The following is a 111,504-nucleotide window of genomic DNA, read 5'->3' as shown; positions in this document are numbered from 1 at the left end:
GCGAAAGTCAGCGATTCTTCCTGGGCTGCTTCAATGGCAGATTGTCGCGCTGTGATGGCGGAATAGGCAATCAGTACGAGGGAAATGCCTGCGAGAATAAAACCTGTCCAGACCGTGATCTTGAGGCGCAAACTAGATGAGACGATGCCCCATGAGTAGCGTAACAGGTAAATGGCAAAGATAAGGCCAAAAACCACAGCGCCTGCGGGACCGACTTGGACCATGGTCATGGACTGACGCCAGGCTGGATTCAACCCTTCAATGATCCAGATCAACACCAGAGCGGAAACTGCCACGATCACATATTCCCTGCGCGAGTGTTGCGGGAATACCCACAGAAAACAGATGGTGGAAATGATCAGGATGGAAAATGTGATCGATATTGCGCGTCCCTGGAATAATGTTGCAGCTGCAACGCACAAGGTTAGCAGCGAATAAAACATTAATTTCAAGCCCAACTCCGACCGACGGCGAAGGGTCAATATGATACCCATGACTGTTGATGTGCCGATCATCAGAACAACAGCCATGGAGATGTAGGTGATCGTCGTTTTTTCACCTCGGCTGGCTACTGTCAGGATGTAGATATAGATCAGCATCAAGATCGTGGAGAGAGACAGCGTTCCCCAAAATGTGCGCTTAACCTGGGTATCTTCCTGATCGGTAATAAATGGTTTGTTCTTATCCATTTTTATTTCTCCTTCATCGGGCAATGTGCTGCCGCGTTCGCACATAATCTTATGGCGGTTTGCAAAAATCCTGCCTGTGAATTAATTCTCATTGCTGTTATTTTGCTTTCCGGCGATCACTGCCTGGACACGTGTTGCTCCAAGGGCTGTGCCAAGTTCACGAATGGCTGTTTGCAGCGTGTCCTCCACAGTGGTGGCGCGCTGGATCTTTCTGACCGATGGCGTTTACGAGCGTTTCCAATTCGGCTTGGGATTTGGATTGTTCGAATGAGCGGGCATTTTGCAGCGAGATCGCAACCTGACCTGCGAGCGATTGCAGCAGACTGACATCTTCCTGATCGAGGCCGTTGACCACATTTTGCTGTACATCCAACACGCCCAGCACCTGCTTACCCGAAGAGATCGGGATGGCTACCTCGGATTTGGTATCTGGCAATAAAACATTGGGGAGCCAGCCTTCAGCTTTGGAAACATCTGGAACCAGAACCGGGGCGTTGGTTGTTGCAGCGCGACCGACCAAACCACGCCCTTGTGCGATTTTGTGTCCGTTTGCGAGCAGGATGGCTCCTGCTTCGCCTGTGCCACCAGCCATTACTAGGTCGCCGCTTGCTTCATCTAAAAAGTAGATGTGTGCATGGTAATACTTGAATGCAGATTGCACCTGCTCCACCACTTCCGCGGCAAGGCGTCGTGGATCCGTGGCCATGGAAAGGCGCTGGCTGACGTCTGCTGACGTTTGCACGGCCAACGCACGGCGGCGGACATCTTCAAATGCCTGTTCCAGGCGGCTGGTCATGATATTGAATGTTTGTGCGAGGGTGCCAATTTCATCTGCAGAGTTAACCTCTGCCTGCGTATCAAATTTGCCCGCTGAAATGATTTGGGCAGTATTCGTCAGGGCGATGATGGGGCGGGTGATCTGATTCGACAGGATGATCGCCAGAAAAATAGAAATTACAAGCACGCCAAACGTAGTAGCGATGGACGTCGTAAGGGTTTGAGTTTCGTTTGAACGCGCCGCGGCTATATCTTCTGTTGCCAATTGTTCACCAAGGCTCTCGATTTTCGTGGTCAGTGGTTCCACACCGCGTGCTGCATTGATCAGCGCTACATTGTAAATATCGATCTCTTTATCCAGTTCTACCAGGCTATCGAACGCTGTGAGATAGGCATCTGCCTGCGTGCGCAACTCCGTTTTTACGGACGGTTCAAATTTGTCGGTAATGGTGATCTGGGTTTTTAGCTGCGAAACATATGAATGGACGTTATCTACATATTGCTGGTCTGTACGCAACAGGTAATCTTTTTCATTACGGCGAATCTGTAGGAGTGTAAGTTCCAACTCTTCCAAGCCATCCTGGTTTGAGATTCTTTTCTCGATATTTTTGGGCTGCGGTTCTAAATAGACCTTCAAAGCCTGTATTCTCATCAAAACCTCTTTGTTGGAGCGCATTTATATAAGCTGCGAAACTTTGCTCATATATATCTATGTTTTGTGTTAAGGGTGGCTATGTCGGCGTCATATTGTTCCTGGGTTATTTCACCTGTGGACAATGTTGCCGCCACTGAACCAAAGGCCTTCAACTGCTTCGAGTCTTCACGCATGAAGGAGATACTCTCTGTGAATACGGGCACATAATTTGTGTATGCTGTATCGAACCCTTCTTCACGCCAGCGTAACAGGAAGTTTTTCTCGGCACGACGGGCTTGCAGAAGACTGATTGTTAGGTGATCTGACACATTGCGAATTTCCTCACCTTGCGTTATCGCTTCTTCGTAAAAAGCCCCGGTTCTGTTCAAACCTCGCAGCGTGACTATGGCAATGATCACAGCCAGAACGAACAGAACACCGAAGGCCAGTAGCAATTTTCGCGAAAGTGACAGACCGCCCAAAAGCCAAAATTTTTATTTTCTGGTGAACCAGTAGAAGTTGAGGTGATGTTCATTGTCATACTCCTTAATTGTCCTGGCCTTCACCGGCAAGTACCTTGGGGTCAAGTGTCACCATTGTTGACTTCATTCCTACGGCATGTCCCAACTCGCGCACGGCCACTTGAAGTGCATCTTCCACGGTGGTTGCACTTTGGATCTTTTGGGTGATGATATTTACCAATGCTTCACGTTCCGCCAGCCGTTTTGATTGCACAAGGTTGCGCGCGTTTTGCACAGTTACGGCGATTTGAGATGCGAGCGTGGTTTGAATACTGGCGTCTTCTTCCGTAAAGGCATTCAGACGATCTGATTGCACATCCAGCACGCCGATAAGTTGATCACCGACCAACAGGGGAACGGCCAGTTCGGAGGCAGTATCGGGAAGGAGTGGGTTGGGCAGCCAGCCTGATTCGTCGTGTACATTATTGACGATAACAGCCTGCTTTGTGCGGGCAGCGCGTGCTACAAGGGATTGTTCCTGTGCCACAGGTATGGATGTCGTGCCGTGTGTTCCTTCATGTTCATCGCCTTCCTTCCAGCCACAGGCGATGATTTGAAGGTTGTTGGTTTTCTCATCATGGAGAAATATATGGGCGTGGTACAGGCCGAAACGGCGTTGGGTCAGGTGAACCACGTTTTCCAGCATTTTGCTTACATCGGCTTCACGGGATGAAATCGTACTGATTTCGGCAACTGACGCAAGTTCCTTCGCACGTTTAGCCATTGTTTCCACGGAACTGATGTTTTGCAAAGCGACCGCAACCTGATTAACGATGGATTGCAAAGAATCAACATCTTCGCGTTTCAATCCATCCACGATATTGTGCTGCACGTCCAGCACGCCCAACACCCTGTCACCAATGGAAATGGGCATTGCCACTTCCGACTTGGTATCAGGCAGGAGCGGGTTTGGCAGCCAACTGGGATCCTGGGATGTGTCATTAACAAGGATCGGCTCGTTGCTTTCTGCGGCTCGCCCCACCAAGCCCTGACCTTTGGCGAGTTTATGACCTTGTGCCAGCATTTGGGCACCTGCCTCACCCGTACCACCCGCCATGGTCAATTCACCACGGTCTTCGTCATACATGTAGATATGAGCGTGATAATAGTTGAAGGAGTTTTTTACCTGTTCAACAACTTCGGTGACCAATTGCTTTTGGTCAAGGATCGTTGAAAGGCGGCGACTGACTTCGGAAGATGTGGCAAGCGCCTTGGTACGGTCAGTCACGCGTTGCTCCAAGGTGCCGATTAACTCGCTAAGACGGGTCGTCATGGAATTGAAAGAATTGGCCAGAACACCGATTTCATCCTGTTGGACGATATCCACCTGTTGATTGAGATTTCCCCTGGCAATATTTTCAGCAGCATTAGCAAGTTTGATGATTGGGGCGGTAATGCCTTGTGTAATGAGGAACGCAGCGAAACCGGCGATGATAACTGTTATAGCGACCAACCCCAAAGTAACTTGAAGCACTCTATTAGCTGACTGCAAGGCTTCACTTTCGCTATGCTCAGCAAGAACCGCAATCTGAAGTTCGGGGACCCAGTGATATACACCTGCAACTGCTATGTCACGGTAATCGCGGTAATTGCCGAAGCCGTTGGCTTTATTTTTAATGGCTTGGGTTGCACCGTCGGTGTGGATGTATGTCTGGCCTAGAACGGTTTCGCCGAAGCGTAGATTGGTCAATACGGCGAAATTGGAACTGATCATGTAGGTTTCACCGGTATCACCCAGACCTGCACGCTGCTGCATGATGTCATTTAGCGTGTTGAGGTTTACGCGTCCAGCGACTACGCCAATGGTTTTGCCGGTATTGCTTATAAGGGGCTGCGAAATTACGATGGTGTAATTCGACAGGGAAAGTTCGTAATTTGGCGGGGTGATATATCGTCCCTTTAATCCCTCATGGAAGAAAGGTTGGGAGGTCATGATCTTCCCTTCCTGTCCGCTTGCTGTGGAGACAACGACCTGTCCGTCTTTATCTATAACGAATATTTCGGTAAAGTAACCGGAACGCTGACTATTGTTGGTCAATTCGCTTCTTACCGTAGATTTAGCCTGTTCTGCCGAGGACTGATTAAGCACAAGCTCCGAGACTCTTTCCAGTGAGTCTGGGTTGGCAAAGATCAAGTCGAGGTTCGTTTGCAGGGATTCCAGCCAGGTTTTGATCTGGGCTTCCTTCAGGGTCGCCACTGATTCCAACTGGTCGAATACATCCTGCCGCAAGCCTTGTGAACTGATGTAGCTTGCTGCAGCGCCTGTGATCAATACAGGGATAAATACCAGCAGGATGGTTGTAATGAGCAACCTGGTCCGCAACGATGTGGACCGGACAGATGTCCGGCCACGATTGTTTTGTTTTAATTGAGATTTGTTGTTCATGAACACCTCGGCATACGTAACTCAAGCATGTTTCTTGAATCGCTATTGGCTGGTGAATTGGTTGGTATATATCGTATTTAAGTCGATCGGGGCAGCAATTAGATCGAAGTCGAGCAGGATCTGTTGGGTTGTTTCCCAAACATCCGCATCCATGGAGCCAATGGGGGCGTCGCCAGTGCTGATGAATGGAATTTGGGCTTTCATTACACTCTGTTGATACTTGAGGTCAAGATTTGGATCATATTTGACCGCAAACCCGGCAACTTCCTCTGGATTTTCAATCGCATACTGATAGCCTTTTATGGTCGCCTTTATTAATCGGCTGATCAAGTCGGCATTGCTCTGTATGAATTCCTCTTTGACAAAGATTGTGTTGATATATACATCGTAGCCATAATCGTTGTAATAGATGAAGTTCAATTCATCACCGGCATCCTGCGCCATTACTTGCTGATCTGTTGCGAACATGCCGCTCATGGCATCCATGTTTCCTGCTTTAATTTCATTGGCGCCTTGAAAATCTTCAATAAGCGCATAATTCATGGAGTTGCGATCCAGACCGGTACGGTTCAATAGCGCCAGAAAGGGGAGATCGAAGAAGTTGCTCAAATCGAGCGAATACACTCCTACCGTTTTTCCAACCAGGTCTTCCGGTCTTTGAATATTGTCCTTTTTTAAGGAAGTGATGGTTAAAGGGTTTTTTCTAAAAATAGTCGCTACGGATACGAAATTCTGTTGATTTGTCTTGGCGATGATAAGGCTGTCGCCGCTGGTAATACCGAATTGTGCCTTGTCATTTTGTACTTCATCTATCGGATTGATTTCCGGGCCGCCTGGATTCAAGACGATCTCAATATTTTCTTCCTTGTAATATCCTTTTTCGACTGCGGTATAAAACCCGGCATATTCCACGCCGTGGAACCAGCTCAATTGGATGGTTACTTTATCTGTTGGGACAACGGGCGTTGGCTGAGTTCCGCAGGCACTTATAAGGATTGCCATGAGGCCGATCAATAAACCGATTTTATTAAGAGATGTCTTGTTCACTATATTTTCCTGTATGAAAGATTTTATTTGTATCGTAACTTTTGTGCCTTTTGCGAAAAGCGCTTCTTATTGACTGGTAAATTGATTTGTGTAGACTGTGGTCAAATCTATTGGTGCAGCGGATCAGGTTGAAGTCCAGCAGGATCTGTTGGGTTGTTTCCCAGACATCTGCGTCCATCGAGCCGATGGCGGCATCGCCGGTGTCAATGATGGGGATTTGGGCAATCATGACATTGGTTTGGAATTTGAGGTCGAGGGTTGGGTCGTATTTCACGGCAAACTCGGCGGCTTTGTCCGGGTTTTCCAGTGAGAATTGATATCCTTTCATTGTAGCCTTGACCATTCTACTGATCAGGTCAGGATTGTTTTGAAGAAACTCCTCGGAGGTGAACAGAACATTGGCATAAACATCCACGCCATAATCCTTGTAATAGATCAGGTTCAGATCATTGCCAGCCATGATCGCTTGCACAGGTTCGTTGGTGGCAAACATGCCGCTCATGGCATCCATGTTGCCGTCAGTGAGTTCGCTGGCGCCGTTATAGTCGTCAATTGCTTCAAACGTAATGCCGCTTTGATCGATGTTCAGTTTGCGCAGCAAAGACAAAAGCTGTACATCATAGGTGGTGCTCAGATCAGGGGCGATTACGCCAACGGTTTTTCCAGCAAGGTCTTCCGGCTTGCTGACCGTGCCGCTACTCAAGGCCATGATAACCAGCGGATTTTGCCTGAAAATGGTTGCCACCGCGACATAGTTCTGATTGTTTGATTTTGCAATGATCAAACTATCACCTGTTGTGATGCCAAACTGCGCTTTGCCGCTGTTCACATCGTCCAGTGGGGTTGCTTCGGGGCCGCCCGGTACAAGAGTGACTTCAATATTTTCTTCGGCATAATAGCCGTTTTCAAGAGCGGCATAGAATCCCGCGTATTCCACACTGGGAAACCAGCTCAACTGCACAGTGACTTTGTCTGCAGGGGGATTTAGCGCGCTGCATCCAAACAGGGAAAGAGACAGGATCGCAATCAGGATTGAAATGCTCATGATTTTTGAGGTTTTTGTTTTCATAATTTTGCAAGGCTCCTTTGGTTTTGTAATATGTTATGTCTTTACGATTCGAGTCTTGAAAGCGGTAATAACAAGGTAAAACGTGTTCCTTTATCTATTTCACTTTCCACATTGACCTGCCCGCCATGATGCTCCACAATGGATTTCACGATTGCCAGGCCAAGTCCATTGCCTTCAACTTCATTGTTCCTGCCGCCGCGTACACGATAAAAGCGGTTGAAAATGAAAGGCAGGTCGGCAGCGGGAATGCCGCAGCCGGTATCCTGCACCTCGACCAAAAGCTGCGAGTCGCTGGCTTCTGCTTTGAACGTGATCGCCCCATCATTGGGAGTGTATTTGAGGGCATTGCCCAGCAGGTTGCGCATTAACTGGCGAAGCTGCAAGGGGTCACCGCTTATTGCAGCAGACTTTTCGAGAGGCGAAAAGGAAAGTTTTTGATTCTTGATCTTCGCCTGCGGGATAAACTCGTTGGCGATCTCTGCAAGCAGGGATTGCATCTCAATGGCTTCATGTTTTTGGGTCGCATCCAGATCCATTTGCGCGAGGGACATCATGTTCTGCACCAGTTCGGCCATATTATGAGTGGCGCTTTGAATACGGCTGACAAAGTCTTTTTGCTGCGCGTTGAGCGGACCTGCCTGTTCGAGCAGTGTGCTGAACCCGGCGATGGTTGTGATCGGATTTTTCAGGTCATGCGAGGCTGTGGCGATGAATTCATTCTTCACCTGCTCAAGATCCTTGAAGCGTGTGACATCATGCAAAATGACCACCTGACCGCCATCTTCGATGGGGGTGATGAGCGCATTGAAGGTGCGCTGGTCGGGCCAGGTGATATCGCCAGATTTTGCGCCATTCGAAGTGCGTGCATCATCCAACATGTGGATGAAGGCATCGTATCCGTGATCGTGAGGCAAAACCTGATTGATGTTTGCATTGAAATCGGTGAACAGTTTTTCGCCTTCAGGGGTTGAGCAGCGAAAGCTTGCCTTGTACATCGAATACCAAAATTGCCTCGGCGGCATGCTTCAACACAGCGGCGAGACGCTTTTGCTCCTGCATCGTGATGGCGTACAGACGGGCGTTCTCGATGGCGATCGCCGCCTGGCTTGTAATGGCTTGCAGGAGCAGTAAATGATCGGTATTGAAATAATTTACCTGTTCATGGGTGAGCACCAGCAAGCCGAGCAATTCCATGCGCCCAAACAGCGGACTAATGACCGCCGAATGGATGTTTGAATCATGGTTGTCCAATTGCCAGAGCGAGTTGTTATGCGCGTCAGCAATGATCAAACCCTGATGAGTTTCCTCAATATGCCTGATGATATTTTTGGGATCGTCATCAGCCCGCTTGAAGATTCGGTTGAAAGAGGGACCTGATAGTTTTGCCCAGGCCCGCCATTGGCATCAAAAATGATCATGTTGCCCTGGATCGCGCCAAGCGTTTCCACGGTGCGTTTGATCAGGATGTTCGCGAGGTCTTTGATATCTGTACGGGCACTGAGTTCCTTGCCGATCTCGGGCAGCAGGTTCAATTCGCGATTGCGGCGGCGGATGATATCCTCCGTCTCTTTTACGCGTAGTTTTGTGCGGATGCGCGCCATCAGTTCATGGCGATCGAATGGCTTGGTCACATAATCATCGGCGCCCAAATTCAAACCTGATTGCACATCAGATGGATCGAGGCGTGCCGCAGTCAGAATGATGACGGGGATATGCTGCACAGAAGGATCACTGCGAATATCTTCAAGGACCGCGAATCCATCCTTGTGAGGCATGTTCACATCCAACAGAACCAGGTCAGGCAATTCTGCGCGGACTTTGTCCAAAGTCTCCAGACCGTCGCGCGCGGCGATATGTTCGTAGCCTTCGTATTCGAGATAACGCGTCAACAGGGTGATGTTATCGGGTCTGTCATCTGCCACAAGGATCTTGAATTTCTTTCGTGCCACCGCCGATTGTTTGATCGGATGCGTGGAATGTTTCATTTCCTCGATGGCATTTGTCGCGATCTGGCAAATGCGTTCGGGGCGCACGGGCTTTACGATCACTTCATTGACCTTCAAGCGGTGTGCCGTGACTTTCAGCCCCGGAACATCATATGCAGTGACGAGATAGGTATAGGATGGCCGACCTGCGGGATGATTTTGCATCTTCTCGATCAATTCCAGCCCGGTCATTTCAGGCATGATCATATCGGTGAACAAAATATCCACGCCGTTGGTTTTTACTTTTTCGAGGGCGTCGTGCCCGCTCGAAGCTGAGATGACGTTAACACCCGACCCAAGCTGGGACAGCGCGCGAGCCAGCGTGGTTGCGGTGTTTGGGTGGTCATCAACAACGAGGATGCGGACAGGATTGGTATTAGTGGAGGTGTTTTCTTGAGGTGTCATCGCTGGCTATTTTCAGGGAGAATTGCAATCTCACCGTTAGTCATCTGGACGAAAAAGTTGGGAAAAGTTGGTGTGGATGTTTCGGGGAGATTCTGTCTGGGAATCAAAAACCCGCTTCCAGCTTAGCTGGAAGCGGGTTCATCTCCAATGAAAAGGGTCAGCGCCGAAGGTTAATCGGCCACAAGGCGGTAGCCCGTCCCGCGGACATTGATCAAAAATGACGGGATATGGGCGTTGGGCTCAATGATCTGTCGTAATTGGTGAATGTGCCATTTGCTGAGTTCCTGCGCCTCGTGAGTGTCTGCCTTGTAGCCCTGCGCTTCGGCGACAAGGGTTTGATAACTGACCACACTTGGCGAGTGCCTCGCCAGCACGAGCAGGTAATCGAAAGAGGTGGGCGGCAGGTTGATGGTTTGCTCATTGATATTCAGGCAGCGTTTGTGAAGATCGAGCACAAGCACCCCCCGTTTGATAAAGCGATGCGCGTCAACACGGATCGTGGGGAGGGGGCCGGTATCGCCGTTGTTCAGGCTTTTTAGTTCTGCTTGCAGAGATTCGATCTGTTGCATGATCTCCTCTTTGCGTTTTTCCTTTTGGCGATTGGCAATGATCTTTTGAGCGTTTTCGATGACGATCTGCGGCTTGAGCGGTTTGAGCAGATAATCTGTCGCGCCGTTGCGCAAGGCCTCAACCGCCGAATTGAGATCAGGCTGGGCAGTGAAGAGGACGACCGGCAGATTCGGATAATTATTATGAATGAGTTTCAGGGCATCCAAGCCTGCGATGCCGGGCATGCGTAGGTCCATGAAAACCAGGTCAAATGCTGTGGTATCGATAAAGGCGAGGCCTTGGTCGGCATTTTCGGCGGTGGTGGTTTCAAAACCTGCCTGCTGTAAAATGCGCGCCAGGCTTTGCCGCAGGGTGGCTTCGTCGTCAATGATGAGGATATGCCCGTTGCTCATAGAATTTCTCCGTTGGTGATGGGCAGCCAAACCTTGAATGTTGCGCCTTTTTCACGATTGTTTTCCGCAGTGATGCGCCCACGGTGTTTCATCACGATGTCGTATGTGATGGTCAGGCCGAGGCCTGTACCGCTTTGCTTATCAGTAACGAAGGCTTCGAAAATGGTGGGGAGTATTTTGGGTGGGATGCCCGGCCCCGTATCGGATACCGTGAGCATGACCTCGCCCGTGTCTTTTTTATATTCGGTGCAGACGTGAATCCTGCCGCCATTTGTCATGGCTTCGCTTGCATTCATCAATAAATTGAGTACCACCTGACGGATCTGATCCGCAAGGGCGGAAATGAACGGGATTTCGGGATCGGGTTGAAATTCGAATTCGATCTGGTTGTGACGAAAATGCGTGGAGACGAGCGCATACACATCTTCCACGATGTTGTTAAGTTGAGTGGGTTGAAAATCCTCGGCGTGGGTGGGGCGGTAGGTATCTCGAAGACGACCGATCATGTTTGCCATACGTTCTGATTCGGCGAGCACAATGTCGAGATCTTGCTTTCCTTGCGGTGATATGTTGGTCTCTTCTTTTAGCAGGAACAGGGCGTTTTGAATGGCTTGCAGCGGGTTGTTTAATTCATGCGAAACAGTGGCGAGCAGGCGTCCCATCACGGTGAGGCGTTCATTTTGCATGAGTTGATTGCGAACGGCTTTTTCCTGTTGCAGCGATGTCTGTAGCGTTTCGTAAAGGTCCGCTTTTTGCAGGGCTACAGCCAGTTGATCGGCTACAGCGCTGACCAATTGCAGATCGCGCTGCGAAAGGTATTTGGGTGGGACCTGGTGAATATCCAGCAGCCCGAGGGTCACCTGACCGATCTTTACCGGAACAGCAAGCTCGGATTTTGTATCCGGTAATAACGGATTGCGAATAAAGGATACGACATCATCCACATTGTTGGTGAAGAATGCCGCGCCTGTTTCTGCAGTGTAGCCGACGATGCCTTCCCCGGGTGCGAGCTGATGTTCACGTGACTTAAGCTGCGCACCGACCTTGCCGCTGCCTGCCCGCATGACGAAGTTTCCGCTATCAGGGTCGGCCACATAAATCTGAACATAGTGATAACCAAAATTCTTTTGCAGGAGTTCCACGGTATCCTGTAAAAGGTCATGCGGATCGAGTGAGGCCACCAATCCCTTGTTGATGCGGTACAGTGCGTTGGCTTCCTTGAGCGCTTGTTTTGTGTTTTCCAGCAGGTTCGCGTTCTCAATGGCAATTGCGGCCTGTGTACCAAGCTGGCTGAGCAATTTCAGGTCGTTGGGGGTAAAGGCATACGGTTGGCTGCTTTGAATACTGATCGTCCCGAGCTTTTGCTCGCCGCTGCGGACCGGGGTTACCAACAGGGATCGATAGGCGGGGTCCACGCCAAGCCTTATGAAGCGTGGGTCGGTACGGACATCCGCGATGTTGATCGTTTCGCCGCTAAGAATGACCTGCCCGGCCACACCTTCGCCGATGCGAATGCTTCTCTTTCCACCTTCCTGTTCCTTGTATCCGATAACTGCTTCTGAGACAAGCGTTTGATCTTTTTCATTGAGCAGGTGAATGACTGCCTGTTCAGAATTGACGATCAGTTCTTTGGCAGATCTCACGATCAAATGCAGAACGTTGCTCAAGCCGATGCGTTCGGTTTCGCTCAACGCAAGGGAGATATCTGCCAGAGACTGCATTTCCCGCAAGCCGCGTTGAAGCTCGGTTTCCTGCTGTAAATTCCAAACAGCCAATGCGATCTGGTTACCCGCTTGTCCGGCACGGTCTAGTTCTTCCTGTGTAAATTGATGGCGTTCGGAAAATCCGACAATGGCTGCCCCGAGCTTATGTTCACCGTAGATCAACGGGATGCTGATGAAGGATTTTTCAGGGAAGTTGTGGATCAGGGTTGGGCTTACATATGGTGAGTTTGTAGGATCCTCCACCACAAGGATGCGGTTTTCCTGCAATGCCATGATCGTCAGGTTGATTTCCCCTTTGGGATACTTAAGTTTTTGGAATGTCCAATCGGTTTTGTTATTGTTCGCTACTGGAAACACCTGTTCCTTGATCGGATCCCAGCGGGTGATGTAACAACTGTCTGCATTAAGCAGGGTGGTGATGTCGTTGGTGAGGATATTTGCCATTTCCTCGAAACTTTGCGCAGTGGTGATGGCGTGGGCCATATCGTTCAATAGTTCAAGAAATCGTTCGCGTGAACGTAGCTGCGCTACAGTATGTTGATGCTCTTCATAGCGCTTTCTCATAATGCCGACACTTCCTCCAATCGTCAGCAGAATGAAGGAGGACAGCACAAAATCATTCTTATTAAGAAGGTTCCATGGAATCTCCTTAATCATTGTGATCAGCAGTGTGTTTGAAATAATAACGATGAAGCTGGCAAGCAGGCCGCCCGGCACTCCAAAGAAGTAGGCGGCGACTAAAACCGGTATCCCGCCCAAAGAGGTGATGGTCGTATCAAAATAGTCGAACAACAAAATAGAGCCTGTCAGATAAAAAATGACGGCTAAACCGAGGAGTTGCCATTTCGCTTGGGGTGATTCCAAATATCGGCTCATTATTGTCTTTTGAGTGGAAGGCATACGATTTCGGCTTATTATAATGCGCCAATTTGGAGCTCCACATTGTGGATTCCTTGTAAATGGTACAGACTACTGTAAAAAAGAAAAAGCCTAAAGAAAGGGCGTTTCTTTAGGCTTCGATCTGATTTTATTTGGCGTATTCGGTTGCCCGTGTCTCGCGTATGACTGTTACTCGGATTTGACCTGGGTACTGCATGGTCTCTTCGATCTTCTTGGCGATATCGCGTGCCAGTCTTGCGGAAGATAGGTCGTCGATCGTATCTGGTTTGACAAGAATACGGACTTCGCGTCCTGCCTGAATGGCAAAGGCCTGTTGCACACCTTCGAAAGACATGGACATTTCCTCGAGCGTGCGGATGCGCTTGATGTACGCTTCCAGATCTTCACGGCGGGCACCGGGGCGGGCGCCAGAGATGGCATCTGCAGACTCAGCGATGACTGCTTCCACGGTATCCTGATCCACTTCATGGTGGTGAGAAGCGATGGCATTCACAACGATGGGGTTGACCCCATACCGTTTGCAGAATTCCGCGCCCAGGCCGGCATGTGTTCCGTCCTGATTATGGTCCATGGCTTTGCCGATGTCGTGCAAGAAGCCGCCCTGTTTGGCCAATTCGATGTTTGCGCCAAGTTCAGCGGCAAGGATGCCCGCGAGCTTGGAAACTTCCACTGCATGAGCAAGCTGGTTCTGTCCGTATGATGTGCGGAATTTCAACCGCCCCATCATGCGCAAAACTTCATTGTGCAGGCCGGTGACGTTGGCTTCGTAGGCCGCCTGTTCGCCCGCCTCATTGATGATCTTTTCAACGGCTTTGGTTTCATCTTCCACGATCTTTTCGATGTGGGCGGGATGAATGCGTCCATCAAGGATGAGCTTCGAAAGGGCGCGGCGACCAATTTCACGGCGGACGGAGTCGAAGCAGGAGATCGTGACCGAGTCTGGGGTATCGTCGACGATCACATCTACACCGGCGGCCTGCTCAAAGGCTTTGATATTGCGGCCATTGCGGCCGACGATGCGGCCCTTCATTTCCTCGCTGGGGAGGGTGACTACGGCGCGGGTTACCTCGGCTACATGCTCAGACGCCACACGCTGGATCGCATCTGCGATAAGTTTGCGGGCGCGTTTTTCACCTTCTTCGCGCGCTTCGGCTTCGATCTGGCGGATGATGCGTGCCATATCGCCGCGTGCTTCCTTTTCGACCGAAGCGAACAATTCCTTGCGGGCTTCATCCTGGGTCATTTGCGCCACGAATTCAAGCTTTTTCATCTGGTCTTCGTATAGCTTGTCGATCTCGTTTGCGCGCTTGTCGACCTGCGATTGACGTTTGTTCAACGTTTGTTCGCGCTGTTCCATTTTGTCGAAGCGGCTGTCAAGTTCGCCGCGGCGCTTATCGAGGCGCTCAGTTTCCTTGCTCAGTTCGATGCGGCGTTCCTTGACCTCGGATTCGGCGGCCTTGGTGATTTTGGCGGCATTTTCACGTGCGCCGCTTTCGATCAGGCGGGCTTGTGAATTCGCCGCCTTCAAAATATCGTCTGCTTTTTCCTGGCGTGCCTTCGCGGCTTGTTCGGCCTGATATCGGTGGAAAAAATATCCGGCAGTAACACCCACGATGAGCACAATCAAATCAACTATTAGGACGAGCGGGCTCATGTTATATCCTCGTTTTCATTGTCAAAGTTTTTTTGTTCCCCATCTGGGCGGGTTTCACTCCATGCCCGGGTGACAATGGGCGCAATAACGGAGTATGGGAAGCCTCGCCGTGCGAGGAACTCAGATAGTTTTTTTCTAAAATCGTTCCATTCCAGACCTTTGAGTCTGCCCAGCCTTTTTTGGGCGGCTTCGTAGGCCAGTATTTCCTCGTTGACTCCGGATACCGCGGAGCGTACGGTTTCGTCGTCGAGACCTTTTTGGCGGAGTTCCATTGCCAATGCTCGTCGACTGCGCGGGCGGAACGTACTGCGGTTTTCCACCCACACCTGTGCAAATTCATTGTCATTGACCAGACGCGCATCACGAAGACGTTCGATCGTTATTTCGATGGCATCTTCAGGAAATTCATGCTTGTTCAGGTTCTGTCGAATTTCCTTTTCCGAGCGGGCACGATAACTCAGGAAGAGCATGGCTTGTTGATAGGCCCGTTCACGGGCATCATCGGCCAGTAGTTTGGCGATTCTTTCATCGCTGAGTTCGTCACCGGTTTTCAACCATGCTGCGGTGATGCGTGCCACTCCAAAGGCGAACTCTCCATCGAGGTAGATGTTTACCCGGTTGGGGGTCTTCTTTTGGACCGAAATGGCAGTTATCTTTTTCATTTGTTAAAAACACACAGCCAGGGTTCCCGACCCTTACAGGTCGACCTTGGCTGTGGAAAATGTCTGGGTTGACTGAGCAAACTCCAAGTCCGCCTTGATGCGGATGGATGTGGGTGGTCAGGTACGTGAGGAATTAAGTCACGTTTGGCATGGGTTGTAATGGGTGAAATCCGTCTTGTGTTTCAGTAATTTTCTAACAAGAAAGACTTCACAAAGTAACTCCCGAACGCTTTCGGCGGGGAGGGATCGAGCGCCAAATTTCCAGTCAAATTTCAAGCAAGGCCGCGAACGGCGGAGATTTCTCAATATCGAACCCTTACGGATTTCCTTAATTATACATGAATTTTAAGATTTGTTAACATTTGGAAACCATTTCAAAAATGTGACGGCCTGACGGGCCTTATAGGCTTTTTTGAGTATAATAAAATTCCTGTTTGCATAGACGAAAAATCGCGTTCCTTCCTTTGACCAGCGAGGAAAGACGGGTTTATTACATGGAGGTATTGATGATTGAACAAGAGCATGAGACCGGGGGAGATATTAGGAATATTCGGCGCTTTATCGCTTTTCTAGGGATATTGTTCATTTTAATCAGCCAGTTCTTGATCTTTTCACAGCCTGTTGATAATGTCATTGTGTTTCCTCCTTATACGTGGCTGGCGGTTTTTGGTGTTCTTATTCTGGCTTTGAGCCAGCTCATTCGTCCAACGTTATTCCTCCAGAAGATGTCTGCATGGTTCATTTTTCAGGAGCGGATGTTTTGGGTGCTGGCCGCCTTTCTGATGTCTGTGCTGGTCACGGTGGCGACAGCCAACCTGATGCTGTTCGCGCGCATCAATTACATCCCCGTTGTCACTATATGGCTTTTTAGTGCATGGGCATATGTGTATACTTTCTTCAATGTGTCGATCAACTTGAATGCGTTTCTCGATTGGTTGAAAAAGAATCGCAATGAGATTTTGGCTGTTGTGGCAATTACCTTGCTTGCCGCCGCGTTTCGTTTCTATCGGCTGGGGGGAATTCCGCGCATTTTGGATGGCGATGAAGGTTTGATCGGTCTCGCCGCCCAAACCACCACGAGTGGTCTGCTTGCCAATCCGTTCTCGTTGTGGGAGAACTTTGGCGCGATGTATTTGCAGTTGATCAACACTTCCATCGGTTTTTTTGGGGTCAGTTCCTTTGCCTTGCGGCTACTGCCCGCTATTGGGGGCACGTTGGCTATCCCGTCGCTTTATCTATTAACTCGCTGGATCGGTGGAAAAAGGATCGCCTTGATCACCGCTCTAATCATTGCTTTTTCTCATTCCCATATTCATTTCAGCCGCATCGTGTCGGTTGCGTATATTCACGGGACATGGCTGGCTCCACTTGAGCTTTACCTGCTTATAAGCGGGCTTGAAAAACGCGAATCTTGGAGGACAGCATTGGGCGGGGTGCTGGTGGCGATCCACTTTTCCATTTATCTGACCGCCCAGGTGATCATTGCGCTTGTATTCGTTTTTATGCTGCTTGCCTTCCTATTTTACCGTCCATGGTTCAAGGCGCGCCTTTCCCAGGCCATGGTCTTTTGGGGTGGCTTTCTAATTGTTATCCTGCCTTCTGCATTCTATATTTATAGGAACACCAACGAGTTTTTAAATCGAATGGCGCAGAACGGCACCTTCCAATCCGGATGGCTTGAATTGACCATGCAGTCAACAGGCCAAAGCGTAATAGAGATTTTATTCGGCAGATTTGTCCATGCCTTCCTTTCATTGACCTATTATCCGGCGCTTGATTTTTATGGCTCATCGTCACCGATGATGAGTATGATCTCCAGCACCATGTTCCTGGCTGGGTTGCTCGTTGCCTTGTGGCGAATTCGAAACCCTGCCTATTTGCTCCTGAACGGTTACTTTTGGGGTGCGACCTTCTCGGTGGGTATCTTTGCGATCCCGCCAAGCGCGGATTCCTATCGTATGTTGATGGCACTCCCTTCTGCGCTGGTCATGGCTGCATTGGGACTCGATCAGGTGCTTGAATTATTAGGCTTTGGTTGGAAGACCTCACGCAATGCCTACATACTTTCCAGCTCGGCTGTTCTCGTCAGTTTGCTCATCTTTAATATGTGGACATATTACGGGGACTTCGCAGGCAAATGCCGCTTCGGTGGAAACCTTGTCGGGCGTTTTGCATCCTACCTCGGCAGCTACGCAAGAGTCGTTGACAATGAACTCCCTATTTATCTGCTGAGTGATAGTATTTATTTTTATGGCAGTCATGCGTCAACGGATTATTTAAGCGAGAGAAGAGCGATTACGAATTTTCCCGACCCGATCGATATGTTGGAACCCATTTCCGGTGAAACCATTATCGCCAACCCGGAACGCATTCCTGAGTTGGAGGCTTGGGCGCGTTTGCATCCTGGCGGTGACCTTCATTACCGCTACGATTGTTCAAACACTATTTTGCTGGCCTATCAAGTTCCTTAAAGAGGAGATTTGGATCCGCGCGAATACGAGCTCATGTATCACGTTGAAGACCGTCACTGGTGGTATCGCGGCATGGAAACCATCACACGGGCTTTGCTTGAACGCTGGATGCCCGCGCACTCCCCAAGAATTTTGGACGCCGGCTGTGGCACAGGCGCCGCCATGACAACCTATCTTGCAGAATACGGGATGGTCACCGGCATTGACCTGTATGCCGAAGCCCTGAGATTCTGCTGCAAACGAAATGCTCCCCGCCTCGCCCGCGCCTCTGTGCTGGACCTGCCATTTGCTCCTGCTTCCTTTGACATGGTCACCAGCTTCGACGTTCTTTACGAGCGGGCCGTCTCCGATGAATTGACCGCCTTGAAGGAATTTTTCCGAATCCTGACCCCACATGGCCGTATCCTGCTTCGACTGCCTGCCTATGATTGGCTGCGCGGACAGCACGATAAAAAAGTGCACACAAACCGCCGCTATACAAAGAAATTGGTCAACCGTTTGCTCGAACAAAGCGGATTCATGGTTGAACACCTTTCCTACGCCAATACATTTCTCTTTCCCCTGGCCGTGGCAAAAAGGCTGAGCGAAAGAGTTTTCCCACCCAGTGATGATCAATCTGACCTTGCCATGAACGCGGGCGCTTTCAACAGCGTTTTGAAATTCATTCTTTCCGCTGAAGCGCCCCTTGTTTCGCGTGTTGGCCTGCCGTATGGTTTGAGCGTGATTGCAATCGGTAGGAAATGACAAACCTGATGAAGCGTGAAAAAGAAAGCCGACAACTCCCCAGTATCAGTGCGGTATTCCCAGCCTATAACGATGGCGGGACAATCGCCAGCATGGTCGCCGCCGCATGGATCGCATTGAATCAGGTCACTGATGATTATGAGATCATCGTCGTCAATGATGGCAGTTCTGATTACACAGCCACCATGCTGAATGAAATTTCTGTCAGATACCCCGAATTGCGGGTCATCACACATCCATCCAATCAGGGCTACGGCGCGGCGCTGCGGACGGGGTTTTCCGCCGCATCCAAAGACTGGGTCTTTTATACCGACGGCGATTCGCAGTACAACCCGCTCGAACTCGTGAATCTGGTCCGTGCACTGCGCGAAGGCGTGGATGTGGTCAACGGCTATAAATTGACCCGCAACGATTCATGGATGCGAATCGTGATTGGGCGGGCCTATCACTACTTCGTCAAATTTCTCTTTGGTATCCGCATCCGCGACGTGGATTGTGATTTTCGGTTGATCCCCCGCCATATTCTCGAAGAAATCGAATTGAAAAGCGTCAGCGGCGCGATCTGCCTTGAACTGGTCAAAAAGATCGAGGATGCTGGTTATGTCTTTGCGGAAGTTCCTGTCAATCACTATTCGCGCAAATACGGCGTCTCTCAATTCTTCGTCCCCTGGCGGATCGTCCGTACCTTGCGGCAACTGGCGGGTTTGTACTGGATGCTCGTAATTCAAAAAGAGCATTTGCGTAATCAATGATCATCATGGATATTGCCGCAACGTATTTCCGTCAAAAAGTATTGATCACCGGGGGAGCAGGTTTTATTGGAAGTAATCTCGCGCATAAACTCACAGCCCTCGGTGCGGATGTCACCATCGTTGACAACCTCGACCCTGATTCTGGCGCCAACCTCTTTAACTTGAATGGCATCGAGAAAACCATCCGCTTCATTCAGGCAGATATCAATGACGAAAGCCAGATGGCCCTTGCGGTCAAAGGGCAGAAATTTATGTTCAACCTGGCCGGGCAGACCAGTCACTTGGGAAGCATGCAGAACCCGTTCAAAGACCTGAATGTCAACTCGGTGGGGCAGTTACGGCTTTTGGAAGTTTGCAGGCAGAATAATCCTGAAATCAGCATCGTTTTTGCAGGGACACGTCAGGTGTATGGCCGCCCGAAATACCTGCCTGTGGATGAAAATCATTTGCTGACCCCGCTCGATAATAATGGCGTGAGCAAGCGGGCAGGGGAGATGTATCACATCGTTTACAACCGTGTGCATGGCATGACGACTTGTGTTTTGCGAATGACCAATGTGTATGGTCCGCGCATGCGCATTAAAGATGACCTGCTGACATTCATCGGCTGGTGGTTTCATCAGCTTTTGGCGGGGAAGGATATTCAGATATTCGGCGATGGAAGGCAGGTCAGGGATATCAACTACGTGGATGATGTGATCCATGCCATGTTGTTATGTGCCGCTCATCCTTCCGCGAGCGGAAAAATATACAACCTGGGCGGGGCACCGATCAATCTGCTTGACCTTGCTCGTTTGATGATCCAGGTAAATGGCAGCGGCGGGTATGCGCTTGTGCCTTTTCCTGAGAATCGCAAAAGCATTGACATCGGCGATTATTACGGCGATTACAGTCTCATTCAAAAGGATGTCGGCTGGCAGCCGCAGGTGGAGCTCGAAGCTGGCATTTCAAATCTACTGGCGTTTTACCGCATGTACAAAGAACATTATATGTGAGTGAAATGGAAGAGATTCCCGTCATTGACCTGAAAAAGCAATACCAGTCCATTCGCCCTGAATTGGATGCTGTCTTTGCCCGTGTGTTGGAAAAAGGCTCTTTCATTTTGGGCTCGGAAGTTTCTGCCTTTGAAAAGGAATTCGCCGAATATTGCGGAGTGGCCCATGCAATTGGCGTTGCCTCTGGCACGGAAGCTTTGCAATTGGCGTTGATGGCCTGCGAGGTCGGGAAAAATGACGAGGTGGCTGTCCCGGCTCATACCGCTGTGGCAACTGTCAGCGCGGTGGAAGCGGGCGGAGCCCGTCCGCTTTTGGTGGATATCGATTCCGCGAATTACACACTTGACCCGAGTCTGCTTCATCGAATCCTCACGGCGCGCACACGCGCAATTATTCCTGTGCATTTGTATGGCTGCCCGGTGGAGATGGAGCCCATCTTTCAATTTGCGCGTGATAATCACTTGTTTGTGATCGAAGATTGTTCGCAGGCACACGGCGCTTCGTATCGCAATCGTAAAGTTGGCGCGTGGGGTGATATTGCCGCGTTTAGTTTTTACCCGACCAAAAACCTCGGCGCGTTTGGCGATGGGGGAGCGGTGGTGACGAATAATCCTGTTCTGGCTGAAAAGGTGCGACTGCTGCGCCAGTATGGCTGGAGTGAACATTACATCAGCTCGATCAGGGGCATCAACAGCCGCCTCGATGAATTGCAGGCGGGCATCCTGCGCGTCAAGCTGCACCATTTGGATGTGTGGAATGCGCGTCGCAGACAACTTGCCGATTTGTATCGCGAGTTGCTTTCAGGCACCGATTTGGTTTTGCCTGCCCAGAATGCAGGCCATGTCTATCATCAATTTGTGATCCGTCATCCGCGGCGTGACGCGCTCAGGGAGTATTTGAAGGAACGCGGAATTCACACTCTGGTGCATTATCCTGTGCCCATTCACCTTCAGCCTGCCTACACTGACCTCGGCTACCCTGCGGGGAGCCTCCCGATGACCGAGCGGGTGTCTCGTGAGGTGTTGTCGTTGCCTATTTACCCAGAGTTGACCGAAGAAATGGTGGGGTTGGTTTGTCAGGCCATTTTGGATTTTTCCGCTCAATAAATGTGACAAATTTCATGCTCGGATAACATAACTTTTGGCTTGATTGGGGTAAGAATACATAGGCCTTGTTTGTGGCCCTCCAAAGTTGTGACAAAAGGAACTATTCTCTTTAGGCAAGATATGCGATAATTTATGGTAACTGTCGTATTTGAAACTCTTCGACTTTCAAAATTTCACTGGAGGCACTATGGCAAAAATCACGCGCGAAGATGCACTTGAATATCACCGTTTAAAGGGCAAGCCTGGCAAGGTGGCGATCGTTCCAACCAAGCCGATGGATACACAGCGAGACCTGAGTTTGGCATATTCCCCCGGCGTCGCCGAGCCAGTTTTAGAGATTGAAAAGAATCCCGACGACGCCTATGAGTACACTTCCAAAGGCAATTTGGTCGCTGTAATTTCCAATGGTACGGCCATTCTCGGTCTGGGTGACCGCGGCGCATTGGCGAGCAAGCCTGTAATGGAAGGCAAGGGCGTTTTATTTAAGAAATTCGCGGATATCGACGTTTTCGATATCGAATTGAATTCCCACGACCCAGACGAAATCATCAAAGTAGTGGCAGCGATCTCGCCGACCTTTGGCGGGATCAATCTCGAGGACATTAAAGCCCCCGAGTGTTTTTACATCGAAGAAGAACTGAAGAAGATGCTGAACATCCCCGTCTTCCACGATGACCAGCACGGCACGGCGATCATTTCGTCGGCTGGTTTGGCGAATGCGTTGGAGATTGTCGGCAAGCGTCACGATGAGATTCGACTCGTCATCTCCGGTGCGGGTGCTTCGGCGATCTCCTGCGCGGAATTGGCGATCAGCTGGGGTGTGAAGCGTGAAAACATCATGCTCTGCGATAGCAAGGGCGTGGTGTACAAAGGCCGCAAGGAAGGCATGAACAAATACAAGGAACGCTTCCTTGTGGAAACCGATGCCCGCACGCTGACCGATGCCCTGCGCGGTGCGGACGTGTTCTACGGCTTGTCCGTTGCAAATGTGATGACTCCCGAAATGGTTAAGATCATGGCGAAGGACCCGATCATTTTTGCGATGGCGAATCCTGACCCGGAGATCAAGCCCGAGTTGGCGAGAGAAGCGCGCAAAGATGTCATCATCGCGACTGGCCGCTCGGATTATGTCAATCAGGTCAATAATGTGTTGGGTTTCCCGTTCATCTTCCGCGGTGCGTTGGATGTGCGTGCGAAGCAAATTAACGAAGAGATGAAGTTCGCGGCTTCCAAGGCCTTGGCTGCCCTTGCCAAAGAGGATGTGCCCGATTCGGTCATCCGCGCTTATGGCGGCGAGAGCATCAAGTTTGGACGTGAATACATCATCCCCAAACCATTGGATCCGCGTGTGCTGTTGTGGGAAGCGCCCGCCGTCGCTGAAATGGCGATGAAGACCGGCATGGCCCGCAAGACGATCGATATCGATGAATACAAGGAACAGCTTGCTTTCCGTCAGGGCAAGGGCGAACGCATCCGCTACTTCTTCCAGAACAAGGCCCGCACTTCGGGCGGCAAGAAGCGCGTGGCGTTTGCAGAAGGTGAAGAGCAGAAGGTCATCCGCGCCGCTTACCAGATCAAAGAGGAAGGGATCGCCACTCCTGTTTTGATCGGGAATGCTGGTGTTATCGATGAACACCTCAAGACCCTTGGCTTGGATTATCAGCCCGTGGTTGTGGACCCCAACAAGTTTGATAAATTGGATGCCTATGCCAAGGCCTACTATGAATTGCGCCAACGCAAGGGCGTGATGGCAAGCGATGCGCACAACAAGGTGCGTGATCCCAACATCCTCGGCTCGATGATGGTAAAGATGGGCGATGCAGATGCCTTCGTCTCAGGTTTGACCTTTGACTATCCCGAAGTGATCCGCCCGGCGCTGCAGATCCATCACACCGCGCCAGGCGCGGCGCGCGCGGCAGGTGTGTACATCATGATCGTGGAAGACAAAGTCTTCCTTTTCACAGATGCCACTGTCAATATTGACCCGACCGCCGAAGACCTTGCAGAGATCGCCTCTCTCGCCGCAGACTTTGCGGTGAAACTTGAGATCGATCCGCATGTAGCCTTCCTCTCCTTCTCGAATTTTGGTTCCACTCCGCATCCGCTTTCAGACAAGGTCCGCAAGGCTGTGCAGTTGATCAAAGCCCGCCGCCCCGATCTGCACGTGGATGGCGAAATGCAGGCCGATACCGCGGTCATGCCCGAGATCAGCGAAGAACGCTATCCGTTCAGCGCCGTGAAAGACGCGAACGTGTTGGTCTTCCCATCGCTCGAATCCGCGAACATTGCCTACAAGTTGCTTTCACGCCTCGGTAACGCCAAGGCCATTGGCCCGATCCTGCTCGGCATGGGTGCGCCAGTGCACGTCTTGCAAACGGGCGATGATGTGAACGCCATTGTCCAAATGGCTGCGGTTGCCGTCATGGATGTGATGGGACGTGAGGAAAAAGCCGGCAAGAAGTAACAATTGATAAAGTAAGCAAAGCGGTCTTGAGTTCATTCTCAAGACCGCTTTTTGTTTTATACTCGGCCTCATTCATTTTAGAGGATTCTTGACTATGCAAACTCCGCTGATCGAAATACGCGACCTGGTCAAAACTTATCGAACGCCCGCCGGTGATTTCACCGCCATCAAAAGCCTGGATGTGGATGTGCAAAGAGGGGAATTTGTGGCCATCATCGGCAAATCGGGTAGCGGAAAATCCACTTTTATCAATATGCTGACAGGCATTGACCGTCCCACTTCGGGGAGCATTCTGATCGACGGCGCGCCCATCCATAAATTCAGCGAGGCCCAAATGGCCGCCTGGCGCGGACGTACCCTCGGAATCGTCTTCCAGTTCTTTCAACTTCTTCCCACGCTGACTATTCTCGAAAACGTCATCCTCCCGATGGAGTTGAACCGTTTATATTCCAAGGCAGAGCGTCGCGCCCGCGCCATGCATCTGCTCGAAAAAGTGGAAATGGCCTCGCAGGCGAATAAACTTCCCGCTGCCGTTTCAGGCGGCCAGCAGCAACGCGTGGCGATCGCTCGCGCACTGGCAAATGATCCGCCGCTCATTGTGGCAGATGAGCCGACAGGGAATCTCGATTCGAAAACCGCTGAAAAGATCTTCCTGCTTTTTGAAGACCTGGTCGCTTCAGGGAAAACCATTTTGATGGTGACGCATGACAGCGACCTGGCACGCCGTGCCAGCCGTACCATCCTCGTTTCAGACGGCGAAGTGGTGAATGAATACCTGGTGCGCGCGCTTTCCACACTGACACAAGATCAGCTTGTGGAGGTCGTGAAGCATGTCAAACCACAGGTGTATGCGCGTGACACTGCCATCATCCAGGAAGGGGAGGTGGGGGATAAGTTCTACATTATTCTGGATGGTAAAGTGGATGTGCTGATTGGTGGACGCGGTGGCGGTCAAGTGGCGGTCAATCAATTGGGGGCGGGGAATTATTTCGGTGAAATGGCCTTGTTGGGAGATGGCGTCCGCACGGCCACGGTCAAGGTTTCGAGTGCGGGCGATGTGAAAGTCGTTGCGCTGGATAAAAAGGCCTTCGACCATTTGGTTGGCGAATCGCGCCTGCTGCGCGAGGAATTGTCCCGAATCACTGCCGAGCGCGCGATTCCCCTGCGCGACCATACCACCATGCGCATCAAACGCTCAACCTTGCAGGGACAGCAATGAGTGTCCAACGCGCGAAGGTCTTCCGTGACCTGACGGTGAACAAATCTCGGAGTTTACTCATCATCGCATCGGTGGCGGTTGGTGTGATGGCCTTTGGGCTGATGCAAATCGGCGGCGAGGTATTGCACGAAAACCTGCGGGTTTCATTTTCTGCCAGCCGCCCCGCCCACTCTGTGTTGAGCCTCTCGCCGTTTCAAGATGGGTTGGTGGAAAACGTCCGCACGCTGGAGTATGTGGAATCGGTGGAGGCCCGTACGGTCAGCCAGGCCTTGCTGGAGACCGCACCCGATAAATGGGTGACCTTCGAGCTTCACACGATTCCCGATTTCGAAGCATGGAACATAAACAAGGTCACGGTTGAATCGGGAGCCAGTTTCCCGCCGCCTGAAAATTCGGTCTTGCTTGAACGCTCCCTGCGGGCAATCACCAACGTGGGCAATTCCGTCCGTGTGAAGACACTCGATGGAACAATTTACACTCTGCAGGTCGCAGGCTTTGCAAATGACCTGTCTGTGGTGCCAACCAGCGCAGGGTTGGTCGCGTACGGATACATCACCCCACAAACAGCGGAGGCTTTGGATTTCCCCGACGATTACAACCGCATGTACGTTAGGCTGAAGGATGTTTCAGACCGCTCTTCCATCGAGGCCGTGCTGACAACGCTTGTCAAATATATCGAGAAGAAGGGAATCCCTGTTTACGGCGCACCCGTGCCTGAACCTGGCAAGCAGCTACTGGGTGACAATGTTGATTCGGTTTTGTTCATCCTGGGCTCGCTTGGGAATCTCACCCTGTTATTGAGCGCTTTCCTTGTCACCACGGTCATGTTCGCGGTGATGAATCAGCAGGTCAAACAGATCGGTATCCTCAAATCTTTGGGCGCGCGCAGTTTCCAGACCATGGCGTTGTATTTTCAACAGGTCGTTTTATACGGCCGCAGCGCTGGTAATTGCGATACCCCTCAGCGCATTGGGTGGGTATTTCATGGCCGGTGGGGTTGCCGATGGCATGAACATGATCGTGAGCAGGTTCTTCATTCCGCTTCGTACGGCGGGATTGCAACTCATCAGCGCATTGTTGATTCCCTTTTTGGCCGCCCTCATCCCGATCTTAAATGGCACACGTGTCACCATTCGGGAAGCCATTACCGATTACAGCGCCAACGATTCCTCACGCATGAGTTGGGTGGGGAAATTGCTTTCCGTTTTCAAAAACCTCTCCCAATTATTCAACCTTTCCATCCGCAACACTTTCCGCCGCCCCGGCAGGCTGACCTTGAACTTCGCCACTTTGGTCCTTGCGGGTGCGATGTTCATTGCCGTGGTTGGCATCCGCCAGTCACTGCGTATGATGGTTTTCGATATTCAAAACGACGCCATTTACGATGTGGATGTGGATTTTTCGCAGCCGTACCCCAGCAACACCTTCGAAAGAAAAGCCAGCCGCATCGAAGGCGTGACACGAGTTGAATCCTGGAATCTCGACACGGGCCGCATCGCTTTTGAAGACGACACCTTCAGCGGCAGCATTGCCCTGATCAGCATTCCTGATGATTCGCAAATGACCCAACCCAAAGCGGTGTTTGGACGTTTCCTGCTCCCGACGGATGAATTCGCCATCTTCATTAACTCGGACACCCTCGGTCTCACTCCGCTGAAACCTGGTTCCACCATCCGACTCAGGATCGGCGCCGAAGAACATGATTGGACCGTGGTTGGCATCGGCACGCGAGGATTTGGGGCTGCCGCCTATGTCCACTACGATGACCTTGTCACACAAACGGGCACAGATGGGCTCGCAAACCGCCTCGTGATTCAAGGTGGCGCGGGTGACCCAGTTTCACAAAACCGCCTGCAGGCTGAAGTCCTCGCCGTTTTGGATGATGCGGGGTATGAGGTCCAAGCCTCTCATACCACCACCGAGTTGAAAGAATCCACCGCCGCGCAAATGGACACCCTCACCGTATTGCTAATGGCGATGGTGATTCTGATTGCCATCGTTGGCGGGCTTGGTCTTGCCATCACCATGAGCTTGAATGTCATGGAGCGCACCCGTGAAATCGGCATTCTGCGTTCACTGGGCGCTCAAAACGGAGTGATCCGCAGGCTGGTGCTTGTCGAAGGCCTGACCATTGCATTGATGAGTTGGATCATCGCAATTCCCCTGTCGATTCCGCTGGCGGTCTTTCTTGGCGATGCGCTGGGTGTTTCACTGCTGGCCACGCCGCTCGACTACATCTTTTCGATCCCTGCCGTGTTAATCTGGCTTGGATTGATCATCCTCATTTCCATCGTTGCCAGCCTGATTCCCGCCCAAACCGCCGCAAAGCTAACCATTCGCGACACGCTGGCATACGAGTAAAATTCTGTATATTCATTTTATCTGCGTTGATCTGTGAATAAAAATAACAAAGGAAAATAAATGACCAACCTCGAATCCATTGCACGAAAAATAACAGGTATCCTCTTTGCCCAGCAATCCCTCGCTTCGGCGGGGTTTATCGCCGCCGCCACCCTGAATTCCATCGTCGGCAAGGAACTCAGCGGACATTCCGACTGGGCAGGCGTTCCGTCAGCGGTTTATCTTTTGGCGGGCGCATTTGCCGCTTTTATGTGGGGCTATGTCTTCGACCTGATCGGCCGCCGCGATGGGTTGACCATCGGCCTGGGAATTGGCGCAGTTGGCTCGGGTATTGCTTTTTACGCCATCGCGATTCATTCATTTGCGATTTTTCTCGGCGGCATGGTGTTGATGGGCATCGCCAATGCCGCTGTTCAACTTGGCCGTTTTGCCGCAGCGGAAGTGAATCCTCCTGAGCATCGTGGACGCGCCATCTCGAACGTCGTCATCGGTGGAACTGTCGGCTCGGTGATCGGGCCGTTTGTCGCTGGACCGGCGGGGAACTTGATCGGCTCATGGGGCATTGATGAACTGGCAGGCGCATATTTGGTCAGCCTTGTCTTGTTCGTGATCGCAGCCATCGTCGTTTTCATCGGTCTGCGCCCCGACCCGCGCGAAATCGGCAAACAAGTCGCCGAGAAATATCCCGATACCATCGTCCGCTCGCGGGTGGTACGCAGCATGGTACAGATCTTCAGCCAACCCGCAGCCCTGGTCGCACTCACCAGCATGGTGCTCGGACAAATGGTGATGGTGCTGGTCATGGTCATCACCTCCCTGCACATGCGCGGACATCAACACGACCTCACAGATATATCGCTCGTGATTTCGTCGCATACCTTTGGCATGTACGCCTTCTCGATCATTTCAGGCCGCCTCGCCGATCAGTGGGGGCGTGGGCCTGTCATCATCACAGGCTCTCTCACCCTCGTCATTGCCTGTATCGCCGCCACCATCTCACCCGATGTGTTACCGCTTGGCGTCGCCTTGTTTTTGCTCGGCCTCGGCTGGAATTTCTGTTTCGTCGGCGGCTCCACTCTGCTTGCCGATCAACTCTCTCCCGATGAACGTGCGCGCACACAAGGCTTCAACGATTTGCTTGTCGGTCTCGCTTCTGCGGTTGGAAGTCTCAGCAGTGGATTCATCTTCGCCGCGCTTGGATACAACACGATGGCATTTATCAGCGCCGTTTTTGCAGTCATCCCCCTATTACTCGCCTCTTACTGGACCTTGAAGCGGGCTCGAAAATCCCGGGCAATTGCCTAACTTTGGCGATCTCAAGGGTACGTCGCACTCGCCCCGTAAACAAAAAGAGCGAGATTTTGGTCTCGCTCTTTTTGTTTCTATTTCTTTATTGATTTCGCTCTGCTGTTCATCCCAACTTTTCCGCCGCTGGGTTTTGGCTGTTGGCCTGTCGGCATCTTTGGTTTGGGCGAGGCATTGCCAGGCCCACTCGATTCCCAACCAGTGTGAATGCTGCGTCGAGGCTTCTCTCGGCGGTAGCTTCATCGAGGCCTGTGCGATTCGAAATTTCCTTAACCATGCCGCTATTATGCAGCAGACTTGAGTCTACTTTGCCTGCGCCCAATTGCCCCAGCATTTCATCGAGATCAAACGTATTCGAGTCACGACCTGAGGTGGGGTGGTGGGCAAGTAGTTTGTGCGCCACGAAAGAGACGATGATCGTCGCGATTGCAGGTGAGATATTGACCTTCTTTGCAAGCGGCTCAATGAACGGTTGAAGCATCTTCATAATCGGGTCGTTGGCTTGCTGTCCGCCGCCCATGATCGATTCAAGGACACCCATCATCCCGCCCAAGCCCTGGGCCTGCGGCTGGCTAGGTGCGCTTTGGGCTTGTTGTGCGCCCAGAAAACTGCCGACCAGCCCTGCTACATCGCCTGCATCCACGCCGTCGGATAGGTTCACGCCGCCTTGCGATTGTCCGCCGCCAAGCAAACTGCCGACCAGGCTGGCCATCGGATCAGCATCCTGTGCGGAATTTCCCTGCTGGCGTGAATTGACAAGTGTTTTAAGAATATCTTCCATTGACATATTGTTTTCTCCTTTTTATAACAAAAAGCGCAGCGCGATTTGCGCTACGCTTGCCAAAACGGCTGGGTTATTCTGAGTCGCCGCCCGAAGGTGATTTGCTCTCAGCGGGGGCGCTTTCCTTGGGCGCGCTGTCCTTTTCCTTCTTGCTGGTCTTCTTTGTGCTCGAAGTACCCGAAGATTCTCCCGAAGGCGATTTGTGATCGGTGGCGTAGAATCCTGAACCTTTAAAAATGATCTTGGTGGGTGTGATCACCTTCTTGAGCGCCTTCTTGCGGCATTCCGGACAGGTCTTCAGAGGGGTGTCCGTGAAGGATTGATGACGTTCGAACTGCACACCACAAGCTTCACATCGATAGGTATAAACTGGCATTTATTTTCTCCTTGCTTCTTTCGGAACAACGTTGCGGATTATAGCGCGGTTGACAGGTCGGGGCAAGCCTTGAATGCCTCATGTTATAATTTTCTAACAATTAATCACCAGACTTCGGTAATCGAGGACTTTTGCGGAGGGCGTTGTGTTAAAAATCGAGATCGTTTATTGTGCAGTTTGACATTACACCAGCCGGGCCGTGAGCCTGGCGGACGATTTGTTGAAGAACTTTGAACATGTCATTGAATCGGTGGCGTTATTTCCCTCGGACGAGGGCAGGTTCGAGGTCAGCGTGAACGGGCAGTTGGTCTATTCAAAATTACAGGCGAAGCGTCATGCGGAAGCGGGCGAGATCGTCAATCTCATTCATAAAATGGTTGAAGGATAAAGAATGGCAAAAAAAGGCAGGGTTTTTTCGGGCGCACGCCCAACGGGTCGTCAACATCTTGGAAATTATTTGGGCGCGATCAAGAACTATGTTGCGATGCAGAACGATTATGAATGTGTGTACTGCATTGTGGATGTCCACGCGTTGACCACGGTTGAGACCACGCAGGAATTGAAGCAGAACACCTTCGAGATGGCGCTGGATTGGCTGGCCGCGGGCATTCGCCCCGAAGAATCGATCCTGTTTGTGCAGTCGCATGTGCCTGAGGTGATGGAGTTGCACACCTATCTTTCGATGGTGACGCAGTTTGGCAAGTTGACCGACCTGCCGACCTTCAAAGAGAAGGTCCGCCAGCAGCCTGAAAACATTAACTATGGTCTGGTGGGGTACCCCGTGTTGATGACCGCCGACATCGTGCTGTACAAGACGGATGTTGTGCCAGTGGGCATTGACCAGGCGCCGCACATCGAATTTGCGCGTGAGATCGTGCGTTCGTTCAATTATCGCTATAAGACCAAAGTCTTGATTGAGCCGCAGGTGAAGCATACCGAAGTGTTGAAAGTGGTCGGCCTCGATGGCAAGGACAAGATGGGCAAGAGCTTGAACAATCACATCGAGCTTGCCTCCACCCCTGAAGAGACGGTCAAACGCGTGAAGGAAATGGTCACCGACCCGGCGCGTCTGCGTCGCACCGACCCGGGCAACCCGGATATTTGCAATGTGTTCACCATGCACAAACTTTTCTCCCCTCAAGAAGAAGTGGACATGGTCAACACCGAATGCCGCAAGGCCGGCATCGGTTGTGTGGATTGCAAACTACGCTTTGCCAACAACCTGAACAAACATCTTGAGCCGTTCCGTGCCAAACGCGCTGAACTTGCTTCAAACCCGAATAACATTCAGGATATTTTGAACGACGGCGCCAAGCGCGCCCGCGCCATCGCCCAACAGACGATGGTTGAAGTCCGCGAGGCGATGCAGTTGCCGTAAAAGAACGTACATAGGTAAACACGAAAACAGGTAGACATGTTTACTTGTTTCCGTGTTTACATTTTTTCACTTTCCCCATGCGCTTATTAATCCAACGAGTTTCACAAGCCAGCGTCACCGTTGAACAGCAGACCATCTCCAAAATCGGAAAGGGTCTGCTGATTTTATTGGGCGTCGGTCACGGTGATGGGGAGGAGCAGGCCGCCTTCCTTGCCGAAAAGACAGCGAATCTGCGTATCTTCGAAGATGATCAAGGAAAGACCAATCTCTCAGTGTTGGATGTGAAAGGCGAGGTCATTGTCGTTTCACAGTTCACTTTGTACGCCGATACACGCAAAGGCCGCCGTCCGTCTTTTATTGATGCTGCGCTACCTGATGTCGCTGCTCCGCTGGTGGAGCGTTTTATCGAATTGCTTCGTAGTCACGGGGTTCCAACTCAGGCGGGACAGTTCGGTGCGCATATGCACGTCGAGATTCATAACGATGGTCCCGTGACCATCTGGCTGGAAAAATGAACATAAAACCCAACCTGTTCCAAAAATTTATTCACCGCTTTTTGATGATGCGCTGGGTCTCTGCATTTTTGGCGGTCAATCTGCATCGTATGGATGCGGTCATGCTCAAACTTTCTCATGGCCGCCATACGGTGACAGAGATCGTCGGTCTGCCGATCATTCAGATCACCACCATTGGCGCAAAGAGCGGTGAACCGCGTACCATGCCTTTGGTGAGTTTGTTCGACGGCGAAAAGATCGCTTTGATCGGTTCAAACTTTGGCCGTCAGCACAACCCCGGCTGGTATTACAACCTGAAAGCCAATCCGCAGTGTACGGTGCAAGTCAACGGGCGGGAACAAAAATTCATTGCCCGCCAGACCGAAGGCGAAGAACGCGAAAAGTATTGGCAGATGGCCGTCTCCTACTACAAAGGATACGATCTGTACAAGGTCCGCGCTGCACACCGCCAGATTCCGGTGATCATTTTGGAGCCAGTGAAATAATTGTCAAGATGAGAATTTCATGATAAAGTTGCTTTGTAGGATGCAAGTAGCTTTTCGTTGTGGAAGTATGAAGACGACGGCTCAAAGCAATACCTTTGAGCCGTTTTGTTTAACCGCCCGATGAAAGACATACTGCGTCACCTTATTTTTTTATTTGCTGTAGGAGGCAAAAAATGTCTGATCGTGTAATCGGTACGGTTAAATGGTTCAACGGAACAAAGGGCTTCGGCTTCATTGAGCGCGAAGGTGGACCGGATGTATTCGTCCACTTCTCCGCCATCAAGGGCGAAGGCTTCAAGAACCTGCAGGAAGGCCAGAAGGTGGAATTCACCATCGAAAAAGGCCCCAAGGGTTTGCAGGCCGCTGACGTCGTTATTCTGTAACTCTTAACCAACCAAAAAGAGTCTCGCTGAAAAGCGGGGCTCTTTTTTTATTTGCTGGATGAAAGGGTGCGTCGCACCTTACTTAACGGGATGATTTCACCCGGCAGATTCTCTTGTTTAATTTGATTTTTCCACCCGTTTGGTGCAGCGCACTCAAGCACTCGCTTCTTTCGGCGACCATAAACTGGCATCTGTTTCGACAGCCATTGCCCCCGCTGACAGCATATCGGCGGCGTCCATTTCCGTCCATACACCGCCAGCGCCGATGATGGGAATTCCGCTCATTGCGGCGGAGCGGACCGTGTTCAACGCCTGTGGAAAAATGGATGGGCCGTAGACTCTGCCTGTGGTCAATTTGTTTTTATCGCTCATCAACGCCCCACGCGGACAGGCGATGCTGATCGCCGATGCGCCGCCTTCGATCAACTTTGGTCCCAGTGACAGCACCTGCTCCACGGGCAGTGAAAAGATCAACGGAACTTCCCCGAGGCACATTTCCAAACTTAATAAGATGATGTCATCAGCCAGTAAAGGAGCAAATCCAAGCTCGACTGCCATTACATTTTCGATGCCTTCGAGCATACGAACCATATGCATGGTCTCTTCGGGTCGATCAGCCATGAGGTGGACAATGATGGGCAGGTCGGCGCGGTTCCAGCGGGCACTGTGTTTTTTGATCACGGCCGATAGACCGGGATTGGGCAGGCCGGTATGTAGCAGGAATCCGCCGGGGAATTCGATCAAGGCCGGTTGGGGAGTGGGCAGGCGCGGGCGCAGAGAGATCGGATTCGTGATGAAGGCGCCGAACCTGTCAAAAGGAATCCCGGCGCGCGGGTCGGGTGCGAATCCCAATGATCCCGCCGCATTCATAATTGGTTTGCTAAAATAGATGTCGCGTTTCATTTTGTTGTTTTCATGCCATCGCGACGAAGCAATCTCTTCGCGATGGCGATAAGGAGAATTATGCAGCCCTTGCAAGGAATTCGTGTGCTGGATTTAAGCCGTGTGCTGGCTGGCCCATATTGTACGATGGTTCTCGGTGACCTGGGTGCGGAAGTAATCAAGGTGGAGCCGCCCGAAGGCGATGAGACGCGCGCCTGGGGACCGCCGTTTGCGGAGGGGGAGAGTGCATATTATTTGTGCGTCAATCGTAACAAGCGCGATATTGTCATCAATTTGAAAACGGACGAAGGCAAGAAGATTTTGCGTGACCTTGCATTGCAGAGCGATGTGCTGGTGGAAAATTTCCGCCCCGGCACGTTGGAAAAATTTGGTCTGGATTTTGCGACTTTGAGTCAATTGAACCCGAAGCTGATCTATTGCTCGATCACTGGTTTCGGACAGACGGGGCCGATGCGCGATAAGCCCGGGTACGATTTTATGATCCAAGCCTTGGGCGGGTTGATGAGCATCACCGGGGAGCCTGAGGGTGAGCCGATGAAAACAGGTGTGGCGGTGGTGGATCTGTTCGCGGGGCAGAACGCGGTCATTGCCATTCTGGCCGCCTTGCAAGCGCGGACATTGACCGGGCGTGGGCAGCAGCTTGATATCGCCCTGTTCGATTCTCAATTGGGCTGGCTGGCGAATGTGGCCAGTAATTATTTGATCTCAGGGAAAATTGCCAAAGCGGCATGGCAACGCGCATCCGAACATTGTGCCATATCAAAGTTTTCAAGCCAGTGACGGGTGGTTTGCCATTGCGGTGGGAAATGACCGTCAATTTGTGCGGTTGTGTGAGGTCATTGGGGAATTGGAATTGGCAAATGATGAAAGGTTTGCGAAAAATTCGGCGCGTGTGCAAAACCGCGAGGAGTTGATCGGTTTGCTGAAATCCATTTTTGTGACGCGCCGTGTGCGTGAATGGTTATCAGCGTTGGATGAGGCGGAGATTCCCTGCGGGCCGATCAATACCTTTGAGCAGGTTTTTTCCATGCCGCAAGTGCAGGAGCGGGAGATGCTGGTGAAAATGGATCATCCCACCATTGGCGAGTTGCCGCTGGTCGGCTCGCCGTTGAAATTCAGCGATACGCCCGTGCAGTATCGCCTGCATCCGCCTTTGATGGGGGAGCATACGGAGGAAGTGTTGAGGGAGTTGAAAACCAAGGCCTCAAAACTCTGAGTGATTCAGTTTATACTCCGCCCGGGGCGCCCAGGGCTGCCCCCCGGGCCACAACCGAGGGGGGGGGGGCAACAGGGGGGCGGTGGGGGGGGGGGACGTACCCTTTTCTCTTTGTTACTTTTTTTTCCTTTTTTACCCCTGTTCTGTCAGCATGTGATAAGGTATTTCGAGGTTGTCGTGGTTTTTTTTTTTTCGGTCTTTTTTTTTTTGGTCACCCGCTAGATGGTTACTTGCATAATTAAAACTTTTGAGTTTCGGGTGACTTCAACCTTATGTTGTTTTGCCCAGCCCCCGCCCTTTTGCCCCAACCCCCCCTCCTTTTTTCTGGCGGCGGCCGCCCCCCCGAGATGGGTTAAAGAACTTGTAATGAAAGGCGATATATGACTTCCAATATGGATCGAATGAAAGCAGAAGGAATTGTAGTAATACTGTTTGTGATTCTTGTGCCTGCATTGGGGTTGTCAATTGGTCTATAGACCGCCTCCATGTGAATTACCTTATTCCAGTATGTATGGCAACGGTTTTACTCACGTTTGCCTGCTGGTATTTGTATTTCAAAAAACAGATATCATTTTTTCCCATTGCAGTATTGATTTTTGGTGTCTTTTCTCTCGTGAGCGGAGTCGTTACTTATGCTTATGATATGGTTATAGGGCCTTTGCCTCTCATTGATCAAATGGAATTCTCGCGTGTGATTCAGCCCGATAAAATAAACCTGGGGTTGTTTCAGGCAGTCTTTGGTTTTTTTGTCCTTCGTAATAGTTTGAAAAAGCAAACATGGGATCGTGCTTTATTCTTCGCAACGATTAAATCAATGGTGCAAAATGCAATTCAAGACATTCACACTATATTTGATTCAAAGTTATTTCCTGTAGTTTTTGGAATTGCTTTTTTGTTTTATGGTTTTTTTATGATTGTTACTGGGCTTTTTGGTTTGGAATGACATCAGTTGGGTTGGTTATACTCATTTTGTAAAAAGGATGCCGAAAGAGAAGGAAAATTTGAAATGTCGAACTTCACCATCAAACCTCTTAATAAAACCACCTGGCCTGATTTTGCGCGACTGGTTGAAAAAAATAACGGCGTGTGGGGCGGATGTTGGTGCATGGCTTTTCATGAAGAAGGGGTTGGACGTGGAAAGACTGCCTTGCAAAACCAAACTGAGAAAGAGCATCGGGTTCGGGAAGGACGGGCACACGCCGCTCTGGTTTACGATGGCAAGGAAGCGGTGGGGTGGTGTCAATTCGGGCCGACAGATGAACTTCCACGAATCAAGCACAAGCGCGAGTATCAAAGCGGACTTGAGAAACTCCCTGATTGGAGGATCACCTGTTTCTTCGTTGATCGGGAATACCGTAGCAAAGGTGTCACATCCGCTGCGCTTGAAGGGGCGTTGAAGGAAATTGCCCGCCTTGGCGGTGGGACTATTGAAAGTTACCCCGAAGATGTGGAAGGACGGTCTGTGTCAGGGTCTTTTCTCTATAATGGGGCCATCTCGATTTTCGAGCGTTTGGGATTCAAACGAACGCGCAGGCTTGGCCAAAATCACTGGGTGGTGACGAAGGTCGTCAGGGCCGCCAGGAAACCTAAAAAGGAATAACCTACTGATCGGCCTGTTTTTTGATGTGATACATCGTCGACAGCGGACTCCACTGCTTTAAACAACAACGTGTCACAAAGTGCCACAGAGGATTTTCATCTTTGCGGTTGATCCTTTATAAAAAAATCTCCCCTTCCTTGATTGAAAGAAAGGGGAGAAACCTTACGCTGTTTCCATGAAGCCCATGGCTTGCAGCATCTCTTCATTGCTGGCGAACTTGAATTCTTCAAGTCCGCGTTTCTTTGCCTCTTCGGCTTCCACGGCTTCGAGCCGTTTGATATCCTCTTTCAAGATGACAGGCTTGCCGAGGTTTTTCATTTTTTCGGCCACGGCTTCTGCGCTGGCATTGGCGGGTTGTTTGGTTTGCAAATACTGCCAGACGGCTTTGGCGGCGTTTGTCCCATCTTTGCGGGCGTAACCGACCAAGCCCTCGCTGGCTTTACGTGACCAGCCGCCGACGAACACGCCTTCCACCGATGATTCGAAGGTCAGGTTATCCACGGGGAAACGCGGTTCTTTGTTTTTGATGAATTCGTTCCACTCGGTCGGCAGGCCGAAGGATTCGTCCACTTTATCGCCGATGGCGAAGATGACCGTGTCCACTTCAATGGTGCGTTTGACGCCAGTGCCTTTGGCGCTGACTTTGCCGTCTTTTTCGGTGAGGATGTTATCTTCCACTTCCAATTTGGTGAGCGCACCGTTCTCACCATACATTCCGGTGGGGGAGGCGAGGAAGTCAAAATGAAATTTGCCTTGGGCGGTTTTGGGGTCTGCTTTCGCGAGAGAATCTAAAACTTTGTGGCGACCAATTTCAAGGTCCTGTTTGATCGCTTCAACGGCGGGGCGAACCCGTTCCATTTCATGGTCGAATTCTTCCAGATCCAGATAAGAGATCAGGTGTTTCATCTCATCCTTGGTGAAATTCACCTCGGCTGGGCCGCGCCTTACGATGGCGGTGACTTCATCCACATTTTGCACGTGGAGCAGGTGACGGGCTACATCCACCATCACATTGCCTGCGCCAATGATGGCGCAGCGTTTTCCAAAGCGAAATTTCTTCTGGCTGAAAGGCGGGAGCTTATTGTACGAAAATACAACATCCTTGGCATGATACACGCCTTCGAGTTCTTCGCCGGGCAAGCCGAGCGATTTGGTGCCTTGAGCGCCTGCAGTTACGAGCACCGCGTCGAAGCCAAGCGCGCGTAATTCATCGAGGGTCAGGTCTCCAGTGGAACCCACTGTGACATTGCCATAGTAATCAATATTGGCAAGATCAAGCACCTGACGGAATTGCTTGCGCAAGCCTTCTTTCATGGTATGTTTATCAGGATATATTCCGTATTCGGCAAGACCGCCCGCTTTTACATCGCGGTTGAAAATAGCCACACGTGCGCCTTGTGCGGCAAGTTCACGGGCGCCAAACAAACCAGCGGGCCCCGCGCCAATAACGGCTACAAAAAAATTATTATTCACTTGCACGTACCTCCTAAAAGTTGACAAAAACAGTCTTATTATATTTGAAAAGATTTACTTCCACAAGCAGTCTCATCCTATGCTAAGATTACAAAGTGTCGCATAATTTGGCAAGCGAGGCAATAATCAATCAGTATTTTTAGGTAAAGGAGACAACATGGCTGAAGATGACAAAAAAGATCCTGCCCAGAAAATGCGCTATCTGATTAACGGAGGAAAGCCATCCCCTGTGGCGCGCCTTCCCAAAAAGGATGGAGGCGCTGCGGCGTTTCTTCCAAAGCTGAAGAATGATAAAAAAGCGGCGGCGGCACCTGAGCCTGAGCTCACCAAATCAAAACTGACTCAACCCGAACCTCCGATTCAGACTACGCCGAGGCCTGATCCATTACAAGGAGCAGTCTCCACTCTGAAAGGTTTGAAGTTCAACTTCGGTCCTCCATTTTGGACGATCGCCAGTTTGATCTCCATGACGGTGAATGTTGTGCTTTTGATCGTCCTGCTGGCCCTGCTCCCGAATATAATGAAATTAAACATGGGAGGCGCATTGGATATTGGCAATTATTTGTTGGGCGGCCTGTACAGCAATTTTGAGCAAATGGAACGCGCTCATATTACAAGAACGATTCCTGTTGATACGACGATTCCCGTTAAGTTCGATCTTCAACTCAACCAACAGACAAATGTGGTCCTAAGCCAGGATGTGACCATCAACAATGCTCTGGTTACGGTGAATACCGGTGGTTTAAATATAACAAGAGCGTTAACGACCATTGTATTGCCCCAGGGAACGACCCTGCCTGTTGTGCTAAACTTGGTCGTCCCTGTGGATACTACCGTCCCAGTCACGTTGAATGTGGATGTGGATATCCCATTGAACGAGACGCAATTGCAAAAACCATTCGCTGGTCTTCAGGATGTTGTCAGGCCATTTTATTGTATGCTTAATCCCAATGCCCTCAATATAGATCAGCAGCCTATTTGTAAATAACGGTAATTTATTGGAGCCAGATGACAAATCAAATTACGCAGGTCACGTTAAAAAACGGCATGAAAGTCATGCTTAAAGAAATACATACCGCGCCCATCATCTCTTCGTGGATATGGTATCGCGTGGGTTCAAGGGATGAGCCTACGGGGAAAACGGGCGTCTCCCATTGGACGGAGCACATGCAATTCAAAGGGACGAAGAAATTCCCAGCCAATGTTTTGGATAAAGCCATTTCACGCGAAGGCGGGCGTTGGAATGCGTCCACTTCGCGTGATTCGACGCGCTACTTCGAAACCATGCCCGCCGATAAAATCGATCTCGCCTTGCGCCTCGAAGCTGACCGTATGAAGAACAGCATCTTCGATGAAAAGGAAGTCTCCTCAGAGCGTACAGTCATCATTTCGGAGCGGGAAGGTCTTGAGAATGAACCGACTTTCAGGCTGAGCGAGGCTGTGCAACAGACCGCCTTCCACGTGCATCCATACCACCACGAGATCATTGGTGATATGGCTGATTTGCGCACGATTACGCGCGATGACTTGTACGAGCATTACCGTACATATTATGTGCCAAATAATTCCATCTTGACCATTGCTGGGGATTTTCAAACCAAGGCAATGCTCAAACGTATCAAGGAATTGTTCGAGCCTGTGCCGATGGGGAAGATGCCGCCGCGCCTGAATCGCCCCGAACCTGAGCCAAAAGGAGAGGTGCGTCTTACCGTTGAGGGACCAGGCGAAACTACATTCATTCAGGTTGCTTATCGCTTCCCAAATGCGGCACATCCCGATTATTTCCCTCTACAGGTGCTGGATAGTTTACTTGGCGGTGCCAGCGGACTTTCCTACAAAACATCACGCCTGTACCGCGCCCTCGTCGATAAGGAATTCGCGGTGGATGTATCCAGTTGGCCTGAAGCCACCATTGACCCATTCCTGTATCGCATCATTATTACCAATCATCCCAAGCGCAAAACCGAAAAGACGCTCGCTGCCTTGGATGCCGAGATACAGAAGCTGCAGGATAAACGCGTATCCAAAGATGAGATCACCCGTGCCGTCAAACAGGCGCGTGCCGTTTTTGCTTATGGAAGCGAGAACATCACCAATCAAGCTTTCTGGATGGGTTACGCGGAAATGTTCTCTTCTTATCACTGGTTCACCAGTCATTTGAGCAATCTCGCCAAAGTGACTCCGCAGGATGTACAGCGTGTTGCACAAAAATATTTCCAACCCGCGAATCGTGTCATCGGCATCTATACGCCCAACAGTCGGAGGAGCAAATGACCAAGCGATTGATCAAAAAAAACGGATCGTCTCTGCCTGGCCCCGAGGATATTCATCGCGAGGTACTTTCAAACGGCATCACAGTGCTGACACGCTCGAATTTCAACAGTCCATCCATCAGTATGGCCGGGTATTTGCCTGCTGGCTCCATCTTCGAAAGCGATGAAAAACTTGGTCTTGCAGATTTTGTCTCTGCATCCCTGATGCGCGGCACACAAACCAAGAGTTTTGACGCGATCTATAACGAGCTTGAATCTGTCGGCGCTGGCCTGGGCTTTGATTCGGGTGTGCACAATGCAAGTTTTGGCGGCCGCTCCCTTGTGGACGACCTGCCACTGGTCCTGAAATTACTTTCCGAGTCGCTGCTTACCCCCATCTTCCCAAAGCATGAAGTTGAAAAACTGCGTGCGCAGATCCTTACTGGTCTCGCCATTCGCGAGCAGGATACTTCGGACATGGCTGCCATGGCTTTCGATCGCATGCTCTTCGATGGTCACCCCTACAGCAGGCCAGCAGATGGATACGTGGAGACGATCGAACAAATCACCCAAAAAGATTTGGTGGAATTTCATCGCGCTCACTACGGACCGAGGGGCATGGTCATTGCAATCGTGGGTGCGATCGACCCGAAGAAAGCTGTTGCAGCGGTGGAACGTGTCCTTGGCGGGTGGCAGGTTCCAGGTCAGGTTTTGCCGCCGTCATTGCCTCCGCATAAGCCGATAAAGAAAACTGTGAGACATCATCATGTCCTTGCCAGCAAGTCACAATCTGATCTGGTGATTGGAATGATCGGGCCAAAACGTAACGATCCAGAGTTTTACGCTGCGTCATTGGGTAATTCTGTTCTAGGTCAATTTGGCATGATGGGACGTATTGGCGAATCGGTGCGTGAGAAGTCTGGGCTTGCGTATCACGCATCCTCAAGTTTGAGCGCGGGAATCGGTCCCGGCACTTGGGAGGTCAATGCTGGTGTGAGCCCGAAAAATCTAAAGAAGGCCATTGGTCTGATCGAACAAGAATTGCGTAAATTCGTAAAAAGCGGCGTGACAAAGGATGAACTTGCAGATAGTCAGGCGAATTACATTGGCCGTTTGCCGCTTTCAGTTGAGTCAAACGGCGGCGTTGCCAGTGCGCTTTTGAATATCGAGCGTTATAAACTTGGCATGGATTATTACCAGCGTTATGAAAGTGTGGTGCGTAGTGTGACGCGTGATAGTGTTTTGGAAACCGCGCGTAAGTACATTGACCCGAATCGGTTGGTCATATCAACGGCGGGACCGTAGATTTTGGCATGAAACTTGCGACTGGTGTGGATCTTATAGAAGTGACACGCATCCGTGAAGCGATAGACCGTCATGGTGAACGATTTGTCGCGCGGATTTTTACTGAGACGGAACAGCGCGAATGTGCTGGACGATTTTCCTCCCTTGCAGCGCGGTTTGCTGTGAAAGAAGCTGTAGCCAAGGCACTGGGCACTGGTATTGGTGACGTGAGTTGGCTGGATATCGAAGTTCGCGGTGATGAGAATCGCGCGCCGCATCTTTATTTGCATGGAGAAGGGGAGAGGCTGGCGAATAAGCTGGGGTTGTCAATCTGGTCTGTGAGCATCAGCCATACAGAGACACAGGCCATTGCTTTTGTTGTAGCTGTTGGTTGATTTTATAAATAAACATCCCGCGACCAGTATTCGCGGGATGTTGGCAAGGACGATTGGGATATGGGAATGGCGAAGGACTTGGAGTTGTCCACCATATCTCAATTATTTTTGGTCCTCAACGCCGATCCAAAGGTGGCCAGGCATGACAGGCTTGTAGGGACGGATGACCAGCTTACCAAGTTCCACCTGCCTTTGGCCGCTGTCCAGCATGCTGGGGTGAACAAGACACAGGTCTGGGATGCGGCCGAACTTCTTGTTATAAAAATCCATGGCCTTCTGAATTTTAATGCTCAATGTGGTACGCGGATCATTGTCAAACCATAACATTCCGGTGTGCATGATAAGCCTTCCTTTCTTTATGTTGTACAGGTGAATCAGTCAATGGCGGGTGAGAGGAACTTGAGCCAGTTTTGGCCCTCGCGCATGGCGAACTGCGAACCCGCCGCTAGTGTACTTAGTATTTCATTGGATGCATTTGCAACCAAATGAGTGTCCTGCAGGTTCTGAATATTACCGAACAGGCGTGTGCGGAAAAAGCCGAGCCATGTTTCGATGTTTTGTGCGCGGCTTGCGTTGAGCGTGACGATGGGCCAGATGCGACGGGATGTTCCACGCAACAGAAGCCAACGCAAACTTTGTTCGGTCTGCTGGTCAAGTTTTGTCAGGAATTCAAGATCGTCTAGCAGGAGTAAAAAAGTGCGATCATCGTCTTTATTCTTGTGTGCCCATTCAACCAGAGATTGAATGAGTTCTTGTGCGCCATTGTCTTGCGTGGTATAAATTCCTATGTTGCTTTCACGGTCTTGAAAATTGATCCATTCATTCGGATAGGATGTGACAATACAATATTGAACATCTGATGGAGAATGCAACAATTCCACGGCGCGGGCAATGGTTTGCAGGAGTGCTGTTTTTCCACAGGCTTGATCGCCGACAATAAGAATGGGGCCGGGAATGGGATCATAAAGATTGAGCAACACCGGCAGGCCATCTTCTGCAAGACCAAGGAAAAGCGCTTCGTCGGGCAGTGGAGTGATGTCGGCGAGGATAGTGCTTAATGTGGGCAGACCAGTTTCAGGTTTATGCGAAGCGTGATTCGCTTGCTCTTCTTTTGCAAGCTCGGTTAACGCATCGATCATCAAGGTAAAACGGTTTGTATTATCCATATTAGAACGCCTGTTCTAATAATACAACCTTTGGGTTTGGATGTCAAGATGCAAAAGATGCCAACTATTGGGTCAATAATGAAAGTGCAATAATCTTGACGCTGAGCGTTGTTTTGGTATAATCCGCCTGCTTAATCACTCGCCGACGTAGCTCAATCGGTAGAGCACCCGCCTTGTAAGCGGGCGGTTACGAGTTCAAGTCTCGTCGTCGGCTCAATGATTGCTAATTGAAAAAGCGTTGGTGATCAGTAACAATTTATCCTGGGCAGTTACCCAAGTGGCCAAAGGGGACTGACTGTAAATCAGTTGTCAGAAGACTTCGGAGGTTCGAATCCTTCACTGCCCACCTGACCAGCAATTTTGCTGGCACTCTCCGCGTAAGCGGGGAAAACAGCACGTCAAGCCCTCATAGCTCAGTTGGCAGAGCACACCCTTGGTAAGGGTGAGGTCACGAGTTCAAATCTCGTTGAGGGCTCAGTTGCTGAAAAGCATTCATGTAAATATAAAAAGGAGACTGAGAGATGGCGAAGGAAAAATTTGATCGCAGCAAACCGCATCTGAATGTAGGGACCATGGGACACATTGACCATGGCAAGACGACATTGACAGCGGCAATTACGAAGGTGGCAGGCCTCTCAGGGCAGGCAGATTTCAGAGCCTATGACCAGATCGACAATGCACCTGAAGAAAAAGCACGCGGTATCACGATCAACATTGCGCACGTGGAATACCAGACGGACAAGCGTCACTATGCCCACGTAGACATGCCCGGTCACCGCGACTATATCAAGAACATGATCACTGGTGCGGCCCAGGTGGATGGCGCCATTCTCGTAGTGGCAGCCCCGGATGGTCCGATGCCGCAGACACACGAACATGTGCTGTTGGCTCGCCAGGTGGAAGTGCCGTCGATCGTTGTCTTCCTGAACAAGGTGGACATGATGGACGATCCCGAATTGCTGGAGCTCGTAGAACTGGAATTGCGCGAACTGCTGAGCAAGCAGGGCTTCCCCGGCGAAACCACCCCGATCGTGCGTGGATCTGCCAAGCAGGCCTTGGAAAGCGCCTCGACCGACCCGAACGCTCCGGAATATGCTCCGATCAAAGAGTTGCTGCGTGTCATCGACGAATACATCCCCGAACCGAAGCGTGACACCGACAAGCCGTTCATGATGTCTGTGGAAGACGTGTTCTCGATCAAAGGCCGCGGCACCGTGGTAACTGGTCGTATCGATCGCGGGATCATCAAGATCGGTGAGCCGATCGAGATCATCGGCTTGCGCGACACCAAGAGCACCGTCTGTACGGGTGTGGAAATGTTCCACAAGCAGTTGGACGAAGGCATGGCAGGAGACAACGTAGGTCTGCTCCTGCGCGGTATCGAACGTGAAGATGTGGAGCGTGGCCAGGTATTGGCCAAGCCGAAGTCGATCACCCCGCACAAGAAGTTCCTCGCGGAAGTGTACGTGTTGAAGAAGGAAGAAGGCGGTCGTCACAAGGCATTCTTCAGCGGTTATCGTCCGCAGTTCTACATCCGCACGATGGATGTGACGGGAGACATCACCCTTCCTGAAGGCGTGGAAATGGTCATGCCGGGTGACAATGTGAACCTGACCGTTGAGTTGATTGTGCCCGTGGCTCTTGAGCAGGGCTCCAAGTTCGCCATTCGTGAAGGCGGTCTCACCGTCGGCGCGGGTGTCGTTACCAAGATCCTCGAGTAATATAGAAAGTAAGGTAGCAAGATGGCTTCGAAGAAGAAAGATATCCGCCCCGTGATTACACTTCAGTGTAATGACTGCAAAGAGCGGAATTACACCACCGAAAAGAATCGCCGTAACGATCCGAATCGGTTGGAGTTCAACAAGTACTGCTCGCGCTGCAGGAAGCACACTCAGCATCGCGAAACCAAGTAAGAGTAAGGGTGGGGTGTAAAATCCCCACCCATATTTAGGCCAGTGGCTCAATTGGCAGAGCACTCGTCTCCAAAACGAGCGGTTGTGGGTTCGATTCCTACCTGGCCTGCCTGTGGCAAAACGCCGCGCTTCGTGCGGCGTTTTAGCCGTAAAACCATAGAAGGAGTATTACCTTGGCTGAGAAAGAGAAGAAAGTCAAGAAAAGCGAAAACGCCATTCAGCGTTATTTCCGCGAAACATCCGGCGAGCTTCGTAAAGTAAACTGGCCTACCTGGCCGGAAGCGCGACATCTTACCTTGCTTGTTTTGGCGGTGATGGTGATCGTAGGAATTTTCCTTTCGCTCATAGATTATTTTGCAGATATCTTGGTGAACTTGGTACTTGGACTTTAGGTTTGAATTGAGGATCTGATGGATTTACCGGAATCGCAAGAGCAGTTCGAACAGGAATCGATGGATGAACAGACCGAGGAGCAATCTGCTCCTGTGGTTGATTCCGCTTCTTCATCGGACCCGAAGCCTGCTCGCAGCTCCGATACACAGATCCCCACCGACCTGCCCCCAGTTGACACAATTGTCGAAGGCCCGGCATGGTATGTGATCCACTGTTATTCGGGATACGAGAACAAGGTTCGTCACAACCTTGAGCAGCGCATCGAAACCATGGGTATGAAAGACAAGATCTTCGATGTGGTCATTCCCACCCAGGAAGAGATCGAAGTTAAAGATGGAAAGCGCCGTACGGTGGAACGTCATATCTTCCCGGGCTATGTGCTGGTGAACCTGACGCTATCTGAAGAATCCTGGTATGTAGTTCGTAATACCCCTGGCGTGACCGGTTTCGTTGGTATGGGGAACAGCCCCACGCCATTGCGCCCTGAAGAAGTTGCCCAGATCGTGAAGCGCATGGAAGCTGAAGCGCCCACAGTCAAGGTTTCGTTCAAGGTGGGTGAGCGGGTTCGTATTGTAGATGGACCGTTCAACGACTTCCGCGGTGTGGTCTCTGAAATTGACATGGAACGCACAAAGGTGCGTGTGATGGTCAGTTTCTTCGGACGCGAAACACCTGTTGAGTTGGATTTCCTCCAGGTCGAAAAAGCGTAGTGAAGGGATGCCAAAAGGCATCCAAAATTAATTGGACAGTAGCAGGCCTTAGTCAGGCCTGATGCGGTGGGAGGGTCTCCCAAAATGACCCGCTAAAACCACGAAGGAGTTAAGTCAAAATGGCAAAGAAACTAAAAGCAATCGTACGTCTTCAGCTTGAGGCTGGCAAGGCAAATCCCGCGCCTCCCGTCGGTCCCGCGCTGGCAAGCCATGGTATCAACATCATGGCCTTCTGCAAGGAATACAATGCTCGTACATCCAATCGTCCGGGCGAAACACTTCCTGCGGAAATCACCATTTATACCGATGGTTCGTTCACATTTGTGCTTCGCACTCCGCCCGCTGCAGTTTTGCTTCGCAAAGCTGCCAAGGTTGAGAAGGGCTCCGGCGTTCCTAACAAGGACAAAGTCGGCAAGGTGACCCGCGCCCAGGTGAAGGAAATCGCCGAGTTGAAGATGAAAGACCTTAATGCGATCAGCATCGAAGGTGCGATGAAGCAGGTTGAAGGCACAGCCCGTTCGATGGGCATCACGGTAACCGACTAATTATGTGGGAGGATGGCCTTGTGCTGTCCGCTTGAACCACGGAGGATATTATGACCAAACACGGAAAAAAATATACGGCAGCCGCTGCCAAAGTTGATATTGATAAGGTATACAGCGCCCGCGAAGCAGTTGCACTTGCAAAGGAAACTTCCTTCACCAAGTTCGATGCGACCATTGAAGTTCACATGCGCACCACGCTTGACTCTCGTCAGGCTGATCAGCAGTTGCGCGATGTTGTTGTACTCCCGCACGGCCTCGGCAAGACAGTACGCGTGCTTGTGTTCGCCCAAGGCGAAGGCGCTGCCGCGGCTCGTGCCGCTGGCGCTGACCTCGTTGCTGATGATGACGAGACCATGAAGAAGATCGAAGGTGGCGCGCTGGATTTTGATGTCGCGATCGCTACACCGGATGCGATGGGTAAGGTTGGTCGTTTGGGCCGCGTTCTCGGTCCTCGCGGTTTGATGCCGAATCCCAAGGCAGGCACAGTCGTCGGCGCTGCGGATATGGAACGCGCCATCAAGGAAGCAAAGGCTGGCCGCGTGGAATATCGTTTGGATAAGACCAACAATGTTCACGTTTCGATCGGCAAGGCTTCATTTGGCGCCGATAAGCTTTTTGAGAACTATGTTGCTTTGATGGATGCGGTCAACAAATCCCGCCCATCTGGTGCAAAGGGTAACTTCGTCAAACGCATTACGATCACTTCCACGATGGGTCCTGGCATCAAGACTGACCCGAACGAACACATTGAAGGTGTCGAGTAAGTTATACTCGTTAAACCCTAATAACCACTTCGCCAGTGAAGGCGGGTGTCCTGCGAGATCACTCCAGGACTTAATTCCCCGCTCAGGTGGAGACTGAAAGCAAATATCGGCATTCATTTGTCGGTTCCCTCTTAGGGCTTCCCCCTTGTGGGGTTTGCAAAAAGTCTTTGCCTGCGTGAGTGGCAAAGACTTTTTATTTGAAAGGAGGTGAATAACCTTTGGCAATTTCCAAGCAACGCAAGGAAGAAGTACAGGCCCAGTACGCAGATTGGGTCAAACGCAGTGAAGCAGTCATTCTTGTGGAATATAGCGGCTCGAACATGAAGTCGATTGACGCCATCCGCGCGAAGATCCGTGAGACTGGCGGCGAGTTCCACATCGTCAAGAATACCCTGGCCCGCCGCGTCTTTGCAGATAACGGTATGGATGTCCCTGCTGATTATCTTGTGAAGTCCACAGCTGTGTCGTTCGCATTCAAGGATCCAGCTTCCACCGCAAAAGCATTGACGGACGCCATTAAAGGCAATGAGTTCGTCAAGGTAAAAGGCGGTTTGATGGGCGGCAAGTCCTTGAGCCCCGCTCAAGTGAAGGCCCTGTCTGATATGCCGCCGCTGCCCGTTATGCGCGCAACACTGCTCGGCGTTTTGCAGGCCCCGGCTGGCAAACTCGTCCGCACGCTCGCAGAACCCGCTCGTGGTCTCGCAGCAGTCATCAAGGCGCATTCTGAAAGCGCACAGGCTACGGCCTAGTTTTCGATCTACAAAAAATATTCAAAATTCAAATTACTTAGCAAGGAGTGCTAAACAATGTCTGATAAGCTCGCAAAACTCGTGGATGAACTTTCCACACTTTCCGTCCTTGAGGCGGCTGATCTCGTAAAAATGCTCGAAGAGAAGTGGGGCGTTTCCGCCGCCGCTCCTGTCGCCATGATGGCTGGTGGCCCCGCTGCCGCCGCTGCCGAACCTGTTGAAGAGAAGACCGAGTTCGATGTGGTCATCAAGGATGCAGGCGCCAAGAAGATCGACGTCATCAAGGTCATTCGTCAGTTGACCAGCCTCGGCCTCGGCGAAGCCAAGACCCTCGCTGAAACCGCTGGTGGCAAGGTTCTCTCCGCTGTTGGCAAGGATGCCGCGATGGACGCCAAGAAGAAGCTCGAAGAAGCTGGCGCCGTTATCACGGTCGAGTAAGAAACAAGCTTTAAATAAAAAGGACGGCTCGCAAGAGCCGTCCTTTTTTGTTCTTTTATTTTATTACATGTATCGTTCAACTTTGCGGATGACCATGACCACCTTGCCTTTGATCTCCAACGATTCGTTCTTGTTGACGTAGATCGGGCTCATGGTGGGATTGGCGGGTTGGAGACGGTACTTATCCTTTTCTTTGAAGAAGAACTTCAAAGTGGTTTCGTTGCGGTCTGAAAGCCAGACTGCAACCATATCACCGTTGCGGGCATCCTGGGTGGGTTTGAGGATAACGATATCGCCGTCGTTGACCATGGCATCGATCATTGATTCTCCCTGGACTTTCAGGGCGAACAATTCCTTGCCTTTTTCTTTCGTAGGCATCAAGGACATGGCGATTTCAACCGAGTCTTCAGCAGTAAAGGAGTTGAAATCAGAGTTGGATGGGACGGGGATGGGTTCACCAGCTTGAATAACACCGAGTACGGGTACGCGGAACATGTCACCAAGCGGGGTGGGGCCTGTCAAGCGAACACCGCGGGATATCTTGCGATCACGCTCGATATTGCCTGATTTTTCCAGTTGATCAAGGTAATAATTGACCACGGAAGTGGACGAAATATCACAATGTTCCCCAATTTCACGAATTGAAGGGGGGTGCTTGTGTTCGCGTTGATAACTCGCGATGAAATCAAGGATTTTCTGGTGGCGTTCGCCCAGACCTTTGCTTTTTCTAACCATCATCATTTTAGCCTCCTGAGCGCATTCTTCGCTCATTTGTGCTACGAATGATAACCGAACGCCTGTTCTGTGTCAAGGATTTTATCAGCGGACTTGGGCTGATAAATAGGTGAATTTATATCCAAGTACGGCGTCGCATCCAGAAGAACATGATGACTGGGGTTAGCAGCATCAGGCTCAAGGTCCCGTAAAAGACCGTAGGGAGAGTCCAGTTTTCGTAGGGTGGATTCGCGGCGAAGAAGTTCATCCCAAAGAAGCCTGTCACAAAAGTCAACGGCATGAAGAGGGTGGTGATAATGGTAAGGGTTTTCATGACTTCATTCATGCGGTTGTTGATAACGGAAAGGTATGTGTCCAGTGCGCCGCCGACGAGGTCGCGTAAACTTTCGTTCACATCGTGCAAACGGACGAGGTGATCGTAAATATCGCGGAAAAAGATGCGGTCTTTGCGGTCGATGACCTGGTAATCGTCACGCGCCATTTTGTTGAGCACTTCACGCTGGGGGAGCAGAATGCGGCGCATGGCAAGCAGGACGCGTTTCAATGTAAACAACCTGGCAAGGGTCTGTGAACTGGGGCGGTCAAAGACCTGATCTTCGACCCAGTCTATTTCTTCATCTATTTTTTCAATGATGGGCATGTAGTTCATCACAATCGCATCGATGATCTTGTAAAGCAGATGATCCGCGCCATCCTGCGAATAACGTGGATCGCGCTGACTGGTATTCCAGGTTTCATCAATGGAAGTGATGGGATTGTCGTGATGGGTGATTACATAATTTCGCCCGAGGAAGATATCCAATTCATCGATCTCTGTATCCCACGGTTCGGTGGCTTTTGTCAGATGCATGTAGTTTAAAACGAGATAGAGATAGTCACCCCAATCATCGATTTTTGGCGCATGCGTTTGTTGAAGTGCATCATCAATGGCCAGATGATGAAACCCAAAACTTTGTAGAATTGGCAGCGCGCTTTCCTCAGGTTCCGCGACAAAATCCACCCAAAGCAGGCCGCGCCTGTCGCGCAAGAAACGGGGAAATTCTGAGGTAGGGATATCGGTGCGAACTGGCTTGCCGGGCGAAAAAAATAGCGAACGAATCATGTTTTGCCTCCAAAAGTGGGGAAAATCTATACTTCTCTCGAAAAATATCAATTATATTGATGTTGATATTGATAATATTGATTTACCTATTGACAAAATTCAAAAAGATTGTATAATTTTATTAGAAATTAGGCGTAGCGCATTGATTTTCATGAAAGCCGTTTGAATTTTAACCAGTTGAGAGGAGTTCCCATGGAAATTTTATCTGAGCGAATGTCCGAGTTGAAACGCAAAAGCATTCAGGAAGAGTTGGATGCCATTCATCTTGAAGAGGAAGCTGTGAAGGGTAAAACCCTTTTGGATAAAAATCTCGCATTGATTGGGACCTGGATGGTCTCTCGCGGTGAGAAACTGCGTAAGCGCTACAACCAGTCGGTGCAGGAATCCAATTCGGCGCGGCTTGTAAAGAAAGTTGCATAATATGCTAAACAACACCATTCAAAAGGCGAAGAAACTCTACCACGAATACCCACGCACATTCTGGATCTTGATCGTCATTACTTTTATTGATCGTATCGGTGGTGCGCTGCTCTTTCCATTTTTTGCGCTTTATCTTACCAGCAAATTTGATGTGGGCATGGCCGATGTGGGTGTACTTTTCGCGGCGTTCTCGGTTTCAAGTTTTGTCGGTTCCGCTGTCGGCGGCGCATTGACCGACCGTTTTGGCCGCAAGGGCATCATCATCTTCGGTTTGATCGCATCCTCTTTCAGCACCGTCGCGATGGGATTGGTCACATCGTTCGAGTATTTCTTCGTGCTGGCATTCTTCATCGGGATTTTAACCGATGTGGCTGGCCCCGCTCACCAGGCCATGGTTGCGGATATTCTGCCTGAGGATAAACGGGCCGATGGATACGGAATCCTGCGCGTGGCGTTTAATCTCTCTGTCGTGATCGGCCCTGCCATTGGGGGACTGCTTGCGGCTCGTTCTTACCTTGTGCTGTTCCTGTCTGATGCGGCCATTTCCTTGCTGACAGTGGTTTTGATCGCCATTTTCCTGCCCGAAACGAAACCCGAGGCGCATCCAGACGCCCCCAAAGAAAGCATGACCCGTACCTTCGCTGGTTATGGACAGGTCTTCCGCAATACAGCCTTCATGCTCTTCCTCGGCGCAGTACTGCTGCAGGTCTTCACTTATATGAATATGAACACTTCATTAGGAGTGTTCCTGCGAAATGAACACGGCACCAACGAATCAGGCTATGGTTTGCTGCTTAGCATCAATGCTGCGATGGTCGTGCTGATGCAGTTCCCGATCACGCGCCGCATCACGAAATTCCCGCCCATGTTGATGATGGCGGCTGGGACTTTCCTGTACGTGATCGGCTTTTCGATGTATGGATTTGTGACCACTTATGTCCTGTTCATCGTGGCTATGGTTATAATTACACTCGGTGAGATGGTGGTCTCACCAGTTTCGCAGGCGCTCGTGGCATCCTTCGCCCCCGAAGAAATGCGCGGACGGTACATGGCGGTCTCCGGTTTCTCGTGGGGGATACCCTTTGCAATAGGTCCCTACCTTGCAGGCTTGATCATTGATGGACCGAAACCTTACATGTTATGGTATGCCGCAGGGTTTGTCGGCATGCTTTCGACGATCGGTTTTCTCGCACTGTATCGAATGAAATCGAAGCAGGCACAAAACGTGGAACTCATGCCCAAAGTTGCGGCATCATAAATTTGGAGGAACCCTCATGCGACCAGCCCCTACCCGTTGTCCGATCTGCCAATCTGAATTGACTGTTGCACGATTACACTGCTCATCCTGCGACACGACCATAGAAGGAAGTTTCGCTTCAGGTCAATTCTCGAATCTGACCCCCGAGCAGTTGGAATTCGTGTTCACCTTTGTCCGCTGCGAAGGCAAGATCAATCGCATGGAGCAGGAGATCGGCCTATCCTATCCAACCATTCGCAACCGCCTGCATGAGATCATCCGCGCGTTGGGATATGAGCCAGGCAAGGAAGAATCACCCGAGATCGAGGCTGAGAGACGCAGCAACACGATCGCGGACCTGGAAGCCGGCAAGATCACTGCCGAACAAGCCATGCGCATTCTGCGCGGCGAGGAGGAGTAAACGATGTCCAAGACTATTTCTGCAGGACGTTCGCCAAAGATCATCATTGAGAACATCGAAGGCGACCTGAGCCTTGTCGGTTGGGATGGGGATGATATTCTGCTCAAAGGCGATGAGGATGAAATGCACTTCCGCCAGGATGGCGGTGAGGTCACACTTTCATGTGATGATGACCTTTCCCTGCGCGTACCGAAATCAGCGTCGGTTTCAATCAAAAAGATCGGTGGTGATGCGGCCATTCGCGGCGTGTTGGGTAATATTGAATTAAAGGAAATCGAGGGCGACCTTTCGATACGCGATGTGAATTCAGTGGCGATCGACACGATCCACTCTGACTTTAGCCTGCGCGGCGCGAAAGGGCATTTAGCTGTAAAAAGCGCGCACGGTGACGTATCCATCCGCGATGTGGATGGGAATGTGGCGCTCGAGTCGGTGGCGGATGATCTGGCGTTACGCGATGTGCATGGAAATGTAAGCGCGAACGTGGCTGAGGATGTTGTGCTCTATCTCAATCCCAAGGCTGGGAATGCGTATGCGGTTACAGCAGGCGATGACATTTTGCTGGTCATGCCCCCGAAAGCCAATGCCACGTTGACCCTTGCGGCGGATGAGATCGATGTTGAATGGAAGGGTGTTGAAAATGAAGAGGACGCCACTTCCCGAGTAATCACCCTGGGCGATGGCTCAGCCGTGATGACATTAAACGCGGGCGGCGATATTCGCGTGACCAATCAGTCCAATGCGGGCGATTCGGCTGAGGATTTTGGTAATTTTGCAGGCATCGGTATGGACTGGTCGGGATTCGGCGAGCGTATTTCGCGGCAGGTGGAGCAGGTGGCCCGGCGTGCCACGAAACATGCCGACGAAGCCATGCGCCGTGCGGCAGAGACGCAAAAACGATTTGAGGAGAGTGTCGAACGCCGAGCCCGGGTCAATGTCAATGCGAAGGTGGGCCGCTGGAACTGGGATATTTCCCCGAAAGGCGTGCCGATGAGGTCGCCTTCGCAGGCTTCCGAAGAGGAACGCATGACCATTTTGAAGATGCTGCAGGAAAAGAAGATATCTGCGGAAGATGCTGAGAAATTGCTCTCCGCGTTGGAAGGTGGAGGTTCATAATGTCTTCTGAAGAGCGCAGAAAGATTTTGCAAATGGTGGCTGATGGAAAGATCAGCGCCGAAGAAGCCGCGACATTGATGCGGACGTTGGATGAAGATTCTGTCGAAGAGCAGATCGAGGTCATTCAACCCGAATCAGGTTTCGGGTCCGAAAAGACCGATGCCCCGGAGTTTGAGGAAGTTCGCAGGCGGGCATTCCGCTTTGCAATGATCCCTCTCTGGATCGGAGTCGTCGTCACAGTGTTGAGTTCGTGGGGAATGTATTCCGTCCAGCAGAGCTCGGGGTTGAATTTCTGGTTCTTTTGCCTGACACTTCCATTATTGTTTGGGGTTCTGTTAATCGCGCTCGGCGCGGGTGGCAGGGCTGCACGCTGGATCTATATCAATGTAGATCGTTCGCATCAGACCGAGTGGCCGAGGAACATTACGCTGGCCCTGCCCATTCCGCTTGGGTTGGTAAGCTGGTTTTTGAAGAACTTTGGCTCCCATATTGAGGGGTTGAAAAGGACCACGGTTGATGAAGTGCTGATGGCGATTTCAATGGCAAAATCGATCACCGAACCGTTGATCATCAATGTGGACGATGACAACAGCGGCGATCGTGTGCAAGTGTTTATAGGATGAGAGGTTAACATGGCAAACGCAGAAGAACGAATGAAGATCTTGAAGATGATCGAAGAGGGGAAGATCAGCGCCGATGAAGGCTCGAAGCTGCTTTCGGCATTGAATGAGTCGCGCAGGGGCCTGCCGACTCCGCCGCGTCCGCCGAGCATCAGCGGCTCCGCTCCGCGCTGGCTGCGCATTCGCGTCACCGATACCCGCACAGGCCGCTCCAAGGCGTCTGTGCAAATTCCGCTTGCGTTGGTGGATGCCGGTATGAAGATCGGCGCGCACTTCGCCCCCGAGGTGGAAGGCGTGGATATGTCGAATGTGATGGAAGCTCTGCGCATGGGCGTGACCGGCAAGATCATTGACGTGACCGATGAGGAAGACGGTGAGCACGTTGAGATCTACGTGGAGTAGATTTTCATTTCGTTGCGCAACGCGAGTTGCCGCCTTGATTTCCAAAATATCCTTCACCCCGTGACGACTTTTTATCGGGATGGTTTTCTCTCGGCAGGGTGAAGACATTTCTTATTATGTATAACAGCCTGGGGGGAAGCGGCTGGTATCCGCTATAAACAACCTTCTTCGGAGGGTTGTTTATATTAAGTGGATGTGATATTTTGGATTTTATGATGAAAACCACACCTATCACCAATCGCCCAACAGGCATGTTCGGATTCACCATCGTCTGGCTTGGTCAGATCGTTTCAGTGATGGCCAGCACAATGAGTCAGTTTGCTCTCAGCGTCTGGATGTACGAGCAGACCAAAAGCGCCCTTGCCATGGGCACCATGCAGGTTTTTTTTATTACACCTTTTCTGTTAATCTCGCCCATCGCCGGGGTGATGGTGGACCGTCACAATCGCAAAATGATGATGATGGTCAGCGACCTTGGCGCGGGCATCGCCACGCTGACCGTCCTTGCTCTGCAATATTTTGGCGTGATGCAATATTGGCATCTGTATCTGACTTCCATTATTTACGGGCTGGGCATGGCATTTCAATGGCCTGCATATTCCGCTGCCATTAGCACCATGGTTCCCAAGGAAAAACTGGGCCGCGCAAATGGGATGATGTCGCTCATTGAGGCGGGGCCGGGTGTCTTCGCTCCATTGATGGCAGGTGCATTGCTTCCTTTGATCGGGTTGACTGGTATCCTGTTCATCGATGTTTGCACCTTCATTTTAGCCATCGGTGCGTTGATGATGGTGCACGTTCCACAGCCGCCGCGTACCGCCGATGGGGAGCAGGGTCAGGGCAATGTGTGGAAGGAAGCGGCTTTTGGTTTCAAGTACATTTTTGCCCGCCCGAGCCTGTTGGGCTTGCAACTGATTTTTTTCATTGGCAACCTTTTTTCGGGGATCGCATATACAGTGCTGGCTCCGATGGTTCTCGCGCAGACGAACAGCAACAGCCTGGTTTTTGGGTCTGTGCAAACGGCAGGTGCGATCGGTGGAGTAGTGGGCGGGATCATCATGAGTGCGTGGGGAGGTTTCAAGCGGCGTGTGCATGGCGTGTTGCTTGGTTGGATCGTGGCTGGTCTCGGGACAATGATCCTCGGTATGGCGGGCGGACTCCCTGTATGGGTGACTGGGATCATCATCGCTTCGATCATTTCGCCTCTCATCAATGGGTCCAATCAAGCCATCTGGCAGTCCAAGGTGGCACCCGATGTGCAGGGCCGAGTCTTTTCCGCGCGCATGTTGATCGCGTGGCTGACCAATCCGATCTCACCGCTCATCGCAGGGACTTTGGCCGATTTTGTCCTCGAACCTGCCATGAAGACGGATTCGTCGCCTCTTTCTTTAACCTTTGGCTGGCTCGTTGGAACCGGGCCTGGTTCTGGCATGGGGCTTTTGATCTTCTTCTGTGGTCTGTTTGGAATGTTGGCTGCGTTCGCCGGTTATTTTTTCCCAGCCATTTATAATGCGGAAGATATTTTGCCAGACCATGAGGCGTAGGAGACTCGAATGAAATTTGCGATCTTTGGTACAGGCGGTGTTGGCGGATACTTTGGTGGAAAACTCGCGCAGATCGGCGAGGACGTCACCTTCATTGCGCGCGGAAAAAATCTCGAAGCCCTGAAAACCTCAGGCCTGCGCGTGGATTCGATTCTTGGAAATTTCCTGCTGGAAAAAGTGCAAGTCACCGATTCGCCGCAATCAATCAAAAATCTGGATGTGATTTTGCTTGCCACAAAAACATGGCAGTTGGATTCTGCAATCGCCGAAATGAAACCCATGCTGGGGGAGCGGACGGCGATCCTGCCCCTGCTCAATGGCATGGAGCACATCGACAAACTCCGCGCTGAATTTGGTGGTCATGTTCTCGGCGGCTTGTGCAGGATCAGTTCGTTTTTGATCGCGCCTGCCCACGTGAGTCATGTGGCGGTGAATCCGCATATTGATTTCAATGAATGGAAGCAGGAAGCCAGTCCGCGGGTGGATGAAATTCTGTCTGCATTTTCAAAGATAAAAGAGATCACGGCAGATACTCCACCCGATATCGAGTTGGCCATGTGGGAAAAATACCTTTTGATTTGTGCCTTCAGCGGCGTGGGGGCAGTGACCCGCCAGCCCGTTGGCGTGTTTCGTTCCAACCCTGAATCGCGTGCCATGTTCATTCGATCGCTTCATGAAGTGGTTGCCGTGGCTCGTGCGCGTGGCGTCGAGCTGACCGAGCAATCTGCTGAAAGTGTATTGGCTCGCATTGACCAAACCCAGCCAGATATGATGGCATCCATGCAAAAGGATATGATGGAAGGCCGCCCCTCCGAGTTGGAAGCACAGATCGGTGCATTGGTCCGCATGGCGCACGCAGCAAACATCTCCGTGCCGACCAATGAATTCATTTATTCAACCCTCCTGCCTCTCGAACAAAAAGCACGCAAAAAGACAGCCTGATTTTTTCATCCTTTCTCCTTTTTCCCAACCTACCCGTTTGTCCAGTACAAATCCATCCCTTTAGGCGATACACTCCAGAGACGCATTCGCTATACTGATGCGCAAGGAGATAAACATGAGCAAAAATATTTTTATAGAATTATCTGACGCGATCGCCGATGCCGCCGAACAGGCTGGCAAATCCACGGTCTTAGTGGATGCGCGCCGACGTTTCCCCGCCAGCGGGATTGCATTTGCCAAGGATCTGATCTTGACGGCCGACCACGTGGTGGAGCGCGAAGAGGATATCAAAGTGATTCTCGCCGATGGCACGGAAGTTACAGCGCGCCTCGTTGGTCGGGACCCTGGAACTGATCTGGCCGTCTTGAAATTAGACTCGGCCTCAGCCACTCCCGCCGAAGTATCCAAGGCTTCCGCGCGTGTGGGGCAATTCGTTTTGGCCGTTGGCCGCCCCTCTGCCAATGGAATCGAATCCAGTTTTGGTTCGATCAATTCCCTCGGCGGCCCTGTCCGTACTGGGCGTGGCGGCATGCTGGAAAAATACATCAAGACCGATGTGGTTTCCTACCCTGGCTTTTCGGGCGGACCTTTGGTCAATGGCGATGGTACCGTTCTCGGTATCAACACCTCGGGCTTTGGTAACTCTGGCGCGATCACCATCCCCGCTGATGTGGCGTGGAAAATCGCCGAGGCGCTCGCGAAGCATGGCAAGATCAAGCGTGGTTATTTGGGTATCCGCAGTCAGGTCGTTGAACTTTCGGCGGATGGAAAGAAAGCCCTGAAACGTGAGCAGGAAAGTGGTCTACTGCTGGTTGGTCTCGAAGCCGATAGCCCCGCAGGCAAAGGTGGTTTGATCGTTGGTGATATCCTTGTGGGGATCGCTGGCGAACCCGTTGCGCATCAAGATGACCTGTTCGCCCGCTTAAGCGGTGACGTGGTGGGTAAATCCATCCCGGTGGATGTGCTGCGTGGCGGCAAATTGGAAGCGATCAAAGTGGAGATTGGAGAAAGATAATTGATCCGTGTCATGATCGTTTCGCCGAATTCCGCATTGCGGATCGGTCTGCGTGAATTGCTTGGCAGGCAGCCCGATATTCAGATAGCGGGCGAAGCGGTTGATCTTGAAGGTATCCATGAAATGGAGACCGAGGTGCTTGTGCTTGCCTCGGTCTCTTCTGCGCGTTTGTTGGAAAGTAGAATCACTTCTCCTATTTTGTTTTTGACGGATGATGTGGAGTCTGTCCGTGCGGTGCTTGGGTCTAATGTGCGTGCCTGGGGGGTGCTTTCACCCGATGCCACGGAAGATGAATTGGCGGCGGCAGTCCGCGCGGTGGGGGAAGGGCTTTGGGTTGGCGCACCAAGCCTGGTCCGGGAAATGATCCGCTTTTCGGGGCGCAGGGAATCTTTGGGGGAAGAGTCTCTCACCGAGCAGTTGACTGCCCGGGAGAAGGAAGTCATTCAATTAATGGCGCAGGGATTGGCGAATAAACAGATCGCGCTTTCATTGAGTATCAGCGAACATACTGTGAAATTCCATCTATCGTCGCTGTACGCAAAGCTGGGAATTTCCAGCCGTACTGAGGCGATCAAACGGGGAATTGAATTGGGGCTGATCTCGTTGTAAAAAGCAAACATCCCGCTCATGAGCGGGATGTTTTGATTCGGCCGTTGATCTCAATGCTTTTTTCGATGGAAGAACAGCGGGACGGTGACAATGACAGTGATGACCATTCCCATCAGCATGATGCCATCTGTGGAGCCGATGACAGATTCGCCTTCGACTGCCGGGGTGGGGGTTGTTTGCAGGGAAGTGAAGGAATTTGTTTGACTTTGCGCCTGCGCGAAGGATTGGTTGAAGTTCGCGCTCGTGAGCACAAAAACGAACAAAAGGAATATAAAAGCAAGCCCATATATATAGATTGTTTTCATTGTTGATCGGTTTCAATTGTATCATGGCTTGAAAACATATAATTTAACCCCAATATGTACTTATATGTACTTTTCTGCACTTTCGATGTATAATGCGCCAGATTATTTGCTGGTTGGGGTTCAGCAAATCACTTTTTTGGAGAATGCATGGAATCTGTTTTGATGAAATTCATATTTCCTTCTCTCGTCCTGATGGTTATCGGGACGGGTTTTGTGTATATGCATTTAATGGCCGGGCGGGTTTCATTTCGTAACTTTTGTGTTTGTCCTTTGTTTGTATCTATGTAAATTAGCCTTCGCCGCCTTTAATTCGGCGGCGTTGTGCTTAAAAGTTTTAATTCAGGAGCATCCATGATCAAAAGAATATTTGACTGGCTGAAACAGCCTCTTGGTCTGATCGCGGTGGGGATCGCTTTCCTGGCGTTGTTCAGTGTCGCGGCTTATGGTCTGTATACGACCCAGCAGGCACCTGCACAGCCCATTCAATTCCCCCATCAGACGCATGTTGCATTTGGTATTCAATGTTTGTATTGCCATCCGAATGCAGCGAAGGGACCCACTGCTGGTATTCCAGCCCAAGCCAAGTGTTGGGCCTGCCATCAGCAGATCGCCAAGACACAAACCAGCGTTCTGCTTGCGCCTTTGAAGGATGCGGTCTTAAGCGGCACACCCATTGAATGGGTGCCGGTTGCGATCGTGCCGGACTTTGTCCAGTTTAACCACCGTGCGCATATTGCGGCTGGAAAGAACTGCGAAGAATGTCACGGCGATATGAGCAAAGTGACCATTGCCCAAAACCCGCAGGTAATGAACATGGGTTGGTGTTTGGATTGCCACGTCAAGAATGCCGGTGAAGATCATGTGAAACTGGTCAAGCTCACCGACTGCGGCACTTGTCATTATTAAACCGGGCGAAAGGAATCAATATGAGCGAACAATTTTCCCGGCGTGATTTTCTGAAACTGGCTGGTGTAGGCGCGGCGACTACTGCGATCCTCACTGGTTGTGGGCCTGCCTCGCGATACGTCAAACGCGAACCGTACATGCAGATGCCCGAATACAACTATAACGGCCAGAGCACATATTACGCCACCACTTGCCGCGAATGCGCGGCCGGATGCGGACTCATCGTCCGCACCATGCAGGGACGTGCACTCAAAACCGAAGGTAATGCGAACAATCCGCTGAACCTCGGAAAAACCTGCGCACGCGGACAGGCCACATTACACGGTCTGTACAACCCTGACCGCGTGACCGACCCGGTCAAACGCACCCGTGGCAGCGCCTCAACCACAGCCGTGGATTGGGATGCCGCCACTCAGGTAGTTGCGGATGCCCTCAAGAACAACAAGCCCGAAGAGATTGCCTTCCTCATGGGAATGGCCCCCGATCATCTCTTTGACCTGGTAACTGATCTCGCGAACGCGACAGGCATCAACGCCCCGGTTCGTTTTGGTGCTCTGGGCATGTTCGAATCCCGCGCCACTCTGAGCAAGGCTGCTGAGAATTTGTTCGGTGAAGCCAGAATGCCATTCTTTGACGTGGGTGGGGCAGAGGTCGTCCTCTCCTTCGGCGCGAACTTCCTCGAAACATGGATCTCGCCTGTTTCATACACCCGTGGTTTTGTTGGCCTGCGCGAAGCAAAGACCAAGCTGCGCGGCAAATTCATTCAACTTGAAGCGCGGATGTCTTCCACGGCTGGCAAGGCGGATGAATGGCTCCCGATCCGCCCCGGGACCGAGGCACTGGTCGCGCTTGCGATCGGCAGACTCGCCTCCGAACTGCGCGGCGGCCCCATGCCTCGTGCCTTCTCGAGTGTTGACCCGCTTGATGCCGCTTCAAAATCCGGTATCAAACTTGAAATGCTTGAACATATCGCCGAACTGTTCTCTGGTTCGCATGTCGCGCTTGCCATCCCCGGCGGCTCGGCGCTCGGCCAGAGCAATGGCCTCACCGTTGCCGAAGCAGTTCTCGCTTTGAATGCGGTTGCTGATAACTTCGGTAAACCCGGTGGCGTGTATTTCTCACCGCTTGCCCCCAACCAGACAGCCTACCAAAGCCCTGCCTCCGCTAAGGAAATGCAGGACTTCATTCAGAAGATGGCTGATGGAAAATTCAAGGTGCTGTTCGTTCACGGTGTCAATCCCATTTTTGAATTGCCCGCTTCATTGGACTTCAAAGGTGCATTGAAGGGTGTTGAGCAGGTAATCTCATTTGCCACATTCCCCGATGAAACCGCACTCGAATCTGATTACGTTTTCCCCGATCACCATGGACTTGAATCCTGGGGATATCAGCGAGTAATCACTGGTTCCAATCAATCGGTCCTTTCAGGGTCACAACCAGTTGTGTCACCTTTCTACAATACCCGCGCCACTGTGGATGTCCTGGTCACTGCCGCACAGCTCGCTGGCGGAGCCTTTGCAACCGCCTTGCCGTTTAAAGATGAAGTTGAGTTCTTGCAGAGCAAGGTTGCTCCGTTGATGAGCGAAGCCGATGGCTTCTTCTCTGCGGCTGATCTCAACACCTTTATGGCTTCCTTCCAACAGTACGGTGGATGGTGGAAATTATCCGACGGACGCGGCGTGCCCGGTACGGCGGATGTCCTCAATCGCAACATGGATGGCGCCGAAGCTGAATTCGCCGGTGAAGGTGAATTCTTCCTCGTTCCGTTCGTTTCGCCGACGTTGGCCGAAGCTGGCGCGAACAAGCCCTGGCTTCAGGAATTGCCCGACCCCACCACGACCGTCATGTGGAACACCTGGGTTGAGATGAATCCTGAAACTGCGCACGAACTCGGCCTCGAAGACGATGACGTGGTCAGAATCACCAGCGAAGCGGGAGTGTTGGAAGTGCCTGTTTATCGGTATCCAGCCATTCGTCCGGACACGATCGCGATTCCTTATGGTCAGGGTCATACTGCTTATGGCAGATATGCCGAAAAGCGCGGCGTCAATCCCGCGGATCTGCTTGTCCAGCATTTCAATGAAGCAGGCGATCTCGCATTTGCAGGTGTAAAAGTTAAGATCGAAAAGACCGGCAGGAAGCAGCCTCTTTCCCGCCTTGAAAGTATTATGGGTGTGTACGGCATTGGTCTTGGAGAGGAGCATTAATCATGATTCGACCTGAAGAAATCAAACTCAGCTCGGAAGAAAACGGCAAATGGGGCATGGTCATCGACCAGGACATTTGCACCGGTTGTCAGGCTTGTGTTGCCGCCTGCGCCATGGAAAATAATATCTCCTTTGTAGGTGAGGAAGATTCTGGTTATGGCCGTGCCATGCACTGGATCCGTATCGAACGCTTCTGGGAGGGCGAATATCCTGAAGTAAAGATGACCCCCCAACAGCCGATGCTCTGTCAGCAATGTGGACATGCCACCTGCGAACCGGTCTGCCCCGCATTCGCCACTGTCCACTCACAGGCGGAACAGCTAAACCTGCAAGTGTACAATCGCTGTGTCGGTACGCGTTATTGTGCGAACAACTGCCCATATCAGGTTCGTGCATTCAACTGGCGCGATTATCAGCGCCCTGAGCCTTTGTCCAACCAACTGAATCCTGACGTTACCGTGCGCCGCATGGGCGTGATGGAAAAATGCACCTTCTGCATCCAGCGCATTCACAAGGCGCAGGATCAGGCAAAAGCAGAAGGACGTGAAGTGCAGGATGGCGAATTCACTACCGCGTGTGCGCAAGCCTGCCCTGCGAGCGCGATCGTTTTTGGACGCGTCGACAATCCCGAGTCGCTGGTTTCGCAATTGGCGCACAAAGGTCATGGCGTTAAACATCTTGAAGAACTTGGCACGCTTCCCAACGTGACCTACTTCAAGGGAGGGTAAACATGTCTGATAACAAAACACATGCGGACCACGGCGCTCATTCAGCAGAGCACTTCCGCGAAAAACACTTGATGCTTGACCCGCTTCCGCGTGGTCAAATGAACGACATGGTCATGGAATCCATGTTGGAGAAACCGACATGGAAATTCTGGATCATCTTTGCCTTTCTGAGTGTGGTTGTTGCATATTTCCTGTTCTATAAGTGGGGCGTCCTGATCGCAAAAGGTCAGGGTGAGGCAGGCGTTATGCGCCCCGATTATTGGGGTATCTTCCTCGTCAACACCGTGTTCTGGATCGGTATCAGCCATGCAGGTACATTCATTTCCGCGATTCTGCGTGTGTTCAAAGCGGAATTTCGCCGCCCGTTCACCCGCGCCGCCGAGTTGATGACCACCTTTGGTCTGGTGCAGGCTGGCTTCAGCATTTTCATGCACTTGGGCCGTGTGTGGCTTTTCTACTGGCTCATGCCTTACCCGAACCAACGTATGCTCTGGCCCAACCTGCATTCTCCATTGACATGGGACTTGCTGGCGATTACCACATACCTGCTTTCATCCACCATGTACCTGTTCCTGCCGTTGATCCCCGATATGGCCATGGCGCGTGACCGCTCTACCGGCTGGCGCAAGAATTTTTATAGAATTCTCGCGCTCGGCTTCCGCGGAACCGAAGGTGAATGGACCCATCTGCGCAACGCGATGAACATCTTTGCGTTTGCGATCATTCCGGTCATGTTCTCGGTACACACCATCGTGTCCTGGGACTTTGCCGCTGCCACCCGCCCTGGTTGGTCTTCCACCATCTTTGGCCCGTACTTCATCGTCGGTGCGTTACATTCCGGCATGGGCGCCGCTGCAATCGTGCTTGCGGTCATTCAAGGCACCATGAAGCATATGAAATACTTTGTCCGCGGCGAGCATTTCGACGCCATCGGCAAACTCATGCTCATCATCTCGATGGCATGGGCCTACTTCTTCTTCAACGACTACATGGTGCAGTGGTATGGTGGCGACAAATGGACGCAGCAGATGCTGCACTTCCATGAAGCGGGTCCCCTGGGTTGGATGTGGTTTGCCATGCTGATCTGTAATATTGCAATTCCGTGGGCGATTTTGTGGAACGCCCGATGGCGCGCAACCCCCTGGTTGATCGCCACCGTAGGCATCGCCATCAACATCGGCATGTGGTTTGAACGCTACATCATCATTCCTATTTCCGTCACCATTAACCGTATGCCATTCACCTGGCGTTTGTACCAGCCGGGTATCGAAGTTCCCATGGGCATCGGTACTGTGGCTTTGTTCATCCTCCTGTACATGGCGGCTTCCAAGTTGATCCCGCTCATTCCCGTTTGGGAAGTGCAGGAAGGCCAAATGGCACACGAACTCAAGAAATTCGGACGCGAGACCGTTGTTTCGGTCAGCGAATTGGAATAGGAGGACAACATGACTGAATCAAAAGTTGTTGACCTGCTTGCGGTCTTCCCTGACCTCGAACCTGCTGCGAACGCCATTGAGCATCTTCGCGCCTTGGGTGTTCATGACGAATGCATGAACGTCATCTCCGGCATCCCTGTCACCGAAGCCATGCTTGGCCGTCCTCACCAGTGGACGAACGTGCCTCGCATTGCCATGGGCGGTGCCTTGTTGGGTTTTGGTGGCGGCTTCTTCCTCGCCTTCATCTCGCCCTATCTCTACCCCTATCCTGTTCAAGTCAGCACACAGGCGTTCATTCCCGGACCTCCCACTGTGGTTGTCCTTTTCGAATTGACCATGCTTGGCATGTTGATTTCAACTTTCGTTGGTGTGTTCCTCGATAGCTTCTTCCCCAACTATCGTCCGATGAAATACGTGCCTGAGATCAGTGATGGCAAGATTGCCATTCTGGTCGAATGCCCGAATGCAGATGAAAAGAAAATTACGGATGCCTTGAATAAAATGGGCGCTGAATCCGTGAAACCTGCGGAGGCGCAACACTTATGAGACTCTTTAAGCAACTCGTTGTCGTATTTGCAGCACTTGGCGTGCTTGTCGGCGCTTTGATGATCTTCGCCTACGACGTGATCAAAATTGACTGGGTCGTGTTTATGGAGATCCAACAATCCTACAGTGCGCAGGAAAATCCATTGCCGGTGCCTGCCCAATCCATTCCGGTGGAAGGCGCTGCCTATATTCCTGGAAATGGTGCGCCAGCCAACCCTGTACCTGCGGATGAAACATCCATTTCGCGCGGTGCAGAACTCTATACCATTCACTGCCTGATGTGCCATGGCGCAGCCGGGCAGGGCAACGGGACCATCTCCGCCTTTTTGGTGAAGAAGAAACCCGCTGATTTGACCAGTGAACTGGTACAGAGCAAGACCGATGGAAGTTTGTTTCTGACGATTTCCAACGGCATCTTCAATCCGAATAATACGCTTTTCCCCGGTACTGAATTTTCGGGGCAAATGCCGCCCTTGAGCGAGAACCTTTCCGTGCGCGAGCGCTGGGATTTGGTTAACTACATTCGCACGCTCACGATCCCGGTAGCGGCGCAGTAGGGAGGCACCAGTATGAATGACGATGTTAAGAAGTATATCTACGGCGCAGTGACGGTATTTCTCGTTGGTGTGCTTGCCTGGGTTGCCATTGTATATATCAACTCCTGCGGTTTCACATTGACCTGTATTCGCGGCGCACAAACTGTGGCACGCACGCCCATCCCGACCCTTTTGCCCGCAACCATGCCCGCCATGCAGGCTGGTGATGGCAAGGTGATCGTTTCGGATAAATGCCGCGTCGCCGCAGTGGATTTGATCGGTGCATGGGTTGAAGCAGGTTCCTCTGAAACCGAGGCTTTCCAATTCACCGATATCAACGGCCTGAATTGTGAATCCAGCTTCACAGAAGTGATGCCACTCTTTGTGGAATCCAATTTCTGGGTTTCGGGCTCGCTTTCCTGCGTATCCTGTCACTCTGTGGATGTGACCATCTCCCTTGCCCAGCTTGACCTGAGCAGCTATGCAGGCATTACCGCCGGTTCACGCCGCGCCGATGCCGAATCCAAGGGCACCGACATTCTCGGCGGTGGAAAATGGGAAGGTTCATTACTTTACGATTTCCTTACTACAGCCAAGGCCGATGTCCCCGGTCATACCGAAGCAGTTTCTGATTTGGTGATCTTCGCGGGTAAACCGCTCCCAACCCCAACATCTACTCCCAAGCCATAAAACAAATTTTGAATTAAAAATGACCCGATCAGATAGATCGGGTCATTTTTGTTTGCCTCTATCAACAACCTCGACAGGCCGTACGAATTTACAAGCTTGTGTTACGTAATAGTTTGCAGTAAGCAATGTTCCCTGACATATTTTTATCCAAATCATCCATGATTTCTGGCTTTCTTTTTCACAATTCCTACACAATGAATTGCTATATTCGGTTACATGGAAAGAAAATCATATTGGAGAAAAAAACTGTGAGTAACAAAAATTTGCGTAATGTAATTCGAATCATTCACCTGGTCGCCGCTGTCACTTTCGGAATGTATTTCTATTCGCCCATCGCTGGCGATGAGACTCTTAGGCTAATCATTCAGTTTGTAACGCTCCCCGGCATTGCTTTGACGGGTATTGCACTTTGGCAGCAAGCTTACCTGAACAAAATTCTTAGTCGCAACACACACAAATCGACCGCGCACTCTGCGCACCTTATGCCCAAGGAGTAAGGTGACCTAAATTTCTACTTAACTCTTGATTAGTAACTCTCTGGGTGCGCGAACCAAATTAAAAAGGAACCGCCTTGCAAAGCAAAGCGGTTTTTCTGGCGGAGAGGGCGGGATTCGAATATTATCCCCCGGGGGGGGGGGGGGCCCCCCCAAAAAAAACCCCCCCCCCCCCAAAAGCAATTTCGGGGGGGGGGGGGGGGGCCCCAAATTTTTATCCCTCGATGGGGCGCGTGAACCTGATTAAAAAAGGGAACCGCTTTGTTTCCAAAGCGGTTTTTCTGGCGGAGAGGGCGGGATTCGAACCCGCGAACCTTTGTGGGTTACACGCTTTCCAAGCGTGCGCGCTAAGCCAGACTACGCGACCTCTCCAAATTCAGCGGGCAGATTATACCATGTGTTAATTGGATGGCAATACTTGAATTATTGCTTGAGCAGGGCTGCAGCCTCATCGGCGGTGAACATGCTGTAATACTGCAGGCGCGGCTCCGTGGCCCAGTGACCGCAGAGACCGAGGTAGCTTCCAGGTTCAGGCAGCAGGTGGGTGGGGATCGTGATCAGCGCCGCTTCGTAGGAAAGGATGTCAACTGTGGATAAAAGCGATGTGCCGGGGCGCAGTGAATCGAAATATGCGATCAGGTCATTATCTGCCAGGTCGTGGATGCTGCGGCTGAAAACGCCCTGATGAAAATTGGGCATCCAATCGAGGAATAGATCCTTTTCGCGCATGATGTTGATGGATGTGCCTTCGTCGAAACGGATGGCGATTTTGTCACTGCCTGCGGGGCAGGAGAATTCCAATGCGGGTGGTAACTGGGGAGCAGCTTTTACGACCAACGGTCCGCCCAGCACGAGGACGATGAGCAAGGTGCTGAAGATGGCGGAAACATTCGTCTGCTGAATTTCAAGATCCGCTTTGGAGAGCAGTTTTAGTTTGAATTGGTCAAGGATGAAGGAAATGCCCATTGCGGGGAGCAGGCCAAAGGTCACGATGGAGGCGGCGTACAGTCGTACGCGATAGGCATCCGTGGGTGGGACAAAGGGCACCGATGCCAGTATACCGATCGCAGCCACGGCGACAAGTCCGCTGTGTGGGTCGGTGGGTTTGCGAAACCATTTGATGAATCCCAGCGCGCACAGGGTGTAGATCGTCCAACGGGTGATGCGGTAAATGATGCCCGTTTCACCTTCGAGGAAGGAAAACGCGCTGTACCAGCTATCGGAGAAGAACATGTCCCAATTGTGCAATGCGCCTTTGACGAACAATTGTGGACTTTGCACGATCAATTCCAGCGCCATGCGGTAGATGGTGCGCGATTGTTCAGGGTCGGCGATCAAGCGCAGTTCGGGGTGCTGTTCGAAAACATAGGTGTAGGCATTGCCGCCCGAAGCCAGTCCGTAGAGCGCCCACGAAAAATTGGAAAAGGCGGTTCCCGATGGCTCCGCCAGCAGGCGCACATATTGGGAATTCAAGAAGAAACTCAACGCAATGACAGCCGCTCCAACGAAAAGGAATTTGATTGCGATGAACTCATTGGGTTTCCTGAGAATCCATGCCGCCCAAAGCAGAATCAGCGGGAGAATGAACATCGTCCCCGGTCTGACGTTCAAGGCAAAAGCGCAAACGAATAAGCCGAAGACTGCCAGCACTTGTGAGCGTTTTTCCAGGCTGCGCCAGACCAGCGCCATACCAAGCGCGCCGAGCGGCATCCCGAGCGTTTCAGACATGCTTGTGCCGGAGTGATGACGGAAGTAGAGAAAAAGGATCAACAGCAGGAACACGGCCACTTCCGTGCCATGTGTGCGCTGAACCTCGCGGACGGTGAAATAGATGCCAATCGCAGCGATGGCTGTGATGATGGCCAGGCTGAACATGAAATTCCGATCTGTTAGATTCATCAGAAACGACAGGAATCCGGGGAAGAAAGGGCGCATGGCGGAGAAATGGGAAATATCCTGCCCCATGATGATGCGCAGACTGTCCTGATAATAAAAGGAGGCGTCTGTCAACGGGAGCAATCCACTGATAGTGACGGATTGCGATTGACCCGAGGCCCACAACCCGGCCAGCGGCAGCGCAAATAGGCACAGGGTGACCGCCATGCTGATTAAATCGCCAAGGCGGTCTTTCACACGAAATGCGGCGTACACCACGAGCGAGGTGATCGGTATCACCAGCCCGAAGCCGGTGCGCAGGGCCATGCTCATCGGGCGCAGCAGATTGGGCGAACGGTTGACCACGATCAACGTGTACAAGCCAAGTGAAATCAGCAGGCAGACCGCCTGCCAAACAATGGGGGATGGTTTACTGATAATTTTTTTCATCGAATGATTTAATTTTATTTTGCACTTTCGGCGCAGCGAAAGCCGCGACTCAGTCCGGCCGAATCAGGTTCATGGCGGAAGCGATTGATGGTGGTGATGCTGTCGGCATTGGCGTCGTAGGCGCCGCCGCGCAGTGACCGTTCGAATCCGCTTTCTGGCCCGGTGGGGTTGACTTTCGGCGAATTGGCATAATAGTCTTTGGCGTACCAATCCGCCACCCATTCGCGAACGTTCCCCGCCATATTCAACACACCATACGGGCTGGCTCCCAGTGGATAACGAAAAACGGGAAGCATTTCGCCCATCAGGGATTCTTCGAAATTTGCGAGGCGCGGATTGGGGCGGTCTTCGCCCCAAGTGTAACGGCGTTCATCGGTTCCGCGCGCGGCCTTTTCCCATTCCGCCTCGGTGGGCAGCCGCCTGCCGGCCCAGGCGCAATATGTCTCAGCGGCATACCAGTTGGTATACACAACAGGCAGATTGCGATATGCCCACTTGCCATAATACGGGTTGAGTCTCAGCACGGGCGGCAGACAGACACCGGCATCCACGCATTTCGTGTACATTGCATTGCTCACTTCGAATTTATCCATCCAAAACGCATCGAGGTGCACGCCATGCGCAGGGAATTCTTTTGCCTGTGGGTCATCATTGCTGCCCATGATGAAAATCCCTTCAGCGACATACACCTGCGGCATGCCGTCCATTTCAGATGTCTTCGTATCCAACGGGATGTTCGGGCTGGGTCTGCCGAGATCGAACGCCGCCAACTCAAAGCGGAGCTTTTGCATGGTCAGTCGCCCATCAAAAGCTGCACGCCATGAACGTGAAACGATATCGAGGTTCCCAATGACGAGGCCCGCCGCGACAAAAAATAGAAATATGGTGAGATAGAAAAATATATTTTTTATTGACATGGCGGACTGATTTTACTCCACTTGTATGGCGGCATTTGTTGAGAGGATTTGATTGATTTCCATAATAAAATCTGGACATTAAATCTTTTAGGAGTTTTTCAATGAAGAACGTAAAACGCGTCCTGCTTGGACTTTTAGCTGTTCTGGCGATTCTGATTCTTTTTCTGCCCCTCAGCATTTTTGTCGACTCCCTGCTCGATGGGAATCGTCTCGACGCCCTGACCAATACTACGGTCCCGGGCGCAAACGGCGGACCTGATGTCCGTGCCTACGTGGCGAAGCCTGAAGGGGAAGGACCCTTTCCCACCATCATTATGATCCATGAGTTCTATGGCTTGCGCGAATCCGTCGTCGGCAAAGCGGATTTTCTTGCAAAAGAAGGTTATCTTGTCATCGCGCCGGATACCTTCCGCGGCTCAACCACATCGTGGATTCCACGCGCCATTTATCAGGTCATCAACACCAAACCCGAAGACGTGAACGCTGATCTGGATTCTGTCTACGCTTGGCTTGAAGCCCAACCCGATGTGGATTCGGATCGAATTGCCATTCTTGGGTTTTGTTACGGCGGGCGCACCTCGCTTGTGTACAGCCTGCACAACAACAAGCTCGCGGCCACCGTCATTTTCTACGGCTCGCCTGAAACCGACCCCGAAGTGTTGAAATCTTTGCCCGGGCCAGTGCTGGGAATCTTTGGCGGTGCAGACCAATCCATCTCGGTGGAGGAAGTGGACCAGTTCGACAAAGCTCTGACCACCGCCGACATTCAACACGAGATCACCGTTTACGACGGTCAGCCTCATGCCTTCGTTGAAAACGTGGAAGGGATTCAAGCAGGCGGCGCACAAGGCGAGGCCTGGGCGCAGATGCTGGCCTTCCTTGAAAAGAACTTGAAGAACGTCACCGCACAGCAAAGCGAAAATTCGGCAGATTCCTACCGCGCCCCATTCGCATGGAAATATTACGCCATGCTGGTTTACGAACACGCCTTCGGCAGCGCCAGCCACCAGCACTAGACCCCGTAAGAATCACACAGTCCTCCCACATTGTGGGAGGACTGTGTGATTCTTCAGAACGGAGTGCGGACTGAAATCCGCACGATCATCTTATTTCTTCCGCAGGTTCCTCAAAATGGTACTGCCATCGTTGAAACCCAGTGGAATGAAAACCTGCAAGGTGTAAACGAAAAGGTTTTCGAACAGGGCGAAGAGTCCTATCCAGAATAGGTCGTCGGGCCAGAGGGGGAGAAGTAGAAAGAAGAAGATGCTCAACAGCCCATTGGCGATCGGTCCGCCCAGTGCACGGCGGATATGGATCGAGGGCGGCAGTTCTGGCTCGTCTGTTGGATAACGTGTCAGGGCAAAAATGGCGAGGGTGCCGAGGGCAATGCCTGTCATCGGGTAGCCGGTGCGTTTTGCGGCGTAGGCATGGCCAAAACTGTGGATCAGTTCAAAGGTCCAGTGTAGAAGCGTGGCGAGCAGCCCCATGAGAAGCGATTCGCCGAACGGGAGTCTGATTCCGAAAAAAGCGGTGAGCGTGAATCCGATCCACAAAATGAGGCTTCCCAAAAATGCCAGTGGCAGAATTTCGATCGGCATGCCGAATAATTTTCCGAGGGAGATCGTTTTCATGGGTTACATTCCAAGCAGTTTCATTTCGTGCTTCAAGGTGATCTCAAGCCCGTCCTTCAACGGGCGTGGATCGTAGCCAAGCTCGCGTTTCGCTTTGGCGTTGCTGCCGATGTAGGTGGCGCCCGCAATGACGCGCAGCCCTTCGCCCGTGTAACTTTCGGGAACGGGAATGAATTTATCGAATAGATACATCATGGCTGACATGGTGCGGATCATTCCCGCGGGCACAGCCATCGGGAGCTTTATGCCTGTGATCTGGTTTGCGATTTCAAGCGCATTGATAAAGGTATGTGTCGGCCCGCAGATATTGTAGTTCTCGCCGATCTTTCCCTTTTCCATTGCGAGCCAATGCGCGTGCGTAATGTCATCAATGTAGCCCCATGAGAACGCGGTTTGTTTGGGCATGACAGGCAATTGCTTCGTAAGATATTGGATCAACGAAGTGCGGGCACTGCTTGTGTCGCCAGGCCCATACACGAGACCAGGCTGCACAATGACAAGCGGCAAACCTTCCTTGATCATTTTCACAGCCACACCGTGCGCCTCGGCTTTGGTCTGGTCGTACACGCTGATGTGTTTGCCCGTGAAGTGATAATTTTCATCGGCTTCCACGCCGCGTGTATCTGAGTTGACGGCAAGCGTGCTGGTATACACACCCTTGGGTATATTGAGTTCCTTCATCAACTCGAGTACGTTGCGCGTGCCTTGCACGTTGATGGCATATGCCTGACTCTTATCGCGCACGCCGACTTTATACCAACCTGCCACATGGAAGACTCCATCCACGCCTGTCATTGGTTTTCGCATGGACTCTTTTTCGGTCACATCGCCCTGATGCAGGGTGACGCCCAATTGGGCAAGTTCCTGCGCTTTAGCAGGATTGCGCACAACAGCGATGACTTCATGTCCCGCCTCGCGGAGTTGACGGGCCAGCCGCCCGCCGATGAATCCAGTTGCGCCAGTGATGAAGTATTTCATGTATTGATTCCTTTTGTTTGATTTTTATTCGATTTTATCAACTCTTTGAATGATTGTGCCATCTGATCCTTCTTTTCAAATCACCTCAATCGCGGGTGGTAAAATCGTTTTGTAAACTCACATGGAGAAAACAAAAATGAACACACCTGTAATCATTGACGCAGTCCGCACACCGATCGGCGCACTGGGAGGGATTCTCTCCTCCGTCCGCCCCGATGACATGGCGGCGCATGTCATCAAAGCCATTCTCGAACGCAATCAAATTGACCCAGCCCTGATCGAAGAAGTTTTTCTCGGATGCGCGAATCAAGCGGGTGAAGACAATCGCAATGTGGCGCGCATGGCGGCGTTGTTATCGGGCCTGCCGCTCGAAGTGGGTGGCGTGACCGTGAACCGTTTGTGCGCTTCAGGCTTGAACGCCATCAATATGGCATCGCGTGCCATCAAAGCAGGGGAGGGCGATATCTACATCGCAGGCGGAGTCGAATCGATGAGCCGCGCGCCGTATTCCCTTCCAAAAGCCGAAGCGGGATTCTCATTTGGAAACCTCACCGCTTACGACACCGCCCTGGGCTGGCGTTACCCGAACCCGAAAATGAAGGAAATGTACGGCACCGACTCGATGGGCGAGACCGCTGAGAACATCGCGGCGGAACGTCCGCATCTCACCCGCGAAAAGCAGGATGAATTCTCGGTCCGCTCGCACCAGCTTGCAGTTAAGGCCATTGACGCGGGACGTTTCAAACAGGAGATCGTGCCCGTTTCCATTCCCCAGAAAAAAGGTGACCCGAGACTTGTGGACACGGACGAACGTCCGCGCCGTGACACGACGATGGAATCGCTTGCCAAACTCAAGCCTGCCTTCAAAAAAGACGGCGGCACGGTTACAGCGGGCAATTCGTCGGGTTTGAACGATGGCGCGGCTGCTCTGCTGATCATGAGCGAGGAAAAGGCCAAGTCCTTGAATCTCAAACCGCTGGCTCGCATTGTCACTTCTGCTTCGGCTGGAGTCCCACCGCGTGTGATGGGCTATGGCCCCGTGCCTGCCACACAGAAGGCCTTGCAGCGTGCCGGCCTGCAGATTCAAGACATCGGCCTGATGGAGTTGAACGAAGCCTTCGCCGTGCAATCCCTTGCGGTCATCGAAGACCTCGGCATCAACCCCGATTTGGTCAATGTCAACGGTGGTGCCATCGCCATCGGACATCCGCTCGGCTGTTCGGGCGCGCGCCTCGTCACCACCCTTGTGCATGAAATGAAGAATCGCGGCAACGTGAAGTATGGTGTCGCCACGTTGTGCGTTGGCGTTGGTCAGGGCGAAGCGACTGTGATCGAATATTTAGGTTGAAAGTTTGAAAGTTGGAAGGTTTGAAGGTTCAACCTATAAACTTGTAAACCTGCCAACCTGTAAACCGTAACCATCCACAAGCCCATGAAAAAAATCCCTTCTTTCCTCTTTCTTCTTGCCTTCCTCACAGCCTGTGCTGTATCCACACCTGCTATTCCCCCAACACAGCCGCCCGTGGAAAATGCTCCGCTGCCCACTCAAACGCTTCAATTCACGCCCATCCCCACGCTGACCTTTACCCCTGTGCCCACGGAAGGCTTCCCGACCTTTGTCGCGCCTACGAGTACGCCTGACCCCGCAAGCCAGCCCAATTTGATTCAATTCCCTGCCAATGGTACCTATGCCGATATCACCGATTTCATCGAGATCAACAAAAGCAAAACGTATTCCGTCAACGCCATGAAGGGACAGATCATGTCGGTCTCTGTGTTGCCGCAATCCGCCGACAACAACTGGACCTACATTCCCCTGCAGATCAAAGGCGCAGATGGGGTCATCCTGTGCCCTCAGCAGGATTCCGATTGCACTGCCTGGCGCGGCGTACTGCCCGCCACGCAGGATTATTTCATCACACTCAGCCCCGTCACCGATGTAATTCAATTCGTACTGCGAGTCGCGGTCAACCCACCTGGCAAGAGCGAGCAATACTTCCAGTATTTCAACCCCGCCAACGGGGTATCGCTCACATATTCTGATTACTTCGCGCCTGTCTTTCCCGTGTTCAGCAATTACAAGATCGTCCCCGAACTGGCTCTTTACGTGAACGACAACGAGACCTACATGAAAACAAACCTCAGCGAAGCCTACTTCTTCCTCGGCTCCAGTGCAGACCCGCAAATGGTAGCAACCTGCACTGATTCGAATCCGAACGGCGGCGCAATTGAACAAATTGTCGGCAACGAAGTGATCAACGGATTCACCTTCGTCCATTCCACATCCGCTGGCGTTGGGGCGGGCAACCTGTACGAGCAGGAAATCTACCGCATGGCCTACAACAACATCTGTTATGAGGTCATCTATCACATGCATTCCGCCAACATCGGCAACTTCCCGCCCGATACCGTCACCGAATTCGACCGAAACGCCATCATGAACAAAATGTACACCGTTTTTTCCACGCTCACGATCAAATGAAAGGAGCTTGATCTTGAATTACAAACATTTAACCAGCCTCATTCTGCCTTTGACTCTCGCAACCCTCGCCTGCGGATTGGCTGCGCCCGCCTCCAACGCACCGACGCCTGCTCCTGTTCAAGAGACAATCCCAGCGCCGACGGAATCCGCTCCCAGCCTCACCGCTGACCAGCTCAAGAATGCCCAGTACCAACTCGGCGCACGTGACGACCGCGCCGTCATCCAATTGACTGACGGCAAATATCAGCAGGGCACCGATGCCACCACCTTGGATTTTGCCTATATCGGGCTGACCCAATTCGTCTCCGTTGGTGACCTGACAGGTGACGGTGTGAATGAGATTGCCGCCATCTTTTTGGAAAACTACGGTGGAACAGGCAATTTTGGTCTGCTCACCATTTATTCGAACGTGAACGGACTGCCCGTCTTCCTCACTTCCACCTTCATTGATGACCGCCCGATGATCAACAGCATGTCCATTGAAAACGGCGAGGTGTTTCTCGATGCGATCACACATGGCGCGCAGGACGGCGGATGCTGTCCCACAATGCCAACCACACGCCGCTACGCTCTCGTGAACAATCAACTGCGGATGGTCAATTACACCACTGCCACCCCCGAAGGCGCAAAACGGATCGTTGAGATTACGGCTCCTGTCAATGGCGCTGAAGCCTCTGGCAGTGTGCAAGTCAGCGGAACGGTCAGCATTGCGCCGTTTGAAAACAACCTGACCTATTTCATCTACGACGAAGCAGGCAATCAATTTGCCGCAGGCCCAGTGATGGTCACGGCCCCCGATTTTGGCGCGCCCGGCACATTCAACGAAACTTTCACACTCGAAGGTATTCCACCAGGGACGACCATCTACCTGGAAATTCAAGACATTAGCGCCGCCGATGGCTCCTGGCTGGCGATGGATGCTGTAAAATTGGTAATCAAGTAAACTGTACCCACTTATTGAGGAGAATCCCATGCCGCATTTAGTTCGAGATTGGATGTCCAGTCCTGTTGTTGTTGTTGACCCCGATTCAAGTGTTTCCTATGCCATGACGCTCATGCGCCGCCGCAATATCCACAGTGTGGTGGTGGATATCAGCGAAAAAAATCCATCCTATGGAATCGTCACCACCACTGATATCCGCGACAAGATCGTGGCGGTGAATCGCAACCCCGCCGAGATCACCGTGCGTGAGATTATGTCTGGCCCCATCATCACAGGCCGCGCCGAATGGACCTTGATGGAGTGTTCGCAGTTGATGCAGAAACACAAATTCCATCACCTGCCCATTGCAGATGAACACGGATCATTGATCGGCCTGATCTCTGCCACTGATATTTTTATGTCAGTTGAAGAGCAAGGGTGGGAAGAAGAAAAGAAAGACTGAAAGTCAACGTCCCGCAGGATTTACCCTGCGGGACGCTTTGTTTTACGAAGATGCTTTTACAGCCGCCTGCTTCATATGGGCCAGCACACCGATGAAGCCATTGATGCGCTGCTGTGACACGGCCTCCTGCAAATTCATCGGGATGTAAAAATCCGCAGGTACGGAGATGATCTCTTCGAGCGAACAGCCATTCAACCCGTTGGTGAGAATGGAGGCAAGTCCGCGCACGGTGGGGGATTGCGGGGGAATATCGAGGTGGAAAAAGATTCCACCGCTTTCCAGTTTTTCAGCAATGATGAACACAGGCGTCATGCACTCGGGAACGGGTTCCATTTTGGAGCGTTCATCTTTGAAACGCTCGGGCAGATCAGGCATGGATTCCGCGTACGCGATCAGCGTCTCGAGTTTTTCCTCACGGCTCATGCTGGCGATATCATCCACGATCTCTTGCAGTTTGGTTGGCAGGGTCATAATCCTCATTTATTCGTCCTGAGCGGAAGGGCTGTGTTGATCAGCCCAATCGTCGAAGGACGAGCATCCACTTACTTCTCGATCGGCGCATCCACAAGGTTGCCCCATTCGGTCCATGAACCGTCATAGTTCTTGACCTTCTCGTACCCCAGCAGATACTTCAACACGAACCAGGTCAGCGACGAGCGTTCGCCGATGCGGCAGTACGCAATGATCTCTCCGTCGGGTTTGATGTTTTTCCCTTCGTAGAGGGCAACCAGTTCCTCGGTCGTTTTGAACGTTGCATCCGCTTCGTTGACCGCCTGCGACCAGGGAATGCTCACCGCGCCGGGGATGTGCCCGCCGCGAGTCGCACCTTCCTGCGGATAATTCGGCATGTGAGTCAATTCGCCAGAATATTCCTTCGGCGAGCGGACATCCACCATCGGCCTCTTCGTTTCGATCTGTTTGAAGATGTCATCGCGGAAGGCGCGGATGGACTTATCCGCTTCTTTCGCGCTGTAAGTTGTTCGGGCATACGAGGGCACTTCCTTCACGAGCGGCCTTTTCTCCTGCTCCCATTTGGTGCGTCCGCCGTTCATGATCTTGACGTTGGTGTGGCCATAGTATTGAAAGAGCCACAGTGCGTAGCATGCGAACCAATTGGACTTGTCGCCATAAAAGACGACAGTGGTGTCGTTGGTAATGCCAAGCGTGGACGCCACTTCTTCGAACTGCTCTTTGGTGACGAAATCACGGCGCAGGGGATGCTGGAGTGTGCTGAACCAATCCACCTGCACCGCGCCTGGGATGTGACCGATCGCATACAGCAACGGGTCTTCGTCTGATTCAATGACGCGGACGTTCGCGTCGTTCAAGTGATTGGCAACCCATTCGGTGTCGACCAGATATTCGGGGTGAGCATAAGACATTTTATAGTTTCCTTTTTCTAAAGTTTGTAATAGTCAAAAAAAACAAGCAGTCAACATAAAACAAAAGGACAGCGAACATTCCTGCGTTGATCATAACATGACGCGGGGGGCGTTCCACTGGCCTAAGTCGTTGACTGCTTGTTGCGGATGGTCGTCTTGGGCGGTGGTTACGAACCCCGCCATAGACAGGAGCAAAAGTGATAGCTTGTCATATGAGTTGGCGTATTTTACGTGAATACATCTTTTTGTCAAGACAGATATTCATGAAGACGGATGAGGTAATTATCTCGTCCGCTTCACTTTGATGTAAAATTGATGTATGGCAAAGAAGAAATTTTATGTTGTATGGAAAGGTCGTAAGACAGGTGTCTTCACAACGTGGGCGGATTGTGAGAAGCAGGTGAAGGGCGTGGTCGGTGCGCAGTTCAAGGCTTTTGAAAGTGAAGCCGAGGCAGATGCTGCCTTTCTGAAACAATATGATGATTACAAAGGGAAACCCTCTTCTCATGGAAAATGGAAAATGGCAAGCGCGAAGCCGATCCTGCCATCCATTTGTGTGGATGCGGCTTGCAGCGGCTCGCCGGGCAAACTTGAATATCGCGGTGTGAATACGGAGACGGGTGAGGAAATCTTTTTCGCCGGGCCGTACGCGGCAGGCACGAACAATGTGGGGGAGTTCCTGGCGATTGTCCATGCGTTGACCTGGCAAGCCAAGCACAACATGCATGTCCCCATTTATTCTGATTCAGAAAATGCCATTGCCTGGGTTGCCACGGGGATTTGCAAAACGAATTTGAAACACACGCCAAAGAACGCCGTCCTTTTTGCGATCATCCGCAGCGCGGAGAATTGGCTGGCCGAGAACGAACTTCCCGAGGACAAGATCATTAAATGGGATACTGGGTTGTGGGGCGAGAATCCCGCAGATTTTGGACGCAAGTAAATTTCAAATTGTGGCGAGCAGGTTTGGGGTCTGGTTGCGAGGCGAGTGATTCATCTTGAAGTGGCTGTCATCTTCAATACGATTGATGCGTATAGGCAAAATGGATGTCCGTTTCCATTTTTCCATGATCTTTAGCGTATTGATCACTTATTTCATCTTTCGTCCGGTTGATTTTAGAAGCACGCTGCTTGCCCTGCTATGGCTGGTGGGGTTTGTCTTGTGCATTTTGCTGCATGAGTTGGGACATGCGCTGGCGGCAAAGCTGGCGGGCGTGGAAGTGAAAAGTATTATCATCTGGTTATTGGGTGGACTGACGAATTTGGAGCGCAAACCAGAAAAACCCCTGCATAATTTAGCGATCTCTGCGGCTGGGCCGTTGGTGAACGTGTTCCTTGGATTCGTATTTGTGGCGGTGTATATCCTTCTGTATGTCTTCGCGCCGCGCGGACTTGAACCTGAGTTGTTTATCTGGGTGCAGACATTCATCGAGTTGTGTTTTTCTCTGGCACTTTTGAATATCATTCTGGTTGTGTTCAATCTGCTGCCAATCTATCCGCTCGATGGGGGGAACATCATGCATGCGGTGTTGGATGGCTTATTCGGGAAGAGCAATGCCGACCTGATCACGATGCTAGTCAGCATTCCCGTTTTGCTGGGCTTGATCGCTTTTGGATTGCGCACGCATGATTATCTTCTGCTGGCTTCCTGTGTGTTGATCGCGCTGGCGATCGGTACATTGAATCGTTCGGTTCTGCGTTGGATCAATTTGGGTGTGAATTATTTATTCAAACGCTCTGGCTATTATTACCTGCAAGGGGATTACGAACGCGCCGCACAGTTATATACTCTTGAGATTGAACGCGAGCCTGAACAGTCCGCTCATTATCTGGCGCGCGCAGCCTGTCTGTTGAACGTCATGCAAAAGGAACGCGCTCTCGCGGACATTGAACGGGCCTTGAAACTCAACCCGAAAAGCTACGTTGCATTGGAATTGCGCGGGGAATTATGCTTGATGGAGAAGGACTATGAAACCGCGCTTGATTATTTTTCGCGCGCACAGGAAGTCAGCCCGAATTGGGCCGTCCCTTATTTTGACCGCGCCTCGATCATGATGGATCGACAGGAATATGCGCCAGCCCTGCTTGAACTGAACAAGGCGATCTCCCTGATGTCACAGTTCCCGCTTTTCTATATGGTGCGCTCGATGGCACATTTCAAGTTGGGAAATCTGGATGCCGCCCATACGGATCAGGATGCCGCGATTCGTCTTTCTGACAAGGATGCATTGACTGTCTCACCGATCAACCTGACGCTTTATGAAGGCTATCTCGATTGGGCAGAGGATTATTATGCGCGTGCCATTGCGAAAATGCCGCGCTCCTTCCTTGCTTATCAAGGCCGCGCTGATGCCTACCGTGCCAATAAGGAATTCGAAAAAGCGATCGCCGATTACACACACGCGATCCAACTCGCCCCACGCGAAGCGGACCTATACCTTGGGCGTGGAAAATGTCACCAAGCCTTGAACAACCCTGAAAAAGCCTCCGCCGATTTTCAATCTGCTTTTGCAATGGCAAATAAGTTACACTTAAAACGGCAGGCTGAAGAATTATTGAAGAATATTTAACGATATCGTGTCAAACTTTGGCAAAGGAGCAATATGAAAACCGCATTACTCGTAATTGACATTCAAAAAGATTATTTCCCTGGTGGAAAATACGAGCTTGTGAATCCGCTGGCCGCGGCGAAGAACGCCTATATGCTCTTGCAGTGCTTCCGCGAGCATGGCGGACATCACGTCCACATTCAGCATATTGCTTTGAAGCCTGATGCGCCCTTTTTTGTAAAAGGATCCACTGGCTCAGATATTCATGATGCAACCGCGCATTTCGAAGGCGAACCGATCGTGTATAAACATTATCCCAACTCTTTTCGCGAAACGAATTTGCTTGAAATGTTGAAAGAATGGAAAATTGAACGCGTTGTTATCACCGGTATGATGAGTCATATGTGTGTGGACGCCACCACTCGTGCGGCCGCCGACTTCGGCTTCAAGGTCATCGTTGCCGAAGATGCCTGTGCCACTCGTGACCTGCAATTTGACGACACCACCGTCCCTGCCGATCATGTCCATAAGGCGTTTATGGCCGCGCTCAAATCTTACGGCGATGTGATGAAATCAGATGAAGTCATTGCCTTGCTCGCTGGCGAAAAAGACCTTCAGTCCTAGAACTTTCAACCTTTCGATTATCCTTTGGGAGCATTTTTATCCTGCTTATTGTCCACCTATTTTTGTGCAATTCCATTTACAGAGCGAATTGTGGAGGTCATCTCTTCCACGGAACAACCTTTGATTAAAAAAGCATCTGCCCCCGCCTGTTTTGCCTGTAAACAATAATTTGGGTACAAAGTAAGGGCGATAACCTTGATCTGGGGCCAGCGCTTTTTGATGTACTGGGTCGCTTTCAATCCATTCATAACTGGCATTTGAATATCCATCAAAACCGTGTCTGGGGGCTGACTCTTGATCTTTTCGACTGCTTCCTCTCCGTTTGAAGCCTCACAGGTGACTGTCAACCAATCCAGTGTGGAGATAAAAGCTGAGAGTGCGCCTCGCGCATGTGGGTTGTCCTCAACAATCATTATGCGTAGTGTTTTGTCCATTGATTACTCCATAGGTTTGATTGTGGAAAGTTTCCTTCAAAGCCGTTGTTCGCTGCATATTTAGCATAACAGAAATGAATTTGTTAGCCATCCGAGTACAATGGATTTTGGACTTGAGAAAAGCTGGGTTTTGTATAGTTTTGCCTACCAGGATTGTTTAGGGTGATACGAGAAAAGTGGAGTTAGGATCGTTAAATGGGACTCTTAATGATCTGTATTGCATCCAGACCATTAATGGGTCAGGGCTTTCATTGTTTCTAATGAAAGCCCTGACTAGTGGTGAAACGGATTGAGTTATGCGGCATATTTGCTGCTGGTGGTCTGGTAAGCTTGGGTGGGAGCTGTGTTTTCCTTATGCATGTGTCGCCCCAATTTTGCCAACCCTTTTCCAAGCGCGATGCTCATGCGTTCAAGCCAGCCCGGATTGGAGAGTCCCGCATCTTGGAGCAAGCGGATCGATTCGATTTCCCGCTTGAAATTTTCCATTTCCAAGGCTACCATCACCTCGTCATGCCAGTGATAAATATTATTCATAGGTGCCTCCATCAAAATTCGCAGGTTTTTCTCTTATTGAAAACCAGGGCGTAACGACAATCCTAAGTTTTCCATGATTAGGATAGCAGGGAATGGAAGCCAGCGCATCAGTTTGTGGTGGATATTTGGTTAAACAAAAAGACCGTTTTTAGGCGGTCTTTTTGCCTAGAAAAAACTACTTGTACTACGCAAAATGTGGATTAACATTCCTACTCATCGAGGGTGGCAAGTCCCTCTCGTAATGCGTAGAGGGCAGCCTGTATACGACTGGCCAAATGCAGCTTCCCTAAGATATTGCTAACGTGGGTGCGAACTGTGGCGTCACTGATAACCAACTGTTCAGCAATAGCCTTATTTTCATGTCCTTGTGCAATGAGTCGCAGGATTTCCACCTCGCGTTGGGTCAATGGATCTTCCAATAGCTGTTTTTTCTCAGGATCGTGGAGTTCATCCAGAACTTTTTTGGCAATGCTTGGATGCAGGGATGCGACACCATGGTTCACTTGACGGATCGCATCAATCAGGGCTTCAGGACTTGAATCTTTCAGGTGATATCCCATTGCCCCGGCTTTGATCGCGGGGAATATCATATCTTCACCAGCGAAATTTGTCAGCACCAGGATATTCGCCTCGGGGCGATGGGTTTTAATCTCCTTGATACATGCGATTCCATCCATCTCCGGCATCATTAAGTCCATCAAGATGACATCGGGGGTTAATTCCCGATCCATTTTGACTGCCTGTTTTCCATTCTCGGCCTCGCCCACCAGTTCTATATCTGGAACAAGTTCTAACACGGCTTTCAAGCCTTTACGGATGATGGCATGGTCATCCACAACCAGCACCCGAATGGACGCAGTATTCCTTTTTATCTTGTCGCTCATGGTTGTATTACCTCCACATGGACCCGCGCCCCATTCCCCGGACTGCTTTCAACATGGAATTGCCAGCCCTGAGACCGGGCACGTTCCTGCATGTTGTTCAACCCCAGACTTCCCTCGCGACGGGCAGTTTCAGGGTCAAACCCAATTCCATCGTCAGAGATTTCCATTGAGACAGATGCGGATTCTTGTTGAATACTGATCAGTATGTTTTTTGCGTGCGCATGTTTGATCGTATTGTTGAGTGCTTCATGTGCAATGCGATATAGCCCTTCTTCCACTTCTGAAGAAAGCCGCCCCATTAGATTGCTCTTAAGGTTGGATTTTAGCCTGCTCTGTTCTCCACGGAAAAGAGACGATTTTGAAGCGCGGTAATCAACCCTCCTTATCAAGGATCGGCGGTCTCAGTTCATAGATGAGCAGGCGCATATCTGCCAAAGATTCCTGCGCGGTGTTTTGAATGTCATCAAGATACTGTCTGACCTGGTCAAGTTGATTGGCTGAAATCTTTCCACAGGCCGCCTGAGCGTACAGACTAATCCCATACAGGGATTGTGTGACCGAGGTCATGCAGCTCTCTACCCAGCCGCTGTCTTTCCTCCAGAATCGCCAGTTGACGTGCCTGCTCATATAGACGCGCATTTTCGAGTGCGATGCTCATTGAAGCTGCAAACATTTGTAAAAGGTGGATATCGGATTCATCGAACACATTCTCCCGCTCTACATTTTGCACGCTCAATATTCCGGTCACCTGGCCGCTAACAAGCATTGGCACGCCTAACCAGGACTTCGGCGTAATTGTGCCCGGTAAAGTTGGCTGCCCGAGGCGGACTGCCTCTTCCGCAACTTTGGTATTAACCAGCAACGGTTGCCGGGTGTGGATGATTTGAGATCGGAATCCGCCCGGCGGTTGCGGGTTTGGCGAGTAAACACGCTCACCGCGTTCGATTGCATAGCGATGCATAATTGAATTGGACTGCGGATCATACGTGGAAATCATCACCACCTGCGCATCGAAAATATCGCGGAACTTGTCCCCGACCAGATCATAAATGGCCTGAACCTCAAGTTTTGAGGCAAGCCCCTGCTGAACGCTGTTGATGACCGTAAGTTTGTTGGCGCGCTGTTCGGTCTCTTTGAGCAGGCGCTGGGTCTCGGCAAACAGGCGCGCATTTTCCATTGCTATGCCCGTCTGGCTGGCAATGGCCTGCATAAGTTCCTGATCTGTTTGCTCAAAGTCATCAATGTGTTGGCTTTGCACATCCAGCACGCCAATGGTTCTGCCCTTTACAGTGATCGGTACCGTCAGCTCTGATTTGGTCAGGCTGCCCTGCATCCAAACATAATGTGGATCAAGTGACACATCTGGAACCAGCGCTGCCTCGCCAGTTTGAGCGACCCAACCTGTGATCCCCTCCGATCCGATTTTCAAACGCGCGGGTTTGAATTGAAAATTTGGGTCATCCCACAGAGTTCCCGCGCCAAGGCGGTAGATGACATCCTCACCCTCGATCAAACCGATTCCCACATGGTAGTAATTAAATGTTTGCTGAATAAGACGCACTACTCGAACGAGTAATTCATTAATATCCAGAATTGAAGTAATTTGCTGGCTGACCTCTGCCAGGATATGAAGCTTGATCGCCTCGTGCTCTTTCAAATATGATTTTTGCATTGCGTTTTCCATACAACAAAATTACCCTGTTCAATATTTTATTCGCTTCTACTTCCTTGGTTTATTGTATGCTTTTTGGTCACTAGTTCAACCTGCTACGGAGGGGAACACATGGCTATGGCAAAGTCAGAAGAACTTCAACGCGAATGCCGCGAATTTGCGAATGATGCGAATAAACTCAAGGAAAATTTGTGAAATTCATCCATTCGCGCTATTCGCGTTCCAAAATCGCGGTTTGTCAAGCAGCTTTGCTATAGACATGGAGGGGAATGATAATTGGACCGGAAGAGTCGGATTCAGCAATGGGTTTAACGGCCCATGCTATAATTTTTCTATGGAAACCACTCTCGATCCTGAAAAACAAAAACAAGCAAAAGAATATTCCCGAATCAATCGCCGCCTTTGGCTAGTGGATACGCTCTTTGGCGTGGCCTATGCCCTGGCATGGCTGTTCCTCGGCTGGAGCATTTCACTCCGCGAATGGCTTCATCAACTGGTCACAGTCAACTGGTCGCTGACCATTGGCTCCGATTGGCTCATCATCGCGCTGTACATTGCCATTTTCGGCGGCATCTCTGCCATCATCAATCTGCCTCTCAGCTACTACAGCGGATTTGTTCTGCCGCATCGATTTGGTCAGTCCAATCAGTCGCTCAAAGATTGGGTTGTGGATCAGCTCAAAGGTCTCGCCATTGGTGCGCCGCTTGGGTTGATCATGCTTGAGTTGATGTATCTCGCCCTGCGTCTCACAGGCGATGCATGGTGGCTGTGGGTGGCAGGCGGCCTGCTGCTCTTCAACATCCTTGTTTCGAATCTTGCGCCCGTGCTCATCATGCCACTCTTCAACAAATACGTTCCGCTTGGCGACGAACACAAGGAACTGGAAGAACGTCTGCTTGCTTTGGCAAAACGCGCGAATACAAAAGTAAAAGGCGTCTTCAAATTCGACATGTCCAAGCGCACGAAGGCCGCCAACGCTGCGCTGACGGGTCTGGGCAACACACGCCGCATTATTCTTGGCGATACCCTCATCACCGAATTCACTTTGGATGAAATTGAAACGGTCCTCGCTCATGAGCTGGGACATCATGTCCATAAAGACATTCCGTTTTTGATCGCCTTCGGCACGGTCAGCACGACCCTCAGCCTGTTCATTGCATCACTGGCATTGGACTCCGCTGTGAGCTTTTTCTCCTTCACCTCCCCCGCAGATATCGCCGCCTTGCCTGCGCTCATGCTTATCCTCACCACCTACGGATTGCTGACCTCGCCCATCAATAACGCCATCTCGCGCTGGCGCGAAAACATGGCCGATGACTATGCCTTGAGTTCCACCCAAAAAGGCGAAGCATTTGCCTCCGCGTTTACACGGTTGGCGAATCAAAACCTCGGCGAGATCGACCCTGAAAAATGGGTGGTCTTCATGTTCTATTCCCACCCGCCTTTAGGCGAGCGGATCGAAAAAGCAAAAAGATTTGCCGCATAAAACTCGAACGGGCTTGCAGAAATTGCAAGCCCGTTTTCTTTCCTCTTTCGACTTTCTTTTTATTCCCCCAGATCGCTCATCAACTCCATCGGCACCACTGCCGCGCCGACAATGCCCGGGCCTGTGTGAACGCCCAAAACAGGGGAGATGCGCTGCACTTCCATTTTGGCGACATTCAATTTCTGTTTGAATTCATTTGAAAGCAAGTCTGCTTTTTCCGCGAAGCGTCCGTGCAGTACGGTGACCCATACGGGAGTATTGCCATATTTCTCAGCCAGATGATCGGCAATTGCCGCAATCGACTTGTTGATCGTCCGCTCGTTTTTGACGGTGCTGTATTTGCCGTCGATGTCCACGCGGATGATAGGTTTGAGGTTGAGAAGCGCACCCGCCAACGCCTTCACACGTCCGATGCGGCCGCCACGGGCGAGGTATTCCAGCGTATCGAGCGTATAGATCACTTCGGTCTTCTCGCGGATCTTCGTCAGGCGTTCCAGGATTTTATCCATGGCCCAGCCTGCCTTATGTGCCAGGGCCGCGGCCACCACTTGAAAGCGTTCTCCACCTGAAAGGGTGAGCGTATCCCAAAAGCTGACATTCGCCTCCGCCTTGACCTGTTCACCGCCATCCCGCGCCGAATTGATTGTGCCGCTCAATCCCGATGAAATATGCACCGAGAAAATATTTTTCTCGGTCAGCGCCAGTTTGCGGTACAACTCGGCGAATATTCCGCTGGATGGTTGTGCCGTGGTCGGGATCTGCGGACGCATGGCTTCAAGGCGGTTGTAGAACTCGTCTGCTGAAATTTCCATGGCATTCACTTCGCCTTCAGGAAATTGGATGAAAAGCGGGGCCTGCACAATTCCCAGTCTTTCAAGTTCTTCATTCGGCATATCTGCCGCGCAGTCTGTTACGATTTTCATGTTTTGCTCCTCTTTGGTTTATGGGTCTCTGATGGCTGTGTGTAATATCAAGCCAGCAGAGGGTTTATTTTTTCTTTTCCAATATCCACTTCACTGTATCTTTGATGCTTTCATACAATGTCCGTGGTGAATAACCCAGTTCTCTGGTCGCCTTGGCATGGCTGATGTTCGAATTGCTTTGCAATACTTCAAGGGAGTACGGTGTGAATCGCGGCGTGGCATTTGCGAAACGGTAATACATGGGCGTGAATATTGCCGCAAACCTTGCAAGGTCAAATGGGATCTTCATTTGGAAGAAGTGTTTCCCTGTGATCTCGCGCACGGTTTCGAGTAAATATCGTATTGAGATCTTTTGCCCCGATAAAATATAACTTTCGCCGCGTTTTCCATTTTCTGCCGCGGAAATTAATCCATCGGCTACATCGCGCACATCCACGAAATCATAGGCGCCATCCACGTATAGGGCTGGTTTGGCAGTTGCCGCATCGTGGATGACGGCGCCCATCATTGATCCGCGAAAATCATAAGGGCCGATCACGCCTGTGGGGCAGGCCACAACAGCTTCAAGTCCAGTTTGAGCCGCATTCAATACTTCGAGCGTTGCCTCCGCCTTTGAACGGTCATACGCGCCGTAGGGATTTTTCATGTCGTACGGCACGCTCTCATCGATCACCCCATCTTCGACGCGTTGAATGGCATGAATGGAGGAGGTATACACCAGCTTTCTGATGTTCATTTCCTGTGCGGCGCGCAAAATATTTTTCGTGCCATCCACATTGACCTTGCGCACGAATGCATTCGGCCCGGGCATGATCGAAATGACACCTGCCAGGTGAAAAATGCCTTTGATGCCCTGCATGGACTCGAACACCGAATCCAAATTAAGCACATCCCCTTCAGCCGCTTCGACATTTAATCCGTGAATTGATTCGCGGCTTTCGCCAGGCAGGATCAGCGCCCGAACCTGTTCACCGCGTTCCAATAGTTTTCGCACAAGGACATTACCAACGTGTCCGGTTGCGCCAGTTACCAGCCACATTCTTAAGCCTCACTTTTTCGCAGCAATGTGTCCATCATCATCTTTGTGATCTCACGGGCCGTCTTTTCCCATTTTGCGCCTTTGGGATCGAGCAGGCTTTGAATCAAGAGACCCATCGCCATCGAGACGATCATGCGTGCGGTTAATTCTGGATCGACTTTAACGAACGAACCTTCGTCCACGCCTTTTTTGATCAGCGAGGTGAAATGTTTCTGATAACGACGATAGGGGCAATGCTCGCCTGCCAGATCTTTTCATCGCGGCTGGCTTGAAGCCAGAACTCTAGGAACATGGGCAGACCTTCCCCCGCGGTTTCAAAGATAAATGGAAAAGCTTCGGTGATAAGCATGAATGTTTCGGGGACAGTCTTATCCTTTGAAGCCTCGATTGCATTATCAATCGTTTGCAGCCATACATCGAGCAAGGCCAGGAAGAGCGCCTGCTTGCTTTCAAAATGATGATAGAACGCACCCTTGCTGATGCCAGCATCCTCGCAGATATCAGCGACACTGGCGGCATTGAATCCGCGTGCGGAAAATAACTTGATGGCTGATCCGAGAATTCTCGAACGGGTTTCTTCACTTCGTTGTTGCATGGTTTCCTTGCTCCTAAAAAGGAGCGGGACAGGGCGGAATAATAAAAACCGACTAGTCGGTTTGTTTTTACCCCCGCGGGATTGCACTGTCAAGGTGTTGAAAATCATGTTGCCAGTGCTGAATGTGGAAGGGATATAATCGCACCAACCCAAATGACAAACATACCGATCACTCCCCTGCTTGAAAAAGCCCTCATTTCCCGCGCCTCGTTGATCGACCCCAAACACGAATCGGCATTCCGCCTTTTCAATGGATTCATCGAAGGCTGCCCTGAACTTGCCATCGACGTGTACGCATCCACGGTTGTGATTCACAATTACGCCGACGATTTCGAGCAGGGACAACTGCTCGTACAGGAGGCGCATCAATTCCTGACCGCGTCCCTGAATTGGCTGCAGGCTGGGATCATCAAGACCCGCAACGGCACTCAGGATGAAAAACGCGGCATGCTTTTATTCGGTACGGAGTTTGACCGAAAAATAAAAGAACACGATACCTGGTATGCCATCGATCCCATCTTGAATCGTGATGCCAGTTTTTATCTCGATACGCGGTTTTTGCGAAAATGGATCATTGAGAATCTAAAAGATAAAACTGTCTTGAATACATTCGCATATACTGGGAGCTTCGGCGTGGCTGCCCTTAAAGGCGGAGCAAGCCGCGTAGTACAAATTGACTTGAACCGTGAATTTCTCAATCTGGCAAAATCATCCTACACTTTGAATGGTTTTCCCATCCGCAAAGGGGATTTCATTGCCAGGGATTTCTTCGAACAAGTCAGCAATATGAAGCGGACCAACACCTTTTTTGATTGTGTCTTGATCGACCCGCCGTTTTTCTCCAGCACATCCAAAGGCAGGGTGGATCAAGTGCATGAAAGCGCGCGGCTCATTAACAAGATTCGCCCGCTGATCAACGATGGCGGTTTTCTCATTGCGATCAACAATGCGCTTTTGTCAGCGGCGATGAATATATGCAAACCCTTGAATCATTATGTAAAGATGGATACTTGAAGATCAGAGAACTTATCCCTGTGCCCGAAGATTTCACAGGCTACCCCGAAACCAGGCAGGGAAACCCCGTCACCAACCCTGCGCCGTTCAATCATTCCACCAAGATCGCGATTTTGGATGTCAAGCGAAAATGAGCGGCGAAATCAACATCACCAAACTTTTGCAAAATATGAAGCCCGAGCTCAATGCAGGTGAATACGTCTACTGTCTCGCGGATTCGAAAGAACAGGTTGTTACACTCGACCCGCTTTGCTATTTTCTGGAAAAAGAAGGCGTGACGATGATCCTGCCAAAAGAAAAAGCGGATGCGATGAGCATTCCCTACGCAACGACCTGTGCATGGATCACGCTCACGGTCCATTCTTCACTCGAAGCAGTTGGCCTGACCGCGGCAGTCTCCAAAGCCCTGACAGAAGCGAATATTAGTTGCAACATAGTCGCCGCGTTTTATCACGACCATATCTTTGTGCCGATCGCAGATGCGCCTCGCGCCATGGATGCCTTGTTTGCACTCACAAAGAGCTGATATGAATCCAAAACAAGTCATCGAAAAATTCTGGCAGACGATGGAAGGCAACGACTTTTACGCCGTTGCCCAACTGATGCATGACGAGTTCACCCTCGAGTGGCTACAATCGGGCGAGCGCATTCGCGGCAGGGAAAATTTCGCCAAACTCAACACCGCCTATCCCGCCGAAGGCAAATGGCGTTTCATCGTCAATTCCATCGTTGTAGATGGCGAAGTTGTTGTGACCGATGTCTCTGTCACCGATGGGGTAAAGCACGATCGGGTCATCACCTTTTCCACCATTCGCGATGAAAAAATCTGGAAGCAAATTGAATTCTGGCCAGAACCATTCGAAGCACCTGAATGGCGGGCACAGTGGGTGGAACGTATCAAATAAAAGGTCACGCGAGAAGCGTGACCTTTTATTTAGAACAATTTTCCCTGTTCAAAAACATCTGAGCGGATTTCATCCCAAGGCAGCGGCGGAATTTGGATGCGGCTTGATATCCGTTGGTGAATTTCGCGGCAGATGGATGGTGCGAGCATGTTATCAGGCGAATGACAGAAGACGAACGCATCCGTCCCCGCCGACAACTGGTCTGTGATCCGATTGACCCATTCCTCCACCCAGACATGGTTCTGTTCCATTTGCGGATGGCCAATGAAGCGTAGGAAAGTGAAGTCGGTGGTTTGCTCCTCGAAGACAGGGACATTCGGTTTTCGCTCCCGCGCTTCGAGCAGACTTTCGTATGAACTGCCCTTGATGGATTCATCGCCAGCCAGATCCCGAATCGGACGTGTGTCGATCACGACGCGCGCCATGTTGTGATCTGCCAGCAATTTATTCAGTATTGCACGATGCGGCTCTTCGAACCAGTCGAGGTGACGCACTTCCACGCCGAGGCGCACATCTGTTGGAAAGGTATCAAGGAACGCGGTCAGGTCATCTATCAGCTTTGGGGAATAACTGGGCGGCAGTTGCAGGAACATCGGTCCAAGACGCGAAGCGAGCGGGCGCATGATCTCCACAAATTGGCGGGCACGGTCGGCATAATCCGCCAGTTTCCCGTTGTGGCTGATCGCCTTTGGAATCTTCGGGCAAAAGCGGAAGGTCTCTGGTGTTTGCTCTGCCCATGCTTCGATTGTCTTCGGTGCGGGCACGGCATAGAAAGTGGTGTTGCCTTCTATGGTGGTCAGGCGGCGCGCATATTCGCGCAAAAAGTCAGTGGACTTTGTGCCTTTGGGGTAGAAATTTCCGACCCAGCCTTTGAACGACCAGACGGGGCAGCCAAGATATAGAGACATATGCATATTATAGCCTTCTTGAAGATGTGTCTATTGTCACTTGAAAATCATTTTAACCCCGTGCTATTGTGTAGATGAGCTTATTCAAAAGATTTTCTTTTCAGATAAAGGAGATACACCATGTACAAAAAGATTCTCGTCCCGTTGGATGGCTCACCCCTTGCAGAGGCAGTACTGCCCCATGCACAAGCTCTGGCAAAATCGGAAGGCGCGGAGATCGTGCTTCTGAGCGTGCCAGTCACTCCCAATTTAGATTACCTTTCCCGCACTCCGGGCCTGGCGACCCAGATCATTGAAGATGCCGAGAGGGAAACTGAAGCCTACCTCAAAACCGAAGTGGAAAAACTGACGGAAGAGGGCACAAAAGTCACAAGCGTCATGCGCGAAGGACCGATCCCTGAAATGATCCTGATGGTTGCGGATGAAGTACACGCAGATGTGATCGCCATGTCTACCCATGGCCGCTCTGGAATTCAGCGCTGGCTGATGGGCAGCGTAGCTGACAGGGTCGTGCATCACGCGCATATCCCGGTGATGTTGATCCACCCCAATTGAGGGTGTGAATTTCCCGGGGTTATTGAGGAGACATAAGTACCTGACATGAAAAAAACAGACTTTCTGGCATGTTGTCATGGAAGTCTGTTTTTTTATTCGAACACCATACGTAGCGAAAATCAATTTTGATTTCATGCTATACTCCGATTTAATCAGATACGAAAATGGTTTTTCGGGGTTACATCACGAAGTTACAACAATTAACTTTAATAATTCAAAGAGGTGTTTTGTGGAAAATAAGGTAAATGTCAACAGATCGGTCGTCTTCTTTTTCATTTTGCTGGTCGTCGCATACATTCCTGTCTTTATGAAGGAGCAGATTTTGGACGCCTTCGTACGGGAAGATCGAATATACGAGACTCTTTCGCCTATCTATTTATTCGTGGCATCGATCATGTTTGGAATTGCTTTTTACCGTTCTCCGATCAAACTTAAGCTTAAGGACCCTGCCTGGTTAAAACGTCTTTCCTTTTTGGCTTTTTGCGTATTGTTTCTTCTGGCAACCATGGAAGAGATTAGTTGGGGCAGCGCATCTTTGGCGTTGAGACACCCAATTTGATCAAGGATGTGAATGTCCAAAAAGAACTAACCTTCCATAATTTGAATATCTTTCAGGGGAGGATGCCAAATTGCCGCTTGATTTCGATCAGTTGAGCGCGATTTTTGCACTTACTTTCGGTTTTCTTATCCCCGCCGCCTGCCGATTTATTGCTCCCTTGAAAAAATTTCTTGATAACAAATTTCCAATTTTGCCCCTTCTGTTTGGGCTGCTGTTCCCTGTCAATTATCTAATTCAAAAGACCCTGATGCGTGTTTTACCGATTTTTCCAGCCCTGTTTCAACACCCCAATATGAGATTTCCACAGGCTGTTTATGAAGTCCGCGAGCACAATTACGCCATGTTGTTGATGGCTTCAGCGGTGCTCTATATTTTGTTGAAGTTGGACCTCGGGAATGAAAAACCAGTTTCATGATTTCCAGAACGGGTTTCGAATAGCGATTGATACCCCCACACTGAGACTCGAACATGGATACGAATCGAAAAATTTGGAATGAAGGGCAACAAAACCTGCGGCGAACCCTCGCCGCAGGTGACCTTACGAAAGCCATCGAACAATTTTTGACCCAACACGCGATGGTTCACAGTAAAAAGGTCAGCCGTGCGGATGTCTGGTCGTTCGAGGATGAACTCTGGCAAGGGCTCACCGAGAAGGCTTTTCGTACCATTCCACCCAAAGGCGGACATTCGATCGCGTGGATCCTCTTCCACATTGCCCGTATTGAAGACATCACAATGAACATGCTTGTGGCGGGCAATCCGCAGATTTATATACGTGATAAGTGGGCGAAGAAACTCAAGTCAACCATCCATCATTCCGCCAACAGAATGGATAATGAATCAGTTGCCCAACTCAGCTCCCAGCTGGAATTGACCGCCTTGCGTGAATATCGCGCTGCGGTGGGGCGGGGGACACGTGACATCGTCAGGAAGATCCGCCCGCACGAGTTGAATCAAAAGGTGGATACGGCCCGCCTGCAAACGGTTCTCGATCAGGGGGCGGTCATTCCTGAAGCGATGGAGATCGTCCATTATTGGGGTAATCGCACGATCGCCGGGCTTTTGCTCATGCCGCCCACACGGCATAACTTTCTGCATTTGAACGAAGCATTCAGGGTTAAGAAAAAGGTTTAGGATTGACGCGATGCCCACGCATCGATCTCAACCTTATAGATCGGTGCTGCCAGCGCTGCGACATAAAGCAACGTGCTGCAGGGTTGATGTCCCTGCAGTTTGGATGCGGTCAATTCACGTCGTTTGGCTGTGTCGATCTCGCCCACCAAATAATAGGTGAGTTTGACGATATCCTTCACATCCATATTGGCGGCTTGAAGATTGCGGAGGATGTTCTCAAAAGCGATATCGATCTGCTCGAACGCATCCTCAGGTACGGAACCATCCTCCCGCATGCCAACCTGACCTGAAAGCACCAACATGCGTTCGTTCCCTGTGATCTCAATTTGGTGTGAATACTGTCCAAGCGGTTTGTGGATGTTTTGAGGGTTGCGAAACTCCTTCATGGGTTATCTATCCTTTTTCTCGTCCTTTTCCTTCTTGCGCTTCTTATCTTCTTTGCTATCATGCGCCATCATATCCACGGCAACCGCAATGGCGAGGATGAGAATGTCATTTTGTCCGTCTTCGATCTCCACGCCGTAGGTGTCGGTCAGGCGGAACCATTTCTTTGAAATTTCGGCGACCTTTTCCCGTCCCTGCTTGACCGTATATTCATGGTCAAGGATGTTTCCCTGCACATCGAGGTCGGGGCCGTTCTTCACCTTCACATCCCATTTATCACGGAAGGGGGAAATCAGCGCCTTCTTAATGGTGGCGATATCCTTGCCGTTGGCATCTTCCACTACCATCGTATCTTTGATGGTGAGCAGGCGTTCCTGAATTTGAGCGAGCTTCTTGCCCTTCGCATCTTCGAACACCAACGTCTTGCGGATACGCAGCACCTTGCCATCTATCTTGAAGACCTTTTTCCCTTCTTCATTCTCGATCCAGAAATCATCTCCGATGGAGATCAGGTTTTGGCGGATTTTGTAGCGATTTGTCATGGGATACCTCTTTTTTGTAGATGAACTTTCATGGCGAGTATACACGATTGGGTTTTCCCATGTATCCATGCTGTATGCCGATAAGATTACAAAAACATGTCTTGATGACTGTTATTTACTCACCTTACGCAGTGTCGTTCTGAGCGGAGCGAAGAACCTCTACGATTATCTCAGAGACCCTTCGCTGTCGCTCAGGGTGACACGCCTAAAGTACATAAGGTGAGTTACATGATAACCTGTAAATTAGGAACGATCCTGTCCGCATTTCTCCCTATACTGAACTTGCAGTTCAAAACACTTTATAAGGAGCTCAAATAATGGATGGAAGAAATGATTTCGATTTTCTGATCGGAACTTGGCAGGTACATCATCGCAGGTTAAAAGAACGGCTGAAAGGATCGTCCGAATGGGAGGAATTCGAGGGTGACACGGTGGACAGGAAGATACTGAATGGTCTCGGTAACATGGACGAGAACATCATTTACCGTGAAACGGGGCCGATCCATGCTGTGACCTTGCGGTTGTTCGATCCTCAGGCGCAGGAATGGAGCCTGTATTGGGCCACGGGCATTAGTGGGATATTGGAAGTGCCAATGATCGGCGGTTTCAAGCATGGACTTGGCGAATTTTATTCACAGGAAGTCTTTGAAGGCCGCCATATCTTCAGCCGCTTCATTTGGTCTGAGATCACAACCGCTTCCTGCAAGTGGGAACAGGCATTTTCAGCCGACGGCGGCCAGACTTGGGAGACCAACTGGGTCATGGATTTCGAACGCGCATGAGCAGGCAAACTCATGCCCCCATCGTCGAACTACGTATGGTTAAATAGCGCAAGGATAGACGTGACGAAATGATCGTGGCTTAAATAAAACGTGTATACTCGCGCGTATGTATCACCCCACCACGCGCGTGCTGGCTGTCTTGTCTTTGCTGCAAACCTACGGTCGCATGTCTGGTGCGGAGTTGGCGCAGCGGCTTGAGGTCAACATCCGCACTTTGCGGCGGTATATCGTGATGCTGCAAGACCTGGGCATTCCCATCGAAGCCGAGCGTGGACGCAACGGCGCGTATGTGCTCTCTGCGGGATTCAAACTGCCGCCGATGATGTTCACCAATGAGGAAGCGCTGGCGCTGACGGTGGGTCTCATCTCTGCGCATCGCCTCAACCTCGCCGACACAGGGTACGCTGTCGAAAGTGCATTAGCCAAGCTGGAGCGGGTGATGCCCCTCGACCTGAAGAGTCGTGTGCGCGCGTTAACCGAAACCATCACGCTCGATCTCAAAGCCGAATCCACTGCGCCGACGAGTGAGATTGTTCTCAGTACCTTGAGCAGTGCGGCACAATTGCAAAGACGGGTACACATTCATTACCGTCCCGATCAAGGCGAAGAGACCGAGCGTGATTTTGATCCCTATGGTCTGACCTATTTTCAAAACAAATGGTATGTGATCGGCTTCTGTCATTTGCGCGGAAGTCTGCGCTCGTTTCGGCTGGATCGCATCAGCGGAATCAAAACCGTCGAAGCAGGATTCAGCCGTCCCGATGGATTTGACGCGCTGGGTCACATCATGCAAGCGATTGCCACCCTGCCGCGAAAATATCCATTTGAACTTCTGCTTAATACAAATATCGAGACCGCGCAGCGAGAGGTCTTCGATGTGCTCGGCGTTTTGGAAGCGGATAAAGATGGCATCCTCCTGCGCGGCAGTGTGGACGATCTCGATTGGCTCGCCAGACAATTGTCCGTTTTTTCTTTTGGTTTTATGGTGCGCCAACCGCGGGAATTGAAGGCGGCCTTAAAGCGACATTCTGCAAAGCTGGGGAGTTTCTGAATGACAAAGTGGCAGCTTGAACTACATAACATAATAGCAAAGTCCAATTAAGAGCTTTGGGCTTATAATGCCTACGAAATTTTCTCTGCCCTGTTTAAATCTAAAACTGCACAGGCTTAAGCCGCCGTTCTCGGCGGTGTTTTATGAGTAAGGCCAGTCAGTTTTGTGCGGTGGAGAAACGAACTTTATGGAGATCAACTTGACCGACGCGCCTTCCCCGTTAATTTTTATAAGTTACAGCCGAGTAGACTCGAAAGCCCAGCAGCGCCTGGCGGATGCCTTGCGCAAGCGTGGACTGTCGGTATGGGTGGATAATGAAAAACTCACTCCAGGAAACCCCGCATGGGAGCGGGAGATCGAAAAAGCGATCCTCGCATGCAGTGCAGTGATCGCCATTCTTTCACCCGAGGCAAAACGATCGGAGTGGGTGCGTCGTGAGGTCAGCTTTGCCGAGCAGCATAACAAGCGCATTTTCCCTGTCCTGCTCCGCGGGGATGAAAGTTCCACCATGACCTTGCGTATGATCAACCATCAATTCATTGATCTGCGTCAAAATGAAAAAGAAGGGGTTGAAACCCTCTACAATACGATTTCCGATTATTTGGAACTGGTGAAAAACAACGCTGCGAATGAAGGCACGGGTTCGGCTTTCTCCAAAGCGCGTGTATGGGGCTTTGCCATCCTTGGAATATTCACTCTGCTCGTAGCGAGTTCATTTTTCTTGAAAGCAGGCCCTTTTGCGGCTTCGCCAACGGCGACTGCCACAGCAACAGCGACCATTGCAGCGACCATGACACCCACGCAAACCGCTCAACCTGAGGTTGTCATCCCTGAATTTTTTACATTGGATTTTGATGCTGATTTGGAAAACTGGGATTCCTTTATTGTCGGTGATACTGAAAATGAAGTGAAGACAACCGTTGAAAAAAGCTACATGAAATTCGAACTCAACAGCAAAGATCAGCACTATTACACATATTACACACTCAGAACCTACAATAATATTCGTGTTGATATCCGCAGCGAAAACCGCGGCGAATTCAACAGCGTTGCCACTGTGATCTGCCGTTATCACATAGACAAGGATTGGTATGAATTTAATTTCGACAGCGGCGGCCTGTATCAGATTTTGTATGTCAAATGGAATGACGAGAAAACAAAGACCATTTCCACATTGATCGCCAATGGCGGCTCCAGCCTTATCAATGCTGGGAAAAATGTCAACGAATACTCTGTGATTTGCAACGACCGCACCCTTTCATTGTGGATCAATGGTAATGAGATCAGTACCGTGATCGATAATAGGTTTGTTCTGGAGGAAGGCTATGTGGGGATCGGTGTTTCTTCTGGCAAGCTTGTTCCAGTTGAGAACAGGATCGACACACTCACGATCAGCCAGCCTTAGATCTGTGTTCCTTTCCAGGAGCCGCCTTTTTACAGGCGGCTCTTGATTTTTAAGCCTTTTGAGCAAGATTGCAACGATGCCGTATAATCGGGCATCAACCCTAACTTTGTGTGAGGATAAATCATGGATTCTCTTTCAGAACGCCGCAAGGCGATTCTTTTCTTGCGCTCGCCGCCATTCTATGGAGCACAAGCGGACTATTCATCAAAATTTTGGATTGGCAGCCCCTCTCAATACTGGCTGCACGCAGCTTCTTTGCCGCCATCGTTTTTCTCATCTACCTGCGCCGCATCCCCACCCGCTTTAGCATGTGGCAGTTACTGGCAGCAGGGATGTTCATCCTGACACAGTTCCTGTTCATCACCTCCACCAAACTGACCACGGCAGCGAATGCGATCTTCCTGCAATACACCGCGCCCATTTACGTTGTACTGCTCGCATTCTGGTTCCTGCGTGAAAAGCCCTCTCGCACAGACTGGCTTTCGATGCTGATCATTTTCCTCGGATTGACACTCTTCTTCGGCGACAAACTCAGCACAGACGGTTTCTACGGCAACCTGCTTGCCATTCTCAGCGGCGTAACCTCGGCTGTGATGATGGTCTCCTTCCGCGCCCAAAAAAACGGCAACCCAGCCGAGAGCAATCTCATTGCATTTCTGGTCACGGCTGCTTTTGGCATTCCCTTTGTATTGAAGGAAACGTGGACAGTGGAAAGCTGGTCCATCCTCGCCTTCCTTGGTGTTTTTCAAATTGGGCTTGCCTTCATCTTTTTCACGCAGGGCATCAAACACATCCCTGCTTTGGAAGCGAATCTGATCGGCACGCTGGAACCCGTGCTAAATCCCATTTGGGTATTTCTGTTCTACGGGGAAAGCATGGGAGCCTTCGCCCTCATCGGTGGACTGGTCGTACTCGGTGGAGTGGTTTTGAGCGCGGTTGGAGGCGCAAAGGCAGCGAAAGAAGAACAGCAAGCTTGAAATTTACAATAATCCAAGAAAAAAGGAATTACATTCATGCCCCCAAAACTCTCTTACACCATCTGGTTCACCCAGCGGACAGGCAGCACTTTACTATATAAAGCCATCGAATCAACCGGCATGGCAGGCGTCCCGCGTGAGTGGTTCAATTGTCCGCCTGACTTACTGACGACTTTCAAAAAGACAAGTCACGCCGAACTTCAAGAGTATTTATACAAACTTGGATGCACGCCCAATGGAGTCTTTGGCATCAGTCACTCCTTTTACGAGCCGAACTTTAGCCAATTGACCGAAACGCTTCGGAGCCTCCCTGCGTGCGGGTCTGCCCAAACAGAGCGGACAGCCATCTGGGAGCAAGTCTTTCCCAATCACCGCCACATCTTCATGACGCGCCGTAACAAGGTACGGCTGGCCGTCTCGTGGTGGCGGGCGATCCAATCGGGAGAATGGCATGTGCCAACTGAGCAAGTCCGCAATCCCGTTGACCTTTCCGACAAGTATTCCTTCGATGCCATCAACCATCTCTACAATGAATGTTCCATGCGCGAAGCAGGGATTCAGGAATTCTTTGCCGAAGGCGGCATTACCCCGCTGAATATTTTCTACGAAGACTTCATCCAAAACTATGAAGGGACCGTGCGCACGATCCTCGATTATCTCGGACTGGACTCACAGTCCGCGCCCATTGCTCTGCCTGCACTGACCAAAATAGCGGATACTGTTTCTGAAGAATGGGTTCAGCGCTTCCGCGAAGAACGCCAGAATGGCTGGCCTAATCGCGGTTGGTAGAGAGCGCGCCTTTAGAACGTTTCCCCTTTTTCCAACATCTCCACAAATTGGCGGATGCGCTTTTCACGCGTTTCCGTCCTTTTCGCAGTCTCAATTCTGAACAAAAATATATATCGTCTCGAACCTGTCAGAGTCTCAAAGAAGGCTTTGGCTTTCTTGTTCTTATCCAGCGCGGACTGAAAATCCGCGGGGACAGTCATTGTCTTCTGCGACGCATACGCCGCATCCCAACGCCCGTCCTGCTTCGCCGCTTCAACAGCTTTCAACCCTGACGGTTTCATCTCCCCACTCGCAATCAACTGTTCCACTCTTTTGGTATTGATCTGCGACCAGATACTCTTTGGTCTACGCGGTGTGAATTTTACAAGCCAATGTTTATCGTCAAAACTTTTTGCCTGGCCATCGATCCAGCCATAGCACAAAGCGACATTCACCGCCTCTTTATATGTCACGGACGGAATCTCCGCATCCTTCTTGGCAAGTTTAAGCCAGGCACCAGCGGACTTATCATGATTTTTCGCAAGCCACTCTGCAAATTTCTTTTTGGATTCAAACGGTAAAGTAGGAAGTTCGATCAGTTTAGTCATAACGTATATTTTATCGCTTGTTATTCAATTCCTGACTCTTCATTGAGATGACAGGGAAGAATAAAATGCGAGGCACTGGCAGGGTGAAGACATTATGAGAGTTGGTTAATAAAAAAACCAACTCCATATTCCGGACATGTTCTCTTAGAAGCGGAATCTTACCCATTTACCTACCAACTTTGTTATCAGAACTAATGAAGTTGTTAACTGCCGGCACCTCTTAATAAGATACCATAAATGGAATTCAATGCGGTTTGCATTGAATCTTTATCAACATAAGAGGAGACATGAAACAATCTGTTAATCAGCTATTGAACTTCTTTAAAAACCACAAATACGGCAAGCCAAGCTTGATCCTTTTGATCATTGGGCTGGTGGCTGTTGGCACAATGTCCATCCGTTCCATGATGCAGGAAGAACCTATCGCGTTGAGCAATGTCGCGGCTGCCATATCAGCTGGTCGAGTGGTACGAATCGAGGAACTGCAAGGCAGCGACACTCTGATCATCCACTACAAAGATGGGACAGAGGACACAACACGACGGGACCAATCCACTTCCTTTTTGGAACAAATGCAATTCCTTGGTGTCAGTAAAAGCCAGATGGCGAAGTTGGAATATGAGGTCGTACAGTCAAAGATGGCCGCCAGTGACAAAATCATCAGCACAGTGATAAGCATTGCCATGCTTGGCATGATGGGTTTTGCCGTAACGCGAATGGGCGGCGGGATCATTGGTCGCAAAAAATTTGTGGAAGGGGCGATCCCGAACCTCAGCTTCAACGATGTTGCCGGTATGGACGAAAACCGTGAGGAATTGGTCGATATCGTTGCCTTCTTAAAAAATAATCAGTTGTACGAGCGCATTGGCGCGCGGATGCCGCATGGCGTTCTTTTGGCAGGCGACCCTGGAACTGGCAAAACCTTGCTGGCCAAGGCCATTGCAGGTGAGGCGGGCGTGCCGTTCTTCAGCACCTCTGGTTCTGAGTTCGTGGAGATGTTCGTTGGCATGGGCGCGAGCCGCGTACGCTCCTTATTTAAAAAAGCGCGAGCCAAAGCTCCGTGTATTATTTTCATTGATGAAATTGACGCGGTCGGACGCAAGCGTCACGGCGGCGGCGGGGGCGGCGGCGAAATGGAACAGGATCAGACCCTGAATCAACTGCTCGTTGAAATGGACGGATTTGCCGCCACTGATGGAGTGGTCGTCCTGGCTGCCACCAACCGCGTGGATGTGCTTGACCCCGCCTTGATCCGTGCAGGTCGCTTTGACCGCCATGTGACCATCTCCCGCCCCGACGTGAAGGGACGCGTGTCCATTCTGGAGGTGCATGTCAAAGATCGAAAACTGGCAGCGGATGTGAATCTGATGGATATTGCCAAAATCAACTCCCGGCTTGGTCGGAGCGGACCTGGCGAATATCGTCAATGAAGCGGCGATCATCGCAGTGCGCGGCGGCAATGAAGTCATCTCTGTGCTCGATTTTCAGGAAGCTGTTGAAAAATCTTTGATCGGCGGCGTTCAACAAAAGAGCCGCATTATCAGCGAAAGCGAACGGCGCACCATTGCCTATCATGAAGCGGGGCATGCGGTGGTGATGCACGCCACTCCGCACTCTGACCCTGTGTACAAGATCACCATCATCCCGCGCGGACAGTCTGGCGGCTTTACGATGGCGCTCCCCGAACAGGACAGCATCCTCATGTTCCGCAACCAGATCATGGCACGCATCATCGGTCTGATGGGCGGACGTGTGGCAGAGGAAATCTTCTGCCACGACATCACCAGCGGCGCATCCAATGACTTGCAGGTTGCCACGCAACTGGCCGAGGATATGGTCATGCGCCTCGGAATGAGCATCAGCGGTTTGCGGGTATTCCAACGGCACGAAGTTGGCGGGTCACAGGCTGGGCAAAAAACATTTGAAGCGCTCGACAAAGCCATCAACGAGATTCTTGATGAAGGTTATCAGGAAGCCAAACGCATTGTCACCGAAAAGCGGGATGCGGTGGAACGGGTAACGCAAGCCCTGCTCGCGCAAGAGACTTTGTCACGCGAAGAGTTTGTCGCGCTGATGTAGTTTTCCTAAATTTTTAATGGATAATAAGAAAGCCTCCGAGTAAAATCTTGGAGGCTTTCTTATTGTCTCACCTTACGTAATGTCGTTCTGAGCGCAGCGAAGAACCTCTACAATTGTCTCAGAGACCCTTCGCTATCGCTCAGGGAATCATGGTCGGCTGCGTAAGGTGAGTTATTGTTTAAAACCAAAGGAGTAATAAATGAAAATCAGCGCCCGTGTTGACAATAGCGAAGGTAAGCATCACGTTACATTGACCACAAACGATAATTCTCATTCCATCATCATTCCCCCAAAATCAAGCGGACTCGGCTCCAGCGCCAACGGCGGAGAATTGCTCTTCCTCGCGCTGGCGACCTGCTACTGCAATGACATCTACCGCGAAGCCGCGAAACGGAATATCCCAGTGGAAAAAGTGGAAGTGGAAGTGAGCGGCGATTTCGGCGCGGAAGGCGAAGGCGCAAAGAACGTGTCTTATTCAGCCAAAGTCCATGCCAAAGGGACGGAGGAGGAAATCCGCGCGTTGATGGAATACACAGACACGGTCGCCGAAATTCAGAATACACTCAGGGCAGGGACGGATGTCAAATTGAGCGAGATTATAATTAGCACTTGAATATAGTATGAGATCGGTAGTTTTATTGATTTCCATCTCTACTGGAAATTCAAGCAAACGCAAGGCTGTTCCAACAAACCACTTTATTGGATAAAGGAAAAAAAGATCATGATTACTGCACTTGTACGATTTACTGTAGAAGATATTGAAAAATGGAAGCCTGTCTTTGTAGAGGCAGCCGCTTTGCGCAAAAGCTATGGCTCCATGAGCGCACAAGCCTTTCATCAAGCGGACAATAAAAATGAGATCTACGTCCTCCTGAGTTTTGAAAGCGTTGAGAAGGCAAAGCAGATGTTTCAATCTGAAGAATTCCGTGAAGTGACAAAACGCGGAGGAATGACAGCCCCGCCCGTGGTGACCTTTCTCGATGAAGTGGCATCGTTACCTTCATAAAAAACCACCCTCCCCTCCCCAAATGCGACAACTGAAGTTTTGGAAATTATAAAAAGCCTCTATGTCGCATTTGGGGGAGGTGCCCGCGGATGCGGGCGGAGGGGGGTGCTTTTGCCGTTGTACTTTGGGAAACAAGGAGGTAGTACCCCGCCGAAATTCAGAATACGCTTCGAGCAGGGACGGAAGTAGCGTTGAGCTTGATCGATATTGTGGTAATGTAAATATTATTGGGCAACCATAGTAACCTTGACGGTAAATTAGTGTTCAAGTTTCTAATAAATACTGATCAATATTTTTAACGGAGACTCAATATGGCAGAATTCCAATACAATTTAGTAAGTGACGGAAAAGGCGGGCAGATCAAATTTCCAGTTTTTATTTCGCAGGCAGATATGGATCTGATCGAAAAAGAGTTTGTTGCAAAAGATGATGATGTATTTGTTACCACATATCCGCGTTCAGGCACAACCTGGACAGAACAAATGGTGCATCTTTTGGTGAACAACGGTGTGCAAGGCGAACAGCGTCTCACAGATGCCGTCCCCTGGCTGGAGACTCTGCCCCATCGCCCCAATGGCATGATCGAATTTTTGAAGACCCTGCCGCAACGCCGCCTGTTCACAAGTCATCTGCCTTACCCGCTCATGCCCAGCCTCGGGAATACGACTGCGAAAATTGTATACGTGGCGCGTAATCCTAAAGATGTGGCGATCTCAACTTATTTTCACAACCAAAGCAAACTCGGCTACGAAGGCACCTGGGAGGAACACTTTCAGCTTTTTCTTACAAGCGACGTTGGGTGCGGCCCATACTTTGACCACATCCTGCCGTGGTGGCAAGCCAGCCAACACACGAAAAATATTCTGTTCTTGAAATATGAAGACATGAAACGTGACCACGCTGGCTGCGTCGCCAGGATCGCCTCTTTTTTGGGCCTTCAAGCTGATCCGCAATTAATTGACACAGTTGTGTCCTTGAGCAGTTTCAAATCCATGACCTCGAACGAGACCACGAACTTCAACTGGGTTCCCCAACGCGAAGGTGTCCCAACCCATTTCCGCAAAGGCGATATCGGCGATTGGCAGAATCATTTCAGCGCCGAACAAAGCCAGCAGATGGACAGGCTGTTCATGGAAAAAATGAAAGACACGGGCCTGCAGTTTGATTTTGGAGACGGGGTTCTCATGCCCTAAACGCCCTGCGTACAGATGGAGCATAACAAGGCCATCAAACCGGAGTCTCAAAGACCCCGGGCCCCGGGGGGGGGGGGAAAAAGGGCGGGGGGGGGGCCCGCCACCCCCCCGCGGGGCAATATTCCAAACATCAAACTCCATTCTCTCTCTTCACTCCCCGTCGGCACCCAGATATTCTTGACCTGAGTCGCCTCGTGCAGGAATTCGTGACCTTCGCCCTGCTCGCGGGACATCCAATCGCGGGGCAGACCGTAGCCTGTCCATGTGCGTTTCATGTTCGCGGCGGACTCGTTCTCGACGTGGTAACTGCCTTCCGCCGAGCCGAAGTACCAGACCGAGTCCACGTCTTCGTGTTGGACGAGGGTCTTGACCAAATGGTCACGGTCACCTGTGACGATGTTGACCACGCCGCCAGGCACATCGGAGGTGTCGAGCACCTGATAGAAGTCCATGGCGGAGAGCGGATATTTCTGGCTGGGGATCATCACCACACTGTTGCCGCGTGCGATGGCAGGCGCCATGAGCGAGATAAAGCCAAGCAATGGATTTTCATCGGGGCAGGCAATGCCGATCACACCCATCGGTTCATTGACCGCGACGGTGATTCCGCGCAGGGTGGTCTCTTGCACCGTGCCGCCGTATTTATCAGCCCATGCCGCGTAGGTGAATAATCTTTCAACAGACGCGTCCACTTCGGCTTGCGCGGACTTCTGCGTGCGTCCTGTCATTTCGACGATGCGTTTTACAAATTCAGCGTTGCGGGCATCGAGATTTTCCGCGATGAAATATAAAATTTGCGAGCGGTTGTATCCGTGGCGCATCGCCCAGCCTGATGTCCGCGCTTTGTGTGCGGCTTCAACTGCATCACGAATATCTTTGCGATTGCCGTCACCGACCTGCCCAACAAGTTTTCCCTTCGCACTCAACACGCTTGAAGTGTACGCGCCGTCGGGTCGCACCTGTTTGCCGCCGATGTACATCTTCGGCGTGCGATCTATCGGCGGAAGCGAATGTCCATTTGCCCGAGCAACCCCAGGCTGAGTCGGAAGCGTGGGCACGTGTTCGCCCCACTTCTTCTTTTCATCCAGTACAAACTCAGGGCGTGGACGATCCATCCATGTCGGTCTTAAATATTCAAACAGACCTTCACGTCCGCCTTCGCGCCCGTAGCCCGACTCGCGATAGCCGCCGAAGCCCGAAGCGCCGTCGAATTGATTGGTGCAATTGACCCACACCGAACCCGCCTTGATCTTGCTCGCCACATCGAGCGCGAGGTTGATGTTATCGCTCCAGACACTCGCCGCGAGACCATAGCGCGTGTTGTTCGCAAGTTCGATGGCTTCGCTCGGCGTTCTAAAAGTAAGCGACACAAGCACGGGTCCAAAAATTTCTTCCTGCACAGTTGACGCCGCGGGATCAAGACCCGTGATCAAAGTTGGTTTATAAAACAATCCCTTTTCGGGCAGCGCGATATTCGGCTGAAAACATTCGCCGCCTTCGGCAATGCCCGTCTTCACCCAACCATCGATCGTGTCCCATTGGCTTTGGTCAACGATCGCGCCCATGTCAATCGACTTATCGAGCGGGTCGCCCACGCGCATGTGTTGCATTCTATTTTTTAATTTTTGGATAAACTTCGCTGCGACATTTTCCTGCACAATCAGCCTTGACCCTGCGCAACAAACCTGACCCTGATTAAACCAAATCGCATCGACCACCCCTTCAACTGCTCCATCCAAATCGGCATCGTCAAACACGACAAATGGACTCTTGCCACCAAGTTCAAGCGAGAGTTTTTTGCCAGAGCCAGCCGTCTGCTTGCGGAGCGTGCGCCCGACATCCGTTGAACCCGTGAACGCGATCTTATCCACATCGGGATGTTCAACGATCATCGAGCCTGCGCTGCTGCTTCCAGTAATGACATTTACAACGCCAGCAGGCAACCCCGCTTCGGCGACAATTTCAGCAAACAACAACGCAGTAAGTCTTGTGTACGAAGCAGGCTTCAACACCACCGTGTTGCCCATCGCAATCGCAGGCGCGATCTTCCACGCCAGCATCAACAGCGGGAAATTCCACGGGATGATCTGCCCGACCACACCGACAGATTGATAATCGCGCAGTTCGGTTTCCATCAACTGCGCCCAGCCCGCATAATAGTAAAAGTGACGCGCCAACAAAGGCACATCAATATCACGCGACTCGCGGATCGGCTTGCCGTTGTCCATGCTTTCGAGCACCGCCAGCAAGCGCGAATGTTTCTGAAGGTTGCGCGCAATCGCATAAAGATAACGCGCACGCACCACACCAGGAGTCTTGCTCCAAGTTTTGAACGCCTCACGCGCCGCCCCCACAGCCGCATCCACTTCTTTTTGTCCAGCCTGCGTGGTCTCGGCTAATAACTCGCCATTCGCAGGGTTGTAAGAAGGATAGAACTTCGCACCCTTCGGCGTCACCCACTCGTTGTTGATGAACAAGCCGAACTTGCGTCCATGCTCATCCAGCCACGCCTTGACAGCATCAGGCGCTTCGGGCGCAGGTCCGTATTCCATGGTGTTGAAGATTTCAAGTATTTTGCTCATAATTTCATCCTATCTCGGTGGTCGAGTCCTTCCGCCCCCAAATTCATTGACCGTCTTTGTCCGATAGGCGGGCAAAGCCCAGCCCTACCCCAACGGGGCCTTCCTTCTTTGCCAGAGGTGGAAGCACTGTCAACGCTTCTCTTTTCCCTTTGAACTTGCTTTTCTCGATAATAGGCATCAGAAACTCGGTCATACTCCTCGCCATAAACCAACTTCACTGGAAGTCGCCCTGATGTATATCTTGAACCTTCCCGATTGATGTTGCACAAAGCGTGGTCAAGATTTGGTTGAGCCTACATAATAAGAACCATCAGGCATTCAAGAATATACATCCCTAACTTTTATTCCATCTTGGTGGTGAGTAGCCCCGAATGCCTTTGGGGGCGTATCGAGCACACCATCTTTTTTTCTTTCCCCCCCCCCCCGATGTTTCGCCGCGTAGTGACCTGTGATGTAGTGATACAACTGCCGCTCGATATCGGTCAAAAGGCTGCTCGCGCCAATGCGGAACAGATCATTCTTCAGCCATTCATCGCCGAGTTCTTCCTTCATCAGCGACTGCCACGCCATTGCCTGCTTCGCGGAGCTGATTCCGCCCGCGGGTTTGAATCCCACTTTGTAGCCGAAGCGGTCGAGATAATCACGCAAGGCACGGATCATCACGAGACTCACTTCGAGAGTCGCATTGGTTGGTTCTTTGCCCGTGGATGTCTTGATAAAGTCCGAGCCTGCCATCATGGACACGAGGCTGGCTTGATAAACCTGCTTGAGCGAACCGAGTTCGCCCGTGGCGAGGATGGTCTTCATGTGTGCGTCACCGCAGGCTTTGCGGAATTGTTGCAGTTCGTCGTACATGGCTTGCCAGTCGCCAGTCAAGACATAATTGCGGGCGATGACCACGTCAATTTCTTTTGCGCCTGCTTCTACGGCTTGCTCAATTTCCTGAATGCGCTGTGGCAGAGGAGTCTGTCCCGCAGGAAAACCTGTCGCGACAGAGGCAACTGGAATGTTAGAGCCTTGAAGCGCGTGGACTGCATCCGCGACACGGTTGGGGTACACGCACACCGCACCAACGGTGATCCGCTCGCCGTTCAATCCAAGTTTTTCCAGCATATCGGGGCGCAGCGGTTGTTTCGCTTTGGCGCACAGACGATGGACACGTCCAGGCGTATCGTCACCTGCGAGGGTGGTCAGGTCAATGTTGGTGATGGCGCGTAAAAGCCATGCCGCCTGCCAGTCCTTTTTCACGGTGCGGCGACCTGTGAGCGTGGCGGTGCGTCGCTCCACTGCGCTTTTGTTGATGTGCGCGCCCATCACCCAATCAAGGTCAAGGGGCGTGCCGGGGTTACGAGTGTGATTACTGGTCATAAAAACTCCAAATGATTGTCTGACATCATTATACAGCGAAAGAGTTGCTGTATTCGCAAAAACTTTGCCCCCACCGTCGTGTTAATGAAAGTATGTCCCAACAACCTTATGTAATTGCGATCAGTGGAGACTCAGGAGCTGGGAAGACCACCCCTGGTTCATCAACTTGTATCTTTATTTGGAAATGCGGTCTCGCTACTATTGATGACTACACCGAAGATGCGATTCACCCACCTACCCTCGATTGGCTCAAGAACGGCGCAAACCCTGACGAATTCATAACCCTCCAATTTGTTGCCAATCTTAAAGTCTTTACGGGGCGATGAGGAGCATCATTCACCCTGAAAGCAAAGCGAGAATTTCCCCTCTGAATATATTATCCTTGAAGAGCCTTGGGACGGACTCGCGCCCGCAGCGAAAGGCTTTGATCGACTATTTCGTTCAAGTTCAAATCCCACCTGAGTTGGAGTGTTAGCCCGCAGGGGAATATTAAGAAATATCAATAGGCTGGAGGATAATGGGTATGGAGAAGGTCTCAAGGAATTTTTAGAATTGGTATATAAGGGCAGGCAGGGATTTTTCCGCAGCCGTTCGTGACCAAGCCTCAAAAGACGTTGTTCTCGTAGTGGGTGGAGAAGCCTCCGACAGATATCCTTGCACAAAATATTTTTGCAAACAATTCGAGCCAGGCAGTGTCATAAAGGCAGCCAGGAATACGCCGCTGCTCATATCCCAATAGCAACCTGCACCTCTTTCCAAGGTGCAGGGCGTATGCCAACATGACTGTCCGTAGAATTGGCGGACAAGATCAATAATTCTTTTCAAATAATCGTTAATCGAAATATTTTTCTGGATCTTCGCCGATACGCGGCTCTTCATCGCGGATCGCCAACAACCATTGCGGCATCGCAGGATAATACAAAATCCCCGTCGGCCGTGAGATGACAAACCATAGTATTCCGAGTTCAACACACCCAACTGACCTGCCCCACGCATCACGCATTTCCACCCAGCGGGTCAACCGACCTTCACAAAATCGCCCGGCTCCTTGAGATGGTGAACGACGCAGGATTGCGTCACCCGCGCCACACTGCGCCGATGAGTTGGGAAGCCAGGGTCCACCACTTGTTGCCCGGATCGGTTCCATCTCGCCGTCAACATGCCGCCCCAGCGCATCACATTCCGCAGACCTGTTACACCTGCATTTACAACTTCGGGAGTCGGTGTGTGCGGGCTGCTCAACTCCGCTGTCAATGCAGGGATGCCTGCCAACATCGCTACTGCCGCCGTAAGGCGCGATGCAATTTTTCATTGATGTGCTTTTTCAACCGCAAAATCAGTTGTGACAGTGTAGCCCATACGCTCGCGCCATATTTCATCCATTTGATGTTGACTTCCCCGGGGCGCTTGCGAGCAGATTCATCGCCCTTACGATACAAAAATGCGGTCACGAAAGATGAACGACAATGAACGCCCGCTCATACAGTGCAGATCAAAATAAAAGGAAGTGGTACTCTTGGATCTCTTCGAACAGCCGCCCGTATGTCGTTTTAAGGCTTTAAATAAGGCGGAGCCTTGGCCCGGCCTGTTTTCGGCGCACGTCCATCAGGAAAGAGACGATCTGATCACCAGTGGGATAGTAGGCTGGCACCTCAACGTCCGCAAGCCAGCAGGGTTCAAGGCAGGAATGGCGACGATCGTCCCACGCAATTTCTCCACCAACTCGGACGTAATCAATTTATGAATAACTTGAATCCCCGCGTGTTCAATGCCGTGAATCCCACGCCCTGTCTGTGTGGCTTGGTGCAGGAAATCACTATTTTCGAGGTGAGCGAGAGTTTCAAGTAGGAATTTTCGGCTTCCTGATGAATGCTTTCCTCTCGGATCATTTCATTCTTGATCTGGTCAGGACGGTCATCAGGAGAACTTAATTGGATGAACTGGATGCAAGAGGAAGTCATTCTTCACAGTGAAGTCATGGATAATGTCGAGGCAACGGCTCCTGGGTTGGAAAAAGATGGCCTCCTATTCAGAGGGCATCACACTTGCACTCCATGTGATATGGTATTTCTGGGAATGTACATGCTGCCCGAATTTCAAGCATTATCTCTGGAACAAAAGCAGATCGCGAAATGGATCATCCTGTTCCACGATATCGATAAAGCCCACCTTCGCGGGCGGGGTGGATACGATGCATGCCTTCAAAGCGCGGTCATTGCCGCTACCACATTGCCGCGGATTGGTTTCTCCATCACCAGTAAATACCCCGAATTGATCGAACCGTGGAGCGAATATACCTGCCAAAGGCTTTTGCAGTTATTGGGGGTGAACAGTGGCCCAAACCCGATAATCAGAAACTTCCCAGAATCCTTTCTGAGATCGAAGTAACTATTTGGAGAAAACACCCTGCCACACTGATCGTAAAAACTGCCCTGTTACATATCTCGCTTGCTGTTGGATAAAATCCACCCCACCCCAGTCACCAGAACGGATGCCGAGGCGAAGGAGCTTTATTGACCCAACCTCGTTCCCGCTTCTAAAAGTCATGATGTTGGCAGATAATGAGGGCTGGTCTCTGTTTTATCCAGAAGTCAGAGATCAGCAAAACATGATGTACTGTAAGAGCTTGACAGGATCTGAAAATTTATTTTTGTAACTAATGGGCTAGCCAGGAGGTATGATAATTCCTCAAATGGAAAAAAATAAAATATTTCTTGCCTGTAGGAGCATCAAATGATGCTCACACCTAACTCCCGAAGAGTACGCTTCCCTATTCAGACTTATATCCAACGAGCCACAGAGCGTGGGGATGTCATTGCCGCCCTGCCTATCCAGATCAATGAGCTTAATGCCGCACTTGGGGGATCTTTCCGACGAACAAGCCTGCTTCCGCAATTCGACCTGCGGAATGGTCCATCAAAGAGATCGTCAGCCATCTGATAGATGTCGAGCGTGTCTTTTCCTTTACCGTTTGTTGCGCATCTCTAACGACCAGGACGGCTCATGCCCGGCTTTCGAACAGGATAACCACGTCCGCGAATCTGAAGTGATGAGCTCGCTGGTTGACTCTGCTAATTGAATTCCGAATTCCCTGCGCCGTGGCAACATCCTGCGATCAACCATATGAGCTGAAGTGAAAGCTAAACCGCATCGGCACCGCGCCAGCAGCGGTCATCAGCGCGAAGGCCTTAGTCTACATAGCTCGTCGGCCACGGAACATCACATGGCCAGTATGAACGAGAAACATCTGCCAAATCTTCTGTTAATAAATCCCTTGACAGT

General features: G+C 51.1%; 122 protein-coding genes, 5 tRNA genes and 2 pseudogenes (1 of these 129 only partly in view). 81 read left to right on the top strand and 48 right to left on the bottom strand.

What is annotated here, in order from left to right; genetic code table 11:
- From IPI86_RS11815 to IPI86_RS11755, 13 genes are all read right to left on the bottom strand, one after another.
- Positions 1–689, bottom strand: partial view of a GAF domain-containing protein gene (locus IPI86_RS11815; RefSeq protein WP_345298212.1) — the start only. It extends 2,896 nt beyond the left edge of the window; 689 of the gene's 3,585 nt are visible here — the first part of the coding sequence; the start codon lies at positions 687–689; the stop codon falls past the left edge of the window.
- Between the two features lie 157 nt (positions 690–846).
- Positions 847–2,118, bottom strand: a complete 1,272-nt coding sequence (locus IPI86_RS11810) for a GAF domain-containing protein (RefSeq protein ID WP_345298211.1) — start codon at positions 2,116–2,118, stop codon at positions 847–849.
- A gap of 47 nt (positions 2,119–2,165) precedes the next feature.
- Complete coding sequence (locus IPI86_RS11805) at positions 2,166–2,555, bottom strand: hypothetical protein (RefSeq protein ID WP_345298210.1); 390 nt, start codon at positions 2,553–2,555, stop codon at positions 2,166–2,168.
- Positions 2,556–2,646: 91 nt separating this feature from the next.
- Positions 2,647–4,932, bottom strand: a complete 2,286-nt coding sequence (locus tag IPI86_RS11800) for a GAF domain-containing protein (RefSeq protein WP_345298209.1) — start codon at positions 4,930–4,932, stop codon at positions 2,647–2,649.
- 117 nt (positions 4,933–5,049) lie between these two features.
- Positions 5,050–6,054, bottom strand: a complete 1,005-nt coding sequence (locus tag IPI86_RS11795) for an ABC transporter substrate-binding protein (RefSeq protein WP_345298208.1) — start codon at positions 6,052–6,054, stop codon at positions 5,050–5,052.
- Positions 6,035–7,123 carry an ABC transporter substrate-binding protein gene (locus tag IPI86_RS11790; RefSeq protein ID WP_345298207.1) on the bottom strand — a complete coding sequence of 363 codons (1,089 nt, stop codon included), beginning with the start codon at positions 7,121–7,123 and terminating at the stop codon, positions 6,035–6,037. The genes IPI86_RS11795 and IPI86_RS11790 overlap by 20 nt, the downstream gene beginning before the upstream one ends.
- A gap of 41 nt (positions 7,124–7,164) precedes the next feature.
- Entirely contained in the window at positions 7,165–8,118 is a 954-nt protein-coding gene (locus tag IPI86_RS11785) for a HAMP domain-containing sensor histidine kinase (RefSeq protein WP_345298206.1), read from the bottom strand.
- Positions 8,084–8,413, bottom strand: coding sequence for a GAF domain-containing protein (locus IPI86_RS11780; protein WP_345298205.1), 330 nt, complete (start codon positions 8,411–8,413; stop codon positions 8,084–8,086). Before IPI86_RS11780 ends, IPI86_RS11785 begins: the two co-directional genes overlap by 35 nt.
- Positions 8,410–9,513, bottom strand: a complete 1,104-nt coding sequence (locus tag IPI86_RS11775) for a response regulator (RefSeq protein WP_345298204.1) — start codon at positions 9,511–9,513, stop codon at positions 8,410–8,412. Before IPI86_RS11775 ends, IPI86_RS11780 begins: the two co-directional genes overlap by 4 nt.
- 170 nt (positions 9,514–9,683) lie before the next feature.
- Positions 9,684–10,475 carry a response regulator transcription factor gene (locus tag IPI86_RS11770; RefSeq protein ID WP_345298203.1) on the bottom strand — a complete coding sequence of 264 codons (792 nt, stop codon included), beginning with the start codon at positions 10,473–10,475 and terminating at the stop codon, positions 9,684–9,686.
- Entirely contained in the window at positions 10,472–13,063 is a 2,592-nt protein-coding gene (locus IPI86_RS11765; RefSeq protein ID WP_345298202.1) for a GAF domain-containing protein, read from the bottom strand. The genes IPI86_RS11770 and IPI86_RS11765 overlap by 4 nt, the downstream gene beginning before the upstream one ends.
- A gap of 163 nt (positions 13,064–13,226) precedes the next feature.
- Positions 13,227–14,753 (bottom strand): ribonuclease Y, encoded by a 1,527-nt coding sequence (gene rny / locus IPI86_RS11760; protein ID WP_345298201.1) that lies wholly within the window; start codon positions 14,751–14,753, stop codon positions 13,227–13,229.
- Positions 14,750–15,415, bottom strand: a complete 666-nt coding sequence (locus IPI86_RS11755) for a RecX family transcriptional regulator (protein ID WP_345298200.1) — start codon at positions 15,413–15,415, stop codon at positions 14,750–14,752. Before IPI86_RS11755 ends, rny begins: the two co-directional genes overlap by 4 nt.
- Positions 15,416–15,921: 506 nt before the next feature.
- Here IPI86_RS11755 and IPI86_RS11750 point away from each other — a divergent pair.
- The 10 genes from IPI86_RS11750 (at position 15,922) to IPI86_RS11705 (ending at position 28,832) form a co-directional block, all read left to right on the top strand.
- Positions 15,922–17,886 (top strand): phospholipid carrier-dependent glycosyltransferase, encoded by a 1,965-nt coding sequence (locus tag IPI86_RS11750; protein ID WP_345298199.1) that lies wholly within the window; start codon positions 15,922–15,924, stop codon positions 17,884–17,886.
- Positions 17,887–17,895: 9 nt separating this feature from the next.
- Positions 17,896–18,630, top strand: a complete 735-nt coding sequence (locus tag IPI86_RS11745) for a class I SAM-dependent methyltransferase (RefSeq protein ID WP_345298198.1) — start codon at positions 17,896–17,898, stop codon at positions 18,628–18,630.
- 8 nt (positions 18,631–18,638) lie between these two features.
- A complete protein-coding gene (locus tag IPI86_RS11740; RefSeq protein ID WP_345298197.1) occupies positions 18,639–19,382 on the top strand; it encodes a glycosyltransferase family 2 protein in 744 nt (247 codons plus the stop codon).
- Complete coding sequence (locus IPI86_RS11735; RefSeq protein WP_345298196.1) at positions 19,379–20,377, top strand: SDR family NAD(P)-dependent oxidoreductase; 999 nt, start codon at positions 19,379–19,381, stop codon at positions 20,375–20,377. Before IPI86_RS11740 ends, IPI86_RS11735 begins: the two co-directional genes overlap by 4 nt.
- Positions 20,378–20,382: 5 nt before the next feature.
- A complete protein-coding gene (locus IPI86_RS11730; protein ID WP_345298195.1) occupies positions 20,383–21,483 on the top strand; it encodes a DegT/DnrJ/EryC1/StrS family aminotransferase in 1,101 nt (366 codons plus the stop codon).
- Between the two features lie 187 nt (positions 21,484–21,670).
- Complete coding sequence (locus IPI86_RS11725; RefSeq protein ID WP_345298194.1) at positions 21,671–23,947, top strand: NADP-dependent malic enzyme; 2,277 nt, start codon at positions 21,671–21,673, stop codon at positions 23,945–23,947.
- Positions 23,948–24,041: 94 nt separating this feature from the next.
- Positions 24,042–25,166 (top strand): ATP-binding cassette domain-containing protein, encoded by a 1,125-nt coding sequence (locus IPI86_RS11720; RefSeq protein ID WP_345298193.1) that lies wholly within the window; start codon positions 24,042–24,044, stop codon positions 25,164–25,166.
- A complete protein-coding gene (locus tag IPI86_RS11715; protein ID WP_345298192.1) occupies positions 25,163–26,635 on the top strand; it encodes an ABC transporter permease in 1,473 nt (490 codons plus the stop codon). Before IPI86_RS11720 ends, IPI86_RS11715 begins: the two co-directional genes overlap by 4 nt.
- Complete coding sequence (locus tag IPI86_RS11710) at positions 26,517–27,527, top strand: FtsX-like permease family protein (RefSeq protein WP_345298238.1); 1,011 nt, start codon at positions 26,517–26,519, stop codon at positions 27,525–27,527. Before IPI86_RS11715 ends, IPI86_RS11710 begins: the two co-directional genes overlap by 119 nt.
- Positions 27,528–27,587: 60 nt before the next feature.
- Positions 27,588–28,832 (top strand): MFS transporter, encoded by a 1,245-nt coding sequence (locus tag IPI86_RS11705; RefSeq protein WP_345298191.1) that lies wholly within the window; start codon positions 27,588–27,590, stop codon positions 28,830–28,832.
- Between the two features lie 106 nt (positions 28,833–28,938).
- Here the strand turns inward: IPI86_RS11705 and IPI86_RS11700 are convergent, their stop codons facing one another.
- Positions 28,939–29,613 carry a hypothetical protein gene (locus tag IPI86_RS11700; RefSeq protein WP_345298190.1) on the bottom strand — a complete coding sequence of 225 codons (675 nt, stop codon included), beginning with the start codon at positions 29,611–29,613 and terminating at the stop codon, positions 28,939–28,941.
- A gap of 73 nt (positions 29,614–29,686) precedes the next feature.
- Entirely contained in the window at positions 29,687–29,989 is a 303-nt protein-coding gene (locus IPI86_RS11695; protein ID WP_345298189.1) for a zinc ribbon domain-containing protein, read from the bottom strand.
- 196 nt (positions 29,990–30,185) lie between these two features.
- Between IPI86_RS11695 and IPI86_RS11690 the strand changes: the two are divergent.
- The 5 genes and pseudogenes from IPI86_RS11690 to IPI86_RS11670 all read left to right on the top strand — a co-directional run.
- A pseudogene (locus tag IPI86_RS11690) lies at positions 30,186–30,377 on the top strand (Rdx family protein); the annotation flags it as partial.
- A 3-nt stretch (positions 30,378–30,380) separates the two neighbouring features.
- Entirely contained in the window at positions 30,381–31,367 is a 987-nt protein-coding gene (gene trpS, locus IPI86_RS11685; protein WP_345298188.1) for a tryptophan--tRNA ligase, read from the top strand.
- Between the two features lie 77 nt (positions 31,368–31,444).
- A complete protein-coding gene (dtd, locus tag IPI86_RS11680) occupies positions 31,445–31,882 on the top strand; it encodes a D-aminoacyl-tRNA deacylase (RefSeq protein ID WP_345298187.1) in 438 nt (145 codons plus the stop codon).
- Entirely contained in the window at positions 31,879–32,367 is a 489-nt protein-coding gene (locus tag IPI86_RS11675) for a nitroreductase/quinone reductase family protein (RefSeq protein WP_345298186.1), read from the top strand. Before dtd ends, IPI86_RS11675 begins: the two co-directional genes overlap by 4 nt.
- A 173-nt stretch (positions 32,368–32,540) precedes the next feature.
- Positions 32,541–32,750 (top strand): cold-shock protein, encoded by a 210-nt coding sequence (locus tag IPI86_RS11670; RefSeq protein ID WP_345298185.1) that lies wholly within the window; start codon positions 32,541–32,543, stop codon positions 32,748–32,750.
- 153 nt (positions 32,751–32,903) lie between these two features.
- Here IPI86_RS11670 and IPI86_RS11665 read toward each other — a convergent pair whose 3' ends face one another.
- Positions 32,904–33,653 (bottom strand): hypothetical protein, encoded by a 750-nt coding sequence (locus IPI86_RS11665; RefSeq protein WP_345298184.1) that lies wholly within the window; start codon positions 33,651–33,653, stop codon positions 32,904–32,906.
- Positions 33,654–33,710: 57 nt separating this feature from the next.
- Here IPI86_RS11665 and IPI86_RS11660 point away from each other — a divergent pair.
- From IPI86_RS11660 to IPI86_RS11650, 3 genes and pseudogenes are all read left to right on the top strand, one after another.
- Positions 33,711–34,869, top strand: a pseudogene (locus IPI86_RS11660) (CoA transferase).
- Positions 34,870–35,380: 511 nt separating this feature from the next.
- Positions 35,381–35,812, top strand: a complete 432-nt coding sequence (locus tag IPI86_RS11655; RefSeq protein ID WP_345298183.1) for a hypothetical protein — start codon at positions 35,381–35,383, stop codon at positions 35,810–35,812.
- Between the two features lie 63 nt (positions 35,813–35,875).
- Positions 35,876–36,469: a GNAT family N-acetyltransferase gene (locus IPI86_RS11650; RefSeq protein WP_345298182.1), complete on the top strand. Its 594-nt coding sequence runs from the start codon at positions 35,876–35,878 to the stop codon at positions 36,467–36,469.
- Positions 36,470–36,631: 162 nt separating this feature from the next.
- Here IPI86_RS11650 and IPI86_RS11645 read toward each other — a convergent pair whose 3' ends face one another.
- A complete protein-coding gene (locus tag IPI86_RS11645; RefSeq protein ID WP_345298181.1) occupies positions 36,632–37,942 on the bottom strand; it encodes an FAD-dependent oxidoreductase in 1,311 nt (436 codons plus the stop codon).
- Between the two features lie 157 nt (positions 37,943–38,099).
- Between IPI86_RS11645 and IPI86_RS11640 the strand changes: the two genes are divergently transcribed.
- Genes IPI86_RS11640 through acpS form a run of 4 tightly spaced genes read left to right on the top strand, consistent with a single transcriptional unit; the run spans position 38,100 to position 41,873 of the window.
- Entirely contained in the window at positions 38,100–38,930 is an 831-nt protein-coding gene (locus IPI86_RS11640; RefSeq protein WP_345298180.1) for a hypothetical protein, read from the top strand.
- Positions 38,931–38,950: 20 nt separating this feature from the next.
- A complete protein-coding gene (locus tag IPI86_RS11635) occupies positions 38,951–40,216 on the top strand; it encodes a pitrilysin family protein (RefSeq protein ID WP_345298179.1) in 1,266 nt (421 codons plus the stop codon).
- The gene (locus tag IPI86_RS11630) at positions 40,213–41,499 is read left to right on the top strand and encodes a pitrilysin family protein (protein WP_345298178.1); all 1,287 of its coding nucleotides are present in this window, start codon (positions 40,213–40,215) and stop codon (positions 41,497–41,499) included. Before IPI86_RS11635 ends, IPI86_RS11630 begins: the two co-directional genes overlap by 4 nt.
- An 8-nt stretch (positions 41,500–41,507) precedes the next feature.
- The gene (acpS, locus tag IPI86_RS11625) at positions 41,508–41,873 is read left to right on the top strand and encodes a holo-ACP synthase (protein ID WP_345298177.1); all 366 of its coding nucleotides are present in this window, start codon (positions 41,508–41,510) and stop codon (positions 41,871–41,873) included.
- A gap of 102 nt (positions 41,874–41,975) precedes the next feature.
- Here acpS and IPI86_RS11620 read toward each other — a convergent pair whose 3' ends face one another.
- Both IPI86_RS11620 and IPI86_RS11615 read right to left on the bottom strand, forming a co-directional pair.
- Complete coding sequence (locus tag IPI86_RS11620; RefSeq protein ID WP_345298176.1) at positions 41,976–42,212, bottom strand: hypothetical protein; 237 nt, start codon at positions 42,210–42,212, stop codon at positions 41,976–41,978.
- Positions 42,213–42,247: 35 nt separating this feature from the next.
- The gene (locus tag IPI86_RS11615) at positions 42,248–43,039 is read right to left on the bottom strand and encodes a hypothetical protein (RefSeq protein WP_345298175.1); all 792 of its coding nucleotides are present in this window, start codon (positions 43,037–43,039) and stop codon (positions 42,248–42,250) included.
- Positions 43,040–43,180: 141 nt separating this feature from the next.
- Here IPI86_RS11615 and IPI86_RS11610 point away from each other — a divergent pair.
- The 12 genes from IPI86_RS11610 to rplL all read left to right on the top strand — a co-directional run bounded on the left by IPI86_RS11610 (position 43,181) and on the right by rplL (position 48,551).
- Positions 43,181–43,253, top strand: a tRNA-Thr gene (locus IPI86_RS11610).
- Between the two features lie 49 nt (positions 43,254–43,302).
- A tRNA-Tyr gene (locus tag IPI86_RS11605) sits at positions 43,303–43,385 on the top strand.
- 56 nt (positions 43,386–43,441) lie between these two features.
- Positions 43,442–43,514, top strand: a tRNA-Thr gene (locus IPI86_RS11600).
- 46 nt (positions 43,515–43,560) lie between these two features.
- The gene (gene tuf / locus IPI86_RS11595; protein ID WP_345298174.1) at positions 43,561–44,760 is read left to right on the top strand and encodes an elongation factor Tu; all 1,200 of its coding nucleotides are present in this window, start codon (positions 43,561–43,563) and stop codon (positions 44,758–44,760) included.
- 21 nt (positions 44,761–44,781) lie between these two features.
- Positions 44,782–44,952: a 50S ribosomal protein L33 gene (gene rpmG / locus IPI86_RS11590; protein ID WP_345298173.1), complete on the top strand. Its 171-nt coding sequence runs from the start codon at positions 44,782–44,784 to the stop codon at positions 44,950–44,952.
- A gap of 36 nt (positions 44,953–44,988) precedes the next feature.
- Positions 44,989–45,061: transfer RNA gene (locus IPI86_RS11585), tRNA-Trp, on the top strand.
- A 64-nt stretch (positions 45,062–45,125) separates the two neighbouring features.
- A complete protein-coding gene (gene secE / locus IPI86_RS11580) occupies positions 45,126–45,344 on the top strand; it encodes a preprotein translocase subunit SecE (protein WP_345298172.1) in 219 nt (72 codons plus the stop codon).
- 18 nt (positions 45,345–45,362) lie between these two features.
- Complete coding sequence (gene nusG, locus IPI86_RS11575) at positions 45,363–46,055, top strand: transcription termination/antitermination protein NusG (RefSeq protein ID WP_345298171.1); 693 nt, start codon at positions 45,363–45,365, stop codon at positions 46,053–46,055.
- Positions 46,056–46,174: 119 nt separating this feature from the next.
- Positions 46,175–46,600 (top strand): 50S ribosomal protein L11, encoded by a 426-nt coding sequence (gene rplK, locus IPI86_RS11570; RefSeq protein ID WP_345298170.1) that lies wholly within the window; start codon positions 46,175–46,177, stop codon positions 46,598–46,600.
- Between the two features lie 50 nt (positions 46,601–46,650).
- Entirely contained in the window at positions 46,651–47,364 is a 714-nt protein-coding gene (gene rplA, locus IPI86_RS11565) for a 50S ribosomal protein L1 (RefSeq protein WP_345298169.1), read from the top strand.
- Positions 47,365–47,582: 218 nt separating this feature from the next.
- A complete protein-coding gene (gene rplJ / locus IPI86_RS11560) occupies positions 47,583–48,113 on the top strand; it encodes a 50S ribosomal protein L10 (RefSeq protein ID WP_345298168.1) in 531 nt (176 codons plus the stop codon).
- Between the two features lie 57 nt (positions 48,114–48,170).
- Positions 48,171–48,551 (top strand): 50S ribosomal protein L7/L12, encoded by a 381-nt coding sequence (gene rplL, locus IPI86_RS11555; RefSeq protein ID WP_345298167.1) that lies wholly within the window; start codon positions 48,171–48,173, stop codon positions 48,549–48,551.
- Between the two features lie 63 nt (positions 48,552–48,614).
- Here the strand turns inward: rplL and lexA are convergent, their stop codons facing one another.
- Together lexA and corA are read right to left on the bottom strand one after the other, a co-directional pair.
- Positions 48,615–49,292: a transcriptional repressor LexA gene (gene lexA / locus IPI86_RS11550; RefSeq protein ID WP_345298166.1), complete on the bottom strand. Its 678-nt coding sequence runs from the start codon at positions 49,290–49,292 to the stop codon at positions 48,615–48,617.
- Between the two features lie 109 nt (positions 49,293–49,401).
- Positions 49,402–50,388 (bottom strand): magnesium/cobalt transporter CorA, encoded by a 987-nt coding sequence (gene corA / locus IPI86_RS11545; protein WP_345298165.1) that lies wholly within the window; start codon positions 50,386–50,388, stop codon positions 49,402–49,404.
- Between the two features lie 192 nt (positions 50,389–50,580).
- Between corA and IPI86_RS11540 the strand changes: the two genes are divergently transcribed.
- From IPI86_RS11540 to IPI86_RS11495, 10 genes are all read left to right on the top strand, one after another.
- On the top strand, positions 50,581–50,808 hold the full coding sequence (locus IPI86_RS11540; RefSeq protein WP_345298164.1) for a hypothetical protein: 228 nt from the start codon (positions 50,581–50,583) through the stop codon (positions 50,806–50,808).
- A 1-nt stretch (position 50,809) separates the two neighbouring features.
- Positions 50,810–52,066 carry an MFS transporter gene (locus IPI86_RS11535; RefSeq protein ID WP_345298163.1) on the top strand — a complete coding sequence of 419 codons (1,257 nt, stop codon included), beginning with the start codon at positions 50,810–50,812 and terminating at the stop codon, positions 52,064–52,066.
- Between the two features lie 16 nt (positions 52,067–52,082).
- The gene (locus tag IPI86_RS11530) at positions 52,083–52,466 is read left to right on the top strand and encodes a DUF2089 domain-containing protein (RefSeq protein ID WP_345298162.1); all 384 of its coding nucleotides are present in this window, start codon (positions 52,083–52,085) and stop codon (positions 52,464–52,466) included.
- Between the two features lie 3 nt (positions 52,467–52,469).
- Positions 52,470–53,582: a DUF4097 family beta strand repeat-containing protein gene (locus tag IPI86_RS11525; protein WP_345298161.1), complete on the top strand. Its 1,113-nt coding sequence runs from the start codon at positions 52,470–52,472 to the stop codon at positions 53,580–53,582.
- Entirely contained in the window at positions 53,582–54,205 is a 624-nt protein-coding gene (locus tag IPI86_RS11520) for a hypothetical protein (protein WP_345298160.1), read from the top strand. The genes IPI86_RS11525 and IPI86_RS11520 overlap by 1 nt, the downstream gene beginning before the upstream one ends.
- Before the next feature lie 9 nt (positions 54,206–54,214).
- Positions 54,215–54,604 carry a hypothetical protein gene (locus IPI86_RS11515; protein WP_345298159.1) on the top strand — a complete coding sequence of 130 codons (390 nt, stop codon included), beginning with the start codon at positions 54,215–54,217 and terminating at the stop codon, positions 54,602–54,604.
- 215 nt (positions 54,605–54,819) lie between these two features.
- Positions 54,820–56,148 (top strand): MFS transporter, encoded by a 1,329-nt coding sequence (locus IPI86_RS11510; protein ID WP_345298158.1) that lies wholly within the window; start codon positions 54,820–54,822, stop codon positions 56,146–56,148.
- Between the two features lie 9 nt (positions 56,149–56,157).
- Positions 56,158–57,090 carry a 2-dehydropantoate 2-reductase gene (locus IPI86_RS11505; RefSeq protein ID WP_345298157.1) on the top strand — a complete coding sequence of 311 codons (933 nt, stop codon included), beginning with the start codon at positions 56,158–56,160 and terminating at the stop codon, positions 57,088–57,090.
- A gap of 115 nt (positions 57,091–57,205) precedes the next feature.
- Complete coding sequence (locus tag IPI86_RS11500; RefSeq protein ID WP_345298156.1) at positions 57,206–58,105, top strand: trypsin-like peptidase domain-containing protein; 900 nt, start codon at positions 57,206–57,208, stop codon at positions 58,103–58,105.
- Complete coding sequence (locus IPI86_RS11495; RefSeq protein ID WP_345298155.1) at positions 58,106–58,714, top strand: response regulator transcription factor; 609 nt, start codon at positions 58,106–58,108, stop codon at positions 58,712–58,714.
- A 50-nt stretch (positions 58,715–58,764) separates the two neighbouring features.
- Here IPI86_RS11495 and IPI86_RS11490 read toward each other — a convergent pair whose 3' ends face one another.
- Positions 58,765–59,019, bottom strand: coding sequence for a hypothetical protein (locus tag IPI86_RS11490; RefSeq protein ID WP_345298154.1), 255 nt, complete (start codon positions 59,017–59,019; stop codon positions 58,765–58,767).
- A 351-nt stretch (positions 59,020–59,370) separates the two neighbouring features.
- Here IPI86_RS11490 and IPI86_RS11485 point away from each other — a divergent pair, with 351 nt between their 5' ends.
- Genes IPI86_RS11485 through IPI86_RS11455 form a run of 7 tightly spaced genes read left to right on the top strand, consistent with a single transcriptional unit; the run spans position 59,371 to position 66,068 of the window.
- Positions 59,371–59,925: a cytochrome c3 family protein gene (locus IPI86_RS11485; RefSeq protein WP_345298153.1), complete on the top strand. Its 555-nt coding sequence runs from the start codon at positions 59,371–59,373 to the stop codon at positions 59,923–59,925.
- 20 nt (positions 59,926–59,945) lie between these two features.
- Positions 59,946–62,132 carry a molybdopterin-dependent oxidoreductase gene (locus IPI86_RS11480; RefSeq protein WP_345298152.1) on the top strand — a complete coding sequence of 729 codons (2,187 nt, stop codon included), beginning with the start codon at positions 59,946–59,948 and terminating at the stop codon, positions 62,130–62,132.
- A gap of 2 nt (positions 62,133–62,134) precedes the next feature.
- Positions 62,135–62,860: a 4Fe-4S dicluster domain-containing protein gene (locus IPI86_RS11475; protein ID WP_345298151.1), complete on the top strand. Its 726-nt coding sequence runs from the start codon at positions 62,135–62,137 to the stop codon at positions 62,858–62,860.
- Between the two features lie 2 nt (positions 62,861–62,862).
- The gene (gene nrfD, locus IPI86_RS11470) at positions 62,863–64,296 is read left to right on the top strand and encodes an NrfD/PsrC family molybdoenzyme membrane anchor subunit (RefSeq protein WP_345298150.1); all 1,434 of its coding nucleotides are present in this window, start codon (positions 62,863–62,865) and stop codon (positions 64,294–64,296) included.
- Positions 64,297–64,305: 9 nt separating this feature from the next.
- The gene (locus IPI86_RS11465) at positions 64,306–64,842 is read left to right on the top strand and encodes a quinol:electron acceptor oxidoreductase subunit ActD (protein ID WP_345298149.1); all 537 of its coding nucleotides are present in this window, start codon (positions 64,306–64,308) and stop codon (positions 64,840–64,842) included.
- Positions 64,839–65,399, top strand: coding sequence for a cytochrome c (locus IPI86_RS11460; RefSeq protein WP_345298148.1), 561 nt, complete (start codon positions 64,839–64,841; stop codon positions 65,397–65,399). Before IPI86_RS11465 ends, IPI86_RS11460 begins: the two co-directional genes overlap by 4 nt.
- 12 nt (positions 65,400–65,411) lie before the next feature.
- Positions 65,412–66,068, top strand: coding sequence for a hypothetical protein (locus tag IPI86_RS11455; protein WP_345298147.1), 657 nt, complete (start codon positions 65,412–65,414; stop codon positions 66,066–66,068).
- Positions 66,069–66,844: 776 nt separating this feature from the next.
- Here IPI86_RS11455 and IPI86_RS11450 read toward each other — a convergent pair.
- The 3 genes from IPI86_RS11450 to IPI86_RS11440 form a co-directional block, all read right to left on the bottom strand.
- A tRNA-Ser gene (locus tag IPI86_RS11450) sits at positions 66,845–66,934 on the bottom strand.
- Positions 66,935–66,985: 51 nt separating this feature from the next.
- Positions 66,986–68,887 carry a hypothetical protein gene (locus IPI86_RS11445; RefSeq protein ID WP_345298146.1) on the bottom strand — a complete coding sequence of 634 codons (1,902 nt, stop codon included), beginning with the start codon at positions 68,885–68,887 and terminating at the stop codon, positions 66,986–66,988.
- Between the two features lie 14 nt (positions 68,888–68,901).
- Complete coding sequence (locus tag IPI86_RS11440; RefSeq protein WP_345298145.1) at positions 68,902–69,804, bottom strand: SUMF1/EgtB/PvdO family nonheme iron enzyme; 903 nt, start codon at positions 69,802–69,804, stop codon at positions 68,902–68,904.
- Between the two features lie 101 nt (positions 69,805–69,905).
- Here IPI86_RS11440 and IPI86_RS11435 point away from each other — a divergent pair, with 101 nt between their 5' ends.
- Positions 69,906–70,820, top strand: a complete 915-nt coding sequence (locus tag IPI86_RS11435; protein ID WP_345298144.1) for a dienelactone hydrolase family protein — start codon at positions 69,906–69,908, stop codon at positions 70,818–70,820.
- A 90-nt stretch (positions 70,821–70,910) separates the two neighbouring features.
- Here IPI86_RS11435 and IPI86_RS11430 read toward each other — a convergent pair whose 3' ends face one another.
- Complete coding sequence (locus IPI86_RS11430) at positions 70,911–71,435, bottom strand: hypothetical protein (protein ID WP_345298143.1); 525 nt, start codon at positions 71,433–71,435, stop codon at positions 70,911–70,913.
- A gap of 3 nt (positions 71,436–71,438) precedes the next feature.
- Positions 71,439–72,413: an NAD-dependent epimerase/dehydratase family protein gene (locus tag IPI86_RS11425; protein WP_345298142.1), complete on the bottom strand. Its 975-nt coding sequence runs from the start codon at positions 72,411–72,413 to the stop codon at positions 71,439–71,441.
- Positions 72,414–72,549: 136 nt separating this feature from the next.
- Here IPI86_RS11425 and IPI86_RS11420 point away from each other — a divergent pair, with 136 nt between their 5' ends.
- The 4 genes from IPI86_RS11420 (at position 72,550) to IPI86_RS11405 (ending at position 76,280) form a co-directional block, all read left to right on the top strand.
- Positions 72,550–73,761 (top strand): acetyl-CoA C-acetyltransferase, encoded by a 1,212-nt coding sequence (locus IPI86_RS11420; RefSeq protein ID WP_345298141.1) that lies wholly within the window; start codon positions 72,550–72,552, stop codon positions 73,759–73,761.
- An 84-nt stretch (positions 73,762–73,845) separates the two neighbouring features.
- A complete protein-coding gene (locus IPI86_RS11415; protein ID WP_345298140.1) occupies positions 73,846–74,895 on the top strand; it encodes a hypothetical protein in 1,050 nt (349 codons plus the stop codon).
- 13 nt (positions 74,896–74,908) lie between these two features.
- Positions 74,909–75,838, top strand: coding sequence for a Gmad2 immunoglobulin-like domain-containing protein (locus IPI86_RS11410; RefSeq protein WP_345298139.1), 930 nt, complete (start codon positions 74,909–74,911; stop codon positions 75,836–75,838).
- Between the two features lie 28 nt (positions 75,839–75,866).
- Complete coding sequence (locus IPI86_RS11405; RefSeq protein ID WP_345298138.1) at positions 75,867–76,280, top strand: CBS domain-containing protein; 414 nt, start codon at positions 75,867–75,869, stop codon at positions 76,278–76,280.
- Positions 76,281–76,322: 42 nt separating this feature from the next.
- Here the strand turns inward: IPI86_RS11405 and IPI86_RS11400 are convergent, their stop codons facing one another.
- Positions 76,323–76,751: a SufE family protein gene (locus IPI86_RS11400; protein WP_345298137.1), complete on the bottom strand. Its 429-nt coding sequence runs from the start codon at positions 76,749–76,751 to the stop codon at positions 76,323–76,325.
- A gap of 71 nt (positions 76,752–76,822) precedes the next feature.
- Complete coding sequence (locus tag IPI86_RS11395) at positions 76,823–77,662, bottom strand: sulfurtransferase (RefSeq protein WP_345298136.1); 840 nt, start codon at positions 77,660–77,662, stop codon at positions 76,823–76,825.
- Positions 77,663–77,981: 319 nt separating this feature from the next.
- Between IPI86_RS11395 and IPI86_RS11390 the strand changes: the two genes are divergently transcribed.
- The 3 genes from IPI86_RS11390 (at position 77,982) to IPI86_RS11380 (ending at position 80,835) form a co-directional block, all read left to right on the top strand.
- Complete coding sequence (locus IPI86_RS11390) at positions 77,982–78,605, top strand: ribonuclease H family protein (protein ID WP_345298135.1); 624 nt, start codon at positions 77,982–77,984, stop codon at positions 78,603–78,605.
- Between the two features lie 100 nt (positions 78,606–78,705).
- Complete coding sequence (locus IPI86_RS11385; RefSeq protein ID WP_345298134.1) at positions 78,706–80,232, top strand: M50 family metallopeptidase; 1,527 nt, start codon at positions 78,706–78,708, stop codon at positions 80,230–80,232.
- Positions 80,233–80,265: 33 nt separating this feature from the next.
- Positions 80,266–80,835: a cysteine hydrolase family protein gene (locus IPI86_RS11380; protein ID WP_345298133.1), complete on the top strand. Its 570-nt coding sequence runs from the start codon at positions 80,266–80,268 to the stop codon at positions 80,833–80,835.
- 56 nt (positions 80,836–80,891) lie between these two features.
- Here IPI86_RS11380 and IPI86_RS11375 read toward each other — a convergent pair whose 3' ends face one another.
- The 6 genes from IPI86_RS11375 to IPI86_RS11350 all read right to left on the bottom strand — a co-directional run bounded on the left by IPI86_RS11375 (position 80,892) and on the right by IPI86_RS11350 (position 84,359).
- Positions 80,892–81,269, bottom strand: coding sequence for a response regulator transcription factor (locus IPI86_RS11375; protein WP_345298132.1), 378 nt, complete (start codon positions 81,267–81,269; stop codon positions 80,892–80,894).
- 294 nt (positions 81,270–81,563) lie between these two features.
- On the bottom strand, positions 81,564–81,803 hold the full coding sequence (locus IPI86_RS11370; protein ID WP_345298131.1) for a hypothetical protein: 240 nt from the start codon (positions 81,801–81,803) through the stop codon (positions 81,564–81,566).
- A 209-nt stretch (positions 81,804–82,012) separates the two neighbouring features.
- The gene (locus IPI86_RS11365) at positions 82,013–82,687 is read right to left on the bottom strand and encodes a response regulator transcription factor (protein WP_345298130.1); all 675 of its coding nucleotides are present in this window, start codon (positions 82,685–82,687) and stop codon (positions 82,013–82,015) included.
- Positions 82,684–82,986: an ATP-binding protein gene (locus IPI86_RS11360; RefSeq protein ID WP_345298129.1), complete on the bottom strand. Its 303-nt coding sequence runs from the start codon at positions 82,984–82,986 to the stop codon at positions 82,684–82,686. Before IPI86_RS11360 ends, IPI86_RS11365 begins: the two co-directional genes overlap by 4 nt.
- Positions 82,987–83,059: 73 nt before the next feature.
- Positions 83,060–83,254, bottom strand: coding sequence for a histidine kinase (locus IPI86_RS11355; RefSeq protein WP_345298128.1), 195 nt, complete (start codon positions 83,252–83,254; stop codon positions 83,060–83,062).
- Positions 83,220–84,359, bottom strand: a complete 1,140-nt coding sequence (locus tag IPI86_RS11350; protein ID WP_345298127.1) for a GAF domain-containing protein — start codon at positions 84,357–84,359, stop codon at positions 83,220–83,222. Before IPI86_RS11350 ends, IPI86_RS11355 begins: the two co-directional genes overlap by 35 nt.
- 334 nt (positions 84,360–84,693) lie before the next feature.
- Between IPI86_RS11350 and IPI86_RS11345 the strand changes: the two genes are divergently transcribed.
- Entirely contained in the window at positions 84,694–85,845 is a 1,152-nt protein-coding gene (locus IPI86_RS11345) for a M48 family metallopeptidase (protein ID WP_345298126.1), read from the top strand.
- Between the two features lie 59 nt (positions 85,846–85,904).
- On the opposite strand, the gene IPI86_RS11340 is transcribed toward IPI86_RS11345, so the two are convergent.
- From IPI86_RS11340 to IPI86_RS11325, 4 genes are all read right to left on the bottom strand, one after another.
- A complete protein-coding gene (locus IPI86_RS11340; protein WP_345298125.1) occupies positions 85,905–86,768 on the bottom strand; it encodes a DegV family protein in 864 nt (287 codons plus the stop codon).
- A gap of 64 nt (positions 86,769–86,832) precedes the next feature.
- Positions 86,833–87,807 (bottom strand): NAD-dependent epimerase/dehydratase family protein, encoded by a 975-nt coding sequence (locus IPI86_RS11335; protein WP_345298124.1) that lies wholly within the window; start codon positions 87,805–87,807, stop codon positions 86,833–86,835.
- 2 nt (positions 87,808–87,809) lie between these two features.
- Positions 87,810–87,989, bottom strand: a complete 180-nt coding sequence (locus tag IPI86_RS11330; RefSeq protein ID WP_345298123.1) for a hypothetical protein — start codon at positions 87,987–87,989, stop codon at positions 87,810–87,812.
- A gap of 11 nt (positions 87,990–88,000) precedes the next feature.
- Positions 88,001–88,402, bottom strand: a complete 402-nt coding sequence (locus IPI86_RS11325; RefSeq protein WP_345298122.1) for a TetR/AcrR family transcriptional regulator — start codon at positions 88,400–88,402, stop codon at positions 88,001–88,003.
- Positions 88,403–88,555: 153 nt separating this feature from the next.
- Here IPI86_RS11325 and IPI86_RS11320 point away from each other — a divergent pair, with 153 nt between their 5' ends.
- The 4 genes from IPI86_RS11320 to IPI86_RS11305 are packed head-to-tail and all read left to right on the top strand — an operon-like array spanning position 88,556 to position 90,321.
- The gene (locus IPI86_RS11320; protein WP_345298121.1) at positions 88,556–89,416 is read left to right on the top strand and encodes a class I SAM-dependent methyltransferase; all 861 of its coding nucleotides are present in this window, start codon (positions 88,556–88,558) and stop codon (positions 89,414–89,416) included.
- Positions 89,413–89,550: a hypothetical protein gene (locus IPI86_RS11315; RefSeq protein ID WP_345298120.1), complete on the top strand. Its 138-nt coding sequence runs from the start codon at positions 89,413–89,415 to the stop codon at positions 89,548–89,550. The genes IPI86_RS11320 and IPI86_RS11315 overlap by 4 nt, the downstream gene beginning before the upstream one ends.
- Complete coding sequence (locus tag IPI86_RS11310; RefSeq protein WP_345298119.1) at positions 89,547–89,942, top strand: ACT domain-containing protein; 396 nt, start codon at positions 89,547–89,549, stop codon at positions 89,940–89,942. Before IPI86_RS11315 ends, IPI86_RS11310 begins: the two co-directional genes overlap by 4 nt.
- Before the next feature lies 1 nt (position 89,943).
- Positions 89,944–90,321 (top strand): nuclear transport factor 2 family protein, encoded by a 378-nt coding sequence (locus IPI86_RS11305; RefSeq protein WP_345298118.1) that lies wholly within the window; start codon positions 89,944–89,946, stop codon positions 90,319–90,321.
- Positions 90,322–90,350: 29 nt separating this feature from the next.
- On the opposite strand, the gene IPI86_RS11300 is transcribed toward IPI86_RS11305, so the two are convergent.
- Positions 90,351–91,229, bottom strand: coding sequence for a DUF72 domain-containing protein (locus tag IPI86_RS11300; protein WP_345298117.1), 879 nt, complete (start codon positions 91,227–91,229; stop codon positions 90,351–90,353).
- A 120-nt stretch (positions 91,230–91,349) separates the two neighbouring features.
- Between IPI86_RS11300 and IPI86_RS11295 the strand changes: the two genes are divergently transcribed.
- The 3 genes from IPI86_RS11295 to IPI86_RS11285 all read left to right on the top strand — a co-directional run bounded on the left by IPI86_RS11295 (position 91,350) and on the right by IPI86_RS11285 (position 93,477).
- Positions 91,350–91,784: a universal stress protein gene (locus tag IPI86_RS11295; protein ID WP_345298116.1), complete on the top strand. Its 435-nt coding sequence runs from the start codon at positions 91,350–91,352 to the stop codon at positions 91,782–91,784.
- A gap of 629 nt (positions 91,785–92,413) precedes the next feature.
- A complete protein-coding gene (locus IPI86_RS11290; protein WP_345298115.1) occupies positions 92,414–92,758 on the top strand; it encodes a hypothetical protein in 345 nt (114 codons plus the stop codon).
- A gap of 53 nt (positions 92,759–92,811) precedes the next feature.
- A complete protein-coding gene (locus IPI86_RS11285) occupies positions 92,812–93,477 on the top strand; it encodes a DinB family protein (RefSeq protein ID WP_345298114.1) in 666 nt (221 codons plus the stop codon).
- On the opposite strand, the gene IPI86_RS11280 is transcribed toward IPI86_RS11285, so the two are convergent.
- Both IPI86_RS11280 and IPI86_RS11275 read right to left on the bottom strand, forming a co-directional pair.
- Entirely contained in the window at positions 93,474–93,863 is a 390-nt protein-coding gene (locus IPI86_RS11280) for a RidA family protein (RefSeq protein ID WP_345298113.1), read from the bottom strand. The genes IPI86_RS11285 and IPI86_RS11280 overlap by 4 nt on opposite strands.
- Positions 93,864–93,866: 3 nt before the next feature.
- Positions 93,867–94,403 carry an LURP-one-related family protein gene (locus IPI86_RS11275; RefSeq protein WP_345298112.1) on the bottom strand — a complete coding sequence of 179 codons (537 nt, stop codon included), beginning with the start codon at positions 94,401–94,403 and terminating at the stop codon, positions 93,867–93,869.
- A 317-nt stretch (positions 94,404–94,720) separates the two neighbouring features.
- Between IPI86_RS11275 and IPI86_RS11270 the strand changes: the two genes are divergently transcribed.
- The 5 genes from IPI86_RS11270 (at position 94,721) to IPI86_RS11250 (ending at position 99,407) form a co-directional block, all read left to right on the top strand.
- Positions 94,721–95,185 carry a DUF1579 domain-containing protein gene (locus tag IPI86_RS11270; protein ID WP_345298111.1) on the top strand — a complete coding sequence of 155 codons (465 nt, stop codon included), beginning with the start codon at positions 94,721–94,723 and terminating at the stop codon, positions 95,183–95,185.
- Between the two features lie 106 nt (positions 95,186–95,291).
- Positions 95,292–96,236, top strand: coding sequence for a YafY family protein (locus IPI86_RS11265; protein ID WP_345298110.1), 945 nt, complete (start codon positions 95,292–95,294; stop codon positions 96,234–96,236).
- A gap of 187 nt (positions 96,237–96,423) precedes the next feature.
- Positions 96,424–97,641 carry a toll/interleukin-1 receptor domain-containing protein gene (locus IPI86_RS11260; RefSeq protein WP_345298109.1) on the top strand — a complete coding sequence of 406 codons (1,218 nt, stop codon included), beginning with the start codon at positions 96,424–96,426 and terminating at the stop codon, positions 97,639–97,641.
- Between the two features lie 110 nt (positions 97,642–97,751).
- Positions 97,752–98,618 carry an EamA family transporter gene (locus IPI86_RS11255; protein WP_345298108.1) on the top strand — a complete coding sequence of 289 codons (867 nt, stop codon included), beginning with the start codon at positions 97,752–97,754 and terminating at the stop codon, positions 98,616–98,618.
- 36 nt (positions 98,619–98,654) lie between these two features.
- Positions 98,655–99,407: a Stf0 family sulfotransferase gene (locus IPI86_RS11250; protein ID WP_345298107.1), complete on the top strand. Its 753-nt coding sequence runs from the start codon at positions 98,655–98,657 to the stop codon at positions 99,405–99,407.
- A gap of 11 nt (positions 99,408–99,418) precedes the next feature.
- Here the strand turns inward: IPI86_RS11250 and IPI86_RS11245 are convergent, their stop codons facing one another.
- Positions 99,419–99,994, bottom strand: coding sequence for a YdeI/OmpD-associated family protein (locus tag IPI86_RS11245; RefSeq protein ID WP_345298106.1), 576 nt, complete (start codon positions 99,992–99,994; stop codon positions 99,419–99,421).
- Between the two features lie 287 nt (positions 99,995–100,281).
- On the opposite strand from IPI86_RS11245, the gene IPI86_RS11240 reads away from it, so the two are divergent.
- The 5 genes from IPI86_RS11240 (at position 100,282) to IPI86_RS11220 (ending at position 104,272) form a co-directional block, all read left to right on the top strand.
- A complete protein-coding gene (locus IPI86_RS11240) occupies positions 100,282–101,424 on the top strand; it encodes an AAA family ATPase (protein ID WP_345298105.1) in 1,143 nt (380 codons plus the stop codon).
- Positions 101,369–102,073: a hypothetical protein gene (locus IPI86_RS11235; RefSeq protein WP_345298104.1), complete on the top strand. Its 705-nt coding sequence runs from the start codon at positions 101,369–101,371 to the stop codon at positions 102,071–102,073. Before IPI86_RS11240 ends, IPI86_RS11235 begins: the two co-directional genes overlap by 56 nt.
- 199 nt (positions 102,074–102,272) lie before the next feature.
- A complete protein-coding gene (locus IPI86_RS11230) occupies positions 102,273–102,686 on the top strand; it encodes an OsmC family protein (RefSeq protein ID WP_345298103.1) in 414 nt (137 codons plus the stop codon).
- Positions 102,687–102,794: 108 nt separating this feature from the next.
- Positions 102,795–103,079, top strand: a complete 285-nt coding sequence (locus tag IPI86_RS11225) for a hypothetical protein (RefSeq protein WP_345298102.1) — start codon at positions 102,795–102,797, stop codon at positions 103,077–103,079.
- A gap of 311 nt (positions 103,080–103,390) precedes the next feature.
- The gene (locus IPI86_RS11220; RefSeq protein ID WP_345298101.1) at positions 103,391–104,272 is read left to right on the top strand and encodes a sulfotransferase domain-containing protein; all 882 of its coding nucleotides are present in this window, start codon (positions 103,391–103,393) and stop codon (positions 104,270–104,272) included.
- Positions 104,273–104,319: 47 nt separating this feature from the next.
- Here IPI86_RS11220 and IPI86_RS11215 read toward each other — a convergent pair whose 3' ends face one another.
- The 3 genes from IPI86_RS11215 to deoC all read right to left on the bottom strand — a co-directional run bounded on the left by IPI86_RS11215 (position 104,320) and on the right by deoC (position 108,222).
- Positions 104,320–106,854, bottom strand: coding sequence for an aldehyde dehydrogenase family protein (locus tag IPI86_RS11215; protein WP_345298100.1), 2,535 nt, complete (start codon positions 106,852–106,854; stop codon positions 104,320–104,322).
- Between the two features lie 43 nt (positions 106,855–106,897).
- Positions 106,898–107,047 carry a hypothetical protein gene (locus tag IPI86_RS11210; RefSeq protein WP_345298099.1) on the bottom strand — a complete coding sequence of 50 codons (150 nt, stop codon included), beginning with the start codon at positions 107,045–107,047 and terminating at the stop codon, positions 106,898–106,900.
- Between the two features lie 125 nt (positions 107,048–107,172).
- Positions 107,173–108,222, bottom strand: coding sequence for a deoxyribose-phosphate aldolase (gene deoC / locus IPI86_RS11205; protein WP_345298098.1), 1,050 nt, complete (start codon positions 108,220–108,222; stop codon positions 107,173–107,175).
- 92 nt (positions 108,223–108,314) lie between these two features.
- On the opposite strand from deoC, the gene IPI86_RS11200 reads away from it, so the two are divergent.
- A complete protein-coding gene (locus tag IPI86_RS11200) occupies positions 108,315–108,548 on the top strand; it encodes a hypothetical protein (protein WP_345298097.1) in 234 nt (77 codons plus the stop codon).
- Between the two features lie 506 nt (positions 108,549–109,054).
- Here IPI86_RS11200 and IPI86_RS11195 read toward each other — a convergent pair.
- Both IPI86_RS11195 and IPI86_RS11190 read right to left on the bottom strand, forming a co-directional pair.
- On the bottom strand, positions 109,055–109,243 hold the full coding sequence (locus tag IPI86_RS11195; RefSeq protein ID WP_345298096.1) for a hypothetical protein: 189 nt from the start codon (positions 109,241–109,243) through the stop codon (positions 109,055–109,057).
- A complete protein-coding gene (locus IPI86_RS11190) occupies positions 109,240–109,497 on the bottom strand; it encodes a hypothetical protein (protein ID WP_345298095.1) in 258 nt (85 codons plus the stop codon). The genes IPI86_RS11195 and IPI86_RS11190 overlap by 4 nt, the downstream gene beginning before the upstream one ends.
- 241 nt (positions 109,498–109,738) lie before the next feature.
- On the opposite strand from IPI86_RS11190, the gene IPI86_RS11185 reads away from it, so the two are divergent.
- The 3 genes from IPI86_RS11185 (at position 109,739) to IPI86_RS11175 (ending at position 111,162) form a co-directional block, all read left to right on the top strand.
- The gene (locus IPI86_RS11185) at positions 109,739–109,966 is read left to right on the top strand and encodes a hypothetical protein (RefSeq protein WP_345298094.1); all 228 of its coding nucleotides are present in this window, start codon (positions 109,739–109,741) and stop codon (positions 109,964–109,966) included.
- Positions 109,967–110,157: 191 nt separating this feature from the next.
- The gene (locus IPI86_RS11180; protein ID WP_345298093.1) at positions 110,158–110,610 is read left to right on the top strand and encodes a hypothetical protein; all 453 of its coding nucleotides are present in this window, start codon (positions 110,158–110,160) and stop codon (positions 110,608–110,610) included.
- 345 nt (positions 110,611–110,955) lie between these two features.
- On the top strand, positions 110,956–111,162 hold the full coding sequence (locus IPI86_RS11175) for a hypothetical protein (protein ID WP_345298092.1): 207 nt from the start codon (positions 110,956–110,958) through the stop codon (positions 111,160–111,162).
- Positions 111,163–111,504: the final 342 nt, after the last annotated feature.

The organism is Candidatus Villigracilis affinis (assembly GCF_016705895.1).
In the GTDB taxonomy this organism is placed as follows: Bacteria; Chloroflexota; Anaerolineae; order Anaerolineales; family Villigracilaceae; genus Villigracilis; species Villigracilis affinis.
This window is presented reverse-complemented; position numbering and strand designations above follow the sequence as displayed.

Excerpts from the sequence above, each read along its gene's own strand:
- IPI86_RS11810 (WP_345298211.1), bottom strand. The coding sequence starts at position 2,118 with ATGAGAATACAGGCTTTGAAGGTCTATTTAGAACCGCAGCCCAAAAAT.
- IPI86_RS11790 (WP_345298207.1), bottom strand. The coding sequence starts at position 7,123 with ATGAAAACAAAAACCTCAAAAATCATGAGCATTTCAATCCTGATTGCG.
- IPI86_RS11785 (WP_345298206.1), bottom strand. The coding sequence starts at position 8,118 with ATGTACAAGGCAAGCTTTCGCTGCTCAACCCCTGAAGGCGAAAAACTG.
- IPI86_RS11775 (WP_345298204.1), bottom strand. The coding sequence starts at position 9,513 with ATGACACCTCAAGAAAACACCTCCACTAATACCAATCCTGTCCGCATC.
- IPI86_RS11770 (WP_345298203.1), bottom strand. The coding sequence starts at position 10,475 with ATGAGCAACGGGCATATCCTCATCATTGACGACGAAGCCACCCTGCGG.
- rny (WP_345298201.1), bottom strand. The coding sequence starts at position 14,753 with ATGAGCCCGCTCGTCCTAATAGTTGATTTGATTGTGCTCATCGTGGGT.
- IPI86_RS11755 (WP_345298200.1), bottom strand. The coding sequence starts at position 15,415 with ATGAAAAAGATAACTGCCATTTCGGTCCAAAAGAAGACCCCCAACCGG.
- IPI86_RS11750 (WP_345298199.1), top strand. The coding sequence starts at position 15,922 with ATGATTGAACAAGAGCATGAGACCGGGGGAGATATTAGGAATATTCGG.
- IPI86_RS11740 (WP_345298197.1), top strand. The coding sequence starts at position 18,639 with ATGAAGCGTGAAAAAGAAAGCCGACAACTCCCCAGTATCAGTGCGGTA.
- IPI86_RS11735 (WP_345298196.1), top strand. The coding sequence starts at position 19,379 with ATGATCATCATGGATATTGCCGCAACGTATTTCCGTCAAAAAGTATTG.
- IPI86_RS11730 (WP_345298195.1), top strand. The coding sequence starts at position 20,383 with ATGGAAGAGATTCCCGTCATTGACCTGAAAAAGCAATACCAGTCCATT.
- IPI86_RS11725 (WP_345298194.1), top strand. The coding sequence starts at position 21,671 with ATGGCAAAAATCACGCGCGAAGATGCACTTGAATATCACCGTTTAAAG.
- IPI86_RS11720 (WP_345298193.1), top strand. The coding sequence starts at position 24,042 with ATGCAAACTCCGCTGATCGAAATACGCGACCTGGTCAAAACTTATCGA.
- IPI86_RS11715 (WP_345298192.1), top strand. The coding sequence starts at position 25,163 with ATGAGTGTCCAACGCGCGAAGGTCTTCCGTGACCTGACGGTGAACAAA.
- IPI86_RS11710 (WP_345298238.1), top strand. The coding sequence starts at position 26,517 with ATGGTTTTCGATATTCAAAACGACGCCATTTACGATGTGGATGTGGAT.
- IPI86_RS11705 (WP_345298191.1), top strand. The coding sequence starts at position 27,588 with ATGACCAACCTCGAATCCATTGCACGAAAAATAACAGGTATCCTCTTT.
- IPI86_RS11700 (WP_345298190.1), bottom strand. The coding sequence starts at position 29,613 with ATGGAAGATATTCTTAAAACACTTGTCAATTCACGCCAGCAGGGAAAT.
- IPI86_RS11695 (WP_345298189.1), bottom strand. The coding sequence starts at position 29,989 with ATGCCAGTTTATACCTATCGATGTGAAGCTTGTGGTGTGCAGTTCGAA.
- trpS (WP_345298188.1), top strand. The coding sequence starts at position 30,381 with ATGGCAAAAAAAGGCAGGGTTTTTTCGGGCGCACGCCCAACGGGTCGT.
- dtd (WP_345298187.1), top strand. The coding sequence starts at position 31,445 with ATGCGCTTATTAATCCAACGAGTTTCACAAGCCAGCGTCACCGTTGAA.
- IPI86_RS11675 (WP_345298186.1), top strand. The coding sequence starts at position 31,879 with ATGAACATAAAACCCAACCTGTTCCAAAAATTTATTCACCGCTTTTTG.
- IPI86_RS11670 (WP_345298185.1), top strand. The coding sequence starts at position 32,541 with ATGTCTGATCGTGTAATCGGTACGGTTAAATGGTTCAACGGAACAAAG.
- IPI86_RS11665 (WP_345298184.1), bottom strand. The coding sequence starts at position 33,653 with ATGAAACGCGACATCTATTTTAGCAAACCAATTATGAATGCGGCGGGA.
- IPI86_RS11655 (WP_345298183.1), top strand. The coding sequence starts at position 35,381 with ATGGCAACGGTTTTACTCACGTTTGCCTGCTGGTATTTGTATTTCAAA.
- IPI86_RS11650 (WP_345298182.1), top strand. The coding sequence starts at position 35,876 with ATGTCGAACTTCACCATCAAACCTCTTAATAAAACCACCTGGCCTGAT.
- IPI86_RS11640 (WP_345298180.1), top strand. The coding sequence starts at position 38,100 with ATGGCTGAAGATGACAAAAAAGATCCTGCCCAGAAAATGCGCTATCTG.
- IPI86_RS11635 (WP_345298179.1), top strand. The coding sequence starts at position 38,951 with ATGACAAATCAAATTACGCAGGTCACGTTAAAAAACGGCATGAAAGTC.
- IPI86_RS11630 (WP_345298178.1), top strand. The coding sequence starts at position 40,213 with ATGACCAAGCGATTGATCAAAAAAAACGGATCGTCTCTGCCTGGCCCC.
- acpS (WP_345298177.1), top strand. The coding sequence starts at position 41,508 with ATGAAACTTGCGACTGGTGTGGATCTTATAGAAGTGACACGCATCCGT.
- IPI86_RS11620 (WP_345298176.1), bottom strand. The coding sequence starts at position 42,212 with ATGCACACCGGAATGTTATGGTTTGACAATGATCCGCGTACCACATTG.
- IPI86_RS11615 (WP_345298175.1), bottom strand. The coding sequence starts at position 43,039 with ATGGATAATACAAACCGTTTTACCTTGATGATCGATGCGTTAACCGAG.
- tuf (WP_345298174.1), top strand. The coding sequence starts at position 43,561 with ATGGCGAAGGAAAAATTTGATCGCAGCAAACCGCATCTGAATGTAGGG.
- rpmG (WP_345298173.1), top strand. The coding sequence starts at position 44,782 with ATGGCTTCGAAGAAGAAAGATATCCGCCCCGTGATTACACTTCAGTGT.
- nusG (WP_345298171.1), top strand. The coding sequence starts at position 45,363 with ATGGATTTACCGGAATCGCAAGAGCAGTTCGAACAGGAATCGATGGAT.
- rplK (WP_345298170.1), top strand. The coding sequence starts at position 46,175 with ATGGCAAAGAAACTAAAAGCAATCGTACGTCTTCAGCTTGAGGCTGGC.
- rplA (WP_345298169.1), top strand. The coding sequence starts at position 46,651 with ATGACCAAACACGGAAAAAAATATACGGCAGCCGCTGCCAAAGTTGAT.
- rplL (WP_345298167.1), top strand. The coding sequence starts at position 48,171 with ATGTCTGATAAGCTCGCAAAACTCGTGGATGAACTTTCCACACTTTCC.
- lexA (WP_345298166.1), bottom strand. The coding sequence starts at position 49,292 with ATGATGATGGTTAGAAAAAGCAAAGGTCTGGGCGAACGCCACCAGAAA.
- corA (WP_345298165.1), bottom strand. The coding sequence starts at position 50,388 with ATGATTCGTTCGCTATTTTTTTCGCCCGGCAAGCCAGTTCGCACCGAT.
- IPI86_RS11540 (WP_345298164.1), top strand. The coding sequence starts at position 50,581 with ATGGAAATTTTATCTGAGCGAATGTCCGAGTTGAAACGCAAAAGCATT.
- IPI86_RS11535 (WP_345298163.1), top strand. The coding sequence starts at position 50,810 with ATGCTAAACAACACCATTCAAAAGGCGAAGAAACTCTACCACGAATAC.
- IPI86_RS11530 (WP_345298162.1), top strand. The coding sequence starts at position 52,083 with ATGCGACCAGCCCCTACCCGTTGTCCGATCTGCCAATCTGAATTGACT.
- IPI86_RS11525 (WP_345298161.1), top strand. The coding sequence starts at position 52,470 with ATGTCCAAGACTATTTCTGCAGGACGTTCGCCAAAGATCATCATTGAG.
- IPI86_RS11520 (WP_345298160.1), top strand. The coding sequence starts at position 53,582 with ATGTCTTCTGAAGAGCGCAGAAAGATTTTGCAAATGGTGGCTGATGGA.
- IPI86_RS11515 (WP_345298159.1), top strand. The coding sequence starts at position 54,215 with ATGGCAAACGCAGAAGAACGAATGAAGATCTTGAAGATGATCGAAGAG.
- IPI86_RS11510 (WP_345298158.1), top strand. The coding sequence starts at position 54,820 with ATGAAAACCACACCTATCACCAATCGCCCAACAGGCATGTTCGGATTC.
- IPI86_RS11505 (WP_345298157.1), top strand. The coding sequence starts at position 56,158 with ATGAAATTTGCGATCTTTGGTACAGGCGGTGTTGGCGGATACTTTGGT.
- IPI86_RS11500 (WP_345298156.1), top strand. The coding sequence starts at position 57,206 with ATGAGCAAAAATATTTTTATAGAATTATCTGACGCGATCGCCGATGCC.
- IPI86_RS11490 (WP_345298154.1), bottom strand. The coding sequence starts at position 59,019 with ATGAAAACAATCTATATATATGGGCTTGCTTTTATATTCCTTTTGTTC.
- IPI86_RS11485 (WP_345298153.1), top strand. The coding sequence starts at position 59,371 with ATGATCAAAAGAATATTTGACTGGCTGAAACAGCCTCTTGGTCTGATC.
- IPI86_RS11480 (WP_345298152.1), top strand. The coding sequence starts at position 59,946 with ATGAGCGAACAATTTTCCCGGCGTGATTTTCTGAAACTGGCTGGTGTA.
- IPI86_RS11475 (WP_345298151.1), top strand. The coding sequence starts at position 62,135 with ATGATTCGACCTGAAGAAATCAAACTCAGCTCGGAAGAAAACGGCAAA.
- nrfD (WP_345298150.1), top strand. The coding sequence starts at position 62,863 with ATGTCTGATAACAAAACACATGCGGACCACGGCGCTCATTCAGCAGAG.
- IPI86_RS11465 (WP_345298149.1), top strand. The coding sequence starts at position 64,306 with ATGACTGAATCAAAAGTTGTTGACCTGCTTGCGGTCTTCCCTGACCTC.
- IPI86_RS11460 (WP_345298148.1), top strand. The coding sequence starts at position 64,839 with ATGAGACTCTTTAAGCAACTCGTTGTCGTATTTGCAGCACTTGGCGTG.
- IPI86_RS11455 (WP_345298147.1), top strand. The coding sequence starts at position 65,412 with ATGAATGACGATGTTAAGAAGTATATCTACGGCGCAGTGACGGTATTT.
- IPI86_RS11445 (WP_345298146.1), bottom strand. The coding sequence starts at position 68,887 with ATGAAAAAAATTATCAGTAAACCATCCCCCATTGTTTGGCAGGCGGTC.
- IPI86_RS11440 (WP_345298145.1), bottom strand. The coding sequence starts at position 69,804 with ATGTCAATAAAAAATATATTTTTCTATCTCACCATATTTCTATTTTTT.
- IPI86_RS11435 (WP_345298144.1), top strand. The coding sequence starts at position 69,906 with ATGAAGAACGTAAAACGCGTCCTGCTTGGACTTTTAGCTGTTCTGGCG.
- IPI86_RS11430 (WP_345298143.1), bottom strand. The coding sequence starts at position 71,435 with ATGAAAACGATCTCCCTCGGAAAATTATTCGGCATGCCGATCGAAATT.
- IPI86_RS11425 (WP_345298142.1), bottom strand. The coding sequence starts at position 72,413 with ATGAAATACTTCATCACTGGCGCAACTGGATTCATCGGCGGGCGGCTG.
- IPI86_RS11420 (WP_345298141.1), top strand. The coding sequence starts at position 72,550 with ATGAACACACCTGTAATCATTGACGCAGTCCGCACACCGATCGGCGCA.
- IPI86_RS11415 (WP_345298140.1), top strand. The coding sequence starts at position 73,846 with ATGAAAAAAATCCCTTCTTTCCTCTTTCTTCTTGCCTTCCTCACAGCC.
- IPI86_RS11405 (WP_345298138.1), top strand. The coding sequence starts at position 75,867 with ATGCCGCATTTAGTTCGAGATTGGATGTCCAGTCCTGTTGTTGTTGTT.
- IPI86_RS11400 (WP_345298137.1), bottom strand. The coding sequence starts at position 76,751 with ATGACCCTGCCAACCAAACTGCAAGAGATCGTGGATGATATCGCCAGC.
- IPI86_RS11395 (WP_345298136.1), bottom strand. The coding sequence starts at position 77,662 with ATGTCTTATGCTCACCCCGAATATCTGGTCGACACCGAATGGGTTGCC.
- IPI86_RS11390 (WP_345298135.1), top strand. The coding sequence starts at position 77,982 with ATGGCAAAGAAGAAATTTTATGTTGTATGGAAAGGTCGTAAGACAGGT.
- IPI86_RS11385 (WP_345298134.1), top strand. The coding sequence starts at position 78,706 with ATGGATGTCCGTTTCCATTTTTCCATGATCTTTAGCGTATTGATCACT.
- IPI86_RS11380 (WP_345298133.1), top strand. The coding sequence starts at position 80,266 with ATGAAAACCGCATTACTCGTAATTGACATTCAAAAAGATTATTTCCCT.
- IPI86_RS11375 (WP_345298132.1), bottom strand. The coding sequence starts at position 81,269 with ATGGACAAAACACTACGCATAATGATTGTTGAGGACAACCCACATGCG.
- IPI86_RS11370 (WP_345298131.1), bottom strand. The coding sequence starts at position 81,803 with ATGAATAATATTTATCACTGGCATGACGAGGTGATGGTAGCCTTGGAA.
- IPI86_RS11365 (WP_345298130.1), bottom strand. The coding sequence starts at position 82,687 with ATGAGCGACAAGATAAAAAGGAATACTGCGTCCATTCGGGTGCTGGTT.
- IPI86_RS11360 (WP_345298129.1), bottom strand. The coding sequence starts at position 82,986 with ATGGGGCGGCTTTCTTCAGAAGTGGAAGAAGGGCTATATCGCATTGCA.
- IPI86_RS11355 (WP_345298128.1), bottom strand. The coding sequence starts at position 83,254 with ATGACCTCGGTCACACAATCCCTGTATGGGATTAGTCTGTACGCTCAG.
- IPI86_RS11350 (WP_345298127.1), bottom strand. The coding sequence starts at position 84,359 with ATGCAAAAATCATATTTGAAAGAGCACGAGGCGATCAAGCTTCATATC.
- IPI86_RS11345 (WP_345298126.1), top strand. The coding sequence starts at position 84,694 with ATGGAAACCACTCTCGATCCTGAAAAACAAAAACAAGCAAAAGAATAT.
- IPI86_RS11340 (WP_345298125.1), bottom strand. The coding sequence starts at position 86,768 with ATGAAAATCGTAACAGACTGCGCGGCAGATATGCCGAATGAAGAACTT.
- IPI86_RS11335 (WP_345298124.1), bottom strand. The coding sequence starts at position 87,807 with ATGTGGCTGGTAACTGGCGCAACCGGACACGTTGGTAATGTCCTTGTG.
- IPI86_RS11325 (WP_345298122.1), bottom strand. The coding sequence starts at position 88,402 with ATGCAACAACGAAGTGAAGAAACCCGTTCGAGAATTCTCGGATCAGCC.
- IPI86_RS11320 (WP_345298121.1), top strand. The coding sequence starts at position 88,556 with ATGACAAACATACCGATCACTCCCCTGCTTGAAAAAGCCCTCATTTCC.
- IPI86_RS11310 (WP_345298119.1), top strand. The coding sequence starts at position 89,547 with ATGAGCGGCGAAATCAACATCACCAAACTTTTGCAAAATATGAAGCCC.
- IPI86_RS11305 (WP_345298118.1), top strand. The coding sequence starts at position 89,944 with ATGAATCCAAAACAAGTCATCGAAAAATTCTGGCAGACGATGGAAGGC.
- IPI86_RS11300 (WP_345298117.1), bottom strand. The coding sequence starts at position 91,229 with ATGTCTCTATATCTTGGCTGCCCCGTCTGGTCGTTCAAAGGCTGGGTC.
- IPI86_RS11295 (WP_345298116.1), top strand. The coding sequence starts at position 91,350 with ATGTACAAAAAGATTCTCGTCCCGTTGGATGGCTCACCCCTTGCAGAG.
- IPI86_RS11285 (WP_345298114.1), top strand. The coding sequence starts at position 92,812 with ATGGATACGAATCGAAAAATTTGGAATGAAGGGCAACAAAACCTGCGG.
- IPI86_RS11280 (WP_345298113.1), bottom strand. The coding sequence starts at position 93,863 with ATGAAGGAGTTTCGCAACCCTCAAAACATCCACAAACCGCTTGGACAG.
- IPI86_RS11275 (WP_345298112.1), bottom strand. The coding sequence starts at position 94,403 with ATGACAAATCGCTACAAAATCCGCCAAAACCTGATCTCCATCGGAGAT.
- IPI86_RS11270 (WP_345298111.1), top strand. The coding sequence starts at position 94,721 with ATGGATGGAAGAAATGATTTCGATTTTCTGATCGGAACTTGGCAGGTA.
- IPI86_RS11265 (WP_345298110.1), top strand. The coding sequence starts at position 95,292 with ATGTATCACCCCACCACGCGCGTGCTGGCTGTCTTGTCTTTGCTGCAA.
- IPI86_RS11260 (WP_345298109.1), top strand. The coding sequence starts at position 96,424 with ATGGAGATCAACTTGACCGACGCGCCTTCCCCGTTAATTTTTATAAGT.
- IPI86_RS11250 (WP_345298107.1), top strand. The coding sequence starts at position 98,655 with ATGCCCCCAAAACTCTCTTACACCATCTGGTTCACCCAGCGGACAGGC.
- IPI86_RS11245 (WP_345298106.1), bottom strand. The coding sequence starts at position 99,994 with ATGACTAAACTGATCGAACTTCCTACTTTACCGTTTGAATCCAAAAAG.
- IPI86_RS11240 (WP_345298105.1), top strand. The coding sequence starts at position 100,282 with ATGAAACAATCTGTTAATCAGCTATTGAACTTCTTTAAAAACCACAAA.
- IPI86_RS11230 (WP_345298103.1), top strand. The coding sequence starts at position 102,273 with ATGAAAATCAGCGCCCGTGTTGACAATAGCGAAGGTAAGCATCACGTT.
- IPI86_RS11225 (WP_345298102.1), top strand. The coding sequence starts at position 102,795 with ATGATTACTGCACTTGTACGATTTACTGTAGAAGATATTGAAAAATGG.
- IPI86_RS11220 (WP_345298101.1), top strand. The coding sequence starts at position 103,391 with ATGGCAGAATTCCAATACAATTTAGTAAGTGACGGAAAAGGCGGGCAG.
- IPI86_RS11215 (WP_345298100.1), bottom strand. The coding sequence starts at position 106,854 with ATGAGCAAAATACTTGAAATCTTCAACACCATGGAATACGGACCTGCG.
- IPI86_RS11210 (WP_345298099.1), bottom strand. The coding sequence starts at position 107,047 with ATGACCGAGTTTCTGATGCCTATTATCGAGAAAAGCAAGTTCAAAGGG.
- deoC (WP_345298098.1), bottom strand. The coding sequence starts at position 108,222 with ATGACCAGTAATCACACTCGTAACCCCGGCACGCCCCTTGACCTTGAT.
- IPI86_RS11200 (WP_345298097.1), top strand. The coding sequence starts at position 108,315 with ATGTCCCAACAACCTTATGTAATTGCGATCAGTGGAGACTCAGGAGCT.
- IPI86_RS11190 (WP_345298095.1), bottom strand. The coding sequence starts at position 109,497 with ATGTTGGCAGGCATCCCTGCATTGACAGCGGAGTTGAGCAGCCCGCAC.
- IPI86_RS11180 (WP_345298093.1), top strand. The coding sequence starts at position 110,158 with ATGAACTGGATGCAAGAGGAAGTCATTCTTCACAGTGAAGTCATGGAT.
- IPI86_RS11175 (WP_345298092.1), top strand. The coding sequence starts at position 110,956 with ATGATGCTCACACCTAACTCCCGAAGAGTACGCTTCCCTATTCAGACT.